The 84,030-nt window shown below is 74.0% G+C and carries 64 protein-coding genes; 27 read left to right on the forward strand and 37 right to left on the reverse strand.

Features of this window, described 5'->3' with window-relative positions:
* On the forward strand, nucleotides 1-942 hold a 942-nt coding region (locus tag AB0J08_RS23940; RefSeq protein WP_360637784.1), incomplete at its 5' end, for a CAP domain-containing protein.
* A gap of 146 nt (nucleotides 943-1,088) precedes the next feature.
* Nucleotides 1,089-2,666, forward strand: a complete 1,578-nt coding sequence (locus AB0J08_RS23945; RefSeq protein ID WP_360637787.1) for a sigma-70 family RNA polymerase sigma factor — start codon at nucleotides 1,089-1,091, stop codon at nucleotides 2,664-2,666.
* Nucleotides 2,667-2,727: 61 nt separating this feature from the next.
* Here AB0J08_RS23945 and AB0J08_RS23950 read toward each other — a convergent pair whose 3' ends face one another.
* Complete coding sequence (locus tag AB0J08_RS23950) at nucleotides 2,728-2,979, reverse strand: hypothetical protein (RefSeq protein ID WP_360637790.1); 252 nt, start codon at nucleotides 2,977-2,979, stop codon at nucleotides 2,728-2,730.
* 390 nt (nucleotides 2,980-3,369) lie between these two features.
* Between AB0J08_RS23950 and AB0J08_RS23955 the strand changes: the two genes are divergently transcribed.
* Nucleotides 3,370-4,470: a chemotaxis protein gene (locus tag AB0J08_RS23955; protein ID WP_360637793.1), complete on the forward strand. Its 1,101-nt coding sequence runs from the start codon at nucleotides 3,370-3,372 to the stop codon at nucleotides 4,468-4,470.
* Nucleotides 4,471-4,878: 408 nt separating this feature from the next.
* On the opposite strand, the gene AB0J08_RS23960 is transcribed toward AB0J08_RS23955, so the two are convergent.
* From AB0J08_RS23960 to AB0J08_RS23975, 4 genes are all read right to left on the reverse strand, one after another.
* Nucleotides 4,879-5,793, reverse strand: a complete 915-nt coding sequence (locus tag AB0J08_RS23960) for a hypothetical protein (RefSeq protein ID WP_360637796.1) — start codon at nucleotides 5,791-5,793, stop codon at nucleotides 4,879-4,881.
* Entirely contained in the window at nucleotides 5,780-6,301 is a 522-nt protein-coding gene (locus tag AB0J08_RS23965) for a SigE family RNA polymerase sigma factor (protein WP_360637799.1), read from the reverse strand. Before AB0J08_RS23965 ends, AB0J08_RS23960 begins: the two co-directional genes overlap by 14 nt.
* Nucleotides 6,302-6,751: 450 nt before the next feature.
* Complete coding sequence (locus AB0J08_RS23970; RefSeq protein ID WP_360637803.1) at nucleotides 6,752-8,281, reverse strand: M1 family metallopeptidase; 1,530 nt, start codon at nucleotides 8,279-8,281, stop codon at nucleotides 6,752-6,754.
* 416 nt (nucleotides 8,282-8,697) lie between these two features.
* Nucleotides 8,698-9,237 (reverse strand): GNAT family N-acetyltransferase, encoded by a 540-nt coding sequence (locus AB0J08_RS23975; protein WP_360637806.1) that lies wholly within the window; start codon nucleotides 9,235-9,237, stop codon nucleotides 8,698-8,700.
* A gap of 156 nt (nucleotides 9,238-9,393) precedes the next feature.
* Between AB0J08_RS23975 and AB0J08_RS23980 the strand changes: the two genes are divergently transcribed.
* The 4 genes from AB0J08_RS23980 to AB0J08_RS23995 all read left to right on the forward strand — a co-directional run bounded on the left by AB0J08_RS23980 (nucleotide 9,394) and on the right by AB0J08_RS23995 (nucleotide 12,597).
* Nucleotides 9,394-10,068: a helix-turn-helix domain-containing protein gene (locus AB0J08_RS23980; RefSeq protein WP_360637969.1), complete on the forward strand. Its 675-nt coding sequence runs from the start codon at nucleotides 9,394-9,396 to the stop codon at nucleotides 10,066-10,068.
* The gene (locus AB0J08_RS23985) at nucleotides 10,065-10,802 is read left to right on the forward strand and encodes an SRPBCC domain-containing protein (RefSeq protein WP_360637809.1); all 738 of its coding nucleotides are present in this window, start codon (nucleotides 10,065-10,067) and stop codon (nucleotides 10,800-10,802) included. Before AB0J08_RS23980 ends, AB0J08_RS23985 begins: the two co-directional genes overlap by 4 nt.
* A gap of 79 nt (nucleotides 10,803-10,881) precedes the next feature.
* Nucleotides 10,882-11,454, forward strand: coding sequence for a dihydrofolate reductase family protein (locus AB0J08_RS23990; RefSeq protein ID WP_360637812.1), 573 nt, complete (start codon nucleotides 10,882-10,884; stop codon nucleotides 11,452-11,454).
* Nucleotides 11,455-11,649: 195 nt separating this feature from the next.
* Nucleotides 11,650-12,597 carry a polysaccharide deacetylase family protein gene (locus tag AB0J08_RS23995; protein WP_360637815.1) on the forward strand — a complete coding sequence of 316 codons (948 nt, stop codon included), beginning with the start codon at nucleotides 11,650-11,652 and terminating at the stop codon, nucleotides 12,595-12,597.
* A gap of 339 nt (nucleotides 12,598-12,936) precedes the next feature.
* Here AB0J08_RS23995 and AB0J08_RS24000 read toward each other — a convergent pair whose 3' ends face one another.
* Nucleotides 12,937-13,404: a YchJ family metal-binding protein gene (locus AB0J08_RS24000; protein WP_360637818.1), complete on the reverse strand. Its 468-nt coding sequence runs from the start codon at nucleotides 13,402-13,404 to the stop codon at nucleotides 12,937-12,939.
* A 609-nt stretch (nucleotides 13,405-14,013) separates the two neighbouring features.
* Between AB0J08_RS24000 and AB0J08_RS24005 the strand changes: the two genes are divergently transcribed.
* Nucleotides 14,014-19,002, forward strand: coding sequence for an amino acid adenylation domain-containing protein (locus tag AB0J08_RS24005; protein ID WP_360637821.1), 4,989 nt, complete (start codon nucleotides 14,014-14,016; stop codon nucleotides 19,000-19,002).
* Entirely contained in the window at nucleotides 18,999-24,593 is a 5,595-nt protein-coding gene (locus AB0J08_RS24010; RefSeq protein WP_360637824.1) for an amino acid adenylation domain-containing protein, read from the forward strand. Before AB0J08_RS24005 ends, AB0J08_RS24010 begins: the two co-directional genes overlap by 4 nt.
* A gap of 74 nt (nucleotides 24,594-24,667) precedes the next feature.
* Here the strand turns inward: AB0J08_RS24010 and AB0J08_RS24015 are convergent, their stop codons facing one another.
* Entirely contained in the window at nucleotides 24,668-25,324 is a 657-nt protein-coding gene (locus AB0J08_RS24015) for an NAD(P)-binding domain-containing protein (protein WP_360637827.1), read from the reverse strand.
* A gap of 251 nt (nucleotides 25,325-25,575) precedes the next feature.
* Here AB0J08_RS24015 and AB0J08_RS24020 point away from each other — a divergent pair, with 251 nt between their 5' ends.
* Nucleotides 25,576-27,093: a PQQ-binding-like beta-propeller repeat protein gene (locus AB0J08_RS24020; RefSeq protein ID WP_360637830.1), complete on the forward strand. Its 1,518-nt coding sequence runs from the start codon at nucleotides 25,576-25,578 to the stop codon at nucleotides 27,091-27,093.
* A 3-nt stretch (nucleotides 27,094-27,096) separates the two neighbouring features.
* On the opposite strand, the gene AB0J08_RS24025 is transcribed toward AB0J08_RS24020, so the two are convergent.
* The 9 genes from AB0J08_RS24025 to AB0J08_RS24065 form a co-directional block, all read right to left on the reverse strand.
* Complete coding sequence (locus tag AB0J08_RS24025; protein ID WP_360637833.1) at nucleotides 27,097-27,429, reverse strand: hypothetical protein; 333 nt, start codon at nucleotides 27,427-27,429, stop codon at nucleotides 27,097-27,099.
* A 124-nt stretch (nucleotides 27,430-27,553) separates the two neighbouring features.
* On the reverse strand, nucleotides 27,554-28,873 hold the full coding sequence (locus tag AB0J08_RS24030; RefSeq protein WP_360637836.1) for an aldehyde dehydrogenase family protein: 1,320 nt from the start codon (nucleotides 28,871-28,873) through the stop codon (nucleotides 27,554-27,556).
* A gap of 26 nt (nucleotides 28,874-28,899) precedes the next feature.
* Nucleotides 28,900-30,636: an asparagine synthase C-terminal domain-containing protein gene (locus AB0J08_RS24035; RefSeq protein ID WP_360637839.1), complete on the reverse strand. Its 1,737-nt coding sequence runs from the start codon at nucleotides 30,634-30,636 to the stop codon at nucleotides 28,900-28,902.
* Between the two features lie 105 nt (nucleotides 30,637-30,741).
* Entirely contained in the window at nucleotides 30,742-31,332 is a 591-nt protein-coding gene (locus tag AB0J08_RS24040) for a hypothetical protein (RefSeq protein WP_360637842.1), read from the reverse strand.
* Nucleotides 31,333-31,374: 42 nt separating this feature from the next.
* On the reverse strand, nucleotides 31,375-32,268 hold the full coding sequence (locus AB0J08_RS24045; RefSeq protein WP_360637845.1) for a hypothetical protein: 894 nt from the start codon (nucleotides 32,266-32,268) through the stop codon (nucleotides 31,375-31,377).
* Nucleotides 32,265-33,416, reverse strand: coding sequence for a hypothetical protein (locus tag AB0J08_RS24050; protein WP_360637848.1), 1,152 nt, complete (start codon nucleotides 33,414-33,416; stop codon nucleotides 32,265-32,267). Before AB0J08_RS24050 ends, AB0J08_RS24045 begins: the two co-directional genes overlap by 4 nt.
* Entirely contained in the window at nucleotides 33,413-34,081 is a 669-nt protein-coding gene (locus AB0J08_RS24055) for a cupin domain-containing protein (RefSeq protein WP_360637851.1), read from the reverse strand. The genes AB0J08_RS24050 and AB0J08_RS24055 overlap by 4 nt, the downstream gene beginning before the upstream one ends.
* Before the next feature lie 164 nt (nucleotides 34,082-34,245).
* Entirely contained in the window at nucleotides 34,246-35,331 is a 1,086-nt protein-coding gene (locus tag AB0J08_RS24060; RefSeq protein WP_360637854.1) for a polyprenyl synthetase family protein, read from the reverse strand.
* A complete protein-coding gene (locus tag AB0J08_RS24065; protein WP_360637857.1) occupies nucleotides 35,328-35,747 on the reverse strand; it encodes a hypothetical protein in 420 nt (139 codons plus the stop codon). Before AB0J08_RS24065 ends, AB0J08_RS24060 begins: the two co-directional genes overlap by 4 nt.
* A 426-nt stretch (nucleotides 35,748-36,173) precedes the next feature.
* Here AB0J08_RS24065 and AB0J08_RS24070 point away from each other — a divergent pair, with 426 nt between their 5' ends.
* Nucleotides 36,174-36,578, forward strand: a complete 405-nt coding sequence (locus AB0J08_RS24070) for a hypothetical protein (protein ID WP_360637860.1) — start codon at nucleotides 36,174-36,176, stop codon at nucleotides 36,576-36,578.
* 101 nt (nucleotides 36,579-36,679) lie between these two features.
* On the opposite strand, the gene AB0J08_RS24075 is transcribed toward AB0J08_RS24070, so the two are convergent.
* Entirely contained in the window at nucleotides 36,680-38,332 is a 1,653-nt protein-coding gene (locus AB0J08_RS24075) for a ubiquinol-cytochrome c reductase cytochrome b subunit (protein ID WP_360637863.1), read from the reverse strand.
* Nucleotides 38,333-38,706: 374 nt separating this feature from the next.
* Between AB0J08_RS24075 and AB0J08_RS24080 the strand changes: the two genes are divergently transcribed.
* From AB0J08_RS24080 to AB0J08_RS24105, 6 genes are all read left to right on the forward strand, one after another.
* Nucleotides 38,707-39,096, forward strand: a complete 390-nt coding sequence (locus AB0J08_RS24080; protein ID WP_360637866.1) for a hypothetical protein — start codon at nucleotides 38,707-38,709, stop codon at nucleotides 39,094-39,096.
* Between the two features lie 921 nt (nucleotides 39,097-40,017).
* Nucleotides 40,018-41,112 (forward strand): substrate-binding domain-containing protein, encoded by a 1,095-nt coding sequence (locus AB0J08_RS24085; protein ID WP_360637869.1) that lies wholly within the window; start codon nucleotides 40,018-40,020, stop codon nucleotides 41,110-41,112.
* A 109-nt stretch (nucleotides 41,113-41,221) separates the two neighbouring features.
* Nucleotides 41,222-42,010, forward strand: a complete 789-nt coding sequence (locus AB0J08_RS24090; protein WP_360637872.1) for an ATP-binding cassette domain-containing protein — start codon at nucleotides 41,222-41,224, stop codon at nucleotides 42,008-42,010.
* Complete coding sequence (locus tag AB0J08_RS24095; RefSeq protein ID WP_360637875.1) at nucleotides 42,007-43,269, forward strand: sugar ABC transporter permease; 1,263 nt, start codon at nucleotides 42,007-42,009, stop codon at nucleotides 43,267-43,269. Before AB0J08_RS24090 ends, AB0J08_RS24095 begins: the two co-directional genes overlap by 4 nt.
* A 180-nt stretch (nucleotides 43,270-43,449) precedes the next feature.
* The gene (locus tag AB0J08_RS24100) at nucleotides 43,450-43,686 is read left to right on the forward strand and encodes a hypothetical protein (RefSeq protein ID WP_360637878.1); all 237 of its coding nucleotides are present in this window, start codon (nucleotides 43,450-43,452) and stop codon (nucleotides 43,684-43,686) included.
* Nucleotides 43,687-43,851: 165 nt separating this feature from the next.
* Nucleotides 43,852-45,267 (forward strand): pyridoxal-phosphate dependent enzyme, encoded by a 1,416-nt coding sequence (locus AB0J08_RS24105; RefSeq protein ID WP_360637881.1) that lies wholly within the window; start codon nucleotides 43,852-43,854, stop codon nucleotides 45,265-45,267.
* Between the two features lie 33 nt (nucleotides 45,268-45,300).
* Here AB0J08_RS24105 and AB0J08_RS24110 read toward each other — a convergent pair whose 3' ends face one another.
* The 4 genes from AB0J08_RS24110 to AB0J08_RS24125 form a co-directional block, all read right to left on the reverse strand.
* Complete coding sequence (locus AB0J08_RS24110) at nucleotides 45,301-46,788, reverse strand: GH1 family beta-glucosidase (RefSeq protein WP_360637884.1); 1,488 nt, start codon at nucleotides 46,786-46,788, stop codon at nucleotides 45,301-45,303.
* 53 nt (nucleotides 46,789-46,841) lie between these two features.
* A complete protein-coding gene (locus AB0J08_RS24115) occupies nucleotides 46,842-47,786 on the reverse strand; it encodes a carbohydrate ABC transporter permease (protein ID WP_360637887.1) in 945 nt (314 codons plus the stop codon).
* Between the two features lies 1 nt (nucleotide 47,787).
* Entirely contained in the window at nucleotides 47,788-48,789 is a 1,002-nt protein-coding gene (locus tag AB0J08_RS24120) for a sugar ABC transporter permease (protein ID WP_360637890.1), read from the reverse strand.
* Nucleotides 48,790-48,872: 83 nt separating this feature from the next.
* Nucleotides 48,873-50,201, reverse strand: coding sequence for an ABC transporter substrate-binding protein (locus AB0J08_RS24125; protein ID WP_360637894.1), 1,329 nt, complete (start codon nucleotides 50,199-50,201; stop codon nucleotides 48,873-48,875).
* A 571-nt stretch (nucleotides 50,202-50,772) separates the two neighbouring features.
* Here AB0J08_RS24125 and AB0J08_RS24130 point away from each other — a divergent pair.
* The gene (locus AB0J08_RS24130; RefSeq protein WP_360637897.1) at nucleotides 50,773-51,834 is read left to right on the forward strand and encodes a LacI family DNA-binding transcriptional regulator; all 1,062 of its coding nucleotides are present in this window, start codon (nucleotides 50,773-50,775) and stop codon (nucleotides 51,832-51,834) included.
* Nucleotides 51,835-51,926: 92 nt separating this feature from the next.
* On the opposite strand, the gene AB0J08_RS24135 is transcribed toward AB0J08_RS24130, so the two are convergent.
* From AB0J08_RS24135 to AB0J08_RS24145, 3 genes are all read right to left on the reverse strand, one after another.
* Nucleotides 51,927-53,930 carry a glycoside hydrolase family 6 protein gene (locus tag AB0J08_RS24135; RefSeq protein ID WP_360637900.1) on the reverse strand — a complete coding sequence of 668 codons (2,004 nt, stop codon included), beginning with the start codon at nucleotides 53,928-53,930 and terminating at the stop codon, nucleotides 51,927-51,929.
* Nucleotides 53,931-54,273: 343 nt separating this feature from the next.
* Nucleotides 54,274-56,115, reverse strand: a complete 1,842-nt coding sequence (locus AB0J08_RS24140; protein ID WP_360637903.1) for a cellulase family glycosylhydrolase — start codon at nucleotides 56,113-56,115, stop codon at nucleotides 54,274-54,276.
* A 496-nt stretch (nucleotides 56,116-56,611) separates the two neighbouring features.
* Complete coding sequence (locus tag AB0J08_RS24145; protein ID WP_360637906.1) at nucleotides 56,612-57,559, reverse strand: LysR family transcriptional regulator; 948 nt, start codon at nucleotides 57,557-57,559, stop codon at nucleotides 56,612-56,614.
* A 142-nt stretch (nucleotides 57,560-57,701) separates the two neighbouring features.
* On the opposite strand from AB0J08_RS24145, the gene AB0J08_RS24150 reads away from it, so the two are divergent.
* The 3 genes from AB0J08_RS24150 to AB0J08_RS24160 all read left to right on the forward strand — a co-directional run bounded on the left by AB0J08_RS24150 (nucleotide 57,702) and on the right by AB0J08_RS24160 (nucleotide 59,957).
* Nucleotides 57,702-58,940 (forward strand): MFS transporter, encoded by a 1,239-nt coding sequence (locus AB0J08_RS24150; RefSeq protein ID WP_360637910.1) that lies wholly within the window; start codon nucleotides 57,702-57,704, stop codon nucleotides 58,938-58,940.
* Nucleotides 58,941-59,135: 195 nt separating this feature from the next.
* On the forward strand, nucleotides 59,136-59,438 hold the full coding sequence (locus AB0J08_RS24155) for a hypothetical protein (RefSeq protein ID WP_360637913.1): 303 nt from the start codon (nucleotides 59,136-59,138) through the stop codon (nucleotides 59,436-59,438).
* A gap of 6 nt (nucleotides 59,439-59,444) precedes the next feature.
* The gene (locus tag AB0J08_RS24160; protein WP_360637916.1) at nucleotides 59,445-59,957 is read left to right on the forward strand and encodes an isochorismatase family protein; all 513 of its coding nucleotides are present in this window, start codon (nucleotides 59,445-59,447) and stop codon (nucleotides 59,955-59,957) included.
* A 48-nt stretch (nucleotides 59,958-60,005) separates the two neighbouring features.
* Here AB0J08_RS24160 and murQ read toward each other — a convergent pair whose 3' ends face one another.
* The 3 genes from murQ to AB0J08_RS24175 all read right to left on the reverse strand — a co-directional run bounded on the left by murQ (nucleotide 60,006) and on the right by AB0J08_RS24175 (nucleotide 62,609).
* Complete coding sequence (murQ, locus tag AB0J08_RS24165; RefSeq protein ID WP_360637919.1) at nucleotides 60,006-61,046, reverse strand: N-acetylmuramic acid 6-phosphate etherase; 1,041 nt, start codon at nucleotides 61,044-61,046, stop codon at nucleotides 60,006-60,008.
* Between the two features lie 86 nt (nucleotides 61,047-61,132).
* The gene (locus AB0J08_RS24170) at nucleotides 61,133-61,813 is read right to left on the reverse strand and encodes a DUF6445 family protein (RefSeq protein WP_360637922.1); all 681 of its coding nucleotides are present in this window, start codon (nucleotides 61,811-61,813) and stop codon (nucleotides 61,133-61,135) included.
* 151 nt (nucleotides 61,814-61,964) lie between these two features.
* Nucleotides 61,965-62,609, reverse strand: coding sequence for a TetR/AcrR family transcriptional regulator (locus tag AB0J08_RS24175; RefSeq protein ID WP_360637925.1), 645 nt, complete (start codon nucleotides 62,607-62,609; stop codon nucleotides 61,965-61,967).
* A gap of 143 nt (nucleotides 62,610-62,752) precedes the next feature.
* Between AB0J08_RS24175 and mca the strand changes: the two genes are divergently transcribed.
* A complete protein-coding gene (gene mca / locus AB0J08_RS24180) occupies nucleotides 62,753-63,634 on the forward strand; it encodes a mycothiol conjugate amidase Mca (RefSeq protein WP_360637928.1) in 882 nt (293 codons plus the stop codon).
* 122 nt (nucleotides 63,635-63,756) lie between these two features.
* Here the strand turns inward: mca and AB0J08_RS24185 are convergent, their stop codons facing one another.
* The 3 genes from AB0J08_RS24185 to AB0J08_RS24195 all read right to left on the reverse strand — a co-directional run bounded on the left by AB0J08_RS24185 (nucleotide 63,757) and on the right by AB0J08_RS24195 (nucleotide 68,087).
* On the reverse strand, nucleotides 63,757-65,409 hold the full coding sequence (locus AB0J08_RS24185; protein WP_360637931.1) for a PHB depolymerase family esterase: 1,653 nt from the start codon (nucleotides 65,407-65,409) through the stop codon (nucleotides 63,757-63,759).
* Nucleotides 65,410-65,715: 306 nt separating this feature from the next.
* Complete coding sequence (locus tag AB0J08_RS24190) at nucleotides 65,716-66,717, reverse strand: YdcF family protein (protein ID WP_360637934.1); 1,002 nt, start codon at nucleotides 66,715-66,717, stop codon at nucleotides 65,716-65,718.
* Nucleotides 66,718-66,797: 80 nt separating this feature from the next.
* The gene (locus tag AB0J08_RS24195; protein ID WP_360637937.1) at nucleotides 66,798-68,087 is read right to left on the reverse strand and encodes an MFS transporter; all 1,290 of its coding nucleotides are present in this window, start codon (nucleotides 68,085-68,087) and stop codon (nucleotides 66,798-66,800) included.
* A gap of 76 nt (nucleotides 68,088-68,163) precedes the next feature.
* On the opposite strand from AB0J08_RS24195, the gene AB0J08_RS24200 reads away from it, so the two are divergent.
* Nucleotides 68,164-68,793 (forward strand): MarR family transcriptional regulator, encoded by a 630-nt coding sequence (locus AB0J08_RS24200; RefSeq protein ID WP_360637940.1) that lies wholly within the window; start codon nucleotides 68,164-68,166, stop codon nucleotides 68,791-68,793.
* 59 nt (nucleotides 68,794-68,852) lie between these two features.
* On the opposite strand, the gene pip is transcribed toward AB0J08_RS24200, so the two are convergent.
* From pip to AB0J08_RS24215, 3 genes are all read right to left on the reverse strand, one after another.
* The gene (gene pip, locus AB0J08_RS24205; RefSeq protein WP_360637943.1) at nucleotides 68,853-69,821 is read right to left on the reverse strand and encodes a prolyl aminopeptidase; all 969 of its coding nucleotides are present in this window, start codon (nucleotides 69,819-69,821) and stop codon (nucleotides 68,853-68,855) included.
* A 237-nt stretch (nucleotides 69,822-70,058) separates the two neighbouring features.
* Nucleotides 70,059-70,883, reverse strand: a complete 825-nt coding sequence (locus AB0J08_RS24210; protein ID WP_360637946.1) for a lysophospholipid acyltransferase family protein — start codon at nucleotides 70,881-70,883, stop codon at nucleotides 70,059-70,061.
* Nucleotides 70,880-71,872, reverse strand: coding sequence for a GNAT family N-acyltransferase (locus AB0J08_RS24215; RefSeq protein ID WP_360637949.1), 993 nt, complete (start codon nucleotides 71,870-71,872; stop codon nucleotides 70,880-70,882). Before AB0J08_RS24215 ends, AB0J08_RS24210 begins: the two co-directional genes overlap by 4 nt.
* Before the next feature lie 226 nt (nucleotides 71,873-72,098).
* Here AB0J08_RS24215 and AB0J08_RS24220 point away from each other — a divergent pair, with 226 nt between their 5' ends.
* Entirely contained in the window at nucleotides 72,099-72,695 is a 597-nt protein-coding gene (locus tag AB0J08_RS24220) for a hypothetical protein (protein ID WP_360637952.1), read from the forward strand.
* A gap of 4 nt (nucleotides 72,696-72,699) precedes the next feature.
* On the opposite strand, the gene AB0J08_RS24225 is transcribed toward AB0J08_RS24220, so the two are convergent.
* A complete protein-coding gene (locus AB0J08_RS24225; RefSeq protein ID WP_360637955.1) occupies nucleotides 72,700-74,079 on the reverse strand; it encodes a serine hydrolase domain-containing protein in 1,380 nt (459 codons plus the stop codon).
* A gap of 466 nt (nucleotides 74,080-74,545) precedes the next feature.
* On the opposite strand from AB0J08_RS24225, the gene AB0J08_RS24230 reads away from it, so the two are divergent.
* Nucleotides 74,546-76,177: a carbohydrate binding domain-containing protein gene (locus AB0J08_RS24230; protein ID WP_360637972.1), complete on the forward strand. Its 1,632-nt coding sequence runs from the start codon at nucleotides 74,546-74,548 to the stop codon at nucleotides 76,175-76,177.
* 73 nt (nucleotides 76,178-76,250) lie between these two features.
* On the opposite strand, the gene AB0J08_RS24235 is transcribed toward AB0J08_RS24230, so the two are convergent.
* From AB0J08_RS24235 to AB0J08_RS24245, 3 genes are all read right to left on the reverse strand, one after another.
* Complete coding sequence (locus AB0J08_RS24235; RefSeq protein WP_360637974.1) at nucleotides 76,251-77,630, reverse strand: M1 family metallopeptidase; 1,380 nt, start codon at nucleotides 77,628-77,630, stop codon at nucleotides 76,251-76,253.
* Nucleotides 77,631-77,695: 65 nt separating this feature from the next.
* Nucleotides 77,696-81,586, reverse strand: coding sequence for a Pls/PosA family non-ribosomal peptide synthetase (locus tag AB0J08_RS24240; protein ID WP_360637957.1), 3,891 nt, complete (start codon nucleotides 81,584-81,586; stop codon nucleotides 77,696-77,698).
* A gap of 658 nt (nucleotides 81,587-82,244) precedes the next feature.
* The gene (locus AB0J08_RS24245) at nucleotides 82,245-82,997 is read right to left on the reverse strand and encodes a TetR/AcrR family transcriptional regulator C-terminal domain-containing protein (protein ID WP_360637960.1); all 753 of its coding nucleotides are present in this window, start codon (nucleotides 82,995-82,997) and stop codon (nucleotides 82,245-82,247) included.
* 124 nt (nucleotides 82,998-83,121) lie between these two features.
* Between AB0J08_RS24245 and AB0J08_RS24250 the strand changes: the two genes are divergently transcribed.
* A complete protein-coding gene (locus AB0J08_RS24250) occupies nucleotides 83,122-83,454 on the forward strand; it encodes a hypothetical protein (protein ID WP_360637963.1) in 333 nt (110 codons plus the stop codon).
* A 204-nt stretch (nucleotides 83,455-83,658) separates the two neighbouring features.
* The gene (locus AB0J08_RS24255; RefSeq protein WP_360637966.1) at nucleotides 83,659-83,913 is read left to right on the forward strand and encodes a hypothetical protein; all 255 of its coding nucleotides are present in this window, start codon (nucleotides 83,659-83,661) and stop codon (nucleotides 83,911-83,913) included.
* The last annotated feature ends 117 nt before the right edge of the window (nucleotides 83,914-84,030 follow it).

Consider the following 84,030-nt stretch of genomic DNA (forward strand, 5'->3'; position numbering starts at 1 on the left):
GGGCCAGCGGGGGCGGCTGGCGGGGGGCGCCGCGCCCCCGACCGGCACCGGGGTCGCGGCCGTCGTGGCCGTCGCCGGCGCGGCGTCGGCCCGGTGCTGGCCGTGGCCGCCGCGGTGGCGGGCACCGGAGTCCTCGCCGCGCTCGGCGGCGCCGGTTACCTCGTGTACGGCGACCGGGACGGGCAGCGGACGGTGGCCCTCGACCCGCAGATCGCGGCGGAGGCCGGGGACCACGACGGGATACAGGTCCCCGGCGCCGGTGGTGTCGCCCCGGAGCCGCTGCCCGCGCCCACCGACAGCCCGTCCGCCGGCGACCCGGCCCACGCCGCCACCGACGTCCCGGCGCCCGCCTCCTCGACCACGGCGGGACAGGGCCCCTCGGCCGGCCCCTCCACCGCGACCGCGTCCGGCCCGGCCACGGCGAGCGCCACGGCGAGCGCCAAGCCGACCTCCGGCGCCACTCCGAGCACCTCCCCGAAGGCCTCGACGGGCACCTCCGCGTCCCCGGGCCGGACCACCGCCGCTCCGGCGAGCGGCACCGCCGCCGGTGGCACCGCGGCCCAGTACGCCCAGCAGGTCGTGGACCTGGTCAACGCCCAGCGTGCCCAGCACGGCTGCGGGCCGCTCACCGCCGACTCCCGGCTGGCCACCGCCGCCCAGGGCCACAGCGAGGACATGGCCGCCCGCAACTACTTCGACCACGCCAGCCCCGAGGGCCGGCACGCCGACTACCGGATCGAGGCCACCGGCTACCGCTGGAGCAGCTGGGGCGAGAACATCGCCCGGGGCCAGAAGGACCCGGCCGCGGTGATGGACGCCTGGATGAACAGCCCCGGCCACCGTGCCAACATCCTGAACTGCTCCTTCAAGGAGATCGGCGTCGGTGTGAAGACCGGTTCCGGCGGCCCCTGGTGGACCCAGGTCTTCGCCTCCCCGTCCTGATCGCCGGCCCCCGGTCGCCCCCCGGTCGAGCCCCCCGGGCGACCTCCGGTTTCCGAATCCGCGCACATTGTTGTTATCTGAGCAGTCCCCCGAGGTCTCCGAGGAGGCAACGGCGGACGGATGACGGCAAGACGGAGTGCGGACCCATGAACGTTGACGTGCAGAGCAGGACCGGGACGACCCTGGTGCTGGCGGCCCAGGCGGGCGACCGGCAGGCCCAGGAGGCGCTGGTCGCTGCCTGGCTGCCGCTGGTCTACAACGTCGCCGGCCGTGCGCTGAACGGCCATGCCGACGTCGACGACGTCGCCCAGGAGACCATGATCCGCGCGCTGGACGGTCTGGACGGGCTGCGCGACCCGGAGTCGTTCCGGTCGTGGCTGGTCGCGATCACCATGAACCAGGTCCGCCGACGTTTCACCGGCCAGCAGCAGAGCACCGTCGGCGGCCTCGACGAGGCCTGGGAGCTCGCCGACCCGCGGGCCGACTTCACCGACCTCACCATCCTGCGGCTCGGCCTCTCCGGCCAGCGTCGAGAGGTCGCCGAGGCCACCCGCTGGCTGGACCCGGACGACCGGGAACTGCTCGCGCTCTGGTGGCTGGAGGCCTGTGGCGAACTCACCCGGGCCGAGCTCGCCGAGGCGCTCGACCTGACGCCGCAGCACACGGCGGTCCGGGTCCAGCGGATGAAGAAGCAGCTGGAGGCGGGCCGGGTGGTGGTCCGGGCGCTCACCGCCTACCCGCGCTGCCCGGAGCTGGTCGAGCTGACCGGAGGCTGGGACGGCACTCCGGACTCGGTCTGGCGCAAGCGCATCGCCCGGCACATCCGGGGCTGCGCCGGTTGCGACGGGCTCGGCCGCGACCTCTTCCCCGCCGAGGGCCTGCTGGCCGGCCTGGCGCTGGTGCCGATCCCGCTGGACTCGCCCACCGGGCTTCAGCTCCAGGCCGCGGCCGCTGCGGCCACCTCCGGCTCGCCGACCGGCCCGCCCGGTGGATCGGGGAGCGGCGTCGGCGGGTCCGGTGGCCGGTTCGGCCCGTTCCGGCGCCGGACCGCCGCCGCGAGTGGCACGGCCGCCGTGCTGGCCGTCGCCACCCTCGCCCTGGTCTGGCCGCACCACCCCCGGCCCGAGCAGGCAGCACCCGAACCGACCACCACCCCGACCGCCGCGCCCGACACCCTGCCCGCGCCCGCGGCACCCGCGCAGCCGCTGCCGGTGACGCCCGTCGGCGAGACCGCGGCCGCACCGCCCGTGACGGCCGCGCCGACCCCGGTCCCCGCCGAGTCGCCGGTGGCCGTCACGTCGCCGCCCGCACCGGCCACTGCACGCCCGGCCACGCCGCCCAGCCTGGAGCGCCAGCTGGTGGACCTCGTCAACACCGAACGCGCCAAGGCCGGCTGCGCCCCGCTGCGGATCGACCCCAAGCTGCACGCGGCAGCCCAGAAGCACACGGACGACATGGTGGCCCGCGCCTTCTTCGACCACGTCAATCCGGACGGCGCCCGCGCGGACGCCCGACTGTCGGCGGCCGGTTACCGCTGGTCACAGTGGGGCGAGAACCTCGACCGGGGGCCGAGCGCGCCCGGCACCGTGGTCTCGCGCTGGATGGACGGCGGGATCCACCAGTCCAACATGCTGGACTGCGGCTTCAAGGACGTCGGCATCGGTGTGGCAACCGGCCCCGCAGGCCTCTACTGGACTCAGGACCTCGGGGCCCCGCTGGGCTGACCGCCGCGACGGCCCCGACCGACCGTCCCGGCCGCCTCGACGGCGCCGGACCCGGCTGCCGTCAGGAGGGCAGCCCGACCAGGCCGTCCGCCTGACCGGTCACATGGGTCGTCGCCTCGCCGACCACCCCGCCGGCGTCGCCGACCTGCCCCCGGAGGGCGTCCGGCGCCGTGTTCGGCGTGCCGCCCTGCTGGAGCGGGCCGGTCAGGTCCCCCTGTCCGCCGATCGTGGCGGCGTGCGCGCCGGGAGCGGTCAGTGAGGCCACGACACCCACGGCGAGCGACGCGACGGCGAGCATGCTGCGCTTCTTCATGCCCCGCCCAACGACGCTGCGCCACCCGGGTTACGGGTGGGCCGGCGGCTTCACTCCTTCTCGTCCTGCGGCCCGGGCCCGCCCCCCGTCCGCGCGTCGCGAGGACCCCGGTGCGCGGCGGCGCCCGGCAGCGGGGACGGAGCTGCGTCGGGACCGAAGTCACCGTCGGTCGAAGGGGCCTGATGCCGCCTCGGGCGACGGTCGTGCCTCCCCATCGATCCGGTGCGCCCGATCCCCCCTCCGATACGGACACCTTTTCGGTGGCGGTGGGTATAAGCGGGCGATTGGATGGGCAGGGGTGGGGAGGCAAATCCGGCAAAGCTGGCAAACCATAAGAGAATCTGATCCTGCCGAGCATGTCGAGGCAACCGCGACAAGAAGGGCATCCGAATGCACGCAGCCGAGCTCACGCCTGACGTCCTCGCCGAACTGCGCCGCCACCGGCGCTACCCGGCCGTCTCCGTCCTGCTGCCGACCCACCGCAGCGAGCCCGACAACACGCAGGACCCGGTGCGCCTGCGCAACCTGATCGCGGAGGCCAAGAACCGGCTGCACGCGGACGAGGCCGTCTCCCGGGCGGACCGGCTGGACGTGGTCGATCAGCTGGACCGGGCCGTGCGAGAGGTCGACCTGGTGCACGCCGAGGACGGTCTGGTGATCTTCGCGGCGCCCGGCGAGCACCAGGTCTGGTCGCTGCCGCGAACCGTCGCCGCCCGGGTGGTGTTCTCCGAGACCTTCCTGACCCGCAACCTGGTCTCCGCCTACACCGCCGGTGCGCCCTACTGGGTGCTGACGGTCGCCGCCGACCGGGTCGCGCTGTTCAGCGGGACGGGGCCGCGGCTGGTGGAGCACACCGGGGGCGCCTTCCCGCTGAACCAGGTCGGCCCGGACTGGGACGTCGAGCGCAAGGAGCGGATCGGTGACGTCCCGAGCACCTTCCGCGACGAGGAGACCCGCCGCTTCCTGCGTGACGCGGACACCGCGCTGGCCGCCGTGCTGGAGGCCGACGGGCGCCCGCTGTACGTGCTCGGCGAGGCCGCCGCGCTCGCGCTGCTGGACGAGGTCGGCACCGCCGTGAAGCGGGCCGCCGCCCAGGTGGCGCGCGGCGGCCTCGGCCACGCCGCGGCCGCCGCCGTCGCGGAGGCCGTCCGCCCCACCGTCGCACAGCAGGAGCAGCAGGCCGTCGCCGAACTGCACGCCCGGTTCGACTCGGCCCAGAGCGTCAAGGCGCTCGCCGCCGGCATCGACGAGGTCTGGCAGAGCGTGAGCGCGGGCCGGGCCGCCCTGGTGGCGGTCGAGGAGGACTACTGGGAGCCGGTGCGGGTCACCGACAGCCACCTGGTGCCCGCCGCCGCCGGCGAGCCGGACGTACGCGACGACATGGTCGACGAGATCGTCGAGCGTGCCCTGGACACCGGCGCCAAGGTGCAGTTCGTCCCGGCCGGCGAGCTCGCGGGCCGGGACCGGATCGCTGCCGTCCTGCGCTACTGACCACCGCCTGCGCCGGGCCCGGTCGGTCTTCCCGGCCGGGCCCACGCTGTTGCCCGGATGCCTCCGGTCTCCCCAGCCGGCGCCCGGTGCCGCGGCGCCTTCACGCGGCGCGCGACGGCCCGTCCCGGCCGCGGGATCACCCCGAGCAGCCCCGGTGCGGGGGCGGGGAGGCGAGGCGGCAGCTCCGCCGGGGCCGGTCGCCCTTGTGCGGGCGGCGCCGGGCGCACGCCCGCTGGGACGGCGGGCGGCACTCCCGGGGGGTCGGTACCGAGGTGGGGGGAGCGGAGGCCGGGGTCGGTGCGGTGGGCCTACAGCCCAGCAGGAAGAGCACCAGGCCGACGAGGATCCGACGGAACAGGGCCATGGCGGGACCGCCTTCGGGACGCAGGGGAGGCGAGGGGGGAGCGCTCAGTCGAGCGAGCTGCCGGTGGCGACGATGGAGGCGCCGCCCGTGGTGCGGACCGAGTCGACGACTCGTTGGACCAGCTCCACCGTCCGGGCGGAGGGGCGGTTCAGGCAGGCGGTCAGCTGGACGACCGCCGCCGTGCCGCCCACGGTGACGGTCCGGTGGCCGGTGAGCTGGCGGGTGCCGCCGCGCAGGCCGCAGTCCTTGTCGAGCGCGGTGTCCTCGGCCGCGGGCGCTTTTCCGGCCAGCTTCTGGACGTGGCCCGGATCGTCGAGCACGGTCACGGCGACCAGCACGGTGTCGGTGTCCAACGCCTCGAGGGGCGCACAGTCGCTCTGCCAGGGCGGGCAGTAGGGGGCGGCCGACAGCGGCTTGTTGGCCGTGTACCCGGTGCTCTTCGGCGCTCTGCCGGTCGGCATGATCAGCGTGGACCAGCCCCGTGGGACGTCGAGAATCACCCTGCCGAGCTCCGGGTACAGCACGGCCTGCGTGCCGTCGCGGGAACTCGGAACGCTGCTCGGCGAGACGCTCGGGCTGCTCGCGGCTGCTGGTGACGGGCTCGGTGACGGTGCCTCGGCGACCGGCGCCACCGAGGTCGGTCCGCCGGTCGCGGGGTGCAGGACGGTGTTCGACGGCGCGGGCGCGGTGGCCGGAGCGGCGGCCATCACCGCGGCGACCAGGCCGCCGGTCAGCCCGGCCCCGAGGCCGGCCACCCGGCGCCGGCGCCGGGTGCGGCCGGCGCGCTCGCGGACCCGGTCCATCCGGTCCGCGGGCGCGGGGAGGTCCGGGGCGGCCCGCTGCAACAGCACGCGCAGCTCGTCCTCCACCTCGGCGTCGGCCAGCCAGGGGCGGTCGCCGTCGCCGTCGCCGAGCCCGGGGCGGTCGGCACCGGTGCGGTCGAAGTCAGACCAGGTCACGGCGTCCCCCGTCCAGCAGCAGCTCCCGGGCGGGCAGCTTGCCGCGCAGGGCCTGCAGTGCCCGGTGCGTCTGGCTCTTGACCGTGCCCGTCGTGCAGCCGAGCGCCTCGGCGGTCTCCTCGACACTCAGGTCCTCGAAGTAGCGCAGGACGACCACCGCGCGCTGGCGCGGCGGGAGCGCCCGGACGGCGGCGGCCACCACCTGGCCGACCACCAGCTCCTCGAACGGGTCCGAGCCCGTCGGATGCTCCGGCAGTTCGCCGTGCGGCAGCTCCCCGTGCCAGCGGCGCCGCCACCAGGAGACGTGCGAGTTCACCAGTACCCGCCGGACGTACGCCTCCGGCCGGTCGATGGAGATCTTCTCCCACCGGGGCCAGACCTTGGCGAGCGCCGTCTGCAGCAGGTCCTCGGCGAGATGCGGATCGCCGGTCAGCAGCCATGCCATGCGCAGCAATCGCGGGCTGCGGGTGGCGACGAACTCCTCGAAGTCCGGCGTCGCTTCCCTCATCGTGCCGCCCCCGCCATGGTGCTCCCGCCGTTCCTGCCGTCGTCGCCGGCCGTGGCGGCCGTGTCGTTGTCCTTCTCACGGCTGCTGAACGCGATGGGAGCCCGTCCGGGTTGCCTGCCGAGGGCACTCATTTTCCAGCGGCGTGTCGCGGGCAGGGGGGGCGGGGTGCTGCCGGCCGTCCGGGCGGGTCGGCCGGGCCGGTCTCCGCGTGGACGTTGGACGGCCCGCGAGCCGGCCGGAACTCGGCCGGGCGGCGGGCGGGCCGTGAGACCACGATGCGCCCGCACTGCCCCGCCGTACAGGGGCGCGTACCGGGCGCCCGAGCGCACCGGACCGGCGCGCCGGGCGTACGGCGGGGCAGTGCGGGCCCCAGGGCCACCGGGAGTGCCACCGGGCACCGCGGGCACCGGCGGACGGCACGGGCCCGGTGGTCGCCGCGTGGGTGCGGATTCAGAGCGTCCCGGTGCCGTGCGGTGCGGGGGTGAGCAGCCCGGTCGCGCGGTCGGAGCGGGTGACCGGTGTGACGGTCCAGTCCGGGTGGCCCGGCATGGCCGGGGTCCGGTCACCGTAGAGCCACTCGGTGAGGAAGCCGGAGAGATCCTGGCCGGACACCTCCGAGGCGGTGCGGATGTAGTCCGCGGTGGTGGCCGTGCCGCCCCGGTGCTGTTGCAGGAACGTCCGCTCGATCCGGTCGAAGACGGCCGCGCCGACCCGCTCGCGCAGGGCGAACAGCACCAGCGCGCCGCCGGTGTACCGCTGGCTGTCGAAGAGGTCGGCGGCGGTCGGCGAGGCGACCGGCCCGGAGTCGTGGCGCCACTGGTCGCCCTTGGCGTACACGTCGCGCATCCGGTCGGCGAGGGTGGCGAACCCGCCCGTGTCCGGCCAGCCGCGCTCGTACCGGTACATCAGGCCGTAGAAGTCGGCGTGACCCTCGTTCAGCCAGAGGTCCGCCCAGGTGTGCGGCGAGACGCTGTCGCCGAACCACGAGTGCACGAGTTCGTGCATCATGTGCGAGCCGATCACGGGCTCGGGTTGACGCAGGAAGTTCGGCTTGTAGAGCGTCAGGGTCTGCGTCTCCAGTCCGGTGAAGTCGAAGGCGGCCGGGTCGTCGGTGTCGGCGGGAAGCAGCCCGTGCGTCTCGAACGGGAACGGCCCGAGGTGCTGTTCGGCCCATTCCAGCTGGGCGGGGGTGAGTGCGAGGGCCGGTTCCAGATCGGCGGCGCGTGCGGTCGGGACGACGTCCCGCAGCGGCAGCCCGCCCGGGCCGGTGCGCTCGCGCACCGTGTAGTCGCCGACCGACACCTGCACCAGCTCGGTGGCCATCGGCTCGCGGGCGTCGTACCGGCGGGTGGTCTGTCCGCCGTCGCGCCGCTCGGTGGCGGTGAGGCGGCCGTTGGCCACCCCGAGCAGGCCGTCCGGCGCGGTGACGGCGATGGTGAAGCGGGCCTTGTCGCTCGGGTGGTCGTTGCACGGGAACACCGTGTGCGCGCCGTCGGGCTGGCCGGCCACCGCGAAGCCGTCGGCGGTGGGCACCCAGCCGGTGTGCGGCAGCTTCGCCGCGGGGTCGGCCGAATAGTCGACCGTCACCCGCACGGCGGCGCCGCGGCGCACCGCCCGGGCCGGGACGACGGTCAGCTTCTCGTCGTGCGCCCGGAACGCGGCCGGCCGGCCGTCGACCCGGACGGCGTGCACGTCGAGGCCGAGTGCGTCCAGTTCCAGGCTCGGCAGCGCGGCGAGCGCGCGGGCGGTCAGGACGGCGGTGCCGTCCACGGTGCGGGTGTCGGGGCGGTAGCGGAGGTCGAGGTCGTAGCCGAGCACGTCGTAGCCCGCGTTCCCGAGCAGGGGGAACACCGGGTCACCGGCGCCGGCCGGTACCGGGGCGTCCGCCGGGGCGGCGCCGGCCGGCACCGTGGCGCCGAGCACCGCCGTGGCGAGTGCCAGGGCGACGAGGCCGGAGCGTGGCCTGGCCAGGGTGATCACCGCTTTTCGTGTCGTGTCCCGGGTGCGGCACCGGGGCGGCCGGTGCCGCGGAGCGACCTTTCGAGCACGGATCGTAGCGGGTCGGTCGGACGGTCCGGGATGCCGCGCGACACGCGGCGTCCCCCGGACGGCCCACCGTGGTAGCCGAGCGGCTGCGGGCTGTCATAGCGTTCGAAGTGCCCCGCCCCCTGACGGACGGGGCCACGGCCGTCGGAGTACCTGGCCAGGTCCGGCGGCCGTTCCTCATGTTCTCACCCCCGCCCGCCACGCGACTTTCGGGCGGGGGCGAGGGCACGGCCTGGAGCCCCGGTCGCCGGCGCGCAGTGCCTGCCCGCGCGCTCCGCACGGTCGCGGTCCGGCCCCCGCGATCGGCCGCACCGACGCCCACCCGCCTGGCCGCCGCGCCGGGCCCGGGCTCAACTGCTCTCGGTGGCCTGCTCGGTGAGGTCCTTGCCGTACCAGACCTGGGCGTACGGCCCGCTGTTGTACGCCGGTATCTCGCGGTAGCCGTGCCGGGTGTAGAGCGCGCGGGCCTCGACCAGGTCGAGCCGGGTGTCCAGCACGACGCGCTCGGCGCCGAGCGCGCGGGCGGCCTCGTCCACCGCGGCGAGCAGGTGCCCGCCGCCGCCGGTGCCGCGCACCTCGGGCCGGACGAAGACCCTGGTCAGCTCCACCGTGCCGGCCTCGATCAGCCGAAGGCCGGCGCAGGCCTGCGGTACGCCGCCGTGGCGGCCGAGCAGGAAGAGGCCGGTCGGCCCGGCGAGGTCGTCGCTCGGGGAGTCGGCCAGGCCGGACTCGATCTCCTCGGCGGTGCCGTCCCGGCCCAGGTGCAGCCGGTAGTACCGATTGGCGACGTCGGTGTAGTACTCGCGCAGCAGTGCCAGCGCCTCCGCCGAGCCCACGTCGGCTCGGGCGGTGGTCCAGAGGGCGGGTGTCCGCGCAGTGGTGAGCTCCATCCGTGCATTCTCGGTGTCGTTCCGTGCCCGCGGCGAACGGTTTTCCGAGGTGAGCGGCCTGCCGGGCCGACCGGCCCGACTCGCGATTCGCCGGTCGCGGGCGCCGACAAATGATTTTGTCTTGACAAGAAGTTCTGTCGGATGGATCCTGGAGGCGTGCTGGACGTCGCCGTGATCGAAGAACCCGCCGCAGCGGAGGCGGCCCTGGACCCGATGCGGTCCCGGGTCCTCGCCGCCCTGGCCGAGCCCGGCTCGGCCGCCATGCTGGCCGTCCGCCTGGGGCTGCCCCGGCAGAAGGTCAACTACCACCTGAAGGAGCTGGAGCGTCACGGGCTGGTCGAGCTCGCCGAGGAACGACGCAAGGGCAACGTCACCGAGCGGGTGTACCGCGCCACCGCCGCCTCCTATGTGATCTCCCCCAGCGCCCTGGCCGCCGTCAGCCCCGATCCCGCCAGGTCTCCCGACCAGCTCTCCGCCCGCTGGCTGCTGGCGCTGGGAGCCCGACTGGTGCAGGAGGTCGGGGTGCTGCTCGGCGGTGCCGCCAGGGAGGGGCAGCGGGTCGCGACCTTCGGCATCGACGCCGAGGTGCGCTTCGCCTCCGCGGCCGACCGGGCCGCCTTCGCGGACGAACTGGCCCAGGCGGTGGCAGCCCTCGTCGGCCGCTACCACGACGAGTCCGCCCCGGGAGGCCGGCGCAGCCGCGTGGTCGTCGGGCTCCACCAGATCCCCGCCTCCACCCCCGGTGCCCCGGGGAACACGGCCGGCCCGCGGTCGCCCGCCGGGCAGGCAGACCCATACGACCCCGCAGCAGGACAGGACGACCGACCATGACGCACCCGTTCGAGATCGAACTGGAGACGACTCTGCCGGCGAGCCCGGAACAGGTCTGGGAGGCGATCGCGACCGGGCCGGGGATCGACTCCTGGTTCATGGGCCGCAACGAGGTGGAGCCGCGTGAGGGCGGCGTCGCCGCCATGGCCACCGCGGGCCACCGGGAGGAGGCGGTGGTCACCGCCTACGAGCCCGGCAAGCGCTTCGCGACCCGCACGGCCCCCGGCGAGGACGGCCGGTTCATGGCCTTCGAGTACCTGATCGAGGGAAGGAGCCGGGGCAGCACCGTGCTCCGTGTCGTCCACAGCGGCCTGCTCGGCGACGACTGGCAGGACGAGTACGACGCCCTGCGCCGCGGCTGGCCCTTCCACCTCCACACGCTCCACGAGTACCTGGCCCACTTCCCCGGTCGTGCCGGTGTTCCCGTCTTCGCCATGGCGCTGCCGCACGGGCGGGCTCCGCGGGAGGTGGGGGCGGTCGTCCTCCGGGGACTGTCCCTTTCGGTCCCGGCCGTCGTGGGCGCCCGGGCGCACGCGGAGCCGGCCGGCCTGGCGCCGCTGGACGGTGACGTGGTCTGGGCGGACGACGAGCGCGTCGGGATCCGTACCGCCGACGGGATCTACACCTTCCACCACGGCTCCGGCGTGGTGCTCATGTTCCACCACCTGTTCGGACCGGACACGGACGGGGCCGAGGCCGCCTGGCAGCAGTGGCTGAGCGGTCTCCTGGCCTGACGGCCGCAGACACGTCCCCGGCGGCTCCGCACCGCCCGCAAGCAGTCGAAGACCGACACGAGACAGCAAGGAAAGACTCATGCGCACCCTGATCAGCACCGCGTTCATCTCGCTCGACGGGGTGGTGGAGGGCCCCGGCGGCGAGCCCGGCTACCGCAACTCCGGCTGGACCTTCAAGGACGTCGAGTTCCTCCCCGAGGCGTTCGACATCAAGGGGCGGGAGCAGCAGGAGTCCACCGCGGTCCTGCTGGGCCGGGTCAGCTACCAGGCGTTCAGCCCGGTGTGGCCGGACATGGCCGAGTTCGCCCACTACAGGTCCCTGCCGAAGTACGTCGTCTCCACCACCCTCACCGAGGACGAGCTCGTCCCGAACTGGGGCGAGACCACGATCCTGCGCTCCCTCGACGAGGTCGCCGCCCTCAAGGACACCGAGGGCGGCCCCATCATCGTCCACGGCAGCGCCTCGCTGAACCACGCTCTTTCGGATGCCGGCCTGATCGACCGGTACCACCTGCTCGTCTATCCGCTGCTGCTCGGCGCGGGCAAGCGGCTGTTCAGCAGCACGGACAAGGACGCGCAGAAGCTGAAGCTGGTCGAGCACGCGGTGTACGCCAACGGCCTGCAGCTGAACGTCTTCGACGTCGTCCGCTGACGAGGACCGGCGGGCCGCCCGGGCCGCGCCCGGCGAGGGTCCCGGCGGCACGCGGGTGCCCGGGGGCGGTGGGCCGGGCGGGTGACGGGGGATTGGCCGATGGGCGTGTCGGGGGAGCAGTGCTCCATGGACACACCATCAGATCATCGTATTATTGGGGGACTGAGGGGAAGCCACCGGGCCAGGAGCGGCCTCGTGGCAGTGGTCTGCCTGTCGGCGGTGGTCGCCGGCTGCGCCGCACCGATCGGGCGGCAGGCACCGTCCTCGCGGGCCGGCAGGAGCGCCGCGCCCGCGGAGGCGGACGCGGGCTCCGCCGGCTCCACCGCCGACCGGGGTGCGCCCCGGCCCCCGGCCGTACCGCTGGCACTGCCGGGCCTGGCCCGGTCGGAGGAGGAGAGCAGCAGCGAGGCGGTGGCCCGCCGGGAGACGGCCGCCCGAGCGGCGCTGGAGACCGCGCACCGCTGGGGCGTGGACCGGCTGCCCCTGAAGGCGCCCCAGCGGCCGGTGTCCAAGCCGGAGCTGACGCCGGTGCAGGGGGTGAAGCTCCAGGACGGGCGCCCGCCGGTGGTCTACCGCGTCCCGACCGACGAGAAGATCGTCTTCCTGACCGTCGACGACGGTGCCGAGAAGGACCGGGAGTTCTCCCGGATGGCGGCGGAGCTCGGGGTCCCGCTCAGCGCCTTCGTCGCCGACTACCTCGCGCGCGAGGACTACGGCTACTTCCGCGACCTCGCCGCCCAGGGCGACGCCGTGAACAACCACACCATCAACCACCGCAACCTCAAGGTGCTCGGCTACGAGCAGCAGCGGGACGAGATCTGTCGCCAGCAGGACCGGCTGGAGGAGCAGATCGGCACCCGCCCCCGGCTGTTCCGGCCCCCGTACGGCGAGTACAACGACGACACCCTGCGGGCCGCCGGCTCCTGCGGCATCGAGGCGGTGCCGCTCTGGAACGAGGAGGCCTTCCCCGACCACATGGAGTACCGCTACGACGACCAGCGGCTGCACTCGGGCGACATCATCCTCACCCACTTCCGGGGCGCCGACCTGTGGCCGGGCACCATGCCCGACCTGCTCCGCAGGGTCGTGAACGAGGTCACCTCGCAGGGCTTCGCCCTCGCCCGGCTGGACGACTACCTGTAGCCCGTCGGCCGTGGGCGTCGGCCGGCGCCCGCGGCGAGGAGGCGACCGGCCTGCGGAGGGGGAGCCTGCGACCACGGCCGGTGCCGGGCCGGTGGGGAGGACCCGGAGGGTGCCCGGCGGGCATGGACGGGGCCGGGTGGACACGTCCGGCGCCGCTGCCCGGGCCGTACCGCCGGGCGGGGCCCCTCGCGCTCGTCGACGTGAGGGGCCCCGGGTACCAGCGTACGGCGCTGCGGCGGGTGGGCCCCGTCCTGTTCGACTCCTGCCGTTCCCGGCCGGGTGCCGCCCGTCCGCGTGTCCCTGTGGGTACGGGGCCCCGGCCGTCCCGGTCAGGTCAGGTCAGGTCAGGTCGGGTCGGGTCGGGTCGGGTCGGTCCAGCGCGAGGGCGTCCAGGTAGACCCAGGCGCCCTCGTGGCGGACGAATCGGCTGTGCTCGGTGAGGATCCCCTGCTCGCGGCCCTCGGTGTAGTGGGCGCGGAAGGCGACGGTGCCCTCGGCGTGGAAGCGGCCGCCGTCGGTGGTGGAGAGCACCTCCAGCCGGGTCCAGCGCAGCGCGGGGTCGAAGTCGACCGAGTCCGGCCGGGTGTCGGGGTGCCAGGAGCGGAGCAGGTACGCCTCGTCGTGGGCGGCGAAGGCGCTGAAGCGCGAGCGCATCAGGGCCTCCGCGGTCGGCGCCGCGGTCAGGCCCCGGTGGTAGCGGCCGCAGCAGTCGCCGTAGGCGGCGGGCAGGCCGCAGGGGCAGGGCGAGGAGGGCAGCAGGCGGGGTGCGGGGGAGGCGGCGCGGGGCGCGGGGCGGCGTCGGGACATGGCGTCCATTCTCACCCCTCGCGCGGGTGTCCTCGCCCCGGCCCGTCGTCTCCGCCCGTCGCTCTGGCGCTCCGCCGGGTGGCGGGTGCCCGGGTCCTCCGGGAATCCTCCGGTGTCGGTGTCGGTGTCGGGGTGGGACGCCCGCGGGGCGCGGGGGCCGACGTGAGCCGTGTGCGGTCCGTGACGACGAGGCCTGCCATGTGGGAGTCGGGGCCGGAGTCGGAGCGGGGCGAACGAGCCGCGCGTGGCGGTCGCCGGCAGGGTCGCTGCCCGGGTCGCCGTCCGAGCAAATGACAAGGTCAGGTCAAGGGTGCTGGCGCCGAAGCGCCCGTACGCCCCTCGGAGCTGACGCCACGTCGGCTGGTACGAAAACCGTATCGGCAGCGCGCGTCCCTTGTCACGGGCCTCGACAATCCGCAGGAAATCGTCGACGAACCGTCACATCGTCGTACCGCTCTGTGGTGATGGGCAGGTGACCTTTCCGGCATATCGAACGAGTGGCGGAATATGCTGGTCATCCGGTGGGCCTTTACCCCACCATCTCCGAGGGCACACCGCCCATTTCCAGCCGACCACAAGTCGGCGCAGGGCCATCCCTCAGGAGAGTTGATGAGTTCGACGGAACTTCCTCCACCGGATCCGACGGCATCGCTGGCCGATCTGGTCGACGCACAGGCCGGCCGGACACCCGGGGCCACGGCGGTGATCGACGGCGACCGCCGTCTGACCTACCGTGAACTTTCCTCCGCCGTCGACGCGTTGGCCGGCCGACTGGCGGCCGCCGGCGTGCGCGCCGAGACCCTGGTGGCGATCTGCCTCCCGCGGACGGCGGACCTCGTGATCGCGCTACTGGCGGTCCTGCGCGCGGGTGGTGCGTACGTGCCGCTCGACCCGGCCTACCCGCAGGACCGGCTGGAGCTGGTGATCGGCGACGCGCAGGCGCCCGTCGTCCTCACCGACCGCGCGCACGAGCACCTGCTGGCCGGTTCGGGCGCGACCCTGCTGTACACCGACGCCGAGAGCCCCCGCGCGCCGCTCGCCCCGGGCGGCGGCGCCGACGCCCTCGCCTACGTCCTCTACACCTCCGGCTCCACCGGCCGGCCCAAGGGCGTCGCGGTCACCCAGCGCGGCGTCAACGCGATGCTCCGCTGGGCCGCGCGGACCTACGGCCCGGCCGACGTCGCCGGCGTGCTGTTCGGCACCTCGGTCTGCTTCGACATCTCGGTCTACGAGGTGTTCTTCCCGCTCGCCGTCGGCGGCACGGTCGTGGTCGCCGAGAACGTCCTCGCGCTGCCCGAACTGCCCGCTCGCGACGAGGTGACCCTGGTCAACACCGTGCCGAGCGCCATGGCGGCGCTGCTGCGCGCGGACGGCCCTCCCGGCGGCAGGGGCCTGCCGGGCGGCGTCCGCGTGGTCAACCTGGCGGGCGAGGCGCTGCCGCGCCGGCTGGCCGACCAGGTGTACGGGGAACCGCAGGTCGAGCGGCTGTACAACCTCTACGGGCCGACCGAGGACACCGTCTACTCCACCTGGTCGCTGGTCCGCCGGGGCGGGAGCGGCGAGCCGCTGATCGGCAGCCCGCTGCCCGGCACCACCGGCCATGTGCTCGACGAGCGGCGCACCGCCGTTCCGGACGGCGGCATCGGCGAGCTGTACCTCTCCGGCGAGGGCCTCGCCCGCGGCTACCACGGCCGCCCGGACCTCACCGAGGAACGGTTCCTCACCGTGGACGGCGAGCGCTGCTACCGCACCGGGGACCTGGTGCGCCGGCTGCCGGGCGGCGAGCTGGAGTACCACGGCCGCGCCGACCACCAGGTGAAGGTGCGCGGCTTCCGGGTCGAACTGGGCGAGATCGAGGCGGTGCTCGCCACCCATCCCTCCGTCGAGACCGCCGCCGCCGTCGTCCAGCACGACGAGGCCGGCGCCTACCTGGCCGCCTTCGTCCAGCCCGGGCCCGGCGCCGCCGAGCCGAGCGCGGCCGAGCTGCGCGCCCACTGCGCCGCCGCGTTGCCGGGTTACATGGTGCCGTTGGCCGTCGGCGTGCTCGACCGGCTGCCGCTGACGCCCAACGGCAAGACCGACCGCAGGGCGCTGCCGCCCGTCGCCCGGAGCCGGGGCGGCGAGGAGCTGTTCGTCGCGCCCCGCACCCGGGTCGAGACCGGGATCGCCGAACTCTGGCAGCAGCTGCTCGGAGTCCCGCAGGTCGGCGTGCACGACGTCTTCCTCGACCTCGGCGGGCACTCGCTGCTCGCCGCCGGACTGCTCGCCCGGATCGAGCGCGCGTACGGCACCCGCGTCCCGCTGGCCGAGTTCTTCGCCGCGCCGACCGTCGCCGCGCTCGCCGTACGGGTCGCCAACGGCGGCGGCGGCCGCCCCTCCGTGGCCCCGCCCGTGCGGGAGGCCGCGCTGCCCGCCCGCCCCACCGGCTTCCAGCGCGAGCTCTGGCTGCACGAGTCCGTCCAGCCCGGCACCCCGCTCTACAACGTGCCGCTGCGCATCCGCGCCGTCGGCACGCTGGACCGGTCCGCCCTCGGCCGGGCACTGAGCGAGGTGGTCCGCCGGCACGAGGTGCTGCGCACCGCGCTCACCGGCCGCGACGGCGACGTGGCCGCCGAGATCCGCCCGCCGTACCCCGTCGACGTCCCGCTGCTCGACCTCACCGGCGCCGGCGAGGAGGAGCTGGATGCCGCGCTGCGCGCCGAGGCCGCCCGGCCGCTGGACCTCGCCGGGGGCCGACTGCTGCGTGCCCTCGCCGTGCGCACCGCGGCCGACCGGCACGAGCTGCTGATCACCGTCCACCACGCCGCGATGGACGGCTGGGCCGCCGGACTGCTGCTGGCCGAGCTCGGCCGCGCCTACCAGGGTGGCGAACTCGCCGAGCCGGACCTGCAGTCCTCCGACATCGCCCGGTGGGAGGAGCGCGCCAACGCGGCCGCCCGCGACGGCGCGCTGCGCTGGGGCGAGCGGCTGCGCGGGCTCGACGCCGACCAGCACCTGCCGGGCGACCGCCCGCACCCCGACCCGCACGACACCGCCGGCCGCCGGATCGCCCGCCGGCTCAACGCCGAGCTGGTCCGCACCACCGAGCGCTGGGCCGCGCAGGAGGGTGCCAGCCTCTACATGGCGGTGCTGGCCGCGCTCGGTGGCGTGCTGCACCGCTACACCGGTCGCACCGACCTCGCGGTGCTCAGCCCGTTCGCGGTCCGCCCGCTGCCCGAGCTGGAGGAGGTGCTCGGCTCGCTGATCAACACCGTCGCGCTCCGCTTCGACGCGGCCGGTACCGACACCTTCCGCGAGCTGGTCGCCCGCGTGCGCCCGGTGGTGCTGGACGCCGCCGAGCACAGCGGCCTCCCGTTCCTGGAGCACGCCCGCCGGGTCGGCGGCTCCACCGGGCTGACCGCCTCGCCGATCGCCCAGGTCCTGCTCGCGGTCCAGAACCACCCGATGGCGGGGGTCGAACTCCCCGGCCTCAGCCTGCAGTTCGTCGCCGAGGTGTGCAACGGCACGGCGAAGACCGACCTCTCGCTGTTCCTGGAGTTCCCGGCCGAGGGCCCGCTGCTCTCCGCCGAGTACCGCACCTCGCGCTACGACGAGCGGTCCGTCCGGGCCGCGCTCGACCACCTGGTGGCGTTGCTCGCCGCCGCCGTCGCCGAACCGGACCGTCCGCTGGGCGAGTTGGCGATGCTCTCGGCTGCCGAACCGGCGGCGCGGGAGCCCGCGAAGGGCGCCGGGGCGCCGCTGCCCGATGTCCGACTGCACGAGCTGGTTTCCGCCCAGGCCGCCCGCACCCCGGAGGCCGTGGCCGTCTCCGCCACCGACGGCGTCCTCAACTACGCCGGACTCGACGCCACGGCCGCCCGGCTGGCACACCTGCTGGCCGAGCACGGCGCCGGCCCCGGCACCCTGGTGGCGGTCGCCGTCCGGCGCGGTCGGCTGCTGCCCGCCGCCCTGCTCGGCGTGCTGCGCAGTGGCGCCGCCTACCTGCCGCTCGACGTCGACCAGCCGCTCGCCCGCAACCGCGCGGTGCTCGACGACGCCGGCGTCACCCTGCTGGTCGCCGAGCGGGCCACCGCCGGGGACGAGCTGCTCGACGGGCGGACCACCGTCCTGGTCGACGGCCCGCAGGCGGCAGCGGCTCCCCGGGCGCCGGCCGTCGCGGTCGGCCCGGAGGACCGCGCCTACCTGCTGTACACCTCCGGCTCCACCGGTACGCCCAAGGGCGTCGCCGTCCCGCACCGCGCGATCGTCAACTTCCTCACCTCGATGGGCCGCGTACCCGGTCTCACCGCGCACGACGTGATGGCCGCCGTCACCACCGTCACCTTCGACATAGCCGGTCTGGAACTCTGGCTGCCGCTGGTCACCGGCGCCCGGGTGGAGATCGCCGACCGCGCCACCGCCACCGACGGTCACGCCCTGGCCGACTGGCTGGAGCGGCGCGCGGTCACCCATCTCCAGGCCACTCCCGCCACCTGGCGGATGCTGCTGGAGGCCGGCTGGTCCGGCAGACCCGGGCTGACCGCGCTCTGCGGCGGCGAGGCGCTGACCGCCGACCTCGCCGAGGCCCTGCTCAAGCGCACCGGCGAGCTGTGGAACCTCTACGGTCCCACCGAGACGACCGTCTGGTCCACCATCCAGCGGGTCACCCCCGAACTCGCCGCCCACGGCGGTGTGGTGGCGCTCGGCGAACCCATCGCCAACACCCGGCTGCACCTGCTCGACGCCGGTGGCCGGCCCGTCCCGGTCAACGGCATCGGCGAGCTCTGCATCGCCGGCGACGGCGTCGCGCTCGGCTACCACGGTCGGCCCGACCTCACCGCGGAGCGCTTCGTCCCCGAGCCCGGCGGCCCCGCGGACGCGCTGATGTACCGCACCGGGGACCTCGCCTGCCGCCGCGCGGACGGCCGGCTGGAGTACCACGGCCGGACCGACGCCCAGGTCAAGCTGCGCGGCTTCCGGATCGAACTCGGCGAGATCGAGGCCGCGCTGACCGCCGTCCCCGGTGTCACCGCCGGCGCCGCCCGACTGGCCGACGGCCCGGCCGGCCCCGTCCTCGCCGGGTACGCCGTCACCGACGGCACCGTCGGGGAGGACGCGCTGCGGGCGGCCCTCGCCGAGCGGCTGCCCGACTACATGGTGCCCGCCGCGCTCGTCCTGCTCGACCGGCTGCCGCTGACGCCCGGCGGCAAGGTGGACCGGGCCGCGCTGCCCGCTCCCCGGCCGGGCGGCGCCGGGGCTCTGCCCGAGGGCGACTGCGAGGAGCTGCTGGCCGACCTCTGGCAGGAGGTCCTCGGTCTGGAGCAGGTCTTCCGGCACGACGACTTCTTCTCGCTCGGCGGCCACTCGCTGCTCGCCACCCGGCTGTCCGCCCGGGTCCGCGACACCTTCGAGATCGACCTGCCGTTGCGCACCGTCTTCGAGGCCCGCACCCTGGCCGCGATGGCACGCCGAATAGAGGACCGACTGCTCGACGACATCGACGACACCGATGACAACGACGACATCGACGAGGCGACCGAGACGACCGAGACCGACGGCACCGAGGACGCACCAAGCGGCGAGGACGCCACCGGCGCACTGACGGGGGAGAAGGCATGACCGACCAGCACACCGCCGACGACCGGCCGGACCAGGAGGGCAGACGTCAGGAACTGCTCCGCCGCCGGCTCGCCAAGGCCAAGGCCGCGAAGGCCGCCAAGGACGCCGGCGCCGCCGAGCCGCCCCGACAGGGCATCGCACCCCGCCCCGAAGGCACCCCCGCGCCGCTCTCCTCGGCCCAGCGCCGGATGTGGTTCCTCGCCCAGTACGAGCCCGACAGCGCGGCCTACCACATCCCGCTCGCCCTCCACCTCGTCGGCGACCCCGACGAGGAGGCCCTCGGCGCCGCCCTCACTGACGTCCTCGACCGGCACGAGGTGCTGCGCACCGTCTACCCCACCGTCGACGGGGACGTCCGGCCCGAACTGCTGGAAGCCGCGCGATTCAGCCTCGCCACCGCCGAGGCCACCGCCACCGCCGACACCACCGCCGATGCCGATGCCGCCGCCGCTCGGCTGGAGGCCTGGCTGGAAGAGGACGCCCGCCGCCCGTTCGACCTCGCCACCGAGCTGCCGGTCCGCGCCACCCTGATGCGTACCGACGAGGGCGCCGTACTGAGCCTGGTGCTGCACCACATCGCCGCCGACGGCTGGTCGATCGGCGTGTTCTTCGCCGATCTCGCCACCGCCTACGCGGCCCGCCGGCAGGGCCGCGCACCGGCCTTCGAGCCGCTGCCCCTCCAGTACGCCGACGTGGCGCACTGGCAGCAGACCGAGCTGGCCGAGGAGCTGGCCCGCCAGCAGGCCTGGTGGCAGGAGCGCCTGCGCGGCGCCACCGCCACGGTCACCGTGCCCACCGACCGGGCCCGGCCGGCCGTGGCCGGCACCCGGGGCGGGCGGCTCACCGCCGACTTCGGCGCCGACCGCACCCGCCGGGTCCGGGCCCTCGCCGAGCAGACCGGCACCACCGTCTACATGGTCCTGCTCGCCGCCCTGCAGACCGTGCTGTCCCGCTACACCGGTGCGGAGGACGTCGTCGTCGGCACGCCCGTCGCCGGACGCACCCGCAGCGAGACGGAGCCCCTGGTCGGCTGCTTCGTCAACACCCTGGCGATGCGCACCGACCTCTCCGGCGACCCGAGCGTCCGGCAGCTGCTGGAGCGGGTCCGGGAGGGCACGCTCGGGGCCTTCGGCCACCAGGACCTGCCGTTCGAGCGGCTGATCGACGCCCTCGGCCTGGAGCGCGAACTCGCGCACACCCCGCTCTTCCAGGTCATGCTCAACGTCCACAACCAGGCCGAGGCCACCCTCGACCTGCCCGGGCTGCGGGCCGACTGGCGGCCGGTCGGTACCGACACCGCGAAGTTCGACCTCTCCGTCGCCGTCGTCGACCAGGGCCGCGCACTCAGCGCCGACCTGATCTGGCGCACCGAGCTGTACGACGAACCGACCGTCCGGCGGCTCTTGGGCCATCTCACCACCGTGCTCGACGCGATGGCGGAGGCTCCCGACCGCCCGCTCGCCGAGCTGCCGCTGCTCACCCCGTCCGAGCAGCGCCGGCTCGCCGACTGGGACGCCACCCAGCGCGACTGGGACCTCGGCGCCACCCTGCACGGCCTGGTCGAGGAGCAGGCCCGGCGCACCCCCGACGCGCCGGCCGTCCGCGGCGCCGACGGGGTCCTCGACTACGCCGAACTGGACAACCGCGCCAACGCGTTGGCGCACCGCCTGCGCGCGCTCGGGGTCGGCCCGGACCGTCCGGTCGGGCTGCTGGTCGAGCGCTCGGCCGCCCTGGTCGTCGGCATGCTCGGCATCCTCAAGGCCGGCGGCGCCTACCTGCCGCTCGACCCGGTGTACCCGGACGAGCGGATCCGCGCGCTGCTGGCGGCCGCCGGGGCCGCCGCCGTGGTCACCACCGAGGACCTGGCCGGCCGGGTCGACGGCGCGCCGGTCGTCGTCCCGGAGCCGCTCACCACCCCGGTGGCGCCGTGCCCGGCCCCCGAGGTCGAGGTCGGCCCGGGCAACCTCTGCTACCTCGTCTTCACCTCCGGCTCCACCGGAGCGCCCAAGGGCGTCGCCGTCGAGCACCGCAACTTCCGCAACTACCTGCACGGGCTGCGCGAGCGGATCGGCGGCGACCAGCGGGGCTGGAACTGGGCGCTGGTCTCCACCTTCGCCGCCGACCTCGGCACCACCAACGTGTTCGGCGCGCTCACCGGCGGCGGCTGCCTGCACCTGCTCACCCGCGACCAGGCCACCGACCCGGACGCCTTCGCCGGCTACGCGGCCGCGCACCGGATCGACGCGATGAAGCTCGTCCCCAGCCACCTGGAGGGTCTCGCGGCCCACGGCGCCGGGCTCGGCGGGATCCTCCCCGGCCGGCTGCTGATCTGTGCCGGTGAGGCCCTGCGGCCCGATCTGGTGGCCCGGATCCGCGCCGCCCGCCCCGAGCTGCTGCTGCACAACCACTACGGCCCGACCGAGACCACGGTGTCGATGCTCGGCGCCGCCGTCCCGGCCGACCTCGGGGACGCCGCCACCGCGCCGCTCGGTCTGCCCTTCGGCAACGTCGGCGCCCACGTCCTCGACGCCCGGCAGCGCCCGGTACCGGTCGGTGTCCCGGGTGAACTGTACGTCTCCGGCGCCGGCGTGGCCCGCGGCTACCTGGGCCGGGACGACCTCACCGCGGAGCGGTTCGGCCAGGTGAACGGCCGCCGCAGCTACCGCACCGGCGACCTCGTCCGTCGCCGGGAGGACGGCGCCGTGGAGTTCCTCGGCCGGATCGACCACCAGGTGAAGATCCGCGGCTTCCGGGTCGAGGTCGGCGAGGTGGAGGCCGAACTCACCAGCCGTCCGCAGGTCCGCGAGGCCGTCGTGGTGGCCCGGGGCGAGGGCACCGCCCGGGCCCTCGTCGGGTACCTGGTGCCCGCCGACCCGGCGGCCGCCCCCGACCCGGCCGAGCTGCGGGCCGCGCTGCGCACCCGGCTGCCCGACTACATGGTGCCCGCCGCCCTGGTCGTGCTCGACGCCCTGCCGCTGAACGCCAACGGCAAGGTCGACCGGGCCGCGCTGCCCGAGCCGGTCGCCGTCCAACCGGCCTCGGGAGGCCGCGAGTTGGCCTCCGCGACCGAGCACGAGGTGGCCGCCGCCTACCGGGCGGTGCTGGTCGTCGACGAACTCGGTGCGGCGGACGACTTCTTCGCGCTCGGTGGCGACTCCTTCTCCGCCGTGCACGCCGTCCGGCTGATCGGCCGCGGCCTCTCGGTGATCGACCTGTTCCAGCACCCCACCGTCCGCGAACTCGCCGCACTGCTCGACGCCAGGGCCGCCGGCACCGGGGACGCCGGGCCGCGTACCCTGCTGCACAAGCTCACCCGCGGCAGCGCGCCCGCCGAGGTGAGCGTGGTCTGCGTCCCGTACGGGGGCGGCAGCCCGATCACCTTCCAGCCGCTCGCCGACGCGCTGCCGGCCGGTCACCGCCTGTACGCCGTCGAGCTGCCCGGCCACGATCCGAGCCGGCCCGACGACGACCTCGTCGAACTCGACACCCTGGCCGACCGGTTGACCGAGCAGATCACCGAGCGGATCGACGGCCCGGTGGTGCTCTACGGCCACTGCCTCGGCGGCGCGCTCGCCACCGCGCTCGGCTCCCGACTGGAGGCGGCCGGCGTCGACCTGCGCGGCGTCGCCCTCGGCGGGACGTTCCCGGCGGCCCGGCTGCCCGGCCGGTTCGCCGAGTGGATGGCCAAGCGGCTGCCCGGCGACCGGATGCTCTCCAACCGCTCCTATCTCGACTACCTGCGCGCCATGGGCGGCTTCACCGATGTCTACGACCAGGACGAGCAGGACTTCCTGGTCCGGGCGCTGCGCCACGACGTCCGGCAGGCCGAGGAGTTCTACACCCGCGCGTACGGGGACGCCCGCCCGGCGCGGATCGCCGCGCCGATCCTCTGCGTGGTCGGCGAGAAGGACCGCGCCACCCAGCTGTACGAGGAGCGGTACGCCGAGTGGGAGCACTTCGGTGACGCCGTCGACCTGGCCGTGATCCCGCGCGCCGGGCACTACTTCCTCAAGCACCAGGCCGACGAACTCGCTCGGGTGGTAGCCGAGTTCACCGCCACCGGCGCGGTGGCCGAGCAGGTCGAGGCCAAGCGGCCGGCGGCCCGGGCCGAGCTGGGCACCTTCGCCAAGGTGGCGATCGGCCAGTTCGTCTCGATGATCGGCACCAGCCTCTCCACCTTCGCCCTCGGGGTCTGGGTCTACCAGCGGACCGGCTCGGCCTTCGACTTCGCGATGATCTCGGTGGTCGCGGTGCTGCCCGCCGTCCTGCTGCTGCCGATCGCGGGTGCGCTGGCCGACCGGATCGACCGGCGCACGATCATGATCGTCACGGACACGGTGGCCGCGGCCGCCATGCTCTCGCTCGGCGGCCTGCTCTGGGCCGACCTCCTGGAGGTCTGGCACATCTACCTGGTGGCCTGCGTCGGGGCGGTCTGCTCGGCGTTCCAGCGCCCCGCCTACCTGGCCGCGATCACCCAGCTGGTGCCCAAACGCTACCTCGGACAGGCCAACGGCCTCGCCCAACTGGGCACCGGTGCGGGCGACATGATGGCCGTTCTGGCGGGCGGCGTGCTGGTCTCGCTGATCGGCCTGCACGGTGTGGTGCTCTTCGACATGGCGACCTTCCTGACCGGGGTCACCTGCCTGCTGCTGGTGCGCTTCCCGGACGCGCTGTTCGACAAGCAGGAGGAGCCGCTGCTGCGCGAGGTGGTCACCGGCTGGCGCTACATCGTCCGGCGGCACAGCCTGGTCGCGATGGTGGTCTTCTTCGTGGTCTTCAACTACCTGTTCGCCGTCGCGACGGTGCTGGTCACCCCGATGGTGCTGGCCGGCGGGTCGGCCGTGCAGCTCGGTGTGATCACCGCCGTCGGCGGCCTCGGCGCGATGACCGGCGCGCTGGTGATGGCCCTGTGGGGCGGCACCCGGCGGCGCGCGGTCGGCATGATCGGCTTCACCTCGGTGGTCGGGGTGGCCGCGATCGTGACCGGCTGCCGCCCGCAGGCCGCACTCACCGCCTGCGGCCTCTTCGGCCTCTGGGCGGCGCTGATGATCCTCAACTCGCACTGGATGGCGCTGATCCAGACCAAGGTCGGGATGGAGCTGCAGGGCCGGGTGCTGGCCACCAACCAGATGCTCGCGATGTCGATGATGCCGCTCGGCTTCCTCACCGCGGGGCCGCTCTCCGACCACGTCTTCGAGCCGCTGATGAGGCCGGGCGGTGCGCTCGCCGACTCCGTCGGCCTGGTGCTCGGCACCGGCCCGGGCCGCGGCGCGGGCCTGCTGCTCGTCCTGGTCGGCACCGTCCTGGCGGTCTGGGGGCTGCTCGGCCTCGCCTACCGGCCGCTGCGGCTGATCGAGGACCTGCTGCCGGACGCCCTGCCGGACGCGGAGATCGGTGACAAGGACGCCATCCAGGCCGAGGCGGACCGCCTGCTGGCGCTCACCGAGGCAGCCAGGGTGGCCGGTGCGGGTGGCACGGGCGGGCCGGCAGCGGAGACGCGGGTGCCCCGGCCGGTCCGGGGCACCCCGGAGCCGGTCGAGGACGAGCCGGAGAAGCGCGTGCCCGCCGGGGCCGGCCCGGGCTCCCGGTAGCGGCCCCGCGGTACCGCGATGCCCCGCCCCTGCGGTCACCGCAGGGGCGGGGCATCGTCGTCAGCGGTACCCGGCTACTCGGCGCGCTTGAAGGAGTAGTTGAACTCGGCCGTGCCGAAGGCGCCCATCAGCCGGAGCCAGAGCGGCATCATCATCTCCGTCGCCCGGGCGCCCGCGATGTCCCCGAGGTCGATGACGGATTCCGCCGGCCAGCCGAACTCACCCAGCAGCGCGACCGTTTCGGCCTTCGCGGCCGCGTCGTTCCCGGCGATGAAGAGGTTGTGCCCACCCGGCAGCCGGCCCGGGTCCACCATCAGCGGCGCGGTCAGCGTGTTGAGCGCCTTCACCACCCGGGCGTCCGGGAACTCCCGCTGGATCCGCTCGCCCACGCTGTCGGTGTTCACCGGGTCCAGGGTCACCTCGCCCTCGGGGGAGAAGACCAGCGGGTTGGAGACGTCCACCAGCAGCTTCCCGGCCAGCCGCTCGGCGCCCGCGGCCCGTAGCGCCTCCAGCGCGACCGTGCCGCCGGTGGCGTTCAGCACCACCTGCCCGAAGCCGGCCGCGTCGGCGAACGTCCCCTGGTGCCCGTTCGGGCCCGCCTGCCGCGCCCAGGCGACGGCCTTCTCGTTGTCCTTGCTCCGCGAACCCAGCGTCACCTCGTGGCCGAGCGCCACCAGCTTGTCCGCGAGGGTCTGCCCGACCTGACCCGTGCCGATGATTCCGAACCGCACTCGCGCCTCACCCTCTGCCGTCGCGCGCCCCGTAGCGCGTACCGCGTCGACAGTAGATCAACGCACCCCCGCTGTCCGGCGAATTACCGCCGACCCCGGCCGGCCGTCGGGTGCCGCGTCCGCCGACTGGACGAGGCCCGCTGGTGGCCGCCCGGCCACCCCCGAAGCATGGGCGCCATGAACCGAACCAACAGACCGTACGCCCGGGCGGCGGCCCTGCTCGTCGGAATCGCCCTGCTCGCCCGGCCGCGGTGGCCCGGGCGGACGTCACGACCGTCTCCGTCACCACCGAGCGCACCGCCTGGGACCAGGACGAACCGGGGCTCGCCCCCGAGGAGGTCGGCAAGTCCGACTTCGGTGTCCGCTTCGCCACCCAGCTCGACGGCCAGGCGTTCGCCCAGCCGCTGGTCATCGGCCGGACCGTGGTCGTCGCCACCGAGACCATCCACGTCTACGGCGTCGACGCCGCCACCGGGAAGATCACCTGGCATCGCGCGATGGGCCCGGCCTGGGCCTCCGCCGCGATCGGCTGCTCGGACCCGGGCCCCAACGTCGGCACCACCTCCACCCCCGTGTACGACCCGGCCACCGGCACCGTCTACCTCACCAGCAAGGTCGACGACGGCCCGGACGACAAGCACCCCCACTACTACGTGCACGCCGTCGACGCGCAGACCGGCGCCGAACGCAGCGGCTGGCCGGTGACGGTGCAGGGCGACCCGGTGAACGCCCCCGGCAAGCCGTTCAACGCCTACCGCTCGCTTCAACGGCCCGGGCTGCTGCTGCTCGACGGACACGTCTACTTCGGCTTCGGCTCGCTCTGCGGCATCGGCGACTACATCGGCACCCTGGCCGGCCTCGACACCCGTACCCGCAAGCTCACCCTCTGGTCGACGGTCGCCGGCTCCGACACCCAGCGGGCCTCCATCTGGATGGCCGGCAGCGGGCTGGTCTCGGACGGCCCCGGCCGGATCGTCCTCACCACCGCCAACGGCCAGGGCGCCGGCGCCTCACCCGCCCAGGGGCCCGGCTCCAGGCCGCCCGGCGGCCTGGGCGAATCGGTGATCCGCTTCGCCGTCGACGGCGCCGGCGGCTTCACCCCGAAGGACTTCTTCAGCCCCGCCAACAACGCGACCCTCGACAAGCGGGACACCGACCTCGGCTCCGGCGGCCCGGTCGCCCTCCCCGCCGACCGCTTCGGCACCCCCGCCCACCCCCGCCTGCTGGTCCAGGTCGGCAAGGACGGCCGGATCTTCCTGCTCGACCGCGACGACCTCGGCGGCATGGGCCAGGGCCCCGGCGGCACCGACAAGGCCGTCGGCATCACCGGCCCGTACGGCGGCGTCTGGGGCCACCCGGCGGTCTGGGGTGGCGACGGCGGCTACGTCTACACCGTCGAGAACTACGGCAAGCTGCGCGCCCTCAAGTACTCCGTCACCTCCGCCGGGACCCCGCAGCTGACCAGCGCCGGCACCAGCGCGGAGGACTTCCTCAAGATGTCCGGCTCACCCGTCGTCACCTCCGACGGCGCCCGTTCCGGCTCCGCCCTGGTCTGGGTGATCTGGTCCGGCACCGGCCAGTACGGCGAGGGCGGCGAGCTGCGCGCCTACGATCCCGTACCGGTCGGCGGCACGCTGAAGCTGCGCCGTTCCTTCCCGCTCGGCACGGTCAGCAAGTTCTCGGTGCCGGCCACCGGCAAGGGCCGGATCTACGTCGGGACGAAGGACCACCGCCTGGTCGCCCTCGGCCGGCCGTCGGCCTTCGCCTGACGGTCAGGTCCCCGGGTTGATGCTGAAGATCACGGCCACCACCGACAGCAGCGTCGCCATCGGCGCCAGCGCCGCCCAGATCCGGGCCGGCCGCAGCAGGTACGCCACCGGCCACTGCAGCACGATCAGCGCCACCGTGATGAGCAGCAGGTGGTCGGAGAGCGCCAGCTGGGACTTGGTGGCCGGGCAGGAGCCGGGCCCGAAGCACGGATCGGTGGCCATCTCCGCCAGCCCCCGCAGCGGGACGACGAACAGCAGGCAGAACCCCGTCACCAGGGTGGAGGCCAGCGGAGCGCGACGCCAGTTCGCGCGGGGCCCGGAGGCGGTCTCGGTCATGACCCGATCATGGCCGCCCGGGCCGGCCCGGGGCAGCGGACGGGTACTCAGTTCGGGGTGCGCGAAGTACTCAGCCCGGGCCGGCCGGAGGACGCTCCGGCCGGGCCGCTCAGAGCCGGGCCACTCAGAGCCGGACCGTCACCGTCTTGGGACGCTGGTACTCCTGGAGGGCCAGGGCGGACAGGTCGGTGCCGTGGCCGGAGGCGCCGCGGCCGCTGTGGGGGAGCTCGGCACTCTGCACCAGGTGGCAGTTGAGCCAGGTCTCACCGGCGTGCAGGCGGGCGGTGAGGTCCAGGGCGGCGGTGAGGTCGGTGGTCCAGACGCTGGCGGCGAGGGCCTGCGGGACGCCGTTGGCGAGGGCGAGCGCGTCCTCCGGGGTGGCGGCGCGCTGGACGGTCAGCAGCGGGCCGAAGGCCTCCTCCAGTACGGCGGGATCGTCGTCGGGCAAGTCGGCGAGCAGGGTGGCCCGGCGCCACAGGCCGTCGGTGCGGCCGGGAGCGGTGATCGAGCGCCTGGCGGCCGAGGCGCCGAGGAGGCGGTCGTAGCGGGCGGCCTGGTCGGGGTTGTTGAGCGGGCCGAAGTCCCGGCCGGCCCGGCGCTCGGCCAGGGCGGCGGCGAGGGCGGTGACGACCTGCTCGTGGTTCTCCTCCAGGGTGATCACCCGGGCGGGCGCGGCACAGCTCTGGCCCGCGTTGTAGGTGCAGGCCTCGGCGAGGGCGGCCCAGGTGTGGGCCGGCGCGTCGGGCAGCACGAGGACGGGGCTGTTGCCGCCGAGCTCCAGGCTGACCCGGCGGTGGCCGGCCCGGGCGGCGATGTCGGCGCCGGCCGCCGCGCTGCCGGTGAAGGCGATCATGTCGACGCCGCTCGCGACCAGCAGCCGCCCGCTCTCCCGGTCGCCGGGCAGCGCGGTCAGCACGCCGTCGCCGAGCACCCGCGCCGCGTGTTCGGCGAGCAGCGCGACCGAGTCGGGCGTGGTTTCGGCGGGCTTGACGATCACCGTGTTGCCGGCGGCCAGCGCCGGGGCGCAGCGCCAGGCGGCCATCAACAGCGGGTAGTTCCACGGCACGATCGCCCCGACCACGCCGATCGGCTCCCAGCGCACCCAGCTCTCGTGGCCGGGCAGGTAGCGGCCGGCGGCGGGCGCCGTCCCGGTGCGGGCGGCGCCGGCGTAGAACCGGAACAGGTCGGCGGCGTTGCGCAGTTCGCCGGTCACCTCGTCCGCGGGCTTGCCGGTACCGGCCTGCTCCAGCGCGGTGTACTCGGCGAGGTGCTGCTCGACGAGGTCCGCGAGGGCGTCCAGCCGGCGCTCGCGCTCGCGCGGGGTGAGCGCGCGCCAGGGCGCGGTGGCGAGCCGGGCGGCGGTGACGGCCTCGGCGACGCGCTCGGCGCGGGCCGGCTCCAGGGCGCCGCGGACGGCGCCGGTGCGTGGGTCGATCAGGTCCATGTGCGGGGGCCTTTCGCGGAACGGGTTCACAGGTCGTAGGCGCGCAGCCAGAGTTCGAGGGTGAGGACGAGCCAGAGCTTGCCGCCCTGGCGCGGCAGCAGGGTTCCCTCGCGGCGCATCCAGGTGCGGACGGTCTCGGGCCGGACGAGGCCGCGCTCGCGGGCGGTGCGGCCGAGCAGCAGCTCGCCGGAGAGGTCGCGCAGCGGGCCGCGCAGCCACTGTTGGACCGGGACGCGCATCCCGCTCTTCGGGCGGTCGGTGACCGTTGCCGGCAGGAGGTCCCGGACGGCCTCCTTGAGCACCCACTTCTCCACCGTGCCGTTGAGCTTGAGCGTCGGCGGGGTGGCGAAGGCGTGGTCGATCACGTGCCGGTCGAAGAGCGGGGAGCGGCCCTGGACGCCCTGCGAGGCGGTGAGCCGTTCGACCTTGGTGAGGATGTGGTGGGCGCCCTTGGTCCGCAGGTTGCAGTGGAGCAGTTGGTTGAGCAGCGAGTGCATCGGGCCGGGCCGCAGGTACGGGGCGACGAACCGGCGGGGCTGCGGTGCGGTCTCCAGGGCCCGCAGTGCGGCGGGCGTGAGCAGCCGGGGCAGGTCCTCGTAGCACTTGCGGTAGGACCGCAGGTACGCCTCCGCCCGCACCTCGGGCGCGGGGTCGTCGCGGTGCATCTCGTGGACGAGCATCGGCAGGTTCTTCGGGCCGCCGAAGACCGGGTCGCCGCCCTCGCCGTTGAGTGAGACGGTCAGGCCGTCGCCCGCGACGGCCTCGGCGAGCATCAGGTTGGGGACGGTCAGCGGGTCGCCGACCGGGCTGTCCAGCAGGGCGACGGTGTCGGCCAGCCGGGCGGCGACCTCGGCGCCGGAGACGGTGAGCACCCGGTGGCGGGTGCCGCAGTGTCCGGCGACCAGGCCGGAGTAGCCGAGCTCGTTGGGGAGTTCGTCACCGAAGCTGATCGAGTAGGTGTGCACCGGGTGGTCGTGCAGCCGGGCGGCCAGCGCGGTGACGAGTGAGCTGTCGACGCCGCCGGAGAGCAGGACCGCGACGGCCTCGCCGGCCGGCAGCCGCCGGGCGGTGGCCTGTTCCAGGAGGAGGCGCAGCTGCCGGGCGTACTCCGTGGGTGGTGGGGTGTCGGCCTCGGCGGGGAGCAGCTCGGCCGGCTCCCAGTACTGCTCCTGGTGCACCGCGCCGTCTGCCGACAGGCGCAGGATCCGGCCGGGCAGCGCCTCGTGGACTCCGCGCAGCAGGGTCTCCTCGCCGGGCAGGTAGGCGAAGGTGAGGAAGGAGCGGACGGCCGCGAGGTTGACGCCGGTGCCGAGCGCCGGCCAGTGCCGCAGCGCGCGCAGCGAGGTGGAGGCGGCCCAGCAGCCGTCGGCGCGGGCGTAGAAGACGGTGCGGGCGCCGGCGTGGTCGCGGATCAGGACGAGGTCGGCGCCGTCCACCACGACCAGGACGAACAGGCCGTCGGCGAGCCGGACGCCGTCCGCGCCGAGGCGGCGCCAGAGTCTGAGCAGCAGCTCGCCGTCGGGGCAGTCGTCGGGCGCCGGGGTGCGGGCGGCGGCGAGGAGGGCGAGCAGTTCGGCGCGGTTGTGCAGGGTCACCTCGCCGACGGCGGTGACGCCGTCGACGGTGAACGGGCCGGTGGCGAAGCCGGGCTCGCCGCCGATCAGGGCGGCCCGGGCGGGCGCCGGGGCGCCACCGGTCAGGGCGGCGAGGTGGGTGCGGGCCCGATCGGTGTCGGATCCGGTGCAGGCGCAGCAGCGGGCCATCCGGGAGGGGTGCCTTTCGGTGGGTGGTGCATTTCGGCGGGTGGTGCCGTGGTCCGTTTCGCGGGCACGGGCGCACGAGCACGAGGGCGTGCGGCCGTGCGGGGCTCAGCCGAAGTCGTCGCCGTCCCAGCCGTCGTCGGCGGAGCCGTCCCAGTCACCGCCGAAGTCGGCGTCGATGTCGTCGCCGCCGGTGTTCGGGTCGTCGCCGTGGCCGGTGTCACCGGAGGAACCGTCGCCGGCGGACCCGCCCCCGCCGTCGCCGCCCGAGGAGGAGCCGGCGGCCTGGGCGCGGGCCTGTTCGCGCAGCTGCTCCTCCTCGGCCTCGCTCAGCTCCAGGGGCGGGAACTGGGAGACCGCGACGGCGGCGGCCCCGGCCACCCCGAGCGCGCCGAGGACGACGCCGAGCCGGCCGCTGAAGGCGGTGCGGTTGACGGTGACCAGCTCGCCGCGGGCCCAGACCGTCCGGCCGTAGCCGACGTCACGGCCGTAGCGGACGGTGCCGTCGGTGTGGCGGCGCTTGACCAGGTCCTTGCCGAGGGGTTCGTCGGTGCCGGCCAGGCCGTCGCTGTCGTGCCAGTGCACGAGGCGGTCGGCGCCGCGCCGGCGCCACTCGCTGCGGCCGTCCTCGTAGCGCCGGTGCACGGTGCCGTCCGCCAGCAGTTCGTCGCTGTAGCCGAGGTGGCGTGGCTGCGTCATGGTCGGGAGTCCTCAAGGTGTCCGGGGCCCTCCTGGGGAGGGTCAGGCGGAGGGCCGAGCGGTGGGCCAGGTCAGGAAGCCGGCGGACCGCGCCTCGCGGACCCGGTGGTGGACCGGGGCCCGCCGGGGGCCGGCGGCGCCGCCCCGGACCTGGCGGATCACGGTGTGCAGCAGCCGGGCGGGGCCGACGGCGGCCAGTTCGACGGTCCGGCCACTGCCGAGCCAGGCGCGTTCCCCGGGCCGCAGCCCCGCGGGCAGCGGGCCCCGGTACGGCTGCGGGCCGCGTCCGGCGGTGAGGTGCAGGGCGGCGGCGTGCCGGGGGACCAGCCCCATCGACCGGACCCGCACGGCGCGGCCGGGCCCGCCCGCCCCGCGCAGTTCGCCGCGGACCCGCTCGAAGCAGGCGAGCCCGGCCGGGCTGGCGTCGTGCAGCACGTGGACCACCGCGCCCCCGGCCCGCTCCAGGGCGCCGACCAGCCGCGGATCGAGCGGCAGGTCGGCGGCGACGACCGGGCAGGCGGCCTCCAGGTGCAGGTCGTTGGCGATCAGCATCCCGGTGATCTCCCGGCTCTGGCAGACCAGCAGCCGGGGCAGCCCGTAGTCGTACAGGTCGCTCTCGACGCCGGCCCGTGGCTGCCGCGCCACCTGCCGCACCGGCTCCGGGGGCGGCAGCAGGCCCGGCAGTTCGGCGCGGCGGGCCGCCAGCACCTCGGCGAACCGGGCGTACCGCACCGGCGGCGCCAGCGTGTACGGGATCCGGCGCGGGCCGGAGTGCAGCGGCTGGAGGACGCGGCACAGCTCGTAGTACAGCTGGCGCTCGGTGTACCGCAGGCCGCCGGGTGCCCCGGCCCGGTCGGCGGCGACGGTCAGGGCGCCGTCCAGCAGCAGGCGCGGCGGCCGGCGGCGCGGGGGCCGGGGTGGCGGCGGGACGGTCATGGGGTGCCCTCTCGGTGCTGCCCGGCGCTGGGTCCGGCGTTCGGTCCGGCCTTCGGCTCGGCGTTCGGCTCGGGCCAGGTCAGGAAGCCGACGGCGAGCGCCCGCCGACGGGTCTCGGCGGGCTCCTCCGGCCGCGCCGGCGCCACCGGAGACTTCTGCACCGGGGTGCGCGCGGGTGGTTCCAGGACGCGCTCGGCGGCCCGGACGGCGATCGCCATCAGCCGCTTGGGTGCGACCGCGGCCACCGGGCTCCACCAGCCGTCGGCGTACCACGCCAGCTCGGACGAGTTCAGCCAGCCGGCGTCCCGTTCCAGCCGGATCTGCAACTCGGGGGAGCGGAACGGGTCGCGCAGCACGACGGACCTGTGCTCGGCGGCCAGCACCGCGCGGGCCGGCAGCCCGGCGTCCAGCACCCGGCGGCCGGGCTGCTCGGCCCGGGCGTCGGCGACCAGCAGGCAGCCCTGCGGCGAGGCGTCGTGCAGGACGACGACGGGCAGGCCGCGGGGGACGGCGCGCAGGTCGGCGACGAGCAGCGCGCGGTGACGCTGCGGGTAGTGGTTGGCGTGCAGGAAGGCCGTGACGGTCCGGTCCGGGCAGAGCAGGACGAACGCCGGGTCGGCCACCGGCGGGTCGGAGCGGACCAGGGCGTCCTCGATCAGCCCGGCGGGCAGGGCGGAGTAGACCTTCTTCCACCGCGGCACCACGGTGTCGTGGAAGGCGCCGGCAGTCCAGCGCGTGGTGTGCTCGCGGGGCGGCGCCGGCTTGTCGGCGAGTACTGTCTGGCGCACGGCCAACCCCAGCAGCGCGGCCCCGACGAGCGCGAGCAGCGCGATCGGAACGCCCTTCAGGGCCATGGCGCCGATCAGCGCGCCGACCCCGAGCACGCCCAGGCAGCCCGCGCTGCCCCTACTCCCCCGGAAGGCCTGGGCGGGCCGTCCGCGGCGCTCGGTCGCGTAGCGCAACTGGTCGACCGTGCAGACCAGTTCGCCCGCACCGGTGAGTTTGCCGGTGAGCCGGCGGAGCCGGACGTCGTGCAGCCCGGCCCCCTCCACCTTCGGGTCCAGGGCGAAGTGCTTGCCGCAGTATCCGCACTTGTGCCCGGATCGGCTTCGCTGCAGCAGGTTCTTGTCGCAGTGCGGGCAGATCATCGCGGGGTCTCCAGCGTCGCGGCGAAACGGCGCAGCCGGGCGGCCAGCCGCTCTCTGGTGCTGACCGTACCCGCGCGCTGGTTCCGTTCCACCTCCCGCAGGGCGGCGGCCAGTTGGTCGTCCGCACGGCGCTCGGCCTCGGCCGCGGTGATCGCGTAGTCCTCGTGGTCGATGCCGAACCCGGTGTTGGCGGCGAGGATGTTGAGCGGCCCGGAGCCCCGGTTGGCGAACGAGTGCGGCATCAGCTCGGGGATGCGGATCAGCAGCCCGGGCGTCAGCGGGACGTCCACCACCCGGCGGCGCTCGGCGTCGTACAGCCCGCAGGCGGCGTGCCCCAGGCTCAGCACCAGGTGCTCGCCGCCGTGGGCGTGCGGGGTGAACGCGCTGTGCGGGGCGACGATGCCCAGCTTGTAGGTGGCGTTGGACGGCCGCTCGGGCGAGGTCTTGGCGTCACCGACCAGGTAGTGGGCGAACTGCCCCTCGTCGATGAAGCGCAGGAGTTCCTCGCCGGCCGCTCCGTGCGCGCGGTCCGGGCCCAACTCCCGGGCGCCGTCGCGGTCGGCGATCAGGACGCGGCCGTCCGGCCGCAGCTGGTACAGGTCCACACCGGCCGGCAGTGACCGGGCCAGCCGCTCCAGCCCGAGCAGCCCGGATCGTACGGACATCCGCCACCCCACCCCCCACGTCGGCGCCGCCCGAGCGCGGCGTCATCCCCGGTGACGCCGATCGCCGCGCGGCCGGTTCCCCGAACGGGGACCGGCGTCGGGGATCTTACGCAGGCGAAGTGAGCGGTGGGGCAACGGGCGTGGCCGCAGCCGGGGCGGCCGGGTCAGCGCCCGCGGGCCACCACGAAGTCGGGCAGGGCCAGCAGGAACTCCCGTGCCTCGGCGGCCTCCTCGGTCGGTTCGACGGGCTCCGGAGCGGCCGCCAGCACCTCGGTGATCTCCCGCTCGGCGGCGGCCACCAGCCCGGCCGCCGCCTGCTGGGCGCTCTCCACGCAGTCGTACGCCGCCATCCGGTCCAGCAGCCAGCGCACGTCCTCGGCCGCGCCGGGCCCGCGCTGCGCCCGGGTGCGGCTCAGATAGCGCACGACGCGGGTGCGTTCGGCCGGGGTGCAGCGCTCCAGCAGGTGGATCAGCAGCAGGGTGCGCTTGCCCTCCCAGAGGTCCCCGGCGATCTCCTTGCCGTAGTCCGCCTCGGTGCCGATCAGGTTGAGCACGTCGTCCTGGATCTGGAAGGCCGCCCCCAGGTACCAGCCGAACCGGTCCAGCCGGGCGGCGTCGGTGCTCGCGCCCTCGGCCACCAGGAGGCCGCTGCGGCACGGGTAGAGGAAGGTGTACCAGGACGTCTTCTTGAGACACATCCGGTAGTAGTCGGCGGGCACGAGGTCGCAGGCGTTGTCGCGGATCCAGGCGATCTCCAGGGCCTGCCCCTCCAGCGACTGGCGGCACATCAGCTCGGTCTCCTCGAACAGCCGCCAGGCCAGTTCGCCGCCCAGCTCGCTCCGGTTGGCCATCAGCCGCCGCAGGCCGAGCAGATTGGTCGCGTTCCCCACGTTCAGCGCGACCTCGACGCCGTGCTCGGCGGAGAGTGTCGGCGCGCCCCGGCGCAGCTCGCTGCCGTCCTGGATGTCGTCGTGGATCAGGAAGCCGTTGTGGAAGAGCTCGACCGTGACGGCGGGGTTCAGCGCCCGCCCGGAGTCGCCGCCGAACGCGGCGCAGGTGGCCAGGCAGAGCGCGGACCGCAGCCCCTTGCAGGGCCGGGCCGGATAGTCGGCCGCCAGCTCGTACAGGTACGGCGGGCTCTGCTCCGGGATGTGGCGCAGCAGCTCCGTCACCGTGCGCTCGCGGTGTCGGGCCAGCACCCGTTCGACCAGTGTGGTGGCCTCGGCGAGCGGTCGGGCGGCGGCGGTCACCCGTGCTGGCCTTCGGCCCCGTCGGGGTGCTCGGCGGGGCTCTGCCTGGGCCCGAAGGTGCTGTCCATCGACCGGTTGGCGAACGCGGGTGCCAGCGAGCTGAGGTTGAGCAGCAGGTCGAGGACGTCGTGCGCGTTGGTGGCGAGCCGCTGGGTCTGCTCGGCCGCGTCGCCGCTGGTGTGGCCGAGCAGCCGGCTGCTGACGGCGTCGATCAGCTGGTGGGTGTTCTCCGACACCCGGCGTACCAGCTGGTCGAACTCCTCCTGGTCGACGCGGTGTTCGCCGGTCAGCCGGTCGCCGGCCGCCTTCGCCTCCGCCAGTCCGGCGGACAGCTCGCGTTCCAGCACCGCGGCCGCCTCCATGACCGCCTGCGAGCCCTGCTCGCCCAACTCGCTGAACCGACCGGCATCGGGCATGGCTGACCTCCTGGTTCGAACCCCGGGAGGGCCGGGGCAGGCCGGGCCGGCGGCAGGGCAGAGCGCCGCCTTGATCGCTGATAGTACACGCCCATGTGCGGAGGGTGCCCGCTGTCCTCGGGTGTGTGCGGGCGCGCCCGGCCCCGGGCGGACCGTTGCTTCCGGCCGGTGTCGCCCCCGAGGTGGGGGGCGCCGCGGTGATCGGCCCGGCGCGAGGGCCGCGTCCGGGCGCCCCGCCGTCCGGTCGGGACCGGCGAGTCGTCCCGCGGGCCACAGTCGGTCACTGATAGTAGTTGCGTGGTTGCGGTGCGATCGACCGCCGGGTGTCTTCACCGGCGGCGCGTTCGGCCGGCCGAATCGACAGGTGCGCGCCGTTGCCGCAGTGCTGGCTCGCCGCGGTGCCCCGGTGCTGGACAAGGAGCGGTCATGGGTGGCAGACAGCGCCCGCCGAAAGCGCGGAGCGCTCGGCCGGGCAAGGGTGCCGGGCCGGCACGGCCCCGGGTGGACGCGCGGGTGGAGATCGCCCGGCTGGAGGGCTATCTGGCCTGGGAGGCCGAGGTGGCGGCGGCCGAGCGGGACGCGCAGGCGTTCGCGGGCCGGTTCCCCTGGTTGTCGCCCGGCGAGCGGGAGGACCTCGAACGCGCCTATGCGGCCGACCGGTTGCGCTACGCCGAGGACGTCGTCGACCGGGCGGTGGAGCGGTGCCGCCAGCTGGCCGCCCGCTACCGCAGCGAGTGCCGGCGGATCTGCGCGCGCTGGGCGGCGCTCTGCCTCTCGGTGGCGCTCGCCGCCGCCCTGCTCGCGGCGGTCCCGGCCGCGCTCCGGGTCTGACCGGGGCGGCGGCGTTCCGGAGCCGGCCGGGGTGAGTGCACAGGGCGGGCCCGCCACGCGCTGGACGGCGTGGCGGGCCCGGTCGTACGGGGTGCCGGAGATCAGTGGTGGCCGTGGCCGCTGGTGATCTCCTCGTGCTCCTCGGCGGTCGGCTTGGGGATCTGGCTGCCCTGGCCGAAGAAGCCGCGCGAGAATTTCGCCCGGGTCCGGGCGAGCAGGCCGGCCCGGCGGGCCACCCCGTTCTCGTCCACCTCGGCCGGCAGCACCATCGGCTGCGGCTGCTCGTGCGAGGTGAGCGTGTACAGCCGGCCCTGCGGGAGCGGGGCGTGCACCTCGATGAACTCGCCGTGCTGCAGCCGCTTGATGACGCCGGTCTCCCGGCCGTGCAGCACCTTCTCCTTGTCGCGCCGCTGGAGGCCCAGGCACCACCGCTTGGTGATCACGAAGACCACCACCGGGACGACGAAGAAGCCGATCCGCACCGCGTTGGTGATGGCGTTGATCGACAGGTGGAGGTGGGTGGCGATCAGGTCGTTGCCGCCACCGATCAGCAGGATCACGTAGAGGCTGACCCAGGCGGCGCCAAAGCCCGTCCGCACGGGCGCGTTGCGCGGGCGGTCCGCCATGTGGTGCTCGCGCCGGTCGCCGGTGACCCAGGCCTCCAGGAACGGGTAGGCCCAGATGGCGACCAGGACCAGCGGGAAGATCATCAGCGGCACGAAGACGCCCAGGTTGAGGGTGTGGCCCCAGAGGCCGATCTCCCAGCCGGGCATGATCCGGATCAGGCCCTCGGAGAAGCCCATGTACCAGTCGGGCTGGGCGTCCGTGGAGACCTGGTCCGGCCGGTACGGTCCGTAGGCCCAGATCGGGTTGACGGTGGCGATCGCCGCCATCGCGCTGACGATGCCGAACACCAGGAAGAAGAAGCCGCCCGCCTTGGCCATGTAGACCGGCATCAGCGGCATGCCGACGACGTTCTCCTCCTTCCGGCCGGGCCCGGCGAACTGGGTGTGCTTGTGGTAGAAGACCAGGATCAGGTGGGCCACGAGCAGGCCCAGCATGATCCCGGGGATCAGCAGGATGTGCACGGTGAACAGCCGGGGCACGATCACGAAGCCCGGGAACTGGCCGCCGAAGATGAAGAACTGCAGGTACGTGCCGACCAGCGGGACGGCCAGCACCGCGCCCTCCATGAACCGGATGCCGGTGCCGGAGAGCAGGTCGTCGGGCAGCGAGTAGCCCATGAAGCCGTCGAACATGCCGAGGAACAGCAGCAGCGCGCCGAAGATCCAGTTGATCTCGCGCGGCTTGCGGAACGCGCCGGTGAAGAAGACGCGCATCATGTGCACCAGCATCGCGGCGACGAACACGATCGCCGCCCAGTGGTGGATCTGCCGGATCAGCAGCCCGCCGCGGATGTCGAAGCTGATGTCGACCGTCGACGCGTACGCCTCGGACATCAGGATGCCCCGGAGCGGGATGTACGAGCCCTCGTACGTCACCTCGGCCATCGACGGCTGGAAGAAGAAGGTCAGCCAGACGCCCGTGATGATGATGATGATGAAGGTGTACAGGCAGATCTCGCCCAGCATGAAGGACCAGTGGTCCGGGAAGATCTTGCGCAGATTGGACCTGGACAGGGCGTAGATGCCCAGTCGGCCGTCGGCCCAGTCGGCGAGGGCCTCGGCCTTGTTCGCGGGCGCCGAGCGTGTGCTGGTGACCGGTCCCGGACGCGACTGCTGGTCGGCTCTCACGACGGGCTCCCCGGCGTCCGCTGCGTACCGACCGGGGAGCCCGCCTGCGGAGCTGCCGGCCGGCGGAGTGATGTGATCATGGGACCTCTCGATACGGGGCCGCCGGGGTCGCCGGCGCGCGGATCCGCCGACCCGCTGGCCCCGTTGCTCAAAGTGATGGAGCGCTTACTCTGTCATGCTGTCGGCAGGGGGCCGACTGTGCACGTCCATCGGCCCGGACGGCCGCTCGTGTCGGCCCGTCCGGGGGTGGGTGGCCCGTTGACCGGCCTCCCGCGGGCCGGGAATGGTGCGCTCGGGTGCGTTGTCGGGGCGGTGAACCGTTTCGGCGCGCGCCGTACGTGGGGAGGGCGCGGTCCCCGGCCTACGCTGCGCCAATGGTGGATCACCGGGAACTCTTCGAGGACGTGACAGCGGCCCTGGCCCGTGCCGGGTTCGACACCGAGCGGGGCCCCTCGGGCCTGCGGATCGGCCACCGGCCCCAGGGCGTGGTGGTCGGCTGGTCGCCGGGGGCCGACCAGGACGGCGGCCAGGGCGCGGGCGAGGCGCCGGAGCGGGAGGGCGGGGACGCGTCGCCGCCGGCCGAGGGCATTCGTACGGCGATGACGGGAGCGGTCGCCGTGGTGCTCAGGGAGTCCGGCTACCGGGTGGCCGAGGTCGGGCCGGGCGAGCTGCTGGTGACGGCCGGGCCCGGGGCGCCGGAGGACGCGGCGCGGCCGGACGGCCCGCAGGAGGCAGCCGCCGTTCCGGAGCAGTGGTGGGGCTGAGGGGGCGCGGCCGCGGGTGAACCCCCGGCGGCTTCGGCCCCGCGCTCCGGTCCTTCGTCCGGCCTCGGCGTGCGGTGGCAGGGTCCGCCCGTGCTCGCTGGGCCGCACGCCGCGCGCCAGGCGGTCGACCTGCGGCGCGCCGAACTCGGCTGCCGGGGTGGAGATCTGACGCGCTGATCGGCGATGTGTCCGCGCGGGCGGACCCGGGCGACGCGCTCGCGCGGGCGGACTCGGGCGGCCTGCCGGAAGGCCTCGTCCTCGCCACCCCCGCCATCCTCGCCATCCTCGCGACCCTGGCCGACGGGCCGCTCGCCGGAGCGGTGGCCCGCGGCCCGCAGCAAGGACTTCCCCGTCCGGCCGGCCGCCAGGGACCTCGGGCACCGGTGGGCGGCGGCCCGGTGCCGACCGCCGTCCGTGAGCTGCCGCTCGCCCACCCGGAGCCGGCCGAGGAGGACCTCGCCCGGGTGGTGGACGCCGTCCGCCGGTGGGGGTCCTTCGCGCGGGCCCGGGCGCTACGGGCCCGCGCGGTACGCCCGGCCACTGCCGACGGACCGTCAGATCGGCAGGCTTCCCCTCCGGTTGATCTAACTCTTGAACGCACTGGGCACTTTGCTCTGCTCTTGTCAAGACCGTGCAGTCAGGAGAGCGGGCGAGCGACCCTCTGGGTCCTTGGGCTCATTCTGACATTCGCACCAGGTGGGGACTGTCGAGGTGCGACCATTTGTCCGTTCTGTCATTTCCTGTCAGATTAGTACTTGGAGGTTCCTCCAAGCTTGGGTGACGGGTAAGCGTTCACGAAGATAACGAATAGATCTGATTCGTGAGGGCTTGGATTTACTTATTGACGTCATATGACGAAGCCGGATTAACTCCTCCCACCCCGCCGCAGCGCTGCGGCACCGTCACGGAGGCACTTCCCACATGAACGCAACGATGCGTCGCGTCGTCATTGGCACCGCAGCGGTCTCGATGGCCCTTTCCATGGCCGCCTGCGGCAAGGCCGGCAGTGACAAGAAGGACAGTGCGAGCTCCGGCGACAGCAAGTCGATCGGCCTGCTGCTCCCGGAGAACGCCTCCTCCACCCGTTACGAGTCCTTCGACCGGCCGTTCATCCAGGCGAAGGTCACCGCGCTCTGCCCGGACTGCAAGGTGCAGTACAGCAACGCCGAGGGCAGCGCCGCCAAGCAGAAGCAGCAGTTCGACACCCTGATCGCCCAGGGTGTGAAGGTGATCATCCTGGACGCCTTCGACGCCAAGTCCACCCAGTCCTGGGTGAAGGAGGCCGCGGACAAGGGCGTCAAGGTCATCGCCTACGACCGGCTCGCCACCGGCCCGGTCTCGGCCTACGTCTCCTTCGACAACGAGAAGGTCGGCGAGCTCCAGGGCCAGGCGCTGGTCGACGCGCTCGGTGCGAAGGCCGCCGACGCCAACATCATCATGATCAACGGTGACGAGGCCGACCCCAACGCGGCCCAGTTCAAGTCCGGCGCGCACAAGGTGCTCGACGGCAAGGTCAAGAAGGTGGTCTACGAGCAGTCCGGTGAGTGGAAGCCCACCGTCGCCGGCCAGAAGACCGGTGCCGCCATCACCCAGCTGGGCAAGGACGGCTTCCAGGCGGTCTACTCCGCCAACGACGGCATGGCGGGCGCCATCATCACCCAGCTGAAGGCCGCGGGCGTCAGCGTGCCGGTCGGCGGTCAGGACGCCGGCCTCGACGCCGTCCAGCGGATCGTCGCCGGCGACCAGGCCTACACCATCTACAAGGCCTACAAGCCGCTCGCCGACAGCGCCGCCGAGCTCGCCGTGAACCTCCTGCAGGGCAAGGACCTCAAGGCCGCGGCGCCGTCCACCGTGGACAGCGACACCGACAAGGGCATCCCGGCCAAGCTGCTGGAGCCCAAGGTCGTCACCAAGGCCAACATCAACGACACCGTCATCGCCGACGGCCTCTACAAGGCCGCGGACATCTGCACCGCGGACTTCGCCGCCGCCTGCACCACCGCCGGCGTCAAGTAGCGCGCCCGCCGGGCCCGAAGGCCACGGCGCCCCCCGTCCCGTGCGGGGGGCGCCGGCCCTCCTCCCCGCGCAGGAACCCCACCCCACCCCACGCACTACCCCGCAGGAGATGGTTCACGTGACAGGCGCACCCGTACTGGCGCTGCGCGCGGTCTCCAAGCGCTTCGGCGCTGTCCAGGCACTGACCGACGTCGACCTCGACGTCCATGCCGGTGAAGTCGTCGCGCTGGTCGGCGACAACGGCGCCGGCAAGTCCACCCTGGTGAAGACGATCGCAGGAGTTCACCCGATCGACGAGGGTGAAATCACCTGGGAGGGGCGCGCGGTGCGTGTCACCCGCCCCCAGGACGCCCAGGCACTCGGCGTCGCCACCGTCTACCAGGACCTCGCGCTCTGCGACAACCTCGACGTCGTCGCCAACCTCTTCCTGGGCCGCGAGCTGCGCCGCTTCGGCACGCTCGACGAGGTCGCCATGGAACGGCGCGCCAAGGAGCTCCTGGACACCCTCTCGATCCGCATCCCCAGCGTGCGGATCCCGATCGCCGCGCTCTCCGGCGGTCAGCGCCAGGTCGTCGCGATCGCCCGCGCCCTGGTCGGCGACCCGAAGATCGTCATCCTCGACGAGCCGACCGCGGCCCTCGGCGTCGAGCAGACCGCCCAGGTCCTCGACCTGGTCGAGCGGCTGCGCCAGCGCGGCCTCGGCGTCATCCTGATCAGCCACAACATGGCGGACGTCAAGGCGGTCGCCGACACCGTCGCCGTCCTGCGCCTGGGCCGCAACAACGGGGTCTTCCCGGTGGCCGACACCTCGCACGAGGAGATCATCTCCGCCATCACCGGCGCCACCGACAACGCCGTGACCCGGCGCCAGGCACGTATCGCGGAGGACGCGAAGTGAGCACCAGCCAGACCACCCCCACCAACGCCCCGGCACCGGCGGCCGACCCGCGCCTGCTGGTCCGCCAGGGCGGCGTCGCCGGCTACCTGGAGGAGTTCCGCCGCAAGATCAGGAGCGGCGACCTCGGCTCCCTGCCCGTCGTCGTCGGCCTGGTCCTCATCGCCGTCATCTTCCAGAGCGTCACCGGCCACTTCCTCCAGGCCGACAACCTGACCAACATCACCAAGTGGATCGCCGGTCCCGGTCTGATCGCGGTCGGCGTCGTCTTCGTCCTGCTGCTCGGGGAGATCGACCTCTCGCTGGGCTCCATAGCGGGCGTCTGCTCGGCCATCACCTCCGTCCTCGCGGTGCGCCAGGGGCTCAACGAGGGGCTGGCGATCCTGCTCGCCCTCGCCGTCGCGGTCGCCATGGGCGCCCTGCACGGCTTCTTCTTCGCCAGGATCGGCGTCCCCGCCTTCGTCGTCACCCTGGCCGGCATGCTCGCCTGGAGCGGCCTGCAGGACTACGTCCTCGGCAAGCTCGGCACCGTCAACAACATCAACGACGGGGTCGTCGCCAACCTGGACACCTACTTCCTGGGCGACGGCGACATCGCCTTCGCCTGGCTGGCCGCCGTCCTCGCGATCGGCCTGTTCCTCGGCGGCCAGCTCCTGGACGCCCGCCGCCGCACCGCCGCCGGCCTGCCCGCCCGCACCACCGGCGAGATCGCGCTGCGCACCGGCGCCCTCGCGGTGATCGCCCTGGCCGGCGCCTACACCCTGAACCAGGACAGCGGTCTGCCGCTGCCGCTGGTCATCCTGCTGGGCGTCGTCGTGCTGACCGACTTCGTGCTGCGCCGCACCTCCTACGGCCGGCAGATCTTCGCGGTCGGCGGCGGCATCGAGGCCGCCCGCCGCGCGGGCATCAACGTCGCCTGGGTCCGGATCTCGGTCTTCATGATCTCGGCCGGCCTGGCCGGCCTCGGCGGCCTGTTCATCGCCTCCCAGCAGGGCTCGGCAGACAAGACGCTGGGCAGCGGCAACGTCCTGATGAGTGCCATCGCGGCCGCCGTCATCGGCGGTACCAGCCTCTTCGGCGGACGCGGCAAGACCTGGTCGGCCCTGCTCGGCATCCTGGTCATCCAGTCCATCACCACGGGTCTGGACATGGTGCACGCCGCCCAGGCGATCCAGTACATGATCACCGGCGCCGTGCTGCTGGCCGCCGTCGTCCTGGACTCGGTCTCCCGCCGCACCCAGAAGTCCTCGGGACGCGGCTGACCGCCACCCCTCGAACGGCCCGGTACCCACCCCCACGGGTACCGGGCCTCCGGCGCGTCCGGGGCCGGTGTCCGGGACGTTCGTCCCTCCCGCCCGGGGCGGGTCGCCGCGCACCCTGGAGGAGAAGCGCCGGCCCGCGGAGGCCGGCGTCACGGACCGAGAGAGGGAAACGCGGCTTCCATGTCCGACGAGCTGATCGTGCACCGGATGGTGGACACCTTCTTCACCCACTGCCACAGCTGTGACGAGCCGCGCGACCCGAACTGCGACCCCCGCGCGCACTGGCGGCTCTACCTCGACCTCGACCCGGAGACCGTGCGGCGGATCCGGCACTGGGCACTCGACCCCGTGAACCCCGCCGGCACCGACACCGAACGCACCATGCTGCTGCACTGGCTCGACGCCCAGGAGGCGTGATCCGGGGGCCGGGGCAGGAGCCCGGCAGCGGGTCCTCTTGCGTCGGACGATCGTCCGGTGGAACCCTTTCGTCCCGGCGGCCGCGGCGGTCGCGGCGGTCGCGGCGTCCGCGCGAGCGGGCGTGCGAGCAGCCGTGGGCAGCGGGGTACCGGGACGAGGAGTCGCATGACGGTCCATGAATCGGTGGTCGACGCGATCGGCGGGACACCGCTGTTCCGGCTGGCCCGGCTCGGGGCCGGCCTCGCCGCCCCCGTGTACGCCAAGGCGGAGTTCCTCAACATCGGCGGGTCCGTGAAGGACCGTGCCGCGCTGTCGATGGTGTTGGCGGCCGAGCGGGACGGCCTGCTGCGGCCCGGCGGGACGATCATCGAGGCGACCTCCGGCAACACCGGGATCGGTCTCACCATCGTCGGCCGCCGGCGCGGCTACCGGGTGATCGCCGTAGTGGCCGACCGGGCCGCCGTCGAGAAGTCGGACATCCTGCGGGCCTACGGCGCGGAGGTGGTGCTCGCCCCGACCGCGGTGCCCGCCGAGCACCCGGACCACCTGTTCAACGTGGTGCGCCGGCTCGCCGAGGAGATTCCCGGTGCCTGGCTGGCCAATCAGTACGACAATCCCGCCAACCCGGACGCGCACGTGCAGACCACCGGCCCGGAGGTCTGGGAGCAGACCGCGGGCCGGGTCACCCACTTCGTGGCGGGGGTCGGCACCGGCGGCACGATCAGCGGCACCGGCGCCTTCCTCAAGAAGGTCTCCGGCGGCAGCGTCACGGTGGTCGGCGCGGACCCGGAGTCCTCCCGCTACGGCGGTGGCGACGGCAGCCCCTACTTCGTCGACAGCATCGGCCACTTCCTCCACCCCGGAACGGCCGAGGACCGCTGGCCGGACTCCTACCACCGCGAGGTCGTCGACCGCTTCGAACGGATCCCCGACCGGGAGTCGCTGCTGACCGCCCGGCGGCTGGCCCGAGAGGAGGGACTGCTGGCCGGCCCCTCCTCGGGCACGGCGGTGGCGGCCGCGCTCCGGGTGGCGCGCGGGCTCGGACCGGAGGACCTCGTCGTGGTGCTGCTGCCGGACTCCGGCCGGTCCTACCTCTCCAAGCTGTACAGCGACGACTGGCTGCGCCGCTGGGGGTTCCTGGAGGAGCGCCGCACCGCCGACGACACCGAGCCGACCGTCCGGGCCGTGCTGGAGGCCGCCGCCGGGCGGTCCGCCGGGCCCGGCGGACTGATCACGGTCGCCTCGGACGCCTCGCTCGCCGAGGCCCTCGCCGTGCTGCGCGAGGTGCCCGGCGGCGTCGCCCCCGTGGTGCTGGCCCGCCCGGAGCGCCCGTACGGGGTCAGTGCGACGGAGGTGCTCGGCTCGCTCTCCTCGGCCGCCGTCGAGCGCGCGGTCACCGAGGGCCGGGCGGCGCCGGGCAGCCCGGTCGCCGGCCTGCTGGGCCCCGCCCTGCCGACGGTCGGCGTCGGCCAGCCGCTCTCCGAGGCCAGGCAGGCGCTGGGGCCCGGCCAGGACGCCGCGCTCGTCCTGGCCGACGGCCGGGCCGTGGCCCTGGTGCACCGGAGCGAACTCGGGGCCTGAGGGCAGGTGGCGCGCGGGCGGGCCGCCCGGCGCTCAGTCGATTCCGCCCCGGCGGATCACCTCGGCGTACCAGTGGGCGCTGGCCTTCGGGGTACGGGCGAGCGTGTCGTAGTCCACGTGGACGGCGCCGAACCGCTTCGCGTACCCGTAGGCCCACTCGAAGTTGTCGAGCAGCGACCAGAGGTAGTAGCCGCGGACGTCGGCACCCGCCTCGACGGCCTGGTGGATGGCGGCGAGGTGGGCGCGGATGTAGGCGATCCGCTCGGGATCGTCGATGCTGCCGTCGGCGCCGACCACGTCCTCGAAGGCGGCGCCGTTCTCGGTGACGAGGAGCGGCAGTCCGTGCTCCCGGTGCAGCGAGGTCAGCAGATCGGTCAGGCCCGACGGGTCGATCGGCCACCCCATGGCGGTGAGTTCGCCGGGCGCGCGGTGGAAGGAGACGTCGTCGGCGCCCGGCCAGGGGGAGTGCTCGCTGTCGCCGTGGCCGTCGTGGCGGGTCGCGTTCTCGGTGTCGCGGTCGGCGGAGACCACCGTCGGCGTGTAGTAGTTCAGCCCGAGCAGGTCGATGGGGCGGGAGATCTCGGCGAGGTCGCCGTCGCGCACCAGGGTGTCCCAGTCGACCAGGTGGGCGGTGTCGGCGAGCAGGTCCTCCGGATAGGCGCCGGAGAACAGCGGGCCGGTGAAGATCCGGTTGCCCACCGCGTCGATGCGGCGGGCCGCCGCCAGGTCGTCGGGGTGGCCGCTGAGGGGGCGGACGGCGTGCAGGTTGAGCGAGACGGCGATCTCGGCGGCGGACGGCAGCGCGGCGCGCAGGGCGCCGACGGCGAGGCCGTGGCCGAGGTTGAGGTGGTGGGCGGCCCGCAGCGCGTCGGCGGGGTTGGTTCGGCCGGGGGCGTGGACGCCGGAGCCGTAGCCCAGGAAGGCGCTGCACCAGGGCTCGTTGAGGGTGACCCAGGTGTCGATCCGGTCGCCCAGGGCCTGCGCCGCGAGTGCGGCGTAGTCGGCGAAGCGTTCGGCGTTGTCCCGTGCGGGCCAGCCGCCGACGTCCTCCAGGTGCTGCGGAAGGTCCCAGTGGTAGAGGGTGGCGACCGGCCGGATGCCGTGTGCCGCGAGTTCGTCGGCCAGGGCCCGGTAGAAGTCCAGGCCGCTTTCGAGGGCGGGGCCGCGGCCGGTGGGCTGGATGCGGGGCCAGGAGAGCGAGAACCGGTAGGAGGTGAGGCCGAGTCGGGCCATCAGCCGGATGTCCTCGCGGAACCGGTGGTAGTGGTCGACCGCCACGTCACCGGTGTGCCCGCCGGCGGTCCGGCCGGGGGTGTGGCTGAAGGTGTCCCAGATCGACGCCGTCCGGCCGCCCTCGGCGGTGGCGCCCTCGATCTGGTAGGCGGCGGTGGCGGCGCCCCAGCGGAAGCCGGGCGGGAAGGCGCGGGCGGGGGGTTCGGGTGTGCTGAGGGCGGCCGGAGCGGCGGCGGCGCGGTCGGCAGGAGTTGCCGTGGTGCGGGCGGGCGGCACGGTGGAGGTCATGTCGTGATGCTCCTGGGAGGCGTGGTCGGTGGGGGTGGGTGGGGCGGCCCGGGTCAACTCTTGACGGCGCCGGCGGTGATGCCCCCGACGATGTGCCGGCCCAGGACGGCGAACAGCAGCAGCAGCGGCAGCGTGCCGACGAGGGCGCCGGTCATGATGACCGCCTGGTTGACTTCGTAGGCGCTGCCGCCGCCGATGGCGGACAGCGCGACCTGGACGGTCGGGTTCCGCTGGGTCAGGACCACGAACGGCCAGAAGAAGTCGTTCCAGGACTGCACGAAGACCAGCATGCCCAGCACGGCCATCGCGGGCCGGGCCACCGGCAGTACGACGTGCCAGACGATCCGCAGGCTGTGGGCGCCGTCCACCCGGGCCGCCTCGATCAGCTCCAGGGGCAGCGCCTCGGCGAGGTACTGCCGCATGAAGAACACTCCGAAGGCGGCCACCAGCGACGGGAGCACGACGGCCTTCAGCTGGTTGCCCCAGCCCAGGTCGGTGATGATCCGGTAGAGCGGGATGACGCTGAGCTGCGGGGGGATGGTCATGGTGGCGACGACGAGGGTCAGCAGGGCGCCCCGGCCGCGGAACGCCAGCTTGGCGAAGGCGAAGCCGGCCAGGGTGGAGAACGCGACCGTGCTCAGCGCGACGCAGCCCGCCACGATCGTGGAGTTGAGCAGTGCCCGGCCGAGGTCGGCCTGCTCCCAGGCGGTGACGATGTTGGTCCAGAGCGATCCGCCGGGGAGCAGCGGCGGCGGGGCCTGGGCCACCCGCTCCCCGGTGGAGGAGGCGGCGACGAAGGTCCAGTACAGGGGGAACAGCGAGAGCACGGCGGCGGCGATCAGCACCGCGTAGGTGAGTGGTCCGGCCTTGTCCTGCTCCCCGGCACCGGGTCGCAGCCGGCGCCCGGCGGCGCGGAGCCGGTCCGTGAAGCGGGCAGGTGGTTGCTGGGCGGGGGCGGCCGGGTGCGCCGTCGGTGTGGAGTCGAGGGTGGCGGTCATGTCAGCTCCCCTGCTTGGCACGGCCCCGGCGGGCGAGCAGCAGCTGGACGGCGCCGATCACCAGCAGGATCAGTAGCATTGTCCAGGCGACCGCCGCCGACCGCCCCAACTGGCGGCTCGGCCAGCCGAGTTCGTACATGTAGAGACCGAGTGTCTGGAACTGGTGGGCGGAGCCGCCGCTGATCCCGACGCCACCGCCGAAGAGCAGGGGTTCGCCGAACAGCTGGGTTGCCCCGATGGTCGAGACGATCACCGTGAAGAGGATGGTCGGGCGGATGGACGGCACGGTGATCCGGGTGAGCTGCTGCCAGCGGGAGGCGCCGTCCAGGCTCGCCGCCTCGTAGAGGTCCTTCGGGACGGCCTGCATCGCGGCCAGGTAGATCAGCGCGTTGTAGCCCGTCCAGCGCCAGGTGACGATGGTGGAGACGGCGATCTGCGAGGGCCAGGTGTCGGCGTACCAGTCCGTCCGGTCGACGCCGACCAGTGAGAGCAGCCAGTTCACCAACCCGTAGTCGGGGTTGAACAGTTGGACGAAGACCAGGGTGGCCGCCGCGATCGAGGTGGCGTACGGCGCCAGGATCGCGACCCGCAGGAAGCCCCGGCCGCGCAGGCGGTAGTTGAGCAGGTGGGCCAGGCCGAGCGCCATGAGCAGCTGCGGCACGGTGGAGAGCACCCCGATGGTGAAGGTGTTGAGCAGGGCGGTGCGGAACTGCTCCGTCCCCCAGAGCCGGGTGTAGTTGCCCAGCCCGCGCCACTCCATCACGTCGGGGTCGAGCAGGTCGACCCGGTGCAGGGAGAGCCAGCCGGTCCACAGCAGGGGGAACAGGCCGAAGGCCGCGAAGCAGAGGAAGAAGGGCGCGATGTACGCGTAGGGCGATGCCTTGAGGTCCAGGCGGTGCAGGCGCGAGCGCCAGGCCGGGCGCGGCGGCGCGGGGGCGCGGCGACCCGCGGGTGCGGGCGGGGGCGGTCCGCTGTCGCTCGCGGGCCGGTGGGTGGTGGCCACGGGGGAGTCCTTCCAGGGTGGCTGGCCGGGCCGGTCCGGACCCCGGACGAGCCCGGACCTGAGACGGCCGGACGGGGCGGCGCTCAGCCGTTGACCTTGTCGTCGATCAGCTTGGTGACGTTGGCCCAGGCCTTGGCGGGGTCGGTGCCGTGCTGCTCGATGTCGAGGATTCCGTTGTCCGTGATGGCGGTCTTGACCGTGCCGTCGTACTCGCCGATCGGCGCCGTCGCGATGGTCTGCGCGGCGGAGGCGAAGATCCGACCGGTCGGCGTGGTGCCGAAGTAGTCCAAGGTGGCGTTCTGGACGGCGGGCTGCTGCAGCGCCGCGGTCGTCGAGGGCAGGTTGCCGACCTTGGCGAAGACCTTGGCCTGCTGCTCGGGCGCGGTCAGCCAGGCGGCCAGCGCGGCGGCCTCCTTCTGGTGCTTGCCGGCCTTGGGCACGGTCAGGAAGGCGCCGCCCCAGTTGGAGGCCACCGGCGCCTGGGCGATGTCCCACTTGCCGCGGCCCGAATCGCCGGAGTACTTGCTGATGATGCCGGTCATCCAGGACGGGCAGACCACGGTGGCGAACCGGGCGTTGGTGAAGGCGGTGTTCCAGTCGTCCTGGAACTGCCGCAGGCCGGCACTGATCCCGGCGTGGGACGCGTCCACGGCGGTCGTCCAGGCCTTCTTCACGCCGGGGCTGTCCCGGTAGACGAGCTTGCCGGAGGCGTCCGAGTACTGCTGGGGCTCCGCGGAGAGGGCCGCGTTGAACAGGCCGCTCGCCGAGTCGGTGAAGAAGGTGCCGGCCGGGGCCTTCGCCTGGTACTGCTTGCCGGCCTCCACGAACTTCGTCCAGTCCCCGTTCCAGAGCTTGCCGACGGCCTCGCGGTCGGTGGGCAGGCCGGCCTGCTCGAAGAGGTCCTTGCGGTAGCAGACGGCCATCGGGCCGACGTCCGTGCCCAGACCGATCAGGGCGCCCTTGGCGGTGGTGGCCTGCTTGGCCTTCCACGGGAGCCAGGCGTCGGGCCGCACGCCCTCCACCTTGGAGAGGTCCGTGAACTTGTCGCCGAGCGTGCCGGTGGCCTGGGCGATGTAGCCGACCTCGACGGCCTGGATGTCGTTGAGACCGCTGCCGGAGGCCAGGTGGGTGGCCAGGGCGTCCCAGTACTTCTGGCCGTCCTGGACGGTCTCGTACCGGATGGTGATCGAGGGGTGGGCGGCCATGTACTCGTCGTACAGGCCGGCCTCGCGGTAGCCGAAGGTGCCGAAGTCGCCGACGGAGAGCGTGATCTTGGCGCCGTCGCCGGCGGACGATCCGGCGGCCGGGTCGCTGCCGGAGCCGCTGGAGCAGGCGGTGAGCAGGAGCGCGGAGAGGGCCAGGACGGCGGTGGCGGGGACGGCCCGGCGGCGTGCGCGGGTGGTGGGACGCATGGGGGTTCTCCTCGGTGCCTTTTGGGTGCGCGAGTGCTGAAGCGTGGGCTCGTGCGGTTGGGCTTGGGACCGGGCGTGCGCCCGGGTCCGGTTTTCATGGGCCCGGGTCCGGTTCTTGGTGGGTCCGGTCCTTGGGTGGGGTGGTTCTTGGTGGGTGTGGTTCTCGGGCCGGCTCGGTGCTGCCGGTGGTGCGTCGGTCCGTTCGAGCTGCCCGGTTCGGCTGCCGCGACAGTGACCTGATGTCACGTCAGGCATTTGTCCGCCGGCCTTGGGGTGGGCCGCCCGGGCTTTGGGTGGGCGCCGGAGGCTGGCTCCTGCGGCGGTGGGCCGCTAGGGTGAACGCTCCACTGTGGGAGCGCTCCCAAGCGATAGAGGAAGGTTGCTGGGTGAGCGGGCCGAGTGTCAAGGCTGATCGCGCCTTCCGTTGCGGGAACGTGTCCTGCGGCCGGGTGGCCCGCCGAGACCGTCACCCGACCCTCGCGCCCGCACCGTGTCGCGGTGGAGGAGGATGGTCCCCGGGCGCCCGCCCGGCGCGGCGGCCCCGGGTGGCGAGGTCTTGGAGAGGTGGACGATGGGACAGGCGGCGAGCGGGACTGCCGGCGCGTCGGGCGGTGGGTCGCGGGGCCCGGCCCGGCCGACCCTGGAGGAGGTGGCCGCCCTCGCGGGCGTGGGCCGGGGCACGGTGTCCCGGGTGGTCAACGGCTCGCCCCGGGTGAGCGACAAGGCCCGCGCGGCCGTCCAGGCGGCGATCGCCGAGCTCGGCTATGTCCCGAACCGGGCGGCGCGCGCCCTGGTCACCTCCCGGACCGACGCGGTCGCCCTGGTCGTCCCGGAGGCGGAGACCAGGCTCTTCTCCGAGCCCTACTTCTCCGACATCATCAGCGGGGTCGCGGCCGAACTCAGCGAGACCGACATGCAGTTGCTGCTGATCCTGGTCCGCAACCAGCGCGAGCGGGACCGGCTGGCCACATATCTGGCGGCCCAGCGGGTCGACGGCGTGCTGCTCGTCGCGGTGCACCGCGACGACCCGCTGCCGGGCCTGCTGGAGAGCCTGGAGATCCCCTCGGTGCTGGCCGGCCGGCGCAACGACCACGAGGTCCTCAGCTACGTCCACGCCGACAACGCGGGCGGCGCGCGGATGGCCGTCCGGCATCTGCTGCGGCGCGGCTGCGCCCAGGTGGCCACCATCACCGGCCCCTTGGACATGGAGGTGGCGCTGGCGCGCCTGGACGGCTACCGGCGGGCCCTGGAAGAGGCCGGGCGGCCGTACGACGAGGACCTCGTCGCTCTGGCCGACTTCACCGAGGAGGGCGGTCGGCGGGCGATGCGGACCCTGCTGGAGCGGCGGCCCGACCTGGACGCGGTGTTCTGTGCCTCGGACGTGATGGCCGCCGGGGCCATGCAGGTGCTCCGCGGCGCCGGCCGGCGGGTGCCGGACCAGGTCGCGGTGATCGGCTTCGACGACTCGATCGTGGCCCGGCACACGGAGCCACCGATGACCAGTGTCCGCCAGCCGATCGAGGAGATGGGACGGACGATGGCCCGGCTCCTCCTGGAGGAGATCGCCGGGCGGCACCGGGGCAGCCGGCAGGTGGTGCTGGCGACGGAGTTGGTGGTCCGGGACTCCGCCTGACCGTCGGGTGCGCCGCGCGGCGGTGGCGCCGGGCGCAGCGGCCGGTGCCGGCCCCGCCGTGGTGGCGGAGCCGGCACCGGCCGGTCGGGGCGTCAGAGCGCGGTGCAGCTCAGCGTCGGCGCGGTGTTGCTGCCGGAGTAGCCGGCGCTCAGTCCGAAGCCGGTGCTCGCGCCCGCCGCCAGCGCGCCGTTGTACGAGGCGTTGGTGACACTCACGCCGGTGCCGGACTGGGTGAGGACGCCGTTCCAGGCGTTGCCGACCTGCTGGGTGCCGCCCCAGGTCCAGGTGACCTTCCAGCCCGTGGTGGCGGCCGTACCGGTGTTGGTGACGGTGACGTCGGCGTTGAAGCCGCTGCCCCAGTCGTTGCTGACGCGGTAGGCGGCGGTGCAGCCGGCGCTGCCGCCACCGCCGCCGGCGGCGGCCGTGGTCACGGTGAGCGCCGCCGAGGCCGCCGAGGCGTTGCCCGCCGCGTCATGCGCGACCACGGTGTAGCGGTAGGCGGTCGAGGCGGTCAGGCCGGTGTCGGTGAACGTGGCGCCCGAGGTCGAGCCGACCGCCGTGCCGTTGCGGTAGACGTCGTACCCGGTGACCCCGACGTTGTCGGTCGAGGCCGTCCACGCCAGCGAGACGGTGGTGGCCGTGGCGGCGGTGGAGCGGAGCCCGGCCGGGGTGCTGGGCGGCGTGGTGTCGCCGGCGCTGCCACCGGTCACGGGCGGGTAGGCGTTCTTCAGCAGCTCACGGAACTGGGCGGAGAACCAGGAGCCGGCCAGCGGCGCGTTCGGCAGGGCGCCGGACATCTGGAAGTTGTTGCGGACGTTGCCGGTGTACGTCGGGTCGCACATCCGGTCGAAGCCCTTCCCCTCGTCGTTGGGAACGGGCTGGCTGTTGCCGTCCGACTCGCCCGGGGGCTTCACCCACACGTAGGCGTCGATGCCCGGCTCGGGTGCGGTCCGCGGGCGCTCGCCGAGGCCGGCCCCGGACTGGTTGCACCAGTTGCCGGTCTGGAACCGGCGGTCGATCCGGCCGCCGTCCACGTAGCTGTCGACGCTGGTCCGGGCGCCCGGGCCGGTGGGTCGGGCCGTGCCGCCCCAGCCGTTGCGCGAGGTGTCGACCAGCATGCCGACGCCCGGGTCGAAGCCGGCGGCGACGGCCTTCTGCCGGAACGCCTGGGCGTAGGAGAGCTCGTCGACGTAGCGGTTCCAGTCCACCCACTTGCTCTGGCGTACCGAGGTGCCGTTCACGGAGTCGTCGATGGTGTAGTAGGGCTCGTGCAGGGCCGAGTAGTTGGCGGTGTTCACGACGAAGCCGTGCACGTTGGCGGTGGTGGAGCCGGAGGCCGTCGCGGCCTGGTGGAGCACGTCGACGGCGGGGCCGAGGTTGGAGTCCCAGCCGAGCCAGCCGTGGTGGCCGGCGTCGACGTAGTTGTAGACGTTGGAGATGGCGCCCAGCTTGGCCAGCGCGTAGCCGACGCCGTTGATGTAGTTGCCGTTGGCCTTCATGGTGTCGCACTGCGGGGTGGCGGTGGCGGTGCCGCCCGCATTGGTCACCAGGTTCGGCAGCGAGTCGAGCTCGACGGTGGTGACGATCCGCAGACCGGCGTAGGCCGGGTCGGCCAGAACGGCCGCGATCGGGTCGATGAACTCCGTCCGGTAGCGGCCGATCTCGGTCGGGCCGAGCTCGCCGTTGGAGGAGAGGGCTGCGCAGTCGCGGCCGGGCAGGTCGTAGACGACGAGCTGGACGACGAAGGGTTTGCCCGCCGCCTGCCGGACGGCGTTGTCGAGGTGTGCGCGAAGCCCCTGGTGACCGGGGGTGCCGGTGATCGCGGCGATGCGGTCGAGCCAGATGGCGGTCGGCTGGTCGGCTACGGCGCTGCCGCCGGGTTCGGCGGCGGCGTTCGCGGCCCAGTCGGGGTTCACGTAGACGCCCGCGCCGACGTACGGGTTGTCGACGCGGGCGTCGGCGGCCTGGGCCGGAGCGGCGGCGGCGACGGGCAGCAGGGTGGCGGCGCCGAGCGCCGCGACGGCGGCGAAGGCGCGCAGCCGGTGGAGTACGGGCCTGCGGCGGGCGTGCCCGCTGCTGGGGTGGCCGGAAGACATGGGGGGAGTCCTTTCGGGTGGGGGACACAGGGGTGGGGCTGTGTCGGACCACCGGAGTGGGATCGCTCCCATAGGTGCGGATGGGCGATCCCTGCCTGGCTTCTCCGATGGGCGGCCCAAGCAGTCGAACGAAGTAAGTGTGATCTTCAATTCGCCTGCTGTAGTAGCGAGATGGGGTCAAACCCCGGCTCTCCGCTATCAACCCATGAACGCTCGGTGGGCGTCAAGGCGTTCGACACAAGTGGTGGGAGCGCTCCCGCACTTGGCTGGTCGATGAGTCCTGGGTCTGAATCGGGAGTGTTCGACCGGCGGCCGCGGGGCCGGCGGGAGGGAGGTGCTGCCGTCAGGAGACGACGGTGCAGCTCGGCGCCGGTGGGGACGCGCCGAGCCGGCCGCTGCCCTGGAGGCCGAAGGTCGTCGAACCGCCCGGAGCCAGGGCGCTGTTGTACGACAGGCCGGTGGCGGAGACGGCGCCCGGGGACTGGGTGACGGTGGCGTTCCAGGAACCGGCCACCTGCACGCCGGCGGGCCAGGCCCAGGCGGCGGTCCAGGACGTGGCGGCGGTGCTCCCGGTGTTGGTGACCGTCACGGTCGCCGTGAACCCCGCGTCCCACTGGTTGTCCGTGTGCCAACTGGCGGTGCAGCCGCCGCCGTTGGAAGGTCCGGTGGTGGTCACGGTCGTCGCTCCGGAGTGGGCGGAGACGTTCCCGGCGGCGTCCCGGGCCGTGACGGTGTAGGAGTAGGCGGTGGCCGGATCGAGGCCGGTGTCGGTGTAGGTGGTGCCCGTCACCGTGCCCACCGTCGTGGCGCCCCGGTGGACGTCGTAGGCGATGACGCCCGTGTCGTCCTGGGAGGCGGTCCAGCGGAGGGTGGCGGTGGTGGCGGAGACACCGGTCGCCGTGAGGCCGGTGGGGGCCGTCGGCGGACGGGTGTCGCCGCCGGCACCGGCGGCGAACCCCGGGGCCTTGACGGCGGTGAGGTAGCCGTCCTTCACGGTGTCGACGCTCGTCCAGTCGTCCTTGAGGATGCCGCCGGTGTCGCCCGAGTTCGGGTTCCACGACCAGAACGTCCAGGAGAAGGCGTCGGCGCCCACCTGTGCGGTCGGCCGCAGGTACTGGGTGAGCGCGGTCAGCCACGTCCGGTCGGCGGCTGCCTGCAGCGTGCTGCCGAACTCGCCGACCCACACCGGGGCGATGTTCTGCCGGAACAGGTAGCCCCAGTACGAGTCCCACACCGCGGGCAGGTTGGCGGGGAAGGCGGGGTCGTCGAACCACGGCTGGCGTCCCACGCTCGTGGCGTACTCGTGCGGCGAGTAGACGAGTCGGTTCGGCACGCTCAGCCGGACCGGGTACGTGGCGGCGCCCTGGAGGTTGCCGCCCCACCAGGTCGAGCTGCCGTTGAAGCTCTGCACGCCCTCGACGAGGACGAGCAGCGAGGGGTTGGCCGCCAGGACGGCCTCGCCGCCGCGCTCGGCCGCCAGGCGCCAGTCCGCGGCCGGATCGCCGCAGCCCCAGCAGGCCGGGTCGTGCGGCTCGTTGTGCAGGTCGATGCCGATCACGGTGGGGTTGCCGGCGTAGCGCGCGGAGATCGCCCGGAGGTCGGCGAGCCAGGTGCTCTCCGGGACGGCGCTGGTGTACCAGAGCGCCGACTGCCCACCGGCGTCGGGGCGGTGGCGGTCGAGGATCACCTTGAGGCCGGCGGCTCCGGCGCGGTCGACGATCCGGTCCATCACCTGCAGGGAGGTGAGGCCCTGGAGGTCGGCGTTCATGCCGCCGGAGTGGTTGACGCCGGTCGGCACGGAGCCGCGGAAGATGTCGTCGCTGTACGGCAGGCGGATGGTGTTGAAGCCGAGCGAGCGCATCTGGTCGATCATGCTGCCGTAGTCGCGGGTCCAGAGCCCGTGCGGGACGTGGTCGGCCGTCTCGAAGCCGAACCAGTTGACGCCGGCGATCCGGACGGGCCGGTCGGCCTCGTCGAGCAGGAGGCGCCCGTTGGTGTGCCAGTAGCCGGAGCCGGGCGTGGTGGTGGCGGTGCTGGCGGCGGTGCTGGTGGTGGCGGCTCGGGGCTCGGGAGCGCCGGTCCGGAGGACGGGGCCGGCCTGGGCGGGCAGGGCCGGCAGGAGCGCGGCCGCCACGAGGGCGAGTGTTGCCGCGGCCCTGCGCAGTCGGCGTATCGGGTGGGACACGTCGGTCTTCCTCTCCGAGGAGTGCGGTGGATGGTCCGAGCGGGCCATCCACCGGTTGAGGGGCACCGGCCGGGAGAAGGGGGCGCAAGCTGCGGGAGCGCTCCCATTCTTGGGTGGAGCGAGGTCCCGGTGATTCCGGGGGGTGCGGGCCGGTGCGGTGTCGTCGCTGGGTGGTACGCCGTCCATGGGGCGGTGCGCCGTCGGTGGACGATGCGCCGTCGATGGGCAATGCGTGACGATCGAAGGGCGGGGCGGTCGCCCGACTCAGGGCGGAGGGAGCTCCGCCGACGATGTTCGAACCATGCGACGTTCACCACATGAAATCGACAACCCGCCGAAGGCGTCAAGAAGGCTGACAGCGTTCAATTCTTGTGGGGCGAAGGCGATCGCCGGGCCTACGGTGCTCGCGTGCTTCCGGCGACCGCTACCGCCGAAACCCGTTCACCGGTTTCTCCCCGCCCGGCGTCGCAGGTCACGGCGCGGCCCCGCCGGGGCGCTACCGGGGTGACGGGCGCTGGGCCCATGCCGGTGTCCACGTGCCCGCGCGGGGGTGGTCCGGCCGTGCGGAAGCGAGGTGGCGGCGGAGCGCGGCGAGTGCGGGGTGCGGGTTGTCGCCGCGCCAGATCAGCGAGTGCGGATAGACCGGTGTCGGCCGGTGCACGGTGATGCGCCGCAGGTCGAAGTGGGCGGGCCAGACGAGCCGGTCGTCCGTGCCGACGAAGGTCGCCAGCGTCGGGGTGCCGGCGATCACTTCGAGGAGGGCGTCAGAGCCGAAGTTGGGGCCGATGGCGTCGATGGTGAGCCCGAACTCGGCGGCGAGGTCGGCGTAGTAGGCGGCCCACTCGGTGCCGGGGACGATGCCGGGAATCCAGATCCTGTGCCCGGCGAGGTCGGCGAGCGTGACCGCGGGGGCGGTGGCGAGCTCGTGGTCCGGGCCGGTGAGGAGTTGGAGGGGGTCGTCGAGCACGCGGACGGTCTCGATGCCGTCGGGGAGTTGCTGGGCGGGGAGGGTGACGGCGCGGAAGGACGCGTCGATCGCGCCGGAGCCGACGGCGGCGATCGCGGCGTCGGCGTCGAGGAGCCGGGTCACGACGTCGAGTTCGACCTGGGGATGCGCGCGGTGGAAGTCGCGCAGCAGGTGCGCGGGTGCGATCCGCGCGCTGATCACGTCGACGCGCAGGGCACGGCGGCCGGGTCGCACCGAGTCGGCCGCCCGCTCCGCCGCGTCGAGGAGGGCGCGGGCGTGCGGCAGGAACGCCTGCCCGTCGATGGTCAGCCGGGCGCCGCGGGTGGTGCGGGTGAACAGCCGGACGCCGAGATCCTCCTCCAGCGCGGCGATCCGCTTGGAAACGGCCTGCTGGGTGATCGACAGGTCGGCGGCGGCGTCCTGGAACCGGCCGGCCTCCGCTGCGGCGACGAAGGTGCGCACGGCATCGAGGTTCATGTCCACCCACCCTAGCTCCCTGGACAACACTCCGTTGTGGCCGGCGGGCAATGGGTTGTTTGACCTGCGGATCTGCCCTTCGATTTGATCTCGACGATCAACGTTCGGTTGTTCCGGGGCGAGAGTGAGCGGTGCATTGAGCATGGTGGCGAAGCGGTCGCTGGGGCGGCAGTTCGGATGGCTCTGGGCGGCGTACGCGGCCAGTGCGTTCGGCACGAGGCTCGCGTTCGACGTGTTCCCCTTGATCGCGATCCTCGTGCTGCACGCCGGGACGACCGAGGTGTCGTTACTGGCAGCCGCGGGGCTGGTGGTCGGCGCGGTGGTGGCGGTGCCGCTCGGCCCGTGGGTGGAGTTCCGCCGCAAGCGGCCGGTGATGATCGCGATGGATCTGATCCGGTTCGCGGCACTGCTGAGCGTCCCCGCCGCGTTCGCGCTCGGCCGGCTGGGGTTCGCCCAGCTCCTGGTCGTGTCCGTGGTGGTCGGTGCCGCCGACATCGCCTTTACGGCGGCCGGCGGCGCAGCACTGAAGGCGCTCGTGCGGTCGGCCGACCTGGTCGTCGCGAACGGGCGTTTCGAGTCCACGAACTGGATCGCCACGGTGCTCGGACCACCGCTCGGCGGGGCGGTGACAGGGTTGTTCGGTCCGGTGGTGACGGTGCTGGCCGATGCGGTGAGCTACCTGTTCTCGGCCGCGGCCATCCGGGCGATCGGCGGCGGGGAGCCCTGCCCCGCGCGAACCGGGGCACCACGACGACCACGGGTCGGCGACCTCGTCGAGGGGTGGCGTTACATCGTGGCGGACCCGGCGCTGCGCCCGCTGTTCTTCAACACCGTCCTGGTCAACGGCCTGATCATGGCGAGCGCCCCGCTGCTGGCCGTCCTCATGCTCGGCCGCCTCGGGTTCGCCCCGTGGCAGTACGGTCTCGCCTTCGCGGTGCCCTGCGTCGGCGGCCTGATCGGCTCGCGGCTGGCCCAGCCACTCGTCACGCGGTACGGGCAGCGCAAGGTCATCCGTAGGGCCGGGGCGCTGCGGGCGTGCTGGCCGCTCGGGCTGGCCTTCATCGGCCCCGGTGTCGCCGGGCTGGTGCTCGTCATGGCCGTCGAGTTCGGGCTGATCGCCTGTATGGGCGTGTTCACCCCGGTGTTCGCCGCGTACCGGCTCGAACGGACGGGGGCGGACCGGATCGCCCGGACGCTGTCCGCATGGTCGATCACCAGCAAGGTCACCATCGCGGTGCTGACCGCCCTGTGGGGGCTGCTGGCCGGCCTCACCAGCGCCCGCACCGCGATCGCGGTCGCCGGGCTGCTGCTCCTGGTGACCCCGCTGCTGCTCCCTCGACCCGTGCGACCCGTCACCGCACCGGCCGCCGCCTGCCCCTGAGCCCAGCGCGGCGCGACCGGAGGTGCGATCGGGGCGCGATCGGGGCGTGATCGGTGCCGTGACCGGTGCCGTGACCGGGCGACCTGGCGCTGCACCGCGGCGAGGTGGTTCCGCACCGCCGGGCGGCTGCCGAACGACGCGGTCATCGACGGCCTCACCACGTGTCGCCTTGCGCGACTCGGTGTGCAGTCCCCGGTGCTCCGCCAGCACTTCGGGAACGAGCAGGAGCTGCTGGACCTCATGGCGGAGACCATGACGGCCGAGGCCCGGCCGCCGGACCGCGAGCCGGTCCCGGAGGAGTGGCCGCCCGGGCCCGCGGAGAACGCCCGGGCCCGCCGGGGACGCCCGGGCCGAGCGCCGCGTGCTGCCGGCCTCCGGCGCGACGGCACCTGGGCGCAGGTGGGCACCGTGCCCACGACCGGCGAACCGTCCGCAGTAATGGGCGTCTTCCGGGGCGCCCGGGAGAAGGCCTCCGGCCCCGGTGATCCGTTAGCGTGATCCGCCATGCGAACCCTTGACTCCGGCCGGACCGCGCTCGTCCTCGTCGACCTGATGGACCGGATCGTCGCCCTGCCGCTGGCCCCGCGTCCGGGTACCGACGTCCTCGCGGTGTCGCTCGAGCTCGCGACGGTCTTCCGGGCTGCGGGCGCCGCCGTCGTCGCCCTGCGTGTCGAGCGGCCGAACGTCGCCGAGCAGCCGGCCGGCAGCGCGCTGGTCGCGGAGGTGGCGGCCCTGGCCGATGCCGTCCTGGTGAAGCGCACCATCGGGGGGTTCCACGGCACCGGGCTGCACGAGCTGCTGCAGGCGCACGGTGTCGACACGCTCGTGTTCGCCGGCATCGCGACCAACCTGGGAGTGGAGTCGACCGCCCGGGCGGCCGCCGACCACGGCTATGAGCTGCTGTTCGTCGAGGATGCGATGGCGGCCCTGACGGAGGCCGAGCACCGGTCGTCGGCCGATCTCGACCTGCCCCGCTTCGGCGAGGTGGTCGAGCGGGAAGCCGTTCGCTTCGGGTGAGCGCGCGGCCGGGTGAGCGGATGGCTGGAGGCCACCGGGCGTCTCGGGTCAGCCCTCCGCCCGAGCGGACTCCAGGGCCTCGCGCAGCCGTCCGCCCGAGGCGGCGAGCAGCCGCCCGGCGGTCGGCGCGTCCACTCCGGCGAGTACGACCAGGACGGCGTCCTTGGCCTCACCACCCGTGGCGGCCAGCGCGCTCCTGACGGTCCGCTCGTCCGCGCCGGTGGCCACGGCGACGATCCGGTGCGCCCGGTCGCGAAGCTTCGCATTGCCCGCCCGCACGTCGACCATCAGGTTTCCGTAGGTCCTGCCGAGACGGACCATGACGGCGGTCGAGAGCAGATTCAGCACCAGCTTCTGCGCGGTGCCCGCCTTGAGCCGGGTCGAACCGGCCAGCACCTCCGGTCCGGTCTCCACCTCGATGCCCAGCTCGGCCGCCGCCACCAGGGCGGACCCCCGGGTGCAGGCCAGGCCCACGGTCAGCGCTCCCGTCGCACGGGCCCGCCGGAGCGCCGCCACCGTGTACGGCGTCCGACCCGAGGCGGAGATGCCCACGACGCTGTCGGCCGCCGTCAGTGTGAGGGCGTCAAGGTCGGCGAGGGCGAGGTCCGGGCGGTCCTCCGCTCCCTCGACCGCGCCGGCCAGGGCTGCCGGGCCGCCCGCGATCAGGCCCACGACCTGGCCGGGCGCGGTGTTGAAGGTCGGCGGGCACTCGCTCGCGTCCAGTACTCCGAGCCGCCCCGCGGTGCCCGCTCCCGCGTACACCAGCCGGCCGCCCCGACCCATCCGGGCGGCGATCGCGTCGGCCGCGTCGGCGATCGGTTCCAGCTGCCCGGCCACGGCCTCGGCGACGGTGCGGTCCTCGGTGTTCATCAGCCGGACGAGGTCGAGCGTCGTCATCCGGTCGAGGTCGGACCACTCGGGGCGTACGGCCTCGGTCGGCGGGCCGTCGGCACTGCTGGCGGCTGTGCTGCCGGCGGTCTCGGTCGCGCGTGTCGCGCCGGTCGCGCGTGTCGCGCCGGTCGTGCTGGTTGCGCCGGTCGTGCTGGTTGCCGTGCCGGGCTCGGAGTCCGGTGGGAGGTCGCTGTCCATGAGCGCTCTCTCCCCGGGTGCGTGCGCCGTCAACCCGGCCGGGCGCCCGGCGTGGGCCGGGGGCCGGGCCGTCCAGCGGTGGGAGGTCAGGCCATCCAGAAGAACACGGCGGTCATCCGCCGCTCCTCCAGCGGGATGCCGTAGTAGCCGGTGGCGCTGTGGATCAGGTTGGCGCGGTACAGGAGGAGCCGGTTGTAGCGGTTGGGAACGCGGACGTCCTCGGTGAAGGCGTCACCCGGTACGCGCCGGGTGCCGAGTGCCTCGACGAGGTTGTTGTGCGGTGCGTCGACGACGTTGCCGCCGAGGCGTCCGCCGGGGAACTGCTGGCGGTAGAAGCTGGTGCCGGCCTCCTTGGGGGCGCCGGGGCTGAGGTAGAGGACGGCCGCGTAGTGGCAGAGCGCCCGGGAGTCGGTGTGGGGGCGGGACTCCGACTCGCCGGCGCCGACCAGCTGGACGCAGTTGTGGTTGAGCGTGCCGCCGCCGGGGGTGCTCTGGACCCAGAGCCTGGGCGCGCCGGTCGCCTTGCGGACCAGGGCCTCCACCCGGGCGAGCTCGTTCGGCTCCAGGCCGGGCATGGTACGCAGGCCGGGCCAGGTCTCGGGCCGGTAGGGGTAGCCCTCGGTCCAGTCGCCCCGGGCCAGGCAGCGTTCGCGAACCGCGTCCGGATCGGGCAGTACGTTGTCCAGCACCCAGTAGTCCCGACCGGGAGTGGGTTTGCGGTACGGCAGGACGGGCAGAGTGATTCGCCCGGTGGGCTGTGGGAGCATGCGCCGACCATAGGGTCGGGGCCCACCAACGTTCTGCCGTGAACGGGTCAACCTTTCGCCAAGTGCCGGGACCTGCGCTTTGGCGCCGCGGTGCCCGTGCGCCGGGCGGCTCGGCCACGGGCGCGCGGCGGCGACGGTACGCGGTGGTGCCTCAGCCGGCCGGCCGGACGGCGTACCCGTCGAGCGCGCTTCGCAGTTGGTCGAAGGCGCGAACGGCGGACGGGCGGATGGCGGCGGATATCGACTCGTGTGCCTCGCCGGCCAGGACTCGACGGAACACCTCGGTGAACAGCGCCCGGTGGACCGCGCCGAGCAGGCCGGCCGCGAGCCGGGCCGTGAGGTCGCGGGGGGAGGAGTCGGTGGCTTCGGCGAGGACCACCGCGAGGGCGTCCTCGCTCTGCTCGTGGAGCTCACGGAGCCGGGCGAGCAGTGCGGGGCTCGCCGTGACGGTGCGGGCGAACGCGGGATCGCAGAACCCGAGGACGGGGTCGTGGCGGTCGATCGCCGCCAGGCAGTCCCGGCGCAGCGCGGCCAGTGCGGACTCGCCGGGCGCGCGCCCGGCGACCGTCCGGGCCTGCCCGGCGACGATCTCCTCGTGCAGGTCGAGGACCAGGTCCTCCTTGCGCGGGAAGTGGTTGGTGACGGTCATCTTGGCGACTCCGGCGGCAGCCGCGACCTCGGCGATCGTCGTCCGGTCGAAGCCGCGCTCGATGAAGAGCCGCGTGGCCGCGTTCGAGATCGCCTCGCGGGTGCGGCGCTTGTTGAGCTCGCGCAGATTGGGGGTGCCCTCGGTCATGGGGACGAGCCTAGCGCAGTTCACTGGGTCGAGCACAGGAATTAGGCTTGACCTATTCGATGGGTCGGACCTAAGTTCGTTTCCGGCGGATCACCGCCTACTCGACCGCTCGGCGCCACGCCCTCGAACGAATGGACCGGCCCATGTCCACCCAGCACTCCGCGCTCCGCCTGCTGACCGTGCACGCCCACCCCGACGACGAGTCCAGCAAGGGGGCGGCCACCCTCGCCCGCTACGCCGCCCAGGGGGTGGACGTCATGGTCGCGACCCTGACCGGCGGTGAGCGCGGATCCGTCCTCAACCCGGCGCTCGACCGGCCCGAGATCCGCGCCGACCTGGCCCGCGTCCGACGGGAGGAGATGGCTGCCGCATGCGAGATCCTCGGCGTCGGGCAGCGCTTCCTCGGCTTCACCGACTCCGGGCTGCCGGGCCCCGACGAGCCGCTGCCCGAGGGGTGCTTCGCGCTCCGGCCGACTGCCGTGGCCGCCGAGCCGCTGATCGCACTGATCCGGGAGTTCCGCCCCCATGTCGTCGTCACCTATGACGAGACGGGCGGCTATCCGCACCCCGACCATGTGATGACCCATCGGGTCACCGTCGAGGCCTTCGAGGCCGCGGCCGACCCGCACCGTTCTCCGGAGGCCGGCGCCCCCTGGCAGCCGGCGAAGCTCTACTACCACCTGGCACTGTCCCGGGCCTGGTTCCGGACGATGCACGAGGCCATGACGGCGCGAGGCGTCGACTCGGCCATGGGCGAGCTGCTCGCCGACTGGCCGGACACCCCGCCCGCCCTCGCCACCACCACCAGGATCCACTGCGCAGAGCACTTCGCGGAACGGGACGACGCGCTGCTCGCGCACGCCACGCAGATAGCGCCCGGCGCCGGATTCATGGCACACCCTCGGGACATCGAGCGCGAGGTCTGGCCCACGGAGGACTACCACCTGGCGCGGAGCCTGGTGGAGACGCCCCTCCCCGAGTCCGACCTGTTCGCCGGCCTGCGTCCCGGGGAGGGGCACGGATGATGCGTCTCAGCGGTACGGGCAGGGGGAGGTGCGGAGCAGGCGTCCGCTGCGGCCGTGTGGCTCCGGTTCCGTTCCCCGGCCCGGTGCGGTACGCAGGCCCGGTGCGGTACGGCCCGGCGGGCTCAGCAGTGGCCGTCGGCCAGGACGAAGTAATCAGTCCCGGTCCGCTTCAGCGTGTGGGTCGTGAAGGTGTTCCAGAGGCCCATGGCCTGTCCGGAGCCCAGGGCGAAGGTGAGGCCGCCGGCCTGCGTCGCACGGCCAGCCTTCACCTGGTTGTAGTTGTTGTCCGTGAAGCACTGCGGCGCGCCGCCCGTGGTGGTGACCGTCAGTCCCGCCGAACGGGCGCCCACGACGCCCGCCGCGTCGACGGCGGCCACGGTGTAGGTGTACGAGGCGCCGGGGCTCAGCCCGGTGTCGGTGCGCGAGGTGCCGGTCGGGGCGGCCACCTGCGCTCCGTCCCGGTACAGCACGTACGAGGCGGCGTCGGTGACGGCCTGCCAGCCGAGTGCGACCGAATCCGGGCCGGTGGTGGTCGCGGTCAGGCCGGAGGGAGCGGGCAGCGAGGGCGTGGTCGGGCTGCCGCTGTCCAGCCCCCAGAACTGCGCCGTGTAGTAGCTGGAGCAGATCGCGTCGAGGAAGTAGGCGCCGGTCGCACCGCACTGATCGGGGCCCGAGCCGGGGTCGACGGCGAGCCCGTGGCCCATGCCCTCGACGGTGTACAGCGCCACGGCGGGCCGGCCGCTCGCATCGTTGTAGACGGACTGTGTGGTGCCACCCGGCAGGGTCCTGGTGCCGGCGGCGCTCTGGCCGATGCCCCACACGTCCGTCCACTGGTCCCGCAGCTCGGTGCCGTTCACCGGTCTCACGGTGGTGTCCGCGGTGCCCTGCCAGATCGCCACCCGGGGCCACGGCCCGGAGTGGCCCGGGTAGGCCCGGCGGACTTTGTCGCCCCACTGGGCCGGGGTGAGCCGCTGGTCGTTGTTCTGGCACCCGGAGGCGGCACTCTGGGTGGTGGCGCAGTGGGCGGGCAGGCCCGAGTCGATCGCTCCGCCGGCGAAGACGTCCGGGTAGTCGGCCAGCAGATCGGCCGCCATGCCGCCGCCGGCCGACAGGCCCGTGACGAACACCCGGTGGCTGTCCGAGCCGTACAGGGTCCGGGCCTTGGCGACCATCTCGACCACCGATTCGGCCTCGCCCGTACCACGGCTGTCCTTGGCGGCGTCGAACCAGCTGAAGCAGGAGAGGCCGTTGTTGGCGGCGCCGGTCTGCGGGAACACCACCGCGAAGCCGTACCGGTCGGCGAAGGTGGTCCAGCCGGAGTCGCGGTAGTAGTCGGTGGCGGTCTGGACGCAGCCGTGCAGCGCGACCACCAGCGGCGCTCCGGTCGGCAGGCCCGTGGGGGTGTAGGAGTACATCGCCAGATTCCCGGGGTTGGTGCCGAACCCGGTGACCTGCTGGAAGCTCCCGCCCACGGCGTCGGCGGGGTTGGAGGTCGCGGCGGGGTCGGAGGTCGAGGCGACGGCGGGGCCCGCGAGGGCGGCAGAGCCGGAGGGGCCCGTGGAGGTCGAGGCGACGGCCGAGGCCGGCGCGGTGGAGGAGAGTGCCACCGCAGCCAGCAAGGCGGCCGCGGCGCGGCGCGCGAGCCGCCCGCCGCGGCGGGGCGGTCCGGCGACGAGCGCGGCAGGGGCGGCCTCGGAGGCGGCGGACCGGGTGGGCGGTGCGGGCGGGGCGGGCCTGGCGGGCGAGGCGGACATGCGCACTGGCGGCAGAGCCATGGGGACTCCTGGGTGGGGAAGGAGTTCGATGGGATGCCGTGCAGCGTGGCGCGTCCGGCCGCCGGGAGGTATGTGACGGTCACCCGCCTCTCCCGGTCCGTCGTGGGCGGCGGCGCCATTGGCGAGGGCGCCTCCGTGGTGCGCGTCGCGGTTGAGCCGGTCGGGCGAAGCAGGCAGGTCGGCTCCATGCCGGCTCGCCGGTACCGGCTGCACCACCACCCAGCTGAACGTGCACATGGTGCGCCCGGTGTTCGCCGGCTCCGGTCCATTGCGGGAGCCGGGACTAGGGAGGGGAGCGACGGCGCCTCAGAGTGCGGCGGCGAGTACTCCACACAGGGCGAGGAAGCCGCAGATGCCGAAGTTGATCAGCTTGTGGGAGAGGAAGACGGCGGCGAACTCGCGGATCGTCGCACTCGGCCAGTAGTACGCCGCCGTGGGGGAGCCGAATACCTGCCCGGTGACACCGGTCTTGCGAGCCGTCAGTGCGGCTCGGAAGGCGTGGAAGTTGTTGGTGACGATCACACAGCGGTAGTCGGGCTTGGTCTGCTCCATGATCACCTTGGAGAGGAGCAGGTTCTCCTCCGTGGTGCGCGAGCGGTCCTCGCGCACCAGGTGCGCCTCGGGGAAACCGCGTTCCACGAGGTAGTCCGCCATCGCGTGGGACTCCGGCAGCTTCTCGTCCGGTCCCTGTCCGCCCGAGGTGATCAGCACCGGGGGGTTCCCGCGGGCGGCCTGCTTCTCGTACACATCGCGACCCCGGTTCAGTCGGCTGGCCAGCAGTGGCGGCACCCGGTCGCCGCCGATCAGACCGGAGCCGAGCACCACCACGAAGTCCACGTCCCGGCGCGGCCGGTGACGGCCGTACAGGAAGGCGTAGCCCACGAAGCAGACGAACAGGAAGGAGATGTAGCCGACGACCAGCACGGCGGTGCCGGCGAGGACGCCCAGCCGGTACGAGCGGGTGAGCAGCGCCGCGACGAGCAGGGTGATCACCGCGAGAATGCCGAGCCCCGCGAGCAGGGAGAGGAGGTTGGCGGGCCGCCTGCCCTCCTTGCGGACCATGGTCAGGCTGTTGGCGATCAGGAAGCCGATCAGTGCCAAGGTCCCGATCGCCGGCAGCAGGACGATGGCGACCGCCGCCAGTTCGACGACCAGCGTCGGGGCCTTGCGCAGCTCGGCGAGCAGTGCCAGCGCGAGGAAGGAGACGGCTATGCCGAGCAGGACGGCATTGCTGAACCGGCGTCGGTCGCGCAGGACCCCGATCCCGCACAGGACGAAGAAGAGGGCCGCGGGGGCATAGGCGATCATGCTCGTATCGTAGGGGGCCGATCGGGTGGCCAGGAGTCCGCTACGGGGGCCCCACCCGCCTCCCGCGCGGGAGATTCGGTCTACTCACCCGGCCGTGCGGCCCACTCGGATTCGCGGTCCCGCCCCGCCCCTCCGGTCGGCGTGGGGACGGCACTTGGCGCGCCGGTCGTCGCCTTCGCCGTGCTGCGCCCGATTCGGCGCACGCCCGGCACCGCAGCGGTGCCCGCGCACGCCAGCGCCACCAGCGCGGCGGCCACCAGCAGGGGGATGCCGCTGCCCCAGGCGTCCGCTGCGAGCGGTGCGAGGGTGTAGCCGAGCGGGGCGGCGGCCAGCGAGAGCAGCCAGTCGTAGGAGGTGACGCGGGCCAGGACGTGCGCGGGGAACTCCTGCTGCACCACCGTCTGCCAGACCGGGTTGAGGAAGCCGAGGCCGGCCATCGCGAGTGCGTAGGCGGTGACCGTCACCGGCGCCGGGGCGGCGACCGCGAGGGCGGCCAGCGGGAGTGCGTACAGGGCGAGGCCGAGGTTGGCGAGCAGGACCGGGCGGGCCGGCCTGACCTTCCCGGCGAGTAGCGATCCGGCCAGCAGGCCGATCGCGCCGGCCTGCGTCATGGCGATCCAGACCGCGTCGCCGCCCAGGTCCCGGGTGGCGATCAGCGGGCCGAGGGTGAGCAGCACCGCCGCGGCGCCGTTCCACGTGCCGTGCGCGATCAGGCTGCTCCAGTACCAGCTCCGTGAGCGCAACTCGCCCCAGCCCTCGGCCAGCTCGGCGAACAGCGGACGGCGTTCCGCGGGGGTGTGCCGGACGGTGACCCCGGTCAGGAGCGCGGCGCTGACCACGAACGAGGCGCCGTTCAGTACGAAGGCCCAGCCGGCGCCGACCGAGTACACCAGGACTCCGGCAAGTGCGGGGCCGCCCAGTCGTGCCACATTGCTGACGGAGGCGAGCAGCGCGTTCGCCCGCATCCGCAGTGCTCCCTCGACGGTGCCCGCGACCAGCGGGGAGGCGGTCGGGAGGGCGAACGCGGAGGCGATGCCGCCGACTGCCTCGGCGACGGCGATGTGGGCCAGGCCGGGCTCCCCGCCGATCAGCTCGAGGCCGACGAACAGCTGGGCGGCGGCACGCACCAGATCCGTCGTCAGTGCCACCGCCCGGGGATTGAAGCGGTCCCCGACCACTCCGCCCAGCGGGAGCAGGAGCAGTCGCGGCACCATCGCGCAGCCCAGGACCAGGGCCAGCGCACCGGAGGAGCCGGTGGCCCTGGTGATCGCGATGGCGAGGGCGGCGGGGACGATCGCGTCGCCGAGGGTGGAGATGGTCCGGCCGAGGAAGAGCAGCCGGAAATCGGGGAGCCTCAGTGGGTGGGTCACGGCGAAACTATATTTCGGTACCGAAGTTTCGGCAACGAAATATGTTCTGCATTTCGGCGGAGCCTAGACTCGTCCCATGGAACACCCCGAGCGACGAGCCGACGAGACACGTGACGAGCCGGTGGATGCGCCCCGGGGCGAGGAGCTCGACCGGCCGCGTGGCGAGGGGCGCGACGAGCCGCGCGACTGGACCGACGATCATGTCGAGCGCTGGCGTCCGGTCCGGCCGCAGCTCGATCCGGACATCGAGGGCGCCGTCACCCGGATGACCAAGCTCCTGCGGCACCTGGGCCGGGTGCGCGAGCAGGGCCTCGCCGACTACGGTCTGCAGAAGCACGAGTTCGACACGCTCCACGTCCTGGCCGGCCGGGGCGGCCGGGCCGTCCCGTCCGATCTTCGCGACGACCTCGGTCTGGCGCCGGCCTCGGTGACCGGCCGTCTGGAGGCCCTGGAGCGGCGCGGCTTCATCGTCCGCACCCCCTCCACGGAGGACCGGCGCCGGGTCGACGTCGAGCTCACCGAGGCCGGTCGGGCCGCCTGGGGGGAGGCGCTGGACGTCGTCGGCCGGGAGGAGCGCCGCCTGCTGGGCGTCCTGGCGCCGGACGAACGCCGCCGACTCTCCGACCTGCTGCGTCGGGTCCTGCTGGCGTCGGAGGCCCCTGGCGCGGGTGGCCCACGGGCAGGGCGGCCACCGGCCCAGTCGTGAGCGGTCGCGGCCGAAGCGGTCGGGCCCGAAGCGGTCGGGGCCGGTCCGGTCTGTCGCGCTCAGTGCCGCGCGGGACCGGCGAACCGCTCGATGGCCGCGAACACCGCGGCGCCCATGGCCGGGCTCCCGGTGTGGCCGGATTCCTGGATGACCGTCAGCTCGGCGTCCGGCCAGGCCTTCGCCAGCTCCCAGGCGGTCCGCAGCGGTGATCCGAGGTCCAGCCGGCCGTGGATCAGTACGCCGGGGATCCCGGCCAGTCGTCCGGCGTCACGCAGGAGTTGGCCGTCGTCCAGGAAGGCGTCGTGTGCGAAGTAGTGCGCGGTGATCCGGGTGAAGGCCATCAGCGCGTCGCTCGGACGGTCGGAGTAGGCGTTCGGCTTCCCGAGCGACTCGTGCGCGATCACCGCGTCCTCCCAGGTCGCCCAGGACCGCGCGGCCTCGCGTCGGACGGCCTCGTCGGGGCTGTTCAGCAGCCGGCTGTACGCGGCGACCAGGTCGCCGTCCCGCTCGGCGGGCGGCAGCGCGTCGCGGAACGCCTCCCAGGGGCCGGGGAGCAGCCGGCTGACGCCGCGGTACAGCCAGTCGGTCTCCTCGGGGCGGGTCATGGTGACCCCGCAGATCACGATCTCCGAGACCCGCTCGGGGTGGGCCTGCGCGTAGGCGAGGATCAGGGTCGACCCCCAGGAGCCGCCGTACAGCAGCCACCGGTCGATGCCGAGGTGTTCGCGCAGCCGTTCCATGTCGGCGATCAGGTGGGCGGTGGTGTTGTGCTCCAGTCCGGTCGCCGGGTCGGACGCGTGCGGCAGGCTCTGTCCACAGCTGCGCTGGTCGAACAGCACCAGGTGGTAGCGCTCCGGGTCGAAGTAGCGCCGGTTTCCCGGGTTGTGCCCGGACCCGGGCCCGCCGTGCACCACGACGGCCGGCTTGCCGGCCGGATTTCCCGAGGCCTCCCAGTGGATCCGGTGACCGTCGCCGACCTCCAACAGTCCTTGCGCGTACGGCTCGCCGATCGGGTACGTCTCGGGCACGGCTGAGGTCCTCCGGGGCGATCGGCGGCCGACCGCGGTGAACTGCGGCGAGCGGCGGTGAACGGACGGGACGCCGTGAGGCTACCCGCCCGGCCCGCCGCCCGTCGATCTCCCGCCGGCCCCGGCACCCGCCCCGGCCCGGTCCCGCCACCCGCCCCCGGCCCCGGACGGCGGGCGGGTGCTCCGGCCCGGGCGCCCCGGGCCCCGGCCTCGGTACCCGGCCGCGTCGGCCGGAGGTCATCGGCCAGTGGCCTCCACGGCTGCCTGGGCGGCGCGTGCCAGCTGCCGGCGCGGCTGCCACCGGTCCGCGGACCGGCCGGTCCGGGCCGCAGGAGCCGGGATCGGGGGCAGGAAGGTCACCTCGGCCACCAGCCCACGGACCGACACCACCCGGGCGAGCGAGGAGAGCAGACCGTCCTCGCCGACGAAGGCGGGCACGCTGGTCGCCCGCCCGTCCGCGAGCCGGTACCGGACCGTCACCGGTTGTACGGGGGCGCCGGCCTGGACGGCGGCCTCGAAGAGGGCCGGCCGGAACCGGCCGCTCTCCCGCCCACACCAGGTCGACCCCTCGGGGAAGACGACCACGGGGCGGCCGGCGCGCAGCAGTTCGGTGACCGCGGCGACCGTACCCGGGAGGGCGCGCAGCCGGTCGCGGTCGAGGAAGACGGTGCCGCTCCAGGCCACCACCGGGCCCAGCACCGGCCAGTGCCGGACCTCGGTCTTGGCCAGGGAGCGGCCGGGCCGGCCGGCCGCGATCAGCGGGATGTCCAGCCACGAGACGTGGTTGGCCACCACCAGGACCCCGCCGCCGCCGGCCGGGGGCGGCGCGAGCCGGACGGAGACCCCGAGTGCGCCGAGCAGGGTGCGGGCCCACCGCCGGACCAGCTCGTCGCGGAGCCCGCCGGGCAGGGCCCGCACCGACGGAGTGAGTGCCAGACCCGCCACCAGCACGGCGAGGAAGGCGGCGAGGCGCAGGACGCGCCGGGGGAGCGCCACCACCGGGCCGGGCTCGGTCAGACAGGTCTCCGGTGTGCAGGGAGCCGTCGGCAGCCAGACACTCATGCGATCGGTCCGGGCGCGGGTTCCGTACCGCCGGGCGCGGCGGGCCCGGTGGCCGGGCTCGGGGCGGCGAGCCCGGAGAGGAAGTGCCGCAGGTAACGCGGGTCGGTGCGCTCCAGCGACAGCAGCACGTACAGGTCGGCGGTGGCGAAGTCCGGGTCGTGGGCGGGCGCGCCGCAGACCCAGGCGCCCAGCCGCAGGTACCCGCGGAGCAGCGCCGGCAGGGCGGCCCGCCCGGCCCGCGGCAGGCCGGTGGGGTCCCAGGGCCGGTGCGGGCTGACCCGGTACTCCTCGGGGGCGAGGTACTTGGCGCTGACGGTGTCCCAGACCCGCGCCGCCGTGGCGCCGCCGTCGTCCAGCGGGATCGAGCAGCAGCCGCCGACCCAGGTGTTGCCGGTGTCGGCGAGGTAGCGGGCGATGCCGCCCCACATCAGGTTGATGACGGCGCCGTTGCCGCGGTGGTCCGGGTGGATGCAGGAGCGGCCCAGCTCCACCAGGCCGTCGCGGAGCGGGGCCAGGTTGCGCAGGTCGAACTCGCCGTCGGAGTAGAGCCGCCCGGCCCGTCGCGCGGCCTCCGGGCGCAGCAGTCGGTACGTCCCCACCACCGGGCCGTCCTCGCCCTCACGCACGAGCAGGTGGTCGCAGAACTCGTCGAACGGGTCGACGTCCAGCCCCGCCACCGGGCTGTGCAGCAGGGCGCCGAGCTCGGCGGCGAAGACCTGGTGGCGCAGCAGCTGGGCGGCCCGGACGTCGTCCTCGTCGCGGGCGAGCGCGACGGTGTACACGGGCGCGGGCGCCGTGCCGAGGAGGGCCGTCGCGGCGGTTGCGGGTGCGGTGACGTCCGCTGCGAGGCCGGCCGGCGCGGGGACGGCCGGAGCGGGGACCGGCCGGGTGGCGGTCGGCTGCGCAGGGAGCGCCGGGAGCGGGGCGGGGAGTACCGAGGTGTGGCCGGGGGTGACTGCGGGCGGAGCGTACGTGGGGACGGTGGTCATGGCGGACCCTCCAGGGCGGCACGGACGACGGCAGCCACGGAACGCCGTGGCACCGGTTCGCACTGCTCGGTCTGGGGCGTGCGAACCTGTATCCGTATGGTTCTCCGCGTCGGCTGGCGTCCACGTTGCCGTTCGGCGGAGCGCAGATGTGCACCTGCTGAATGGGGCCACTCACCGTCTGCCGGACACCTGTTCGGTGCGCGGGCGCCACCGTATGCTCCGCTCCATGGGGTGGAAACCGGGCACGGCGCGGCGGCCGACCGTCGCCGCGGAGCTGCGGTACGTCCTGCAGGTTCAGGCCCAGCTGGCGGTCGTGCTCCTCCTGCTCCACCTGCTGGCACGGCTCGTCGGACTGCCCACCTCCGCCTGGTGGATGCTGGTGGTGGCGATGGCCGGTGCCCTGCAGGTCACCTCGGACCGGTGCTGGGAGGAGGACCGGAGGCGGAGCACGCTCGCGTTCGCGCTGCTGGTCGCCCCCGTGGTGGGGGTCGTCCCGTTCCTGGCGGTCGGTGCCTTCCTCGGCTGGGACACGGAGGCGACGGACGCCGCGCTGCCCCCGAGCACGGTCGTCGGCCTGCTGCTCGCCTCGCACGCGCTGCGCATCGCCCACCTGTCGCGTCTGGCCCACCTGTCGCGCCGCGCCCGCCGACCGGGCTTCGGGTCGGCGGGCGCGGCCAGGAGGGCCGGGGCGGGTGCGGCAGGGGTGGGTGCGGTCGGGACGCCGGCCGAGGACGAAGGGGTAGGCTCCGCTGCCGGAGCGCGGGCCTCCGCCGCCGAAGTACCGGGGGCCCGTCGCACGACACCGGACGGCGGTGGGCTCTGACGCCTCAGAAGGCCTGCCAGCCGGCCGGGTCGACCCCGCCGGGAACGGCGGCGGCCGGACCGTAGGGCTCGCGGGTGAGGACGAAGGAGCCGATGTCCAGATGGCTGACCGAGCCGTCGGTGGACCGGACGACCCGCAGCGTCTCGCCCGCGTAGTAGTTGTCCAGCCCCGTCCAGGTGCCGTCCGGCTCGGCTCGGAAGCGGGAGCTGCGGGTGCCGCCGGTGAGCGGCGCCAGCTCCAGGGCGCGGTCGGCCTTCAGCCGCAGGGTGTGTGCGGTGGCGCCCCAGTACCAGGGGCCGGTGAGCGCGAGCAGCTCCTCGTCGACGGAGGACAGCGGACGCCAGGGCTCGGGCAGCCGGGGTTCGTGCTCGGCGGTGAGGGCGATCAGCTCCGCCGCGACCCGCGGGGTGTTGCCGCCGGTGGTCGCGTTGGCGAGCGCGATCGCCGCCAGGCCGTCCGCCTCGCTGACCCAGAGCCCGGCGGTGAAGCCCGGTACCGAACCGGTGTGGCCGTACAGCACCCGGCCCCCGTGGCGTAGCAGTTGCAGCCCGAGCCCGTACCCGGAGGACCAGTCGTCGCCCCCCGGGCCGGTGGCGGGCCGGCGCATCTCGGCGAGGCTCTCGGCGGCCAGCACCTTCGGGTCGCCACCGGCCAGGAAGGCGGCCCACCGGGCCAGGTCGGCGGCGGTCGACCAGAGCTGCCCGGCCGGTGCCATCAGCCCGGTGTCGGTCAGCGGCTCGGGCAGCATGACGTCGGCCCAGGGGTGGACGGCGAAGCCGCCGGCGTGCGGGTTCCGGGGCAGCAGGGTGGTGCGGTCCATCCCGAGCGGCTCCAGGATCTCGCGGCGCAGCACCTCGTCCCACGGCTCCCCGCGCAGGCGCTCGACCAGCGCGCCGAGCAGGGCGTACCCCGGGTTGGAGTAGTGGTGGAGCTGCCCGGCGGGGTGCTTGCGCGGGCGCTCGCGCTCCAGGACGTCGGCGAGGTCCGGGCGCAGCGAGCCGTCGGTCCGCTCCCACCACGGCGCCGGGGTCTCGGCGGCGAGGCCCGCCGAGTGGGCGAGCAGCTGGGCGACGGTGGCCCCGTCGGCGGGGGTGCCGGGAAGGTGCCGCTCCAGCGGGTCGGCCAGGTCGAGCAGGCCCTCGTCGCGGAGGCGGAGCACCAGGACGGCGACGAAGGTCTTGGTGAGCGATCCGATCCGGTACTGCACGTCACTGTCGGGCGCATGGCCGTCGATCATGCTGCGGGCGCCGCTCCAGACCAGCCGGCCGTCCCGGACCACCGCGGCGATCAGGGAGGGCGTGCGGCCCTCGGCCTGCGCGACCGCGATCCGATGCAGCAGGGCGCGGCGGGTCGTGGGGAGGAGCTCGTCGTACTGGTCGGTCATCTGATCCTCTGAATCTTCCGAGGGGAGCGGCTGGACAGGTGTGCCGGCGCCGGGTGGTCGATCGTCACTGGGGGTCGCCGGCCGGGCCGGACGGCGCCTTCAACCTACGACGGCTGCTTGCCGCACTTCACCTCCTTATCCCGGGAGCCCCGGATCGTCCGCCGCGCAGCAACTCCGCCGCCCTACCGCTCCGCCGCCCTACCACCCCGAAGCCGCAGTCGAACCCGCAGCTGGAGCCGCTCCGGCACCACTGCGCCGCCGCACCGCCGCCCCGGCCCAGGGCCGGATCCCCGCACCACACCGGGCCCGTTCGCCCTCCGCTCACCGTCCGCTCGCCGGACGGTACTTGACAGCATGAATTGGTCCAGTCCATTTTGGGCTCCTCCCCGCACCTCCACCCCCACACCCCCACTGGAGGTCACCGGTGCTCAAGCGCACCCGACTGCCCGCCGTCGGCGCGGCCGCCCTGCTCGCGGCCGCGGCCGCGTTCACCGCCCCCACCGCCGCCCACGCGGCGAACCAACTCGGCAATCCCGGATTCGAGACCGGCACCCTGAGCGGCTGGTCCTGCACCGGCGGACTCGGCTCGGTGGTCTCCAACCCGGTGCACGGCGGCAGCAAGGCGCTGGCCGGCGCCGCCACCGCGAGCGACAACGCCAAGTGCACGCAGACGGTCGCCGTGCAGCCCAACACCACCTACTCGCTCTCCGGTTGGGTCCGCGGCAGCTACGTCTACCTCGGCGTCACCGGCGCCGGCTCCGCCTGGACCTCCGCGGCCGACTACACCAAGCTGAGCGTCTCCTTCACCACCGGCGCCACCCAGACCAGCGCGGAGGTCTACCTCAACGGCTGGTACGGCCAGGGCACCTACTACGCCGACGACCTGAGCCTGGACGGCCCCGGCGGCGGTACCCCGACCGACACCCAGGCACCCACCACCCCCGGCAACCTGCGCAGCACCGGCAAGTCCGCCACCGCCGTCACCCTCGCGTGGGACGCCGCCACCGACAACATCGGCGTGACCGGCTACGACGTCTACCAGGGTGCCACCAAGGTCGCCACCGCCTCCGGCACCGGAGCCACCGTCAACGGGCTGAGCGCCGCCACCGCGTACAGCTTCACCGTCAGGGCCCGCGACGCGGCCGGCAACACCTCGGGCCCCTCCGGCGCCCTCGCCGTCACCACCGACCCGGGGGGTGGCGGTACCCCGACCGGGTTCAAGCAGGCCGCGCCCTACCTCTACAACGGCTGGGGCAACCCGCCGGCGGCGGCGACCGTCATGAACGCCACCGGCATCAAGTGGTTCACCCTGGCCTTCGTCCTCGCCCAGAACGGCTGCAACCCCACCTGGGACAGTCAGCGGCCGCTGCTGAACGGGGTCGACCAGGCCACCATCAACGCCGTCCGCGCGGCCGGCGGGGACGTCGTCCCGTCCATCGGCGGGTGGAGCGGCAACAAGCTCGGCCCCAACTGCGCCACCACGGCGGACCTCGCCGGCGCCTACCAGAAGGTGATCGACGCCTACGGCCTCAAGGCGATCGACGTCGACATCGAGAACAGCGACGAGTTCGAGAACACCGCCGTCCAGGACCGCATCCTCGGGGCACTCAAGATCGTCAAGCAGAACAACCCCGGCCTGCGCACCATCCTGACCTTCGGCACCGGCACCACCGGCCCGACCTACTACGGCAACCGGCTGATCGAGCAGTCCAAGGCGCTCGGCGCGGACATCGACGTCTTCACGATCATGCCGTTCGACTTCGGCAACGCCTCCACCGACATGTACGCCGCCACCGTGAGCGCGGCCGAGGGCCTGAAGGCCAAGCTCAGGTCCACCTTCGGCTGGGACGACGCCACCGCCTACGCGCACGTCGGGATCTCCGGCATGAACGGCCTCAGCGACACCAACGAGGTCACCACCGTCCAGAACTGGACCGCGATCCGCGACTGGGCCAACAGCCACCACATCGCCCGGCTCGCCTTCTGGTCCGTCAACCGCGACCGCGGCTGCGCCGGCGGTGGGTTGCAGGAGACCTGCTCCGGCATCGCCCAGAACGACTGGCAGTTCACCTCCGTCACGGCCGGCTTCACCGGCTGACGCCAGGCCCCGGCCGCCCGGCCCCGGCTGCCCGGCCCGGGCCTCTCACCCCGAGAGGCCCGGGCCGGCTCCGTCAGTGGCCCGGTCGCGGCGCGTCGGTCGGTCCGCTCACCCCTCGCAGCGGCGGGAGCTCCGGGCGGTCGAGCCACGCCGTGAACAGGGTGTCCAGCGAGTGGTCGGCGTAGCGGCCCGCGTGGGCGCGGAAGTCGGCGGTGGCGACGACGCCGTGCCGGTGGGTGGTGGCCCAGTCCCGGAGCATCGGGAAGAAGGAGGCGTCGCCGAGGGTGAGCCGGAGCGCGTGCACGGTGAGGCCGCCGCGCTGGTACAGCCGGTCGTCGAACATCAGCTTCCGGCCCGGGTCGGCCAGCTTGAGGTCCTGGGGGAGGCCGGCCAGCAGGACGTGCGCGGCCGTCGCGTGCGTGGCGGCGGACGGCCCGCCGGCCCGTTCGGACCAGAGCCACTCCGCGTACTTGGCGAAGCCCTCGTTGAGCCAGATGTGGCTCCAGTCGGCGATCGACACGCTGTTGCCGAACCACTGGTGGGCCAGCTCGTGGGCGATCAGCCGCTCACGCCCCCAGCCCCCGCCGAGGTGGTTGGTGCCGAAGGTGGCGACGCCCTGCGCCTCCACCGGGACGTCCAGCTCCTCGTCGGCGACGACCACCGCGTACTCGCCGAACGGGTAGGGGCCGAAGAGCTCCTCGAAGAACGCGGTCATCTGCGGCTGCCGCCCGAAGTCCACCGCGAAGTCGCCGCCCAGCCGCTCGGGCACGTACCCGGTCTGCCGGACGGCCGGGCGCTCGGCGAGCACGACCGGCCGGTAGTGGCCGATCGAGACGGTCACCAGGTACGTCGAGGTCGGTGCGCTCTGCTCGTACACCCAGGTCGTACTGGAGGCGTGCGTGGTGCGGGTGAGCAGTCGACCGCCCACCACCACGGTGTACGGGGACGGCGTGGTCACCGAAATCTGGTACGTCGCCTTGTCGGCCGGCCGGTCGTTGCAGGGGAACCAGGACGGGGCGCCGACGGGCTGGCTGGCGACCAGCGCGCCGTCGGTCAGTTCCTCCCAGCCCAGGCCGCCCCACGGGCTGCGCACCGGGCGCGGGTTACCGGTGTAGTGGACCTCGACGGTGAACGCGGCGCCGGCCGCGAGCGCCTTGGCCGGGCGCACCCGCAGCTTGCCGGCCCGGTGGGTGTACCGGGCGGCCTTGCCGTCCACCAGGACCCGGCCGATCCGGAACTCGGCGAGGTCGAGCGCGAACTCGGGCAGCGCCGTCCCGGCGACGGCGCTGAGCCGGGCGGTGCCGCCGAGCCGGTTGGGCCCGGGCCGGTAGTCCAGGGCGAGCTCGTAGCGGTGGACCTTGTAGCGGGTGTCCCCGCTGTTCGGGAAGTACGGGTCCGGGGCGGCGGTGGGGGCCGCCGAGGCGTGCTGGTGGTTCACCGGGCGGGGTTTCACCGGGTCGTGCGCTCCCTGCGAACTGGGGGACGTGGAGGTGGCGGGCGTCTCGACGGGGGCGGCGGTCACGAGGTGGCCTGCCACACCTCGATCGGGTTGCCCAGCCACCGCGTGTCGGCGGGGACGGACTCGGCGCGCATCACCAGCGAGGCCGGGCCCAGGGTGCTGCGCGCGCCCACCGTGCTGCCGGGCAGCACGATGCCGCCCGGGCCCAGGGTGGCGCCCTCGCGGAGGATGACAGTATCCATCCGCATGATCCGGTCGTGGAAGAGGTGGGTCTGCACCACACAGCCCCGGTTGATGGTGACCCCGTCCCCGAGGGTGACCAGGTCCGCCTCCGGCAGCCAGTAGCTCTCGCACCAGACGCCCCGCCCGACGCCCGCGCCGAGCGCCCGCAGCCAGACGTTCAGCACCGGCGTGCCCGGCACCGCGCCCACCAGCCACGGCACGGCCAGCACCTCGACGAAGGTGTCCGCGAGCTCGTTGCGCCAGACGAAGCCGCTCCAGAGCGGGTGCTCCACCGCCCGGAACCGCCCGACCAGCAGCCACTTCGCCGCCACCGCGACCACGCAGGCCGCCCCGCCGGCCGCCAGCAGCACCAGACCGGACAGCAGCGCCGCCACCACCGGTGACCAGCTCGCCGACAGCCAGGAGAGCGAGGCGAGGGTCAGCGCACCGAGCGCGCCGGACGCCAGCACCGGCAGCAGCCGGGCCACCTCCACCAGCCCGCGCGCCCAGAGCAGCCGGGCCGGGGGCTCGTAGGTGAGGCTCTGGTCGGCCTGGTCGGCCGAGCGCGGCAGCCGCATCGGCGGCATGCCCAGGTAGGAGCTGCCCTTCTTGGCCTTCTTCGGCGTCGCCGACAGCACACCGACCAGCCCGCGCGCCGGGACGGCCCGGCCGGGAGCGGTCATCCCCGAATTGCCGAGGAAGGCCCGCTCACCGACCTTCGCCTCACCGAGTCGCAGCCAGCCGCCGCCCAGCTCGTACGGGGCGATCAGGGTGTCGTCCGCCAGGAAAGCGCCGTCCCCGACCGTGGTCAGGCTCGGCAGCGCCAGCACGGTGGACACCTCGGCGCCCCGGCCGACCTTCATGCCCAGGGCCCGCAGCCACAGCGGCGTGACGAGGCCCGCGTACAGCGGGAACAGGATCTCGCGGGCCTGGTCCATCAGCTGGGTGACCGTCCAGGCCTGCCAGCCGACCCGGCCGTGCAGCGGGTGCACGCCCGGGGCCAGTCCGATGCTCAGCAGCCGCACGGCCGCCACCAGCTGCGTCGCGTACACGGCGCCGTACGCCAGGGTGGCCGGGAGGAGGCCGAGCAGGGCGCCGCCGAGCGCGGCGCCGAGGTCGTCGCCGGGGTGGACGAAGCGGGAGAGCACGGCGAGGCCCGCGAGCGCGGGCAGCACCGGCAGCAGGCTGAGCGCCGTGCCGCTGGCACCGAACAGCGCCGCCCAGCGGGCCTGGCGGGCCGGGCGGTCCTTGGGCCAGGTCCGCTCGGCGCGGCCCAGCTTCACGGCGGGCGCGCCGCCCCAGCGCTGGCCGGTCGTCACCTGTCCGGTGACGCTGGAGCCGGCCACCACGTGCGCCCGCTTGCCGACCCGGGCGCCGGGCAGCAGCGTCGAGCGGGTGCCGACCACGGCCCCCGAGCCGACCTTGACCGGGCCGACCTCCAGTCGGTCGCCGTCCAGCCAGTAGCCGCAGAGGTCGACCTCGGCCTCCACCGCGCAGCCCCGGCCCAGCTTGAGCATCCCGGTGACCGGCGGCAGCGAGTGCAGGTCCACCTCCGGGCCGACCTTGGCGCCGAGCGCCCGGGCGTAGCGGATCAGCCAGGCCCCGGAGAGGGAGCTGGCGCCGGTGACCTCGGCCAGCCGCTCGGCGGTCCAGAGCCGCAGATGGGTGCTGCCGCCGCGCGGGTAGCGGCCGGGCCGCAGGCCGCGCAGCAGCAGCCGGGCGCCGCCGGCCGCGACGGCGAGCCGGCCCGCGGGGGAGAACAGGGCCAGTGCGCCCGCGCCGACCGCCCACCAGGAGGCGGTCGGCGCCCAGGGGTAGTCGCCGAACCAGGTGAGCACGTTGCCGAGCGCGAGCAGGGCGACCGTCCAGCGCAGCCCGACCACGGTGAAGAGCGGGATCAGTAGGAGCAGCTGGAGCAGCTTGGCCCTGGTCGGCACCAGGGCGATGGTGCGGGTCTCACCGCTGTCCGCCGCCGACCGCTCCAGGTGGCGGGCGAGCTTGCGCAGGGTCGGCTGCTGGTAGATGTCCAGCACGGCGGCGCTCGGGTAGCGGGTGCGCAGCAGGGTGGTGAGCCGGGCGGCGGCCAGGCTGCCGCCGCCGATGGCGAAGAAGTCCTCGCGCGGGCCGGCGACCGGTACGCCGAGGATCTCGGTCCACTGCTCGGCCAGCCAGGCCTCGGTGCCGTAGAGCTGCTCGGTGGGCCCGGCGGCCTCCAGGTCGGGCAGCGGCCAGGGCAGGGCGTTCCGGTCGACCTTGCCGGAGGTCCGGGTGGGCAGGGCGTCCACCGGGGCGAGCAGCGGTACCAGGGCGGCGGGCAGCTCGGCGCGCAGCTGCTCGACGGCCGCCGCCCTGTCCCAGCCGTCCTTGGTGACCAGGTAGCCGACCAGCAGCTGGTTGCCGCCGCGCGCGGTGCGGACGGCGGCGGCCGCACCGGCGACGCCCGGCAGGGCCTGCAGGGCGGCGTCGACCTCGCCGAGTTCGATCCGGCGGCCGCCGAGCTTGATCTGCTCGTCACCGCGGCCGAGGAAGAGCAGGCCCGCGGGGTCGGCCTGAACGAGGTCGCCGCTGCGGTAGGCGCGGTCCCAGCCGAGTGATGGCAGCGGGGCGTACTTCTCGGCGTCCTTCAGCGGGTCCAGGTAGCGGGCCAGACCGACGCCGCCGATCACCAGCTGGCCGGTACCGCCCGGGGCGACCGGCTCGCCGGCCTCGTCGACCACGACGAGGTCCCAGCCGTCCAGTGGCAGGCCGATCCGGACCGGGCCGTCGCCGGTGAGCAGCGCGGCGCAGGCCACCACGGTCGCCTCGGTGGGGCCGTAGGTGTTCCAGACCTCGCGGCCCTCGGTGACCAGCCGCTGCACCAGCTCGGGCGGGCAGGCCTCGCCGCCGAAGATCAGCAGCCGGACTTCGTTCAGCGCCTCGGCGGGCCAGAGCGCGGCCAGCGTCGGGACGGTGGAGACGACGGTGATCTCCTGCTCGGCGAGCCACGGGCCGAGGTCGGCGCCACCGCGCACCTGCGAGCGGGGGACGGGTACCAGGCAGGCGCCGTAGCGCCAGGCCAGCCACATCTCCTCGCAGGAGGCGTCGAAGGCGACGGAGAGGCCGGCCATCACACGGTCGCCGGGGCCGATCGGCTCGTCCTGGAGGAACAGCGCGGCCTCGGCGTCGACGAACGCGGCGGCGTTGCGGTGGGTGACGGCGACGCCCTTGGGCCGGCCGGTCGAGCCGGAGGTGAAGATGATCCAGGCGTCGTCGTCAGGGGTCGGCCGGGCGTCCGTGGGTACGGCGGGTCGCCGGTCGCCGGTGAGGGTCAGGGTGCGGTCGGCCCCGAGCACGCCGGCGACGGCGGCCTCCTCGAAGACGAGCTGGGCGCGCTCGTCCGGGTCCTCGGCGTCCACGGGTACGTAGGCGGCGCCCGCGGCCAGTACGGCGAGGATGGCGATGTAGAGGTCGTTGGTTCCGGAGGGCACGCGGACGCCGACCCGGTCGCCCGGGCCGATCCCCGCGCCGGCCAGCCGGCGGCGCAGCTGCTCGACCTCGGCGGCGAGCGCCCGGTAGCCGAGGACGGTGTGTCCGTCGTCCAGGGCCGGCTCGTTCGGGTGAGTGCGGACGGCGGCGTCCACGATGTCGATCAGGGTGCGCGGGGCCGGGGCCGGGCGTCCGGGGAAGAGGGCCTGCGGGGTCCGGGAGGCTCCCGCGCTCTGCTCTGTCTGGCTCGGTTCAGCTGTCATGGCAGCCGTGCGCTCCTCGTCCTCGCCCCTGGTTCCGACCGTGTCCGGCCCTTGGGGCGGTGGGAGCACCCACCTGATCGGGTGACCCACTCCGGGGCCGAAGCGGACAACCTGACCGATGGTAGCCCCGGGTGATGAACGGCGTACCGCCCGACACTTCAATCAACTTGCCTGGAAACGGCCGAATCTGACGAGTAGTCAGTCACTAACTTCAGCCCTCCGGGATGGATGTGACGATATGTCAGTCGAGTTGACGGATCGTCAGACGAATTCTTCGGAAGTGAGCCACGCCACACCGGATTGTGCTCCCTTCGGGTGGCGGGGCCCGCTCCGGTGCTGCCGGTCGGCTCCGGCGCGGCTCCCGGGCGAGGTCCGGACGTCCCTTCAGGGGGCGCCGGTCGCCCCGGGGCCGCACGCGCCTGCCGGGAAGTCGAGGGGGGCTCGGCGGGAGGCCTTCTCCAGCGAGTGTACGGCGACGGCGCCGGTCGGGGTCGGGCTCGCGCCGGGGCGATGCGCGGCGGCGTCCAGTCGGCGTGGCGCAGGACCGACCGGATCATCGCACCGGACGGGATCCGGGGGCTGATCGCGGCGGCGCTGCGTGGGCCCGACGGCGTCGACGGGTCGCCCGGTTGAGCCGTGCCGATTCGGTCGGCGCAGGTCAGCGAGGTGGGTGGCCGTTCTCTTCGGTTCTGCCGGTGTTGCCGGTCGTGGCTGCCCCGGGGGTCGCCGCGGCGGTCGGGTCGGTCCCGGTGCTCGCCCCGACCTCGGTGGCGAAGCCCGCGAGCAGAATGCGGAGCGTGCGGTGGAACCGCTGCTCCGAGTCCAGCCCCGCGCCGCTGTCGAACGCCTGGACCAGTTGCGGGTAGGCCGTCGGGTCGAGCGATCGGAACTGCTCGGGGTCGGGTTCGGTGCCCTCGTGATGCGGGGTCCCGCCGGCCTCCGCCAGGGTGTGCCCGAGCGTGAACGACACCGTGGCGTTGAGGACGTCCAAGGCGTCCGTGAGCGGCACGCCGTCCGCGCGCAGCGTGGTGATCCCGCGCTCCAGCAGTCGCAGAGCCGCCGGGGTGGCGGCCGGCCGGGTGGCCAGCACCGTGAGCATCGCCGGGTGGTCGAGCAGCATGCGCCGCAGGGCGACGGCGAAGTCGCGGACCACCTCCGTCCACGGCCCGGCGGGCTCGACGAACAGGTCGCCGGCCGACAGCTCCAGCAGGCGCTCCACCATGCCGTCGAGCAGGGCCGCCTTGCTGGGTACGTAGTAGTAGAGCGTCATGCCCTCGACGCCCAGTGCCGCGCCGAGCTTCCGGTTGGAGAGGGCGGACAGTCCGTGCTCGTCGACGAAGGCCAGCGCCGCGTCGATGACCTTCTCCCTGGTCAGGCCGGTCCTCGGGCGTCCGCGTCCGCCTGCCGCCATGGGGGTGCTCCTCCGTCGTGTCCGACGCTGTGGCCGAGCCGCGCCTTGACAGTTCTTGCGCTGCAAGAAAACAATAGCGGACGGCAGGATCTTGCACTGCAAGAAAAGTATCCGGGAGGATGTCATGCAGCTCATCGGCGTCATGGTGCGCAGGCTCAACGACGGAGTCGAGTACGGAGAATTCCGCAAGGGCTGGATCCCGGACGAGATCGTTCCGGGAGATCCGCGTACCCGGGTGATCACGGCGGCCGGCCTGGAGGACCCGCAGGAGATCGTCACCATCGCGATCATCGAGGGTGACCACGGCCCCGAGTCCATCGCGGAGTGGATGGAGAGGCTGACCCCGATCGAGGAGCGCCGCTTCGAGCGGATCAAGGATCTGGTCGGGCCGCCCAGCCTGAACGCGGTCTACCGGGTGCTGTCCGAGGACGACCTCTCCGCGCCGGTCGCCGAGTAGCGCTCGGCGGAGTGTCTCTGCGGGGAACTCGCCTCCGGGGTGCGGATCCATCGTGGTGACGTTCGGTTCGCGGCCCGGGGGGCCGCCGGCGGCGTGCCCGACCGTCGGTGGGACGGCGGACCGTCGTGCGAAAAGGGACCGCCGGACGAGTTGTGCGTGTCACTGTGTCTGTCGGTGATGACGGCACGTGCTTGGGGAGGCTTGGTGGCGGCCGACGGGAACGCCGAGGGCATGCGGGCACAGCGGGCTGTGTTCGTGGGCCCGCATCAGTTGCTGCGGCCGTTGGGCGCGGGCGGGATGGGGGAGGTGTACCTGGCCCGCTCGCCCGGGTTGAGACTGCTCGCGGTGAAGGTGATCAGGGCTGAGTACGCCGAGGACCCGCAGTTCCAGCGCCGCTTCCAACAGGAGGTCGAGGCCGCCCGGCGGGTGACCGGTTTTCACACAAGACCAGGAAGTTAAGCCGCTGCGGCGTTCGTCAAGTCCCTGACATGGCAACGGAGCCCCCGATAGAACTGCGTCGACCAAGATCGCTGTTCTGGGGGCTCCGTTGGGTGTGCAGTCTGCCATGTCGCGTAG

This window comes from Kitasatospora sp. NPDC050463 (assembly GCF_040655255.1).
Taxonomy (GTDB): domain Bacteria; phylum Actinomycetota; class Actinomycetes; order Streptomycetales; family Streptomycetaceae; genus Kitasatospora.

Excerpts from the sequence above, each read along its gene's own strand:
- AB0J08_RS24045 (WP_360637845.1), bottom strand. The coding sequence starts at position 32,268 with ATGACCGTCCCGCCGCCACCCCGGCCCCCGCGCCGCCGGCCGCCGCGC.
- AB0J08_RS23945 (WP_360637787.1), top strand. The coding sequence starts at position 1,089 with ATGAACGTTGACGTGCAGAGCAGGACCGGGACGACCCTGGTGCTGGCG.
- AB0J08_RS24240 (WP_360637957.1), bottom strand. The coding sequence starts at position 81,586 with ATGACAGCTGAACCGAGCCAGACAGAGCAGAGCGCGGGAGCCTCCCGG.
- AB0J08_RS23955 (WP_360637793.1), top strand. The coding sequence starts at position 3,370 with ATGCACGCAGCCGAGCTCACGCCTGACGTCCTCGCCGAACTGCGCCGC.
- AB0J08_RS23985 (WP_360637809.1), top strand. The coding sequence starts at position 10,065 with ATGACGCACCCGTTCGAGATCGAACTGGAGACGACTCTGCCGGCGAGC.
- AB0J08_RS23975 (WP_360637806.1), bottom strand. The coding sequence starts at position 9,237 with ATGGAGCTCACCACTGCGCGGACACCCGCCCTCTGGACCACCGCCCGA.
- AB0J08_RS24215 (WP_360637949.1), bottom strand. The coding sequence starts at position 71,872 with ATGACCACCGTCCCCACGTACGCTCCGCCCGCAGTCACCCCCGGCCAC.
- AB0J08_RS24135 (WP_360637900.1), bottom strand. The coding sequence starts at position 53,930 with ATGTCTTCCGGCCACCCCAGCAGCGGGCACGCCCGCCGCAGGCCCGTA.
- AB0J08_RS24105 (WP_360637881.1), top strand. The coding sequence starts at position 43,852 with ATGACGGTCCATGAATCGGTGGTCGACGCGATCGGCGGGACACCGCTG.
- AB0J08_RS24070 (WP_360637860.1), top strand. The coding sequence starts at position 36,174 with ATGGGTGGCAGACAGCGCCCGCCGAAAGCGCGGAGCGCTCGGCCGGGC.
- AB0J08_RS24200 (WP_360637940.1), top strand. The coding sequence starts at position 68,164 with ATGGAACACCCCGAGCGACGAGCCGACGAGACACGTGACGAGCCGGTG.
- AB0J08_RS24025 (WP_360637833.1), bottom strand. The coding sequence starts at position 27,429 with ATGACCGAGACCGCCTCCGGGCCCCGCGCGAACTGGCGTCGCGCTCCG.
- AB0J08_RS23950 (WP_360637790.1), bottom strand. The coding sequence starts at position 2,979 with ATGAAGAAGCGCAGCATGCTCGCCGTCGCGTCGCTCGCCGTGGGTGTC.
- AB0J08_RS24050 (WP_360637848.1), bottom strand. The coding sequence starts at position 33,416 with ATGATCTGCCCGCACTGCGACAAGAACCTGCTGCAGCGAAGCCGATCC.
- AB0J08_RS24125 (WP_360637894.1), bottom strand. The coding sequence starts at position 50,201 with ATGCGTCCCACCACCCGCGCACGCCGCCGGGCCGTCCCCGCCACCGCC.
- AB0J08_RS23990 (WP_360637812.1), top strand. The coding sequence starts at position 10,882 with ATGCGCACCCTGATCAGCACCGCGTTCATCTCGCTCGACGGGGTGGTG.
- AB0J08_RS24040 (WP_360637842.1), bottom strand. The coding sequence starts at position 31,332 with ATGACGCAGCCACGCCACCTCGGCTACAGCGACGAACTGCTGGCGGAC.
- AB0J08_RS24225 (WP_360637955.1), bottom strand. The coding sequence starts at position 74,079 with ATGACCGACCAGTACGACGAGCTCCTCCCCACGACCCGCCGCGCCCTG.
- AB0J08_RS24090 (WP_360637872.1), top strand. The coding sequence starts at position 41,222 with ATGGTTCACGTGACAGGCGCACCCGTACTGGCGCTGCGCGCGGTCTCC.
- AB0J08_RS24175 (WP_360637925.1), bottom strand. The coding sequence starts at position 62,609 with ATGACCGAGGGCACCCCCAATCTGCGCGAGCTCAACAAGCGCCGCACC.
- AB0J08_RS24055 (WP_360637851.1), bottom strand. The coding sequence starts at position 34,081 with ATGTCCGTACGATCCGGGCTGCTCGGGCTGGAGCGGCTGGCCCGGTCA.
- AB0J08_RS24065 (WP_360637857.1), bottom strand. The coding sequence starts at position 35,747 with ATGCCCGATGCCGGTCGGTTCAGCGAGTTGGGCGAGCAGGGCTCGCAG.
- AB0J08_RS24100 (WP_360637878.1), top strand. The coding sequence starts at position 43,450 with ATGTCCGACGAGCTGATCGTGCACCGGATGGTGGACACCTTCTTCACC.
- AB0J08_RS23965 (WP_360637799.1), bottom strand. The coding sequence starts at position 6,301 with ATGAGGGAAGCGACGCCGGACTTCGAGGAGTTCGTCGCCACCCGCAGC.
- AB0J08_RS24115 (WP_360637887.1), bottom strand. The coding sequence starts at position 47,786 with ATGACCGCCACCCTCGACTCCACACCGACGGCGCACCCGGCCGCCCCC.
- AB0J08_RS24010 (WP_360637824.1), top strand. The coding sequence starts at position 18,999 with ATGACCGACCAGCACACCGCCGACGACCGGCCGGACCAGGAGGGCAGA.
- AB0J08_RS24130 (WP_360637897.1), top strand. The coding sequence starts at position 50,773 with ATGGGACAGGCGGCGAGCGGGACTGCCGGCGCGTCGGGCGGTGGGTCG.
- AB0J08_RS24150 (WP_360637910.1), top strand. The coding sequence starts at position 57,702 with ATGGTGGCGAAGCGGTCGCTGGGGCGGCAGTTCGGATGGCTCTGGGCG.
- AB0J08_RS24145 (WP_360637906.1), bottom strand. The coding sequence starts at position 57,559 with ATGAACCTCGATGCCGTGCGCACCTTCGTCGCCGCAGCGGAGGCCGGC.
- AB0J08_RS24245 (WP_360637960.1), bottom strand. The coding sequence starts at position 82,997 with ATGGCGGCAGGCGGACGCGGACGCCCGAGGACCGGCCTGACCAGGGAG.
- AB0J08_RS24185 (WP_360637931.1), bottom strand. The coding sequence starts at position 65,409 with ATGGCTCTGCCGCCAGTGCGCATGTCCGCCTCGCCCGCCAGGCCCGCC.
- AB0J08_RS24210 (WP_360637946.1), bottom strand. The coding sequence starts at position 70,883 with ATGAGTGTCTGGCTGCCGACGGCTCCCTGCACACCGGAGACCTGTCTG.
- murQ (WP_360637919.1), bottom strand. The coding sequence starts at position 61,046 with ATGGACAGCGACCTCCCACCGGACTCCGAGCCCGGCACGGCAACCAGC.
- AB0J08_RS24080 (WP_360637866.1), top strand. The coding sequence starts at position 38,707 with ATGGTGGATCACCGGGAACTCTTCGAGGACGTGACAGCGGCCCTGGCC.
- AB0J08_RS24030 (WP_360637836.1), bottom strand. The coding sequence starts at position 28,873 with ATGGACCTGATCGACCCACGCACCGGCGCCGTCCGCGGCGCCCTGGAG.
- AB0J08_RS24035 (WP_360637839.1), bottom strand. The coding sequence starts at position 30,636 with ATGGCCCGCTGCTGCGCCTGCACCGGATCCGACACCGATCGGGCCCGC.
- AB0J08_RS24220 (WP_360637952.1), top strand. The coding sequence starts at position 72,099 with ATGGGGTGGAAACCGGGCACGGCGCGGCGGCCGACCGTCGCCGCGGAG.
- AB0J08_RS24160 (WP_360637916.1), top strand. The coding sequence starts at position 59,445 with ATGCGAACCCTTGACTCCGGCCGGACCGCGCTCGTCCTCGTCGACCTG.
- AB0J08_RS24085 (WP_360637869.1), top strand. The coding sequence starts at position 40,018 with ATGAACGCAACGATGCGTCGCGTCGTCATTGGCACCGCAGCGGTCTCG.
- AB0J08_RS24170 (WP_360637922.1), bottom strand. The coding sequence starts at position 61,813 with ATGCTCCCACAGCCCACCGGGCGAATCACTCTGCCCGTCCTGCCGTAC.
- mca (WP_360637928.1), top strand. The coding sequence starts at position 62,753 with ATGTCCACCCAGCACTCCGCGCTCCGCCTGCTGACCGTGCACGCCCAC.
- AB0J08_RS24190 (WP_360637934.1), bottom strand. The coding sequence starts at position 66,717 with ATGATCGCCTATGCCCCCGCGGCCCTCTTCTTCGTCCTGTGCGGGATC.
- AB0J08_RS24250 (WP_360637963.1), top strand. The coding sequence starts at position 83,122 with ATGCAGCTCATCGGCGTCATGGTGCGCAGGCTCAACGACGGAGTCGAG.
- AB0J08_RS24110 (WP_360637884.1), bottom strand. The coding sequence starts at position 46,788 with ATGACCTCCACCGTGCCGCCCGCCCGCACCACGGCAACTCCTGCCGAC.
- AB0J08_RS24005 (WP_360637821.1), top strand. The coding sequence starts at position 14,014 with ATGAGTTCGACGGAACTTCCTCCACCGGATCCGACGGCATCGCTGGCC.
- AB0J08_RS24000 (WP_360637818.1), bottom strand. The coding sequence starts at position 13,404 with ATGTCCCGACGCCGCCCCGCGCCCCGCGCCGCCTCCCCCGCACCCCGC.